103 protein-coding genes, 1 tRNA gene and 10 pseudogenes (1 of these 114 running past the window's edge) are annotated in these 114353 nt (G+C 68.3%); 56 read left to right on the top strand and 58 right to left on the bottom strand.

What is annotated here, in order from left to right:
* Positions 1–480, top strand: the end of a protein-coding gene (locus KKZ08_RS38520) for a TniB family NTP-binding protein (RefSeq protein ID WP_223778852.1). The gene continues 537 nt to the left of window position 1, outside the view; only the last 480 of its 1017 coding nucleotides appear in the window; the start codon falls outside the window, past its left edge; its stop codon occupies positions 478–480.
* A 68-nt stretch (positions 481–548) separates the two neighbouring features.
* The gene (locus KKZ08_RS38515) at positions 549–3503 is read left to right on the top strand and encodes a Helicase associated domain protein (RefSeq protein ID WP_223778851.1); all 2955 of its coding nucleotides are present in this window, start codon (positions 549–551) and stop codon (positions 3501–3503) included.
* Between the two features lie 1201 nt (positions 3504–4704).
* Here KKZ08_RS38515 and KKZ08_RS38510 read toward each other — a convergent pair.
* Complete coding sequence (locus KKZ08_RS38510; protein WP_223778850.1) at positions 4705–5442, bottom strand: TIGR02391 family protein; 738 nt, start codon at positions 5440–5442, stop codon at positions 4705–4707.
* Between the two features lie 970 nt (positions 5443–6412).
* Here KKZ08_RS38510 and KKZ08_RS38505 point away from each other — a divergent pair.
* The 8 genes and pseudogenes from KKZ08_RS38505 to KKZ08_RS38470 all read left to right on the top strand — a co-directional run bounded on the left by KKZ08_RS38505 (position 6413) and on the right by KKZ08_RS38470 (position 13591).
* The gene (locus KKZ08_RS38505; RefSeq protein WP_223778849.1) at positions 6413–7303 is read left to right on the top strand and encodes a methyltransferase domain-containing protein; all 891 of its coding nucleotides are present in this window, start codon (positions 6413–6415) and stop codon (positions 7301–7303) included.
* Positions 7304–7489: 186 nt separating this feature from the next.
* Positions 7490–8080 (top strand): annotated as a pseudogene (locus tag KKZ08_RS38500) (transposase); the annotation flags it as partial.
* Between the two features lie 442 nt (positions 8081–8522).
* Positions 8523–8762 (top strand): SDR family oxidoreductase, encoded by a 240-nt coding sequence (locus KKZ08_RS38495; protein ID WP_276573925.1) that lies wholly within the window; start codon positions 8523–8525, stop codon positions 8760–8762.
* Positions 8759–9577: a wax ester/triacylglycerol synthase family O-acyltransferase gene (locus KKZ08_RS38490; RefSeq protein ID WP_223779363.1), complete on the top strand. Its 819-nt coding sequence runs from the start codon at positions 8759–8761 to the stop codon at positions 9575–9577. The genes KKZ08_RS38495 and KKZ08_RS38490 overlap by 4 nt, the downstream gene beginning before the upstream one ends.
* A gap of 53 nt (positions 9578–9630) precedes the next feature.
* Positions 9631–10071 (top strand): WS/DGAT domain-containing protein, encoded by a 441-nt coding sequence (locus KKZ08_RS38485; RefSeq protein WP_223778848.1) that lies wholly within the window; start codon positions 9631–9633, stop codon positions 10069–10071.
* A gap of 484 nt (positions 10072–10555) precedes the next feature.
* Positions 10556–12550, top strand: a complete 1995-nt coding sequence (locus KKZ08_RS38480; protein WP_223778847.1) for a hypothetical protein — start codon at positions 10556–10558, stop codon at positions 12548–12550.
* Complete coding sequence (locus KKZ08_RS38475; protein ID WP_223778846.1) at positions 12547–12699, top strand: hypothetical protein; 153 nt, start codon at positions 12547–12549, stop codon at positions 12697–12699. The genes KKZ08_RS38480 and KKZ08_RS38475 overlap by 4 nt, the downstream gene beginning before the upstream one ends.
* Positions 12700–12736: 37 nt before the next feature.
* A complete protein-coding gene (locus KKZ08_RS38470; RefSeq protein WP_223778845.1) occupies positions 12737–13591 on the top strand; it encodes an IS5 family transposase in 855 nt (284 codons plus the stop codon).
* A 31-nt stretch (positions 13592–13622) separates the two neighbouring features.
* Here the strand turns inward: KKZ08_RS38470 and KKZ08_RS38465 are convergent, their stop codons facing one another.
* The 4 genes from KKZ08_RS38465 to KKZ08_RS39080 form a co-directional block, all read right to left on the bottom strand.
* A complete protein-coding gene (locus KKZ08_RS38465) occupies positions 13623–14261 on the bottom strand; it encodes a LysE family translocator (RefSeq protein ID WP_223778844.1) in 639 nt (212 codons plus the stop codon).
* A 36-nt stretch (positions 14262–14297) separates the two neighbouring features.
* Complete coding sequence (locus KKZ08_RS38460) at positions 14298–14846, bottom strand: transposase (RefSeq protein ID WP_263303394.1); 549 nt, start codon at positions 14844–14846, stop codon at positions 14298–14300.
* Entirely contained in the window at positions 14843–15382 is a 540-nt protein-coding gene (locus KKZ08_RS38455) for a winged helix-turn-helix domain-containing protein (RefSeq protein ID WP_223778843.1), read from the bottom strand. Before KKZ08_RS38455 ends, KKZ08_RS38460 begins: the two co-directional genes overlap by 4 nt.
* Positions 15383–15774: 392 nt before the next feature.
* The gene (locus tag KKZ08_RS39080) at positions 15775–16263 is read right to left on the bottom strand and encodes a DUF6083 domain-containing protein (protein WP_346657928.1); all 489 of its coding nucleotides are present in this window, start codon (positions 16261–16263) and stop codon (positions 15775–15777) included.
* Positions 16264–16475: 212 nt separating this feature from the next.
* On the opposite strand from KKZ08_RS39080, the gene KKZ08_RS38440 reads away from it, so the two are divergent.
* Complete coding sequence (locus KKZ08_RS38440; RefSeq protein ID WP_223778842.1) at positions 16476–16613, top strand: helicase associated domain-containing protein; 138 nt, start codon at positions 16476–16478, stop codon at positions 16611–16613.
* A gap of 302 nt (positions 16614–16915) precedes the next feature.
* A tRNA-Met gene (locus KKZ08_RS38435) sits at positions 16916–16989 on the top strand.
* Between the two features lie 234 nt (positions 16990–17223).
* Here the strand turns inward: KKZ08_RS38435 and KKZ08_RS38430 are convergent.
* Positions 17224–17376 (bottom strand): annotated as a pseudogene (locus tag KKZ08_RS38430) (DUF397 domain-containing protein); the annotation flags it as partial.
* A gap of 735 nt (positions 17377–18111) precedes the next feature.
* On the opposite strand from KKZ08_RS38430, the gene uppS reads away from it, so the two are divergent.
* The 3 genes from uppS to KKZ08_RS38415 all read left to right on the top strand — a co-directional run bounded on the left by uppS (position 18112) and on the right by KKZ08_RS38415 (position 22543).
* Entirely contained in the window at positions 18112–18831 is a 720-nt protein-coding gene (uppS, locus tag KKZ08_RS38425; protein WP_223779361.1) for a polyprenyl diphosphate synthase, read from the top strand.
* Positions 18828–20291: an oxygenase MpaB family protein gene (locus KKZ08_RS38420; RefSeq protein WP_223778840.1), complete on the top strand. Its 1464-nt coding sequence runs from the start codon at positions 18828–18830 to the stop codon at positions 20289–20291. The genes uppS and KKZ08_RS38420 overlap by 4 nt, the downstream gene beginning before the upstream one ends.
* A gap of 2075 nt (positions 20292–22366) precedes the next feature.
* Complete coding sequence (locus tag KKZ08_RS38415; protein WP_223778839.1) at positions 22367–22543, top strand: hypothetical protein; 177 nt, start codon at positions 22367–22369, stop codon at positions 22541–22543.
* Between the two features lie 84 nt (positions 22544–22627).
* Here the strand turns inward: KKZ08_RS38415 and KKZ08_RS38410 are convergent.
* From KKZ08_RS38410 to KKZ08_RS38395, 4 genes and pseudogenes are all read right to left on the bottom strand, one after another.
* Positions 22628–23105: pseudogene (locus KKZ08_RS38410) on the bottom strand (peptidylprolyl isomerase).
* A 176-nt stretch (positions 23106–23281) separates the two neighbouring features.
* Positions 23282–23842 (bottom strand): choice-of-anchor C family protein, encoded by a 561-nt coding sequence (locus KKZ08_RS38405; RefSeq protein WP_320592494.1) that lies wholly within the window; start codon positions 23840–23842, stop codon positions 23282–23284.
* Between the two features lie 295 nt (positions 23843–24137).
* Positions 24138–25454 (bottom strand): MFS transporter, encoded by a 1317-nt coding sequence (locus KKZ08_RS38400; RefSeq protein WP_223778837.1) that lies wholly within the window; start codon positions 25452–25454, stop codon positions 24138–24140.
* A gap of 295 nt (positions 25455–25749) precedes the next feature.
* The gene (locus tag KKZ08_RS38395; protein WP_223778836.1) at positions 25750–26532 is read right to left on the bottom strand and encodes a DeoR/GlpR family DNA-binding transcription regulator; all 783 of its coding nucleotides are present in this window, start codon (positions 26530–26532) and stop codon (positions 25750–25752) included.
* A gap of 203 nt (positions 26533–26735) precedes the next feature.
* On the opposite strand from KKZ08_RS38395, the gene KKZ08_RS38390 reads away from it, so the two are divergent.
* The 4 genes from KKZ08_RS38390 to KKZ08_RS38375 are packed head-to-tail and all read left to right on the top strand — an operon-like array spanning position 26736 to position 31406.
* Positions 26736–28247, top strand: a complete 1512-nt coding sequence (locus KKZ08_RS38390) for an FGGY-family carbohydrate kinase (RefSeq protein WP_223778835.1) — start codon at positions 26736–26738, stop codon at positions 28245–28247.
* Positions 28240–29724: an FGGY family carbohydrate kinase gene (locus KKZ08_RS38385; protein WP_223778834.1), complete on the top strand. Its 1485-nt coding sequence runs from the start codon at positions 28240–28242 to the stop codon at positions 29722–29724. Before KKZ08_RS38390 ends, KKZ08_RS38385 begins: the two co-directional genes overlap by 8 nt.
* Complete coding sequence (locus KKZ08_RS38380; protein ID WP_223778833.1) at positions 29721–30344, top strand: histidine phosphatase family protein; 624 nt, start codon at positions 29721–29723, stop codon at positions 30342–30344. The genes KKZ08_RS38385 and KKZ08_RS38380 overlap by 4 nt, the downstream gene beginning before the upstream one ends.
* Positions 30345–30362: 18 nt before the next feature.
* A complete protein-coding gene (locus tag KKZ08_RS38375) occupies positions 30363–31406 on the top strand; it encodes a 2-hydroxyacid dehydrogenase (protein ID WP_223778832.1) in 1044 nt (347 codons plus the stop codon).
* A gap of 97 nt (positions 31407–31503) precedes the next feature.
* On the opposite strand, the pseudogene KKZ08_RS38370 reads toward KKZ08_RS38375, so the two are convergent.
* A pseudogene (locus tag KKZ08_RS38370) lies at positions 31504–32072 on the bottom strand (hypothetical protein).
* The gene (locus KKZ08_RS38365) at positions 32000–33289 is read right to left on the bottom strand and encodes a cytochrome P450 (protein ID WP_223778831.1); all 1290 of its coding nucleotides are present in this window, start codon (positions 33287–33289) and stop codon (positions 32000–32002) included. The pseudogene KKZ08_RS38370 and the gene KKZ08_RS38365 overlap by 73 nt, the downstream one beginning before the upstream one ends.
* Before the next feature lie 474 nt (positions 33290–33763).
* Here KKZ08_RS38365 and KKZ08_RS38360 point away from each other — a divergent pair, with 474 nt between their 5' ends.
* Complete coding sequence (locus KKZ08_RS38360) at positions 33764–34072, top strand: hypothetical protein (RefSeq protein WP_320592403.1); 309 nt, start codon at positions 33764–33766, stop codon at positions 34070–34072.
* A 115-nt stretch (positions 34073–34187) separates the two neighbouring features.
* Here the strand turns inward: KKZ08_RS38360 and KKZ08_RS38355 are convergent, their stop codons facing one another.
* A complete protein-coding gene (locus KKZ08_RS38355; protein ID WP_223778830.1) occupies positions 34188–34703 on the bottom strand; it encodes a hypothetical protein in 516 nt (171 codons plus the stop codon).
* Between the two features lie 267 nt (positions 34704–34970).
* On the opposite strand from KKZ08_RS38355, the gene KKZ08_RS38350 reads away from it, so the two are divergent.
* From KKZ08_RS38350 to KKZ08_RS38325, 6 genes and pseudogenes are all read left to right on the top strand, one after another.
* Entirely contained in the window at positions 34971–35510 is a 540-nt protein-coding gene (locus KKZ08_RS38350) for a winged helix-turn-helix domain-containing protein (RefSeq protein ID WP_223778829.1), read from the top strand.
* A pseudogene (locus KKZ08_RS38345) lies at positions 35507–36054 on the top strand (transposase). Before KKZ08_RS38350 ends, KKZ08_RS38345 begins: the two are co-directional and overlap by 4 nt.
* 1073 nt (positions 36055–37127) lie before the next feature.
* The gene (locus tag KKZ08_RS38340; protein WP_223778828.1) at positions 37128–37328 is read left to right on the top strand and encodes a hypothetical protein; all 201 of its coding nucleotides are present in this window, start codon (positions 37128–37130) and stop codon (positions 37326–37328) included.
* Positions 37325–37552, top strand: a complete 228-nt coding sequence (locus tag KKZ08_RS38335; protein ID WP_223778827.1) for a MarR family transcriptional regulator — start codon at positions 37325–37327, stop codon at positions 37550–37552. Before KKZ08_RS38340 ends, KKZ08_RS38335 begins: the two co-directional genes overlap by 4 nt.
* Complete coding sequence (locus KKZ08_RS38330) at positions 37549–37881, top strand: DUF6233 domain-containing protein (RefSeq protein WP_223778826.1); 333 nt, start codon at positions 37549–37551, stop codon at positions 37879–37881. The genes KKZ08_RS38335 and KKZ08_RS38330 overlap by 4 nt, the downstream gene beginning before the upstream one ends.
* Before the next feature lie 129 nt (positions 37882–38010).
* Entirely contained in the window at positions 38011–38910 is a 900-nt protein-coding gene (locus KKZ08_RS38325; RefSeq protein WP_223778825.1) for a Ku protein, read from the top strand.
* Positions 38911–38967: 57 nt separating this feature from the next.
* Here KKZ08_RS38325 and KKZ08_RS38320 read toward each other — a convergent pair whose 3' ends face one another.
* Both KKZ08_RS38320 and KKZ08_RS38315 read right to left on the bottom strand, forming a co-directional pair.
* A complete protein-coding gene (locus KKZ08_RS38320) occupies positions 38968–39438 on the bottom strand; it encodes a hypothetical protein (RefSeq protein WP_223778824.1) in 471 nt (156 codons plus the stop codon).
* Positions 39439–39502: 64 nt separating this feature from the next.
* Positions 39503–40249 (bottom strand): hypothetical protein, encoded by a 747-nt coding sequence (locus tag KKZ08_RS38315; RefSeq protein WP_223778823.1) that lies wholly within the window; start codon positions 40247–40249, stop codon positions 39503–39505.
* Between the two features lie 213 nt (positions 40250–40462).
* Between KKZ08_RS38315 and KKZ08_RS38310 the strand changes: the two genes are divergently transcribed.
* The gene (locus KKZ08_RS38310) at positions 40463–41659 is read left to right on the top strand and encodes an IS701 family transposase (protein WP_223778822.1); all 1197 of its coding nucleotides are present in this window, start codon (positions 40463–40465) and stop codon (positions 41657–41659) included.
* Between the two features lie 140 nt (positions 41660–41799).
* On the opposite strand, the gene KKZ08_RS38305 is transcribed toward KKZ08_RS38310, so the two are convergent.
* The 6 genes and pseudogenes from KKZ08_RS38305 to KKZ08_RS38280 all read right to left on the bottom strand — a co-directional run bounded on the left by KKZ08_RS38305 (position 41800) and on the right by KKZ08_RS38280 (position 49213).
* Positions 41800–42357 carry a S1 RNA-binding domain-containing protein gene (locus KKZ08_RS38305; RefSeq protein WP_223778821.1) on the bottom strand — a complete coding sequence of 186 codons (558 nt, stop codon included), beginning with the start codon at positions 42355–42357 and terminating at the stop codon, positions 41800–41802.
* 46 nt (positions 42358–42403) lie between these two features.
* A pseudogene (locus tag KKZ08_RS38300) lies at positions 42404–43525 on the bottom strand (IS630 family transposase).
* A gap of 307 nt (positions 43526–43832) precedes the next feature.
* A pseudogene (locus tag KKZ08_RS39075) lies at positions 43833–43940 on the bottom strand (DUF1524 domain-containing protein); the annotation flags it as partial.
* A 339-nt stretch (positions 43941–44279) separates the two neighbouring features.
* Positions 44280–44429, bottom strand: a complete 150-nt coding sequence (locus KKZ08_RS38290) for a hypothetical protein (protein ID WP_223778820.1) — start codon at positions 44427–44429, stop codon at positions 44280–44282.
* A 448-nt stretch (positions 44430–44877) separates the two neighbouring features.
* Positions 44878–47997, bottom strand: a complete 3120-nt coding sequence (locus KKZ08_RS38285; RefSeq protein WP_223779360.1) for an RHS repeat-associated core domain-containing protein — start codon at positions 47995–47997, stop codon at positions 44878–44880.
* Between the two features lie 544 nt (positions 47998–48541).
* Positions 48542–49213 carry an HNH endonuclease family protein gene (locus KKZ08_RS38280; RefSeq protein WP_223778819.1) on the bottom strand — a complete coding sequence of 224 codons (672 nt, stop codon included), beginning with the start codon at positions 49211–49213 and terminating at the stop codon, positions 48542–48544.
* A 161-nt stretch (positions 49214–49374) separates the two neighbouring features.
* On the opposite strand from KKZ08_RS38280, the gene KKZ08_RS38275 reads away from it, so the two are divergent.
* Entirely contained in the window at positions 49375–49614 is a 240-nt protein-coding gene (locus KKZ08_RS38275) for a hypothetical protein (protein ID WP_223778818.1), read from the top strand.
* A 47-nt stretch (positions 49615–49661) separates the two neighbouring features.
* Here KKZ08_RS38275 and KKZ08_RS38270 read toward each other — a convergent pair whose 3' ends face one another.
* From KKZ08_RS38270 to KKZ08_RS38240, 6 genes are all read right to left on the bottom strand, one after another.
* A complete protein-coding gene (locus tag KKZ08_RS38270) occupies positions 49662–50309 on the bottom strand; it encodes a hypothetical protein (RefSeq protein ID WP_223778817.1) in 648 nt (215 codons plus the stop codon).
* On the bottom strand, positions 50306–50752 hold the full coding sequence (locus KKZ08_RS38265; RefSeq protein ID WP_223778816.1) for a hypothetical protein: 447 nt from the start codon (positions 50750–50752) through the stop codon (positions 50306–50308). Before KKZ08_RS38265 ends, KKZ08_RS38270 begins: the two co-directional genes overlap by 4 nt.
* A 673-nt stretch (positions 50753–51425) precedes the next feature.
* Positions 51426–52037, bottom strand: coding sequence for a hypothetical protein (locus tag KKZ08_RS38255; protein ID WP_223779394.1), 612 nt, complete (start codon positions 52035–52037; stop codon positions 51426–51428).
* Positions 52018–52335 carry a hypothetical protein gene (locus KKZ08_RS38250; protein WP_223778815.1) on the bottom strand — a complete coding sequence of 106 codons (318 nt, stop codon included), beginning with the start codon at positions 52333–52335 and terminating at the stop codon, positions 52018–52020. Before KKZ08_RS38250 ends, KKZ08_RS38255 begins: the two co-directional genes overlap by 20 nt.
* A 184-nt stretch (positions 52336–52519) precedes the next feature.
* Entirely contained in the window at positions 52520–53680 is a 1161-nt protein-coding gene (locus KKZ08_RS38245) for a protein kinase (protein WP_223778814.1), read from the bottom strand.
* A gap of 108 nt (positions 53681–53788) precedes the next feature.
* Entirely contained in the window at positions 53789–54184 is a 396-nt protein-coding gene (locus tag KKZ08_RS38240; protein ID WP_223778813.1) for a hypothetical protein, read from the bottom strand.
* Between the two features lie 286 nt (positions 54185–54470).
* Here KKZ08_RS38240 and KKZ08_RS38235 point away from each other — a divergent pair, with 286 nt between their 5' ends.
* Together KKZ08_RS38235 and KKZ08_RS38230 are read left to right on the top strand one after the other, a co-directional pair.
* Positions 54471–54815, top strand: coding sequence for a hypothetical protein (locus tag KKZ08_RS38235; RefSeq protein WP_223779393.1), 345 nt, complete (start codon positions 54471–54473; stop codon positions 54813–54815).
* Positions 54803–55027: pseudogene (locus tag KKZ08_RS38230) on the top strand (GNAT family N-acetyltransferase); the annotation flags it as partial. The gene KKZ08_RS38235 and the pseudogene KKZ08_RS38230, both read left to right, overlap by 13 nt.
* Positions 55028–55100: 73 nt before the next feature.
* Here KKZ08_RS38230 and KKZ08_RS38225 read toward each other — a convergent pair.
* A complete protein-coding gene (locus KKZ08_RS38225) occupies positions 55101–56153 on the bottom strand; it encodes a hypothetical protein (protein WP_223778812.1) in 1053 nt (350 codons plus the stop codon).
* A 595-nt stretch (positions 56154–56748) separates the two neighbouring features.
* On the opposite strand from KKZ08_RS38225, the gene KKZ08_RS38220 reads away from it, so the two are divergent.
* Together KKZ08_RS38220 and KKZ08_RS38215 are read left to right on the top strand one after the other, a co-directional pair.
* Complete coding sequence (locus KKZ08_RS38220) at positions 56749–57675, top strand: hypothetical protein (RefSeq protein WP_223778811.1); 927 nt, start codon at positions 56749–56751, stop codon at positions 57673–57675.
* A gap of 136 nt (positions 57676–57811) precedes the next feature.
* Positions 57812–58387: a GNAT family N-acetyltransferase gene (locus KKZ08_RS38215; protein WP_223778810.1), complete on the top strand. Its 576-nt coding sequence runs from the start codon at positions 57812–57814 to the stop codon at positions 58385–58387.
* Between the two features lie 36 nt (positions 58388–58423).
* On the opposite strand, the gene KKZ08_RS38210 is transcribed toward KKZ08_RS38215, so the two are convergent.
* From KKZ08_RS38210 to KKZ08_RS38200, 3 genes are read right to left on the bottom strand one after another with little or no spacing between them, the layout of a single operon-like run.
* Positions 58424–59284 (bottom strand): IS5 family transposase, encoded by an 861-nt coding sequence (locus KKZ08_RS38210; RefSeq protein ID WP_346657910.1) that lies wholly within the window; start codon positions 59282–59284, stop codon positions 58424–58426.
* Between the two features lie 13 nt (positions 59285–59297).
* The gene (locus KKZ08_RS38205; RefSeq protein WP_223778809.1) at positions 59298–59738 is read right to left on the bottom strand and encodes a hypothetical protein; all 441 of its coding nucleotides are present in this window, start codon (positions 59736–59738) and stop codon (positions 59298–59300) included.
* Between the two features lie 3 nt (positions 59739–59741).
* The gene (locus KKZ08_RS38200; RefSeq protein ID WP_223778808.1) at positions 59742–60086 is read right to left on the bottom strand and encodes a DUF6192 family protein; all 345 of its coding nucleotides are present in this window, start codon (positions 60084–60086) and stop codon (positions 59742–59744) included.
* Between the two features lie 219 nt (positions 60087–60305).
* Between KKZ08_RS38200 and KKZ08_RS38195 the strand changes: the two genes are divergently transcribed.
* The 3 genes from KKZ08_RS38195 to KKZ08_RS38185 all read left to right on the top strand — a co-directional run bounded on the left by KKZ08_RS38195 (position 60306) and on the right by KKZ08_RS38185 (position 63894).
* On the top strand, positions 60306–61334 hold the full coding sequence (locus tag KKZ08_RS38195; protein ID WP_223779358.1) for a tyrosine-type recombinase/integrase: 1029 nt from the start codon (positions 60306–60308) through the stop codon (positions 61332–61334).
* A complete protein-coding gene (locus KKZ08_RS38190) occupies positions 61331–61654 on the top strand; it encodes a helix-turn-helix transcriptional regulator (protein WP_223778807.1) in 324 nt (107 codons plus the stop codon). The genes KKZ08_RS38195 and KKZ08_RS38190 overlap by 4 nt, the downstream gene beginning before the upstream one ends.
* A gap of 1211 nt (positions 61655–62865) precedes the next feature.
* Positions 62866–63894 carry a hypothetical protein gene (locus tag KKZ08_RS38185; protein WP_223778806.1) on the top strand — a complete coding sequence of 343 codons (1029 nt, stop codon included), beginning with the start codon at positions 62866–62868 and terminating at the stop codon, positions 63892–63894.
* A gap of 294 nt (positions 63895–64188) precedes the next feature.
* Here the strand turns inward: KKZ08_RS38185 and KKZ08_RS38175 are convergent, their stop codons facing one another.
* Complete coding sequence (locus KKZ08_RS38175) at positions 64189–64359, bottom strand: hypothetical protein (protein WP_223778804.1); 171 nt, start codon at positions 64357–64359, stop codon at positions 64189–64191.
* Between the two features lie 709 nt (positions 64360–65068).
* Between KKZ08_RS38175 and KKZ08_RS38170 the strand changes: the two genes are divergently transcribed.
* The 8 genes from KKZ08_RS38170 (at position 65069) to KKZ08_RS38135 (ending at position 70577) form a co-directional block, all read left to right on the top strand.
* Positions 65069–65590 (top strand): hypothetical protein, encoded by a 522-nt coding sequence (locus KKZ08_RS38170; RefSeq protein ID WP_223778803.1) that lies wholly within the window; start codon positions 65069–65071, stop codon positions 65588–65590.
* 3 nt (positions 65591–65593) lie between these two features.
* On the top strand, positions 65594–66556 hold the full coding sequence (locus KKZ08_RS38165; protein WP_223778802.1) for a hypothetical protein: 963 nt from the start codon (positions 65594–65596) through the stop codon (positions 66554–66556).
* Positions 66557–66679: 123 nt separating this feature from the next.
* Positions 66680–68038, top strand: coding sequence for a methyltransferase, FxLD system (gene fxlM / locus KKZ08_RS38160; protein WP_223778801.1), 1359 nt, complete (start codon positions 66680–66682; stop codon positions 68036–68038).
* Between the two features lie 310 nt (positions 68039–68348).
* On the top strand, positions 68349–68540 hold the full coding sequence (locus KKZ08_RS38155) for a hypothetical protein (protein ID WP_223778800.1): 192 nt from the start codon (positions 68349–68351) through the stop codon (positions 68538–68540).
* Positions 68541–68542: 2 nt separating this feature from the next.
* Complete coding sequence (locus tag KKZ08_RS38150; protein ID WP_223778799.1) at positions 68543–68956, top strand: DUF6221 family protein; 414 nt, start codon at positions 68543–68545, stop codon at positions 68954–68956.
* 68 nt (positions 68957–69024) lie between these two features.
* A complete protein-coding gene (locus KKZ08_RS38145; RefSeq protein WP_223778798.1) occupies positions 69025–69264 on the top strand; it encodes a hypothetical protein in 240 nt (79 codons plus the stop codon).
* A 765-nt stretch (positions 69265–70029) separates the two neighbouring features.
* Positions 70030–70320: a DUF6233 domain-containing protein gene (locus KKZ08_RS38140; RefSeq protein WP_223778797.1), complete on the top strand. Its 291-nt coding sequence runs from the start codon at positions 70030–70032 to the stop codon at positions 70318–70320.
* Between the two features lie 41 nt (positions 70321–70361).
* Positions 70362–70577 (top strand): hypothetical protein, encoded by a 216-nt coding sequence (locus KKZ08_RS38135; RefSeq protein WP_223778796.1) that lies wholly within the window; start codon positions 70362–70364, stop codon positions 70575–70577.
* 149 nt (positions 70578–70726) lie between these two features.
* Here the strand turns inward: KKZ08_RS38135 and KKZ08_RS38130 are convergent, their stop codons facing one another.
* The 3 genes from KKZ08_RS38130 to KKZ08_RS38120 form a co-directional block, all read right to left on the bottom strand.
* A complete protein-coding gene (locus KKZ08_RS38130) occupies positions 70727–71077 on the bottom strand; it encodes a hypothetical protein (protein ID WP_223778795.1) in 351 nt (116 codons plus the stop codon).
* Between the two features lie 242 nt (positions 71078–71319).
* Positions 71320–72351 (bottom strand): hypothetical protein, encoded by a 1032-nt coding sequence (locus tag KKZ08_RS38125; protein WP_223778794.1) that lies wholly within the window; start codon positions 72349–72351, stop codon positions 71320–71322.
* Positions 72352–73032: 681 nt separating this feature from the next.
* Positions 73033–73203, bottom strand: coding sequence for a hypothetical protein (locus KKZ08_RS38120; protein WP_223779392.1), 171 nt, complete (start codon positions 73201–73203; stop codon positions 73033–73035).
* Positions 73204–73309: 106 nt separating this feature from the next.
* Between KKZ08_RS38120 and KKZ08_RS38115 the strand changes: the two genes are divergently transcribed.
* Together KKZ08_RS38115 and KKZ08_RS38110 are read left to right on the top strand one after the other, a co-directional pair.
* Entirely contained in the window at positions 73310–73543 is a 234-nt protein-coding gene (locus tag KKZ08_RS38115; RefSeq protein ID WP_223778793.1) for a hypothetical protein, read from the top strand.
* Between the two features lie 352 nt (positions 73544–73895).
* A complete protein-coding gene (locus KKZ08_RS38110) occupies positions 73896–74195 on the top strand; it encodes a hypothetical protein (RefSeq protein ID WP_223778792.1) in 300 nt (99 codons plus the stop codon).
* A 1297-nt stretch (positions 74196–75492) separates the two neighbouring features.
* On the opposite strand, the gene KKZ08_RS38105 is transcribed toward KKZ08_RS38110, so the two are convergent.
* From KKZ08_RS38105 to KKZ08_RS38070, 8 genes are all read right to left on the bottom strand, one after another.
* Positions 75493–76053, bottom strand: a complete 561-nt coding sequence (locus KKZ08_RS38105; RefSeq protein WP_223778791.1) for a hypothetical protein — start codon at positions 76051–76053, stop codon at positions 75493–75495.
* Positions 76054–76455: 402 nt separating this feature from the next.
* Complete coding sequence (locus tag KKZ08_RS38100) at positions 76456–77055, bottom strand: hypothetical protein (protein WP_223778790.1); 600 nt, start codon at positions 77053–77055, stop codon at positions 76456–76458.
* 241 nt (positions 77056–77296) lie between these two features.
* A complete protein-coding gene (locus KKZ08_RS38095) occupies positions 77297–78301 on the bottom strand; it encodes an IS630 family transposase (RefSeq protein ID WP_263303393.1) in 1005 nt (334 codons plus the stop codon).
* Positions 78302–78417: 116 nt separating this feature from the next.
* Positions 78418–78846, bottom strand: coding sequence for a TIGR02679 domain-containing protein (locus KKZ08_RS38090; RefSeq protein WP_223778789.1), 429 nt, complete (start codon positions 78844–78846; stop codon positions 78418–78420).
* A 475-nt stretch (positions 78847–79321) separates the two neighbouring features.
* Positions 79322–81070 (bottom strand): fatty acyl-AMP ligase, encoded by a 1749-nt coding sequence (locus KKZ08_RS38085; RefSeq protein ID WP_223778788.1) that lies wholly within the window; start codon positions 81068–81070, stop codon positions 79322–79324.
* Positions 81063–81329: an acyl carrier protein gene (locus KKZ08_RS38080; RefSeq protein WP_223778787.1), complete on the bottom strand. Its 267-nt coding sequence runs from the start codon at positions 81327–81329 to the stop codon at positions 81063–81065. Before KKZ08_RS38080 ends, KKZ08_RS38085 begins: the two co-directional genes overlap by 8 nt.
* Positions 81326–84250 (bottom strand): aldehyde dehydrogenase family protein, encoded by a 2925-nt coding sequence (locus KKZ08_RS38075; RefSeq protein WP_223778786.1) that lies wholly within the window; start codon positions 84248–84250, stop codon positions 81326–81328. Before KKZ08_RS38075 ends, KKZ08_RS38080 begins: the two co-directional genes overlap by 4 nt.
* 14 nt (positions 84251–84264) lie before the next feature.
* Complete coding sequence (locus KKZ08_RS38070) at positions 84265–91734, bottom strand: type I polyketide synthase (protein ID WP_223778785.1); 7470 nt, start codon at positions 91732–91734, stop codon at positions 84265–84267.
* A gap of 227 nt (positions 91735–91961) precedes the next feature.
* On the opposite strand from KKZ08_RS38070, the gene KKZ08_RS38065 reads away from it, so the two are divergent.
* Positions 91962–92405 (top strand): group II intron maturase-specific domain-containing protein, encoded by a 444-nt coding sequence (locus tag KKZ08_RS38065; RefSeq protein ID WP_223779356.1) that lies wholly within the window; start codon positions 91962–91964, stop codon positions 92403–92405.
* Between the two features lie 279 nt (positions 92406–92684).
* Positions 92685–93722, top strand: coding sequence for a YncE family protein (locus tag KKZ08_RS38060; RefSeq protein ID WP_223778784.1), 1038 nt, complete (start codon positions 92685–92687; stop codon positions 93720–93722).
* Positions 93723–94212: 490 nt separating this feature from the next.
* On the opposite strand, the gene KKZ08_RS38050 is transcribed toward KKZ08_RS38060, so the two are convergent.
* Positions 94213–94734: a YfbM family protein gene (locus tag KKZ08_RS38050; protein ID WP_223778783.1), complete on the bottom strand. Its 522-nt coding sequence runs from the start codon at positions 94732–94734 to the stop codon at positions 94213–94215.
* Between the two features lie 68 nt (positions 94735–94802).
* Between KKZ08_RS38050 and KKZ08_RS38045 the strand changes: the two genes are divergently transcribed.
* On the top strand, positions 94803–95054 hold the full coding sequence (locus KKZ08_RS38045; RefSeq protein ID WP_223778782.1) for a winged helix-turn-helix domain-containing protein: 252 nt from the start codon (positions 94803–94805) through the stop codon (positions 95052–95054).
* Positions 94952–95626 carry a transposase gene (locus KKZ08_RS38040; protein ID WP_223778781.1) on the top strand — a complete coding sequence of 225 codons (675 nt, stop codon included), beginning with the start codon at positions 94952–94954 and terminating at the stop codon, positions 95624–95626. The genes KKZ08_RS38045 and KKZ08_RS38040 overlap by 103 nt, the downstream gene beginning before the upstream one ends.
* A gap of 29 nt (positions 95627–95655) precedes the next feature.
* Here the strand turns inward: KKZ08_RS38040 and KKZ08_RS38035 are convergent, their stop codons facing one another.
* Positions 95656–95967 carry a hypothetical protein gene (locus tag KKZ08_RS38035; protein ID WP_223778780.1) on the bottom strand — a complete coding sequence of 104 codons (312 nt, stop codon included), beginning with the start codon at positions 95965–95967 and terminating at the stop codon, positions 95656–95658.
* Positions 95968–97037: 1070 nt separating this feature from the next.
* On the opposite strand from KKZ08_RS38035, the gene KKZ08_RS38030 reads away from it, so the two are divergent.
* Positions 97038–97340, top strand: a complete 303-nt coding sequence (locus tag KKZ08_RS38030; RefSeq protein ID WP_223778779.1) for a hypothetical protein — start codon at positions 97038–97040, stop codon at positions 97338–97340.
* Positions 97341–97847: 507 nt separating this feature from the next.
* On the opposite strand, the gene KKZ08_RS38025 is transcribed toward KKZ08_RS38030, so the two are convergent.
* Together KKZ08_RS38025 and KKZ08_RS38825 are read right to left on the bottom strand one after the other, a co-directional pair.
* A complete protein-coding gene (locus tag KKZ08_RS38025; RefSeq protein WP_223778778.1) occupies positions 97848–98213 on the bottom strand; it encodes a hypothetical protein in 366 nt (121 codons plus the stop codon).
* A gap of 336 nt (positions 98214–98549) precedes the next feature.
* Positions 98550–98687 (bottom strand): DUF6000 family protein, encoded by a 138-nt coding sequence (locus KKZ08_RS38825; protein WP_263303419.1) that lies wholly within the window; start codon positions 98685–98687, stop codon positions 98550–98552.
* Between the two features lie 50 nt (positions 98688–98737).
* On the opposite strand from KKZ08_RS38825, the gene KKZ08_RS38015 reads away from it, so the two are divergent.
* Positions 98738–98902, top strand: coding sequence for a hypothetical protein (locus KKZ08_RS38015; protein WP_223778777.1), 165 nt, complete (start codon positions 98738–98740; stop codon positions 98900–98902).
* A gap of 193 nt (positions 98903–99095) precedes the next feature.
* Positions 99096–100265, top strand: coding sequence for a serine hydrolase domain-containing protein (locus KKZ08_RS38010; RefSeq protein ID WP_223778776.1), 1170 nt, complete (start codon positions 99096–99098; stop codon positions 100263–100265).
* Between the two features lie 86 nt (positions 100266–100351).
* Here the strand turns inward: KKZ08_RS38010 and KKZ08_RS38005 are convergent, their stop codons facing one another.
* Together KKZ08_RS38005 and KKZ08_RS38000 are read right to left on the bottom strand one after the other, a co-directional pair.
* Positions 100352–101578, bottom strand: coding sequence for an FAD-dependent monooxygenase (locus KKZ08_RS38005; RefSeq protein ID WP_223778775.1), 1227 nt, complete (start codon positions 101576–101578; stop codon positions 100352–100354).
* 426 nt (positions 101579–102004) lie between these two features.
* Positions 102005–102841 carry an SAM-dependent methyltransferase gene (locus tag KKZ08_RS38000; protein ID WP_223779353.1) on the bottom strand — a complete coding sequence of 279 codons (837 nt, stop codon included), beginning with the start codon at positions 102839–102841 and terminating at the stop codon, positions 102005–102007.
* A 391-nt stretch (positions 102842–103232) separates the two neighbouring features.
* Here KKZ08_RS38000 and KKZ08_RS37995 point away from each other — a divergent pair, with 391 nt between their 5' ends.
* The 3 genes from KKZ08_RS37995 to KKZ08_RS37985 all read left to right on the top strand — a co-directional run bounded on the left by KKZ08_RS37995 (position 103233) and on the right by KKZ08_RS37985 (position 105112).
* Complete coding sequence (locus tag KKZ08_RS37995; RefSeq protein ID WP_223778774.1) at positions 103233–103532, top strand: hypothetical protein; 300 nt, start codon at positions 103233–103235, stop codon at positions 103530–103532.
* Positions 103533–103730: 198 nt separating this feature from the next.
* Positions 103731–104120, top strand: coding sequence for a hypothetical protein (locus KKZ08_RS37990; RefSeq protein ID WP_223778773.1), 390 nt, complete (start codon positions 103731–103733; stop codon positions 104118–104120).
* Between the two features lie 209 nt (positions 104121–104329).
* Positions 104330–105112, top strand: coding sequence for a transposase (locus KKZ08_RS37985; protein WP_223778772.1), 783 nt, complete (start codon positions 104330–104332; stop codon positions 105110–105112).
* 217 nt (positions 105113–105329) lie between these two features.
* Here KKZ08_RS37985 and KKZ08_RS37980 read toward each other — a convergent pair.
* Together KKZ08_RS37980 and KKZ08_RS37975 are read right to left on the bottom strand one after the other, a co-directional pair.
* A pseudogene (locus KKZ08_RS37980) lies at positions 105330–105605 on the bottom strand (transposase); the annotation flags it as partial.
* Between the two features lie 524 nt (positions 105606–106129).
* Positions 106130–106444 carry a thioredoxin family protein gene (locus KKZ08_RS37975; protein WP_223778771.1) on the bottom strand — a complete coding sequence of 105 codons (315 nt, stop codon included), beginning with the start codon at positions 106442–106444 and terminating at the stop codon, positions 106130–106132.
* Between the two features lie 207 nt (positions 106445–106651).
* Here KKZ08_RS37975 and KKZ08_RS37970 point away from each other — a divergent pair, with 207 nt between their 5' ends.
* Positions 106652–107035 (top strand): hypothetical protein, encoded by a 384-nt coding sequence (locus KKZ08_RS37970; RefSeq protein WP_223778770.1) that lies wholly within the window; start codon positions 106652–106654, stop codon positions 107033–107035.
* 5 nt (positions 107036–107040) lie between these two features.
* Here the strand turns inward: KKZ08_RS37970 and KKZ08_RS37965 are convergent.
* The 7 genes and pseudogenes from KKZ08_RS37965 to KKZ08_RS37935 form a co-directional block, all read right to left on the bottom strand.
* Positions 107041–107900 (bottom strand): IS5 family transposase gene (locus tag KKZ08_RS37965; RefSeq protein ID WP_223778769.1). Its coding sequence is split into 2 segments (ribosomal slippage): positions 107041–107558 and positions 107558–107900, totalling 861 coding nucleotides; the frame shifts between segments, so codons are not numbered across the junction.
* Positions 107901–108110: 210 nt separating this feature from the next.
* A pseudogene (locus tag KKZ08_RS37960) lies at positions 108111–108761 on the bottom strand (transcriptional regulator); the annotation flags it as partial.
* Between the two features lie 58 nt (positions 108762–108819).
* Positions 108820–109452, bottom strand: a complete 633-nt coding sequence (locus tag KKZ08_RS37955; RefSeq protein ID WP_223778768.1) for a carbonic anhydrase — start codon at positions 109450–109452, stop codon at positions 108820–108822.
* A 516-nt stretch (positions 109453–109968) separates the two neighbouring features.
* A complete protein-coding gene (locus KKZ08_RS37950; RefSeq protein WP_223778767.1) occupies positions 109969–111258 on the bottom strand; it encodes a cation:proton antiporter in 1290 nt (429 codons plus the stop codon).
* Positions 111259–111302: 44 nt separating this feature from the next.
* Positions 111303–112505 (bottom strand): beta-ketoacyl-[acyl-carrier-protein] synthase family protein, encoded by a 1203-nt coding sequence (locus tag KKZ08_RS37945; RefSeq protein ID WP_263303418.1) that lies wholly within the window; start codon positions 112503–112505, stop codon positions 111303–111305.
* A gap of 128 nt (positions 112506–112633) precedes the next feature.
* Complete coding sequence (locus tag KKZ08_RS37940; protein ID WP_223778765.1) at positions 112634–112918, bottom strand: acyl carrier protein; 285 nt, start codon at positions 112916–112918, stop codon at positions 112634–112636.
* Between the two features lie 91 nt (positions 112919–113009).
* Complete coding sequence (locus tag KKZ08_RS37935; RefSeq protein ID WP_223778764.1) at positions 113010–114017, bottom strand: beta-ketoacyl-ACP synthase III; 1008 nt, start codon at positions 114015–114017, stop codon at positions 113010–113012.
* Positions 114018–114353 lie beyond the last annotated feature (336 nt).

Below are 114353 nucleotides of genomic sequence, written 5' to 3'. Positions count from 1 at the left end.
GACGACGTCCACCTCCTGGACACCCAGCGGCGCGCCGGCGCGGAAACCTCCGACCAGCTCAAGTACCTCGGCGAACGCATCCCGGCCACCTTCGTGTACTCCGCGATCGACATCGAGACCTCCTCCCTGCTGAGCGGGGTGCGCGGGGCGCAGATCGCCGGCCGCTTCAAGATCTTCCGCCACCGCCCGCTGGCGTACGCGACCGAGCAGGAGCGGGCCATCTGGAACGACCTGGTACGGGCCGTGGAAGAGCTGTTGCGGCTGCGCGCGCACCGCGCCGGGACACTGGTCAAGCACGCCGCCTACCTCCATGCCCGCACCGCAGGGCGGATCGGCAGCCTCTCCCACCTCATCCGCGAAGCCGCCCTGATCGCCATCACCGAAGGCACCGAGCGGATCACCAAGCAGCTGCTGAGCGAGGTCGAGCTCGACGCGGCAGCCGAAGCCCAGGCCCGGCCCCGCCGCCCTCGCCGGGCATAGTGCGCGCAGATGGCACACCAGCATCCGCCCCGTGCGGGGGCCCGCAGCACGGCCAGCGGCGGGAACGGATGACAGCGTCCGGCGTCCTGGTTACGGCACTGGCCGGCGGTGCGGCCGGACGCGTGGCACCGCTGTACGGAGAGTTGACGCTTTCGTTCCTGAACCGGCTCGCCGCCCGCTACCACCTCGGTCTACGGGACCTGCTCGCCGCCATCACCGAGACCGACGGCCGGCGAAACGTCGCCGGAATGCTCCACCCGGACAGCGAGATCCACCTCAACGCCCAGGCACGCGAGCGCGTGTGCGTCCTCAGCCGCGTTCCAGCGGCGGTGCTGGAGGGCGCGCTGCCGGCGTGGACACGGGCAGAACCGCACGCGCACTACCCAGGCGGCCCGGCCGGCCGCCTGACCCGCGGCGAGGAAGCCGTCGCCCCGTGGGGGCCCACCTGCCCCGCCTGCTGTGCCGTCCGCACCGGCCGCCGTGTGCCCGCCCGCCGGTACCTGGCCCCCGGAGAGCGGGTCTGCGCACGCCACCGGTACTGGCTGCTGTTCCTGCCCGGAACCAGCGGCCTGCCCGTGCCTGTTGGCCCGTGCCCGGAGGTGGTCGACGCCCAGCGACGGCATGTCCGACTGCTGCGCCACTGCCCCGCCGGTGCGCAGGCCTTCGAAGTCGCCCGCGCTGTCACCGGATCCTGGTGGGGCCAGCCCTGGCCGAACGAGGAGCATCTGTGGCCGGCCCGTCTCGAGGCCACCCGGCCCGCCGGCGCCGATCCTGGCTGGTGGAAGGTCGCCGCCCGCGACCTGATCACCTATCCCGAGACCGTCGTCCTCGCACGCCTGCTGGCCGACCGCACCGTGCAAGAGCGCACCGTCACCGAATCGCGCCGCCATCTCCCCCACCGGCTGGGAGAACTACCCGGGCTGCTGGCCGAGCTCGCTGCCCAGCTCGGGCGGCCGTGGCTCGCCCACCACCTCGCCACCATCACCCACGGGCCACTGTTCACCTGGGCCCACTCCTGCGTACGCGCCCAGACCACCTCAACCCCTGCCGCCCGGAAGGCACTGTGGACGGTGCACTCGGCACACCGGCCCCGCCCCCTCAGCGACCTCCTCCCCCACGCCCCGGCCGCCGACGGCACCCCGCCCGCGGCAAAACCCGCCAGACGGCTGCGCGGCCACAGCCTGCAAGCCGAGCGCGCCTTCGCCCAAGGACTCGCGCACGCCCGCGCCTACCACCAGGAACACGGACACCTCGCCGTACCCAAGGAAGACACCCCCGCCGGCTATCCGCTGGGCCAATGGCTCGCCAACACCCGCGCACGCCACACCCGCATGCCCGCCCACCAAGCCGCCGCCCTCACCGCGCTGTACCCGTGGTGGAACGCACCCTGGAGCACGCTCTGGCAGCGCACCTGGCACCAGGCCCGAACCCACCACCAGACCCACGGCCCGCTCAAGCCGGCCCGCGGGTTTTCCACCACCAGCTACAGCCTCGGCGAATGGCTCTACCTGCAGTGCACCCGCTACCCCACCCTCCACCCCGAACAACAACGCCTCCTCACCCACATCGGCATCGACGCCGCAGCGGCGGCCGCCGCCCGGCCCAGACGGCGCAACCTCAAAGTCGGCGCCGAAGAAGCCCTCGCCCACGCCCGCTCCTACGCCGCCGAACACGGCGGGCTGGCGTCCGTGACCTCGGCAACCGTCCACGACGGTTTCTGCCTGGGACAGTGGCTCGCCAACCAGCGCAACCGCTGGCGCACCGGCCACCGGCCCCTGCCCGCCGGCCGCGCCCAGGCCCTCACCGCCATCGATCCCTGGTGGTGCCCGCCCTGGCACCTGACGTGGCAGCGTCACTACCACCGGGCCCAAGGCGCCGCAGCCGGCCGCCGCCTCCAGGCCGAGAACGGCTTCAATGCCCTCGACGACTCCGGTGCCGCCGACTGGCTGTGGCGCCAGTGCGCCACGTACGACGAGCTCAGCGAGGAGCAGCGGCAACTCCTCGCCGGCATCGGCATCACCCCCCAAGTGGCCCGCGCAGCCCGACAGCACGCACGTACGACCCCGAAGAGGCCGGGCGCGACCCCGGCCACGGACGTGGAAGACAAGGCCGGCCACGCCACAACAGCTGCAGCCCCTGCGGCTCTTCCGGGTCGACGCCGCACTCGGCGTGCCACCGAGCCGGAGCGTCCCCGCAAGCCCCGCAGCCGCCTCGGGCACCGACCCGATCTGAAGCCGGGCTTCGAGACGGCGCTGGCACACTCCCGGGCCTGGCACGCTGAGCACGGCCACCTCGCAGCTCCCCGTGACACCCTGCACGACGGCTACCCGCTGGGCATGTGGCTGTTCAGCCAGCGCAACCGCGCCAAACAACGCGCCCGAGCGGGTGTGCCGCCCTCACCCCACCTGACCGAGCTCACAGCGATCGACCCCTGGTGGAACCCGCCCTGGGACCTGCACTGGCAACGCAACTACTACCGCGCCCGCGACCACATCAATGCGGGCCGCCCCTTCAACCCCGCCGCGCTGACCCCCTCCCCCAGCACCGTTCTGGGAAGCTGGGTCACCCGGGCCTGCCTGCAATACCACCAGCTCCACCCCGGCCAGCGGCACCTCCTGACGCTGATCGGCATCACGCCTGAGGTCGCCCACGCACGCACCCGCCGCGCGCACCCCTGGCGCACCGCGGTCGAACACGCCCAAACCTTCGCCGACACCCACGGCCACCTCGCCGTCCCCCGCGACACCACCCAGGACGGCTTCCCACTCGGCCGATGGCTGAACAAGCAGCGCTACCGCACAAGAAAAACAGGCCCCACCCCAGCAGCCCACGCTCTGACCGCCATCGACCCCTGGTGGAACCCGCCCTGGGGCATGGTCTGGCAACACGGCTACCAACGGGCCCGCACCCAACCCCACACCCCTGCCAACCGCCGCTGGCTGACCAAACAACACGCGACCTGGCCACTCCTCCACCCCGACCAACAACACCTCCTCACCACAACGGGCCTCATCAGCATCTGAATCCCGCCGGCGCCGGCGCCATCCGCCCCTGGGCGGCCGCTTCCCTCAACCAGCAGCGATCGGCGAGAACTTCGGGACTGATCTGGCCGAACAGGTCCCAGCCGGCGCTGCGATGCCCGATACTGGTGGCACGTCCGGCGTGCCTACAGAAGAGCGCACCGGCCGACGAGTAAGAGAAAGGCGGCGCGGAAAAGGTTAATGAACCGGCTTAAGGGCTTTATCAGCATTCTTTTTGTTACGAACGCGATATAGCCCACCCTGCCCAAAAAGCCGAAGAAAGCCTCCCCCGCAAGACCCGCCGAAAAACCCCTCTAAACGACCCCACGGGAACAGCGAACCCGCGCCCCAAGGGGCTAACAGGCCTGCCGTAGAACAACACCGGCCCGCCCTACGGCGGCGCCGGCCCTTGGCATGCCCTCACATCACGGCACACCTGTGCCGCCTCTCCCCGTCCCAGCCGTGCCCGCACGGCTCGTTCAGGCATGAGGCGGCCCAGCCGTCACGTGCTGGAAGGGAATCCACGCGATGAACTCGTCCTCCCTCGGCCCCATCGCCGGCCTTCTGGCCGGACTCCCCGCCGTCCTCGCCGGCGCCCTGGGCGGCGCACCCTGGTGGGCCGTCGGAGCCATCGTCATCGCGGCATACCTCGCCGTCCCCCTCACCAGCCTGATCCTCGAACACTCACGACAACGAAAAGGAACACTGGTCGATGAGAAATTCGCAGCCACACTCGACCAGATAACAGACCCCGAAAAAAGAATCCAAGCCATCATCAGCTACCGGCAAGCCACAGCCCCGCCGCCACCCCCCAGCCACCACCCGACCCGCCACCAGGAGCACTACCCCCCGCGAATCCCGACAGCGGCAGCCAGTCACCGGCGTCCGCATAGACGAGGTTGCGGGCAGACCGCGCCTTCCCCTCGGTGCTGCGGCTCCGATCGAGGTGCCGGCGCCCGCTGAGCTGGGCGAGGGGCAACGCCGCCTCACGCGGCAGGGCCCGAAGCAGATCTGCTCCGGGCCCTGCCGCGTGAGGTGTTGGGCCGCAACGTCAGGCGGGAGGAAGCCCGCGAAGCACCAGCCCGGTATACGCGCCGAGCACGCTTCCCAGCGCTGAGAGCAGCCCGGGCCGGGAGATCCGCTGCGGCCTCGGGTTCGACCCTCTCTTGCCGGTGAGCACTCCTTGCCGCCGTCATGGGTCAGCTCAGGTCGCGGTATCCACCGTGGCAGCATCCACCCACCTGGCCAAGATGCTGAACGCGGCGAGCTGTTCCAGAGCCTCGTGTTCTTCCAGCTCATCGCCTTCTTCATGGGCGATGGGATTGCGGATGGCCGAGTAGACGCCGCGTGCGAAGTTGCCAGCACCGTCGTGACGGTTCTTGAAGGTGTCACCCCCGTCGTCAACGCTCAGGCGCAGACGCGGATGCCCGGTGGTGGGAGCATTGGTGGAAAAGGCGTCAGAGAGGAGCTTCGCCTCGGAGGGATCCCTCCGTGCGAGCTTTGCCTGTGCCTGAGCGTTGATGGCCCGGGCGGCGGCCCCGACCGCCTCACGGAAGTGGCCGCTGCTCCACAGACCAGCGACGCTGCCCCAGACCCACGGGTGAAGCGTCGCGGCGTCGAGCTGAGGTGCTCCGCTGCCCAGGTTCTCCTGCAGCTCCTGCTCAGCCTCCAAAAGTGCAACCGCACGATTGGCTGCCTCACGGTGGCGCCACATGGGCTGCTTCTTCGCCTCTTCCCAGTCAGCCGTTCGCCAGTCTGGTATCACCCGGTCCAGGATCCGCTCCACGATCTGAGCCGCCGCCTGCACCTCGGGCTTGGGGTTGTTGAACTTGTAGTAGCCGAAGCCGACCGAGTTCGGCGGGCTTGGGACGTAGGAGATTGCTGCGGTGACGAGGAAGCTTTTCAACTTCCCGATCGCCCACTCCCTGTTCATCTGCGTCATGCCCTGATGCTGCCGCATACCACCGACATCAGCGCCTGCCTGATCGAGGACGGCGAGGCGAGCGGACAGCCGTCGCGACTGCGACGTGAGCGGAGCGGCCACGGACACAGCCATGGGTGCTGGAAGAGCCGCAACCGGCCACCACGTAACCGGTGTTGCGCCATCGCTGGACAGCGCCCGATCCCCCAGGGCCCCTGCTGTGTCCGGAGACCGGTCAGTGAGGTTCGGCGGCACAAGTGGCCCTCAGGGCGGGGCCGGCCATCGAGGTGAGCTGGTGGCCAAGTGTCGGCGGCGACCCGCGCCAGGATCATGGCGCGGGTCGTCCAGGTGCAACCACATTTCAACGATCACTGAACCTGAGCCATGCGCCAGCGCAGAAGACACAACCTGATCAGCACCGCCCGCTACGTGACAAAACTGCACGTCAGAAGACCACGAACGACCTGACACCCCATGAACGCACTGCCACCGAGGCACCCGCTCGGCCTGACCACGAGCCAACCAAGGCCGCGCACCAAACTGATCAGCCCAGGCCAGACCACACACCTATGATCACAAGCACCGCTCCTGGATAAACGCGCTGCGCGAGCTGGGCATGGAGTGGGCGTAGAGGAGAGGGGCCTCCCCTGGTGCCCCTGACAACGGACCGGGCGCACTGGCTCTGGGCGGTTCTCCGGGCGGCGTCACGCGTCGAGTGTTGCACGATCTGCGAGGGAGCCCTGGGCTGGTCCCTCATTTTGAAACGATCAGTAAGTCTATACGTTGGGGGCGCAATTCCACTCACTCCAGGTTGAGGGACCACCTTAGCGTTTTCCCGTAAATTAACTACGACATGCCCGCTGGCCTGCTTTCTTCCATCGCTATCCGGTGAGGGTCACTATTCACAGGTCCTGTGTCTACATGGGCAGCGAACTGCGTGGGGAGGATGGGTAGCGCAATGGGTTGTTCCTTCTCAAAAAAGGATCTGAGTATGACGAGCAGTCTGACTCCCGGTGGCCTTACCCCGAACCCGGCCGACAGCACGCCAGTGATCCGAACCGACCTGGAACGTGCTTCTGTTGAGGTCTACAACGCCAAGGCCGACGGAGACGTACTCAACCTGAGCACTGGTCGCGACAATGACATCCACCACCACCACTACGGAATAGGCCAGTTCGATCCCACTGTTTTAGACACCCCTCCTGAGAAGCGGGAGGAGGCCATTCTGGCCGAGATGCACCGGCTGGAGAACGACGAGGTGCTGGTCCTGGGCGACGCGCTCGGCCCGGTCAGGCCCACCGACCGGGTGATGGACGCCGGATCAGGCCGCGGCGGCACCGCCTTCATGACTCACGACCGGTTCGGCTGCGCGGTCGACGGGGTCAACATCTCCACGTACCAGCTCAGGTTCGCGAGACAAGCCGCCGCGCGGCGTGGATGCGCGGATCGGGTGCGTTTCCACTATCAGAACATGGTGGTCACCGACTTCCCGGACGGTCACTTCGACCGGGTCTACAGCAACGAGACCACCATGCTGATCGACGACTTGAACGAAGGATTTGCCGAGTTCGCCCGTCTACTGCGTCCGGGTGGCCGGTATACGGCGATGACGTGGTGCGCGAGCAGTAACGCCCAGGACGCGTCGGTGACGGCCATCAACAACTTCTACCGGTGCCTCATCCACTCCCGCAGCGAGTACTTCACCGCGCTGTCCGACGCCGGCCTCGCCATCAACCAGGTCTCGGACATCACCGCCCAGGCAATCCCGTACTGGCAGCTCCGCATCCACTCCAAGCACCGCAACGGGGCCGAACAGCTTTTCCTTGACGCCTACGCCAGCGGTGCACTGCGCTACCTGGTGATCAGCGCCGATAAGGTATAGACCGCTTGCCCGCAGTTGAGGGTAGGCCGCGTTGAAGGCAACATCAGCGGAGTGGACCAGCGAAAGTAAGACCGCAGGCCCACCTCGGGGGATCCTAATTCCCGCAGATATCATACCTAGTTCCTCCAGTAGGAATTCGTTAGGTGTGTTTGGCGGCGGTGTCCGGCCGGGAGGCACGGTGGGGGTATGGACATGCGGCAAGTGGAGGTTCTGCGGGCGGATTTAGCCGAGTTCGTGGCGGATGTGTTCGCGCCGGTTCCCCGGAAGGACCAACGCGCGAAGGGCGACTGCTACCTGCGAGAGTTGATGCTGCACGGGCGGCGCAAGTCGATCCAGCCGATGGCCGAGCGGCTGCCGGACGGCAACCAGCAGAACCTGCAGCAGTGCGTCAACCACTCACCGTGGGATCCGGAGCCGGTACAGCGGCGGATCGCCGAGCGGATGATGCCGCTGATCAGCCCGGACGCCTTCGGGGTCGACGATGTGTCCTTCCCCAAGGACGGCCGGATGTCGGTCGCTGTCACCCGCCAGTACTGCGGTGCTTTGGGTAAGCAGGCGAACTCCCAGGCCGCGGTCAGCGACACCGCCTCCGTCCTCTTGAGGTGGCGGTTGTTCCTGCCGTGGGAGGCAGAGAGTCAGCGGCGGCAGGCCTGCGGGGTTCCAGATTACGCGCGGCATCGGGGGAAGCGGCGGCTGGCGCTGGATGTCCTGGACGAGCCGGCCGAGTGGGGCCTGACCCCGCTGGTGGTGGTTGCCGACGCCGGATACGGCCAAAGTCACCACTCCCGCGCCGGAACGGACCAGGCGCATCGGCGCACCCCGCCTTCCTCGCTACCGCGACCCGGCTCACCCGGTGAGAGACCTGGTCATGGCAGCCGGACGCAGGTCGCTGCAATGCTGCACCGGGCGGCAGGGCAGCCGCAGCTCGATGACCAGCCCCTTCATCGTCGCCGACGAGTACCGCTGGGCTGGGATGTCGCCGACGCCTCACCGGTCATCGGCGCGGTGACCTTCCTCCTCTCCCCACTGGCCGCGAAGTCACCGGCACGGTGGTGCACGTCGACGGCGGCTTTCACGCAACGGGCGTGGCCCGCCCGGCTCGGCAGGACCTGTAACCGCTCCGCGGGCCCGACACCTCACTGGAGGTCTGATGAACGGATCACAGCCCTACCGACTCGACGGATCCCGCGGGATCCGTCGAGTCGCCATAACGCAGGGCGTGCACGCCAACGCGGCACCGTCCGACCTGCTGATGCGTCATGCGCCTCTCGCACGCTGGGCCGATCCCGAGGAGGTGGCTGCCCCGGCCGTGTTCCTGACGTCGCCAGCGGCATCCTTCATCACCGGGCACACCCTGGTGATCGACGGCGGTCTGACAGTGTCGCACGGCGGGCTGGCCGATGTGCCGGCACCGCAGGCGATGGCGGCAGCAGCGGCGAGCAGCGGGAGTGCCACGTGACCGCCGACGGCAGCCGTGCCGTCCCCCTGGGCCGCCTGAGCGCCAAGGACAGTCTCATGTGGCGGCTGGAGACGCACACCGACGTCTGGCCCGTCGTCCTCCTGCTGCTCATTCTCGACGGGGAGGTCGACGACGAGGCCCTGTGTGGGTGGCACCGTCAGGCGGCCGAACATCTGCCGAGGATGGCCGCGCGGGTCACGAGCCCGCGGCGGCCCGGGGCGCGCCCCCGCTGGGAGGCCGTACCCTCCTTCGACCCGGCCCGTCACCTCCGGCGGGTGCGGGCGCCCGGAAAGGCCGCTCGGGCGGAGGTACTACACCTCGCCGAACGCTTCGGCGAGACTCCTTTCGTTTCGGCTCGTCCGCCCTGGGAGTGCCTGGTGGTCGACGGGCTCGACCACGGCCGGTCCGCCTACATCCTCAAGATCTCTCACGCCATTGCCGACGGGCTGCGGCTGAGGGAACTGTTCCTGCGCCAGGCCGCCGCCGCTCCCATGATGTACGCGTCCGGCCCCCGGGAGGACACGGGCCACGGAACGGGTACCGGTCCCCGCGGTCTGCCCGCCACCGCCCGCCGCGTGGCACAGGCGATGCGCTTCGGCAACCGCCTCTGGCACGACGTGCGCGACCTGCCCAGAGCTCCGAAGGGCTCCGGTGACGGTGTCGAGCGCCGCTACTTCGCGGTGGACCTGCCGATGACAGCCCTGCGGGAACTCTCACGCACTGCGGGCGGGACCGTGCAGGACGCACTCGTCGCCGGGCTGGTCGAGGGCTGTCGGCGCTACAACGCACGCCAGGACGTCGAACGCTCCGCATAAGGGTGCTGTCCCCCTACGGCCGGGCACCGCTCCGACGCCACGACGCCAGCCCCATGGGCAACCACTGGTTCGTCATCCGCTTCGAGGTTCCCTCCGACCTGTCCGACACAGCCAGCCGGATCGCGGCGGGCCGCGCCGCGGTCAACGGCGTGTACAACCGGGACGCACTGGACTGGATGGGAGGTGTCGCCCGGGTGGCACCGTTGCTGCCGTCCAGATGGCTTCAGTGGTCCTTCCGGCTCTTCGCCGCGTCGCACGACTTCGTCATCAGCAACATGCCCGGCCCCCGGACCACCCTCCAAGTGGCGGGAACAGACGTCGACCAGGTCTACGGCATCGCCCCGACCCTGGGCGCCGCCGTCACGGCCACCACCGTGTCCTACCGGGACACCTGCCACGTGCTGCTCAATGTCGATCCCGCCGTGGTGGACGACACCGCGTTCTTCCGGGACTGCCTGTGCAACGGGCTGTTCGAGGTGACCTCCGGTGCGTAGCCGACGGGTGCTCGTCGTCACGGCGGGCCCGGCCGACGGGGACGAGGGCCACGTGCCGCGGAGCCCCCCGTCCGCAGCCACTGTCCACGCACGGCGCCGCACCGAGGCCGGCCGACCTTCGGGTGTGCGCGGGGCGCCGGCGCGGCCGCGGGCCTCGGGGGCACGGCGCGGCCGCCACCCGTCGGACGTGTTCATCAGGGCTCGCTTTCAGCTCGGATAGGGAAATGAGGGCCTGTCCGGGAATGCGCTTGGGGGGGCCGGTCACATGAGCCAAAGCACGACTGTTGTCACCTCCGGGCTACACCAACCTGCAAGTTCCCGTGAACGAGGCCCCGTAGTTGTCATTGGTGAAGCAAGCCGCTTGTCACCAGCCCGCGCGAAGCAGGGAAGTTGTCACCACCCAGTCCTGCGGTCCTGCACAGGCGCATTTCTCGATGACAGGATGTTCGTCGGGGAGCCGATCTGCGAGGTCACGGGGGTATGAGTGGCAGGAATAGAGCTTGAGGCGCTGGACGACATGCCGTGGGAGCGGCTGGAGTCGGCGCTCGGGCACCACCCGCCCAAGGAGATGCGGCGAGCGCTGCGTCGCCTGGCACTCAAGGGTGGGGCGGCGACGGAGGAAGACTGCTACCCCCTGTTCGACTGCTTCGGGCTGGGCACCGGACGCGTGGCTTCCGTCGCAACCGCCGCGCTGCCGTTCGTCGTTGCACTCGCCGGCGATCCGGGCATGGGTGCCCGGGCCACGCTCGTCCAGCTACTGGCGGGCTTGTCCGAGATGGCGGCCGAAGCCGACCCGGGGCTGGTGGACGCGGGGTGGCACGAGGCGTGGCGGCTCCAGCGTCCGCGGATCAGGGAGCTGTTCGCGGACCCGCTGCCCGGGGTGCGGAGGGAAGCCCTCCCCCTCGCGGAGGGGGAGGGTGCTCTGCTGGAGCGGTGGCAGGCCGAAACGGACCCGACGGTGCGGCTGCCCGTCCTGCTCGCGCTGGGCACCGCCGCAGCCGGCTCTGCCCAAGCCGGGCTGGTGGGCCGGGTGCGGGCGGTGGTGACCCAGGCGCTGCGGACGGACGGTCCCGTCATGCGGGTGGCGGCCGTGCACGCCTGGGCCGCGTTCGACCCCCCAGCATCGGTCCGTGAGCTGGACCTGCTGGTGGATGTCCTGTCCGACCCAGCCGTGCGTCCGCAGTTCGAGGCAATCTGGTACGTGCCGGACATCGACAGTGCGTTCACCCGTGAGGATGTCGTCTCCTGGACGGCCCACCTGCTCGAGAGCGCTCCGCGGACGGCACTCGCCTTCGTCGTGCGGCTCATCGGTGCGGCGCGCCGGAACGGGGACGCCCTGCTGTGCCGCGCCGCGTTGGACGAGGGGTGGCGGCTGCTGGTGGTCTGGCCGGCCGCGGCATCCGCGCTGTTGCCGCTCGCGGGTGCGCTGCTCGCGGAGCCGGACGACGGCGTACGGTACCGGGCGGCCCACCTGCTGGCCGTGCTGGGTTCACAGGCGACTCCGTACGCCGATGCGTTGGCCGCGCTCCTCGACGACCCGGGCGAGGACGAGTTTTTCGAGGGCACCGTCGGCGACCACGCTCGCTGGGCGCTGACCCGCATCGGCGACGAGCGTGCCCTGCCAGGGCTGGTCGAGCGGCTGTACGCGCCGTACCGGGGCCAATACTCACGCGGGTACGGCTCGGACGAGCCGCGCCTGCCGGAAATCAAGGACGTCCTGGCCCCGCTGCGGGCGCATGCGGAGGCCCTGCTGCCCGCGGTGCGGAAACTGCTCCGGGACGACGCCGTGGGCGGCTCGCTGACCTGCTGCTTCCTGGAAGTCCTCGAAGCGTGGGGGCCCACCGCGTCGCCCGCGCTGCCAGAAGTGGTGGCCCTGCTGGACGACACCCGGTACTCGCTGCACGCGGTCGGTGCGCTGGCGGCGATGGGACCGGCTGCGGAGTCAGCCGAGCCCGCCGTGCGCCGCTGCACGATCCTCGACTTTCCCGGCAACCGTTACAAGGTGGCGTGGGCAGCCTGGCGCCTGGGCGGCGACCGCGACGCGGCGCTGGAGCTCCTCGGTGAGGCGGTGCTGACCGAAAAGGGGCCGCTCTACGGTCCGGTCGGCCTTCTCGGCGATTTCGGACCGGCGGCCGCGAGCCACGCCGACCGGGTGCGGCATGTCATGGAGCACGGTGACAGCTGGCTGCGACTGCGGGCGGCGGTCGCGCTGTGGTCGATCACTGGTGAGCCGGAACCGAGTGGATCCGTCGCGGAGGAGTACCTCCTTCCCATCGCCGATGGCGGCGACGCCTACGGCTACTTCTTCGAGGCGCTGCGCGCCCTCGCCAGGATCGGCACGGTCTCTCCGGCGGCACGGGCAGCCCTGCGTACGGTGCAGGGATCCGACCGGCGGCTGTCGACGTACCGGGACTACCAAGCTTTCCTGCAGGACGAAGAGATCCGGTCCGCGATCGACGACGTCCTCGCCCTGCCGTGACGACCGGCCGGGACGAGCACAAACTGAAGGTGTCGGTCTCCTCGTTCCGCCGCTGGGTGCACGCCACGCTGTCTGACGAGGTGAGCCGCTCGCAGGTCACCGTCCCGCGCGACGAGGTCGAGCCGGGCGAGGAGGCCCAGATCGACTAGAGCGTGTCTCTTCGATGATTTGGTCAGTTGATCGGACGTGTCTGTCCGGTTAGTGATCACTGATGCGATGTGGGGTCGGATCGAGCCGTTGCTGCCGTCCGATCCTGTCCGGGGGCGACGGTGGGCTGACCACCGCCGAACCCTTGAGGCCATTGCGTGGAAGTACCGCACCTGCTCACCCTGGCGCGACCTGCCCCCCGAGCTCGGGTCCTTTCAGACCGCTCACAAGCGCCTGATCAGGTGGGCCGTGGACGGCACGTGGGAACGCATCCTCACAGCGGCCCTCACTGCGGTGGATGAGGATAACGATGTGGGCTGGACCGTCTCGGTCGATTCCACTGCCTGCCGGGCTCACCAGCATTCGGCTGGAGCGAGGAACGCGATGCGCCGGCCGGAGCCCGAGGACCACGCGCTCGGACGCTCCCGCGGCGGACTGAGTACAAAGATCCACTTGGCCAGTGACAGCCGGGCTTGTCCTCTGGGTATCCACGTCACCGCCGGTCAGGCTGGTGACGCGCCGGCCTTCGAGGCGGTCATGGCCAGGATTCGGATCCTGCGCAGCGGACTCGGGAGACCACGAACCCGCCCGGCAACGATCCTGGCGGATCGCGCTTACTCGTCCCGCGCGATCCGTGGACACCTTCGGCGTCGAGGCATTCGGGCTGTCATCCCGCAGCCCGCCGACCAGATCGGTCACCGTCTACGGAAAGGCCGTGCTGGAGGCCGCCCGCCCGGCTTCGACGCCGAGAAATACAAGGAGCGCAATGCCGTCGAGCGGTGCATCGCCCGACTCAAACAATGGCGCGGCCTGGCCCTGCGGACGGACAAACTCGCCATCGCCTACCAGGCCGCACTCCACGTCGCGTCCATCTCGATCCGGGTCCGGTGCTGAGCAGGTCACTGGACCCTGACCCTCGGATCATTCAACTGCTGAGCGCCAGCCTGACACCGAAAATGCCGATGACGGTGCCGGTGATTCGGTCGAGCACGCGGCGAGCCTGGGGTTTGCGGAGCCACCCCTGAAGGACGCGAGCGAAGCCGATGAGGACGGCAGACCAGAGCAGACCGATCACGATGTGCACCGTGGTGAGCAGGAGACCCATGGTGAAGTGGCCGGTGCCCGCGGGGATGAACTGAGGCAGGACTGCGACGTAGAAGGCGCCCATCTTCGGGTTCAGGAGGTTGGTGAGTGTCCCCTGCCGCCAGCCGCCGCTCACCGAGTCCGCGCCGGCGGCCAGAACAGAGTTGTCCGTGTCTGCCGTGGGCAGCCCCCGGAAGGTGTCCCGGAGCATGCGGAACCCCATCCAGATCAGATAGGCGGCACCGATCCAGCGCAACACGGTGTAAGCGAGATGTGAGGCCGTGAGAAGCGCGGTCACTCCGAGGGAGGTGAACACCCCCCACGCCAGGGTGCCGGTCTGGATGCCGAGGACGACGCCCCAGGCTCTCCTGCGCCGACCGAGGGCCGACGTGCGCAAGATCAACGCCGTATCGAGACCGGGAGTCAGAGTGAGAAGCCCTACAACTAGGGCGAAGGACCACAGGGCGGAGCTTATTGCCATGGAATGCCAGCTTACCCCGCCAGGTCGCCTGCCTTGTTACTGAGTTTGTAGGCGTGGTGTCGTCAGTGTGAGGCCGGTCGCGGTGAGACATCCGTCGATGATGTCGCTGCGGTATTGGATCTGGCGGAGGCCGTGTCGGAGTCGGCTGATGAGATGGTCGGAGTTGGTGAAGGCGGTGTTGGCCTGACTGGTCCGGCGGAGGATCGACCAGATGCCTTCGACGGGGTTGAGGTCGGGTGTGTAGGGCGGTAGGTGGTAGGCGGTGATCCAGTCGTGTGTGTCGATGAAGGCCCGCATGCGGCGGTCTTTGTGGACGTTGAGGTTGTCCCAGATGAGGACGATCGGTCCGCCGAGCTGCTGGTGGGCGGCTATGAGGAGGTCGCGGTACTCGGTCCAGGCGAAGCTCTTGCGGCCGCCGCTCTTATGGTCGGTATGCCGTCTGGGCCGGTAGATCAGGCGGGAACGCTCGCCCGGTTTGTGGCAGCACAGGGCTGCGATGGAGAAGCGGCGTTGGGAACGGCCGCGGACCCGGATGACCGGTGTGGTTCCGCGCCGGCTCCAGGTGCGGGAGGTCGGCGGCGTCATCGAGAATCCGGCTTCGTCCTCGAAGACGAGCCAGGCCCCGAGCGCCGCCGCGGTGGTTCCACGTGTGGCCACACGTCCTTGACCCAGCTTACCACGGCCTTCTCGTCACGCTCGATGACCCGACGTGCTGGAACCTGGTGGCTCCAGCCATGCCGCCGCAGCATCTGGGAGATCCCCGACAGCGTCATGGACTTGTGGAACCGCCGCCCGATCAGGGTCTTGATCCGGGCGAGTGTCCACCGCTGATCAGGCCACCCGTGAGCGACCGGACCTTTGGCCAACTCCTCCTCGAGCACGGCGAAGAGCGCATCGCTGAGCTTCGGCCGGGACACCGGACCACGCGAACGAACCCCGTCCTCGCCCGCCTCCTGCCAGGCCCGCCGCCACCGCTGGACCGACCGGACACTGACCCGTAACTCCTTGGCGATCTCCGTACTGCCCCGCCCATCGGCGAACATACCGACCGCTTCCATCCGGACCCGCTCACGGAACACTTGCCTCTCCGCGGTCAGACCCCCACCCTGCGGATACCTCATACCACCGGCATACCGCGACGATCATCAACCGTCAGCCCCTACGACAAGACGACTTCAACGTCAGTAGCGGGCCAGATGGATCTTGAGCTGGTCTGCTTCTACTCCAAAGAGACACGCTCTAAAGGCTGTTGCACAACGACCGAACGATCTTTCGTGACCGTTTCACGGTGTCACCCAGACCGGCGAAAACGGGAGCAGAATCGGGCAGTTGACCTTGCGATTGGTGGCCGGATCCGAACGTGATCGCCGTTGTGCAACACCCTTTAGTAGTACGCGCTGTCCAGCGGTCAGCAGTGTCATCACTGCGGCCAGGGCGCCTCCGTTGGTGCGGCACAGCACGGCGTCGGGCCGCGCCAGGGGGCCGAGTTCGATGGGAACGGTGTCAGTGCCGGTCAGGCGGATGGGGGTGCCGACGACCTGGAGCCAGCAGTTGGCTTCGGCGGCGAGGCGGGGGCCGAAGCGGGGTGAACAGAACCGGTGTCAATCAGGGCGCGGGTGCGGGCGGCGAGTTGGCGGCGGGCCTCTTCCAGGTGGGGTGTGAGCTGAGTGGTGATAATGCGCCGTGGGCACAGGACAGCGTGCGGGGTGCGGCACCAGGCGTTGTTGTCGCTGTGGCGGTAGGCGATGCCGCCACTCAGGTGCCAGCGACAGGCACCAGGTACGTCGGCGACGGCGAACTCGGCCGGGTGCAGGGCGATGGGGCGCTGAGTTGTCGCGCTGGTACCACTCGACGCGGTTGCCGCATGTGCGGCAGCGGCTGTGCTGCCCGGTGCGCAGGAGTCGGCTGGTGCTGGTTGCGGACACGCGCAGCGAGCGGTGCGGGCGAGGGGCGAGAGGCTGCCGTTCCAGTGGCGGGCCGGGCTCGGGGGCCGCGGGTGCATGGGAGGGGTCTCGGCAAGCCCTGCCGGTGAGAACCAGGGCGAGACGAGACCGTGCGGCACACCGGAGAGGCTATTTGCCTCGCTGGTGCCAGCGAGACGCCACATCAATTCTCACCTGCTGTCTCACCTCATGTCTGCCACCGGACGGTGATTCACGCCAGGATCAAGTTTCTCGCTCAGACATCTCACTGAGAACTTTCGTAGGCAACGGCGTGAGAGTCAGCACCGAGGAGGGCCGGGAGGACCAGTACTGCCTGGGGGCATGGGTCAACAACCAGCGGAACCGGGCCGCCGTGCTGTCGCCGGAGCGGGTGGAGCAGCTGTCCAAGGTCGGGATGCGGTGGCCCTGATGATGACCCTCGTCGTCACCGCGGCCGCCGCACTCGCGGCCGGTTATCTGCTCGGACGGCAGCGCCCAGCGTGCGGGCAACTGGGCGGCCGATCAGGTCTGCTTCACCGGAGCGTGGGTCCCCGGGCGGCATCGTGCGGCAGGCCGTCGTCGTCCTGGTCCACGCCGTCGCCGCACGGCGCGTCCAGAGCTCCTTGTCATTCCAGGCGCAGGTGGCGACCACCCCACCCATGGCAGCAGGCACTGGGCAGATCAAAGCTGGTGAGGAGCGGCTTGGCGGTGGCGTAGGGCGGGGTCCACCGACGCGGGGTGGAGCAGCTCGGTAGCTCGCTGGGCTCATAACCCAGAGGTCGCAGGTTCAAATCCTGTCCCCGCTACTGAACGTCGAAGGGCTCGGGGCCTCAGGATCTCCCGGGCCCTTCTTCTGTAGCTCGATGCGGGAGGGTATCGCGGCACGTTTCGCTGACTCGAAGCGCTAGCGGCATCGCGGCACCCGCGGCCCGGGGTCGTATCCCGCGCATGCCATACCGGCGCGAGCTGCCCCCGCCCAGTTCCGCCGCCCCGCCTACGGCCAGGAGCACCCCGCAAAAGACGCGGCCGAGCGTGCTCTTCTAGCCTTGGCGACCGGCGGCGAAAGGCACGAACGCCGACCAGTGTTCGCGAGAGAACCGCAGCGCCGGACCCGCCTCGGCCTTCGAGTCGCGGACATGTACCCGCCCCGGTGCCGACGCCACTTCCACGCAATCATGACTAGCGGCGCTGTAGCTGCTCTTGAATCACACGAGAGCGTCGCGGGAAGACGCCTGTCGCATACCCATCGGTTTCGTCCCTTCGAAAGAGGTAAGGTCCCTCCCACCCTGACCGACTTCCTCGCGCACCGGGAGAGCCGGAACCCGCCACGTGGGCGCGCAGTTTGGCCCGATATGGAGATCTCGGCGCCTGACAGAAGCGTCGCCTGAACCGGGCCGCCCTTCGGCAGCCAGGCACCACCGACAGTCCGGGGCCGCGTCCAAGGGGGGACATCGGCGGCACATGCCGGACCGGGCATGCCGTTGCCCCCGGGCGCTGTGTACGGGGGCAACGGCATGCCTGGCTGGCCCGCTCAGCGGGTTGCGGCTCGTACCCCGGCGTGGTTGCGCAGCATCGCCATCGGTGATGGCGCGCACTCTCCTGCGGTGCAGTGCAGTCTCATCCGGTGCCGGTACGAGGGGCTTGGACATACGTGCCAAGGGTGACGGCCACCCGTTTGGCCAGTTCGGGGCGCCTTCACGCTGTCAGACTTCCGGGAGGAGACGCGCCGGTGGGGCGTGGGCGAGGCGGGGCGGCGAATCAGGGTGGGTTTGACCGAGCGCGGTACGACCGGTCGTGCCGCTCCGGACGGGGCAGGGCCGGGCGTGAGAGACCACGACGTGCCGCGCGCACGCGTGGCGCCGGAGGACCGGCCGGGCGGGCGACAGCACGGCGACGGGCCCGGCGAGCAGCGGCGGGACGACGGGGCGGTGCGCGCGGTGCCGCGGCACGTGGCCTGTGTGATGGACGGCAACGGCCGCTGGGCGCAGGCGCGGTCGCTCCCCCGCACGGCGGGCCACCGGGCCGCGGAGACCACCGTCATCGACATCATCGAGGCGGCCCGGAGCGCCGGCGTCGAGTGGCTGAGCCTGTACGCCTTCTCCACCGAGAACTGGAACCGGCCGGGCACCGAGGTCGACTACCTGATGCGCCTCGTTCGCCGGGTCGTGCGCAAGCACGCGCCGCTGTTGCTCGCCCGCGGCATCCGCTGCCGCTTCCTCGGGGTCACCGACCCGCGCATCCCGGGGGAACTGGCCCGGGACTTCGCCGACCTGGCGACGCTGACCGCCGACAACCGGGGGATGACGCTGACCGTCGCCTTCGACCACGGCGGCCGTCGGGACATCGTCGAGGCCGCGAGGTCGCTGATCCGCAGCGGGACGCCCGCCGACGACGTGACCGAACAGCTCTTCGCGGATCATCTGCCGTTCCCCGACACCCCCGACGTGGACCTGGTCATCCGCACCTCCGGCGAGCAGCGCATCTCCAACTTCATGCTCTGGCAGGTCGCCTACGCCGAGTGGGTCTTCCCCAAGGCGCTCTGGCCGGACTTCCGGGCCCCCGACTTCCTCGCCTGCTTGCACACCTACCGGCGCCGCGACCGCCGTTTCGGCGGCGTGCCGCCCCGGACGAACGGAGACCCAGCATGACCACCGGAACCACCCGATCGGCCGACGAGGCTCCCCTGTTCGGCCCGGAATCGCAGTTCAGCGCCTTCTTCGACGACCCGCGCTGGGCACTGGCCATGATCCGCGCCACCGTGCTGGAGGCCGCTCACCCGCAGATCGGCGCCGCTCTCGTCGACAACTCGACTTTCGTCGCCCACCCCTGGCGCCGGCTCCGCAACACCTTCCTCAGCATGCGGCGCATGTTCGGCCCCGACCCCGCCGTACGCGAACGGGAGGCGGCCCGGCTCAACCGGCTGCACGCCCGCATGAGCGGCTCCGACTCCCGCGGCCGCGCCTACGACGCGATGGACCGCGCGACCCGTGCCTGGGTGGTCGCCACCCTCTTCGAGAGCGCCGTCACCATGTGCCGGCTGAGCGGCCAGCCGCTCGACCAGGACACGATGGAGCGGATGTACGCCGAGTACCGCGCGTTCCTCGCCGCGCTCGACGGCGACGCCGCAGAGCTCCCCGACGATGTCCACGGCTTCTGGCGGTACTTCGACCGGGTCGTCGAAACCGAGTTGGAGAACACCGAGGCGGCCCGCGTCATCCTCTACCGGCTCTTCGATCACCTGCCCGCCCCGGCGCTGCTGGACGGCGCGCCGACGCTGTGGGCGGCCGGCCGGGCCGTCGCCGGACCGGTCCTCGGCGCGATCACCGTCGCCTCGCTCCCCGAACCGTACCGGCGCCGGGCCGGCCTGCCGGAGATGCCCGGCGCCCCGACCCTCATGCAGGGCGCCTACCTCGCCGCCGGGCTCGCCCGCTTCCTGCCCGAGGGTTGGATCAACGCCGAGAGCATCATCGAAGCCCTCCAGCTCTCGCCCGACAGCGACGACCCCCGCGCCCGGACCGTGACCGCCCTGCGCTCCCGCATGAAGCGGGCATCGGCGCTGCTCCGTCTTCTCACACCGCTGGGCGGCGACGCCGACCCGGTCCCGACTCCTTCGGCGGGCGCAGGGGAGGGCCGACGCTCGGCGGAGGAGTTCTTCCGCCAGGTCCTTGACCAGACCGGCGACGGGCACCTCGACTGGCCCGACCTCGCCGCCATGGCACGCGAACTGGCCACCCGCCTCGACCTGGACGAACCCGAGGAGACCCGGCTCTACGACGCCTTCGCCACCTGGTGGCGCGAACTCCAGGCCGCCCTCGACGTTGACGGCGACGGCCGCATCAGCGCCGACGAGTACGCCGCTGCCGTACCCTCCCTTGCCGGACCCGCCCTCATTCGCGTCGCCGAGGTGCTCTTCGACGCCACCGACAAGGACGGCAGCGGGACCATCGGCGCGGACGAGTACCGGACCCTCTTCCGTACCGCCTTCCACCGCGACCTGACCACCACCGACGGCGCGTACGGCAGGAGCGCCTTCGTGGGCGACTTCCTCTCCTTCATGTCCGGCCGCCGTATGAGCAGCCCGTACGACCCCCTCCTCGCCGACGCCTGACGTGTGTTGCGGCACTGTTCCACTGTTGCGGCACTGTTCCACGCGGTGTCGTGCCGTCGTGCCCGACCGGGAGCCGTGCCGCTCGGGGTGGGCACGGCTCCCCGACTGTGCGGTCGCAGTCCGACCGGTCCTGTCAGAGGACGTACTTGCTCGCCCTGTCTACGGTTCGAACCCCGGTCCGCGCGACTGGCGCCAGGCAAGTCGGTGACCGGCCTCCCTCGCAGAGATGCTTCTCCCCCGGTCGGCGAACCGGCGCCTCTACTTCAGCAAGCTCACCAGGGTGACAGCCGCCGACGAACGCGCACCGGACGAGGGATGGCACCGCTGAACAGGCTTCCGCTACGAGGAATCGGTTCCTCTGCGGACTCTGCGCGTTGATCACCGCGCAACCCGTCCAACCGATCATGAGTCCTTCCGTGCCGAGGCCAAGGTCAACGCATCCGAGAAGGCACTCGACCGGGCCCAAGCCGACCAAGCGAAGCTCGACAAGGTGTACCGGACCTCGGGTGCCCTTCTCGACACCCTTGACAGCATGGAACTCCGGGGCAGCGAATCGACTCGGGCCAGATCGCAACCGGCACGATCAAGAAGAACCAGGAGGCGCTGTGGACTCATGACGCCGTGGCTCTCACCGACGCTGCCGTCGCCCTCGCTGACGAGGCACAGAAGGCAGTCGACGGCTCGTCTAAGCGCGGGGATTCGATGATTCACGATGGGCAGGCCAAGCAGGCGAAAGCGCTGATCGCCCAGTTGCGTACCGATGCCGGGGCCGCGCGGAAGGTGACGTCTGCCAAGGACGTCGAAGCCCACCAGAGCGACCTGGACAAGGCACGGTCCGAACTGGCGGACGCTGTCAAGAAGGTCCGCTCCTGTTGCCCGCCGCACCTGGTGACTGCCCGTCTGATGCGTCGGGAGGAAACGACCTCTGGATGCGGACCGCAGGCCCATAAAACAAAGGGGTCCGTACACGCTGTGCGTGTACGGACCCCTGATCGAGCGTCGGGCAAGCCTTGCACCTGCATTTCCCCGCAGGGAGCGGGTGTGCGGCTGGAAGGGACGGGCGCCAGCGCCAGGGCGGCTCGTGTCCGTCGTGCCGGTCGCGGCGGCCGCCGCCGTCGAGCGCGCCGAACAGGCCGGAGCCGGGGCAGCCAGGCCTTCGGTGGCAGAGCTGCGGACGGGACAAGTGCGGCGCTGCGCCAGGCCCTCGCTCCTCATGGCCTAGCCCGGAATCGCGTTCACCATCTCGGGGCCGTGCCGGTCACGGTGACGCTGAAGGTTCCCGAGGCGCAGGTCCTGGCCGTGCTCCTCAGCCGACGTGATGCCCTCCCCCGGCAGGCTCAGCAGAGGGACGATGACGGCTGGGTTGCGGGGCGGCGGAGACCGCGGCTGCCGCGCTCGCCGACACCCTCCGCGTGCACGGCACCGGCGCGTACGCACGGGTCCTGACGTCCGGACAGGTGAGTGCCGGCCTCACACCGCAGGCAGCCCAGGCGAGGTCGCGGCCCTCGCCGTCCGGCCTGGTGCCGCATCACGCGGCAAACGGCGCGGACTCGGGTCCGGCTTCAAGGGCATCGCCGCCCGGTAGTCGGCACCGCGCGTTGCCGGTCCCGCGTTGCCTGCGGGAAATGCGCCCTCGTACGGCACCGGTCGCCACGACGCGACGTCCGCACGCCGATCTGCTACGTGCCGAACTTCCTTACCGTGTCTTGCTGTCCTGCTGTCCCGAGGAATTCCTCCCGCTCCAGGGGGTGAAGGAAGGCCCGGCATCGTGCCCGCGACGTAGGCGTCTCGGGTGTTCCATGGTCCGGCTTCCTCAACCGGAAGGAGAAGGCCATGGCCGCTATGAGCGGGGGGCCAACCGCCCCGAGACGTCTTGCGCTGCGCCCAACAGCCACCTCGGGCCGACAAGCACCACCCCCACGAGGACGGCCGACCGCGCGGCGATCCCCCGCAGACGCTGCGCCACCGGCGCGGCCGATCACCTTGGCCTGTCCGTATCCGAAGGGTGGTCCGTGTCCATCGCGGACGCTCGGCAGCCTGCCCAGCCCAACCGCCGTCAGCGCTTCGCCCGCCGCATGCGCATACTCAGCGCCCGCCTCCGCGCGCTGATGTGGAGAGCGGTCCGGCTTGCCAGCCGGGCCTTCCTCGCCGGGGTTGCCTACACCGCCGGCGCCTGGGTGGCGACTGAAGTCCTGGGTCACGCCACCATCGGCGCCTCGCCGCTCATGCTGCTGTGGCACCTGGTCCAGTGAGCCCGTGGGCCGACCTCCGCCCATGGTGTCGGAGGTCAGCCCAGCGGTGGTGCGCCGCGTCACCGGCGTGGATCGGGTCCGGCTTCAGGGGCATTGCCGCCTGGTAGTCGGTGCCGCAGCGCTGGCCTTGCCTGATGCGTTGCCGAGGCGCTCGATCCTGCGGACGGCGTCAAGGCCCATCAGGACTTCACCGAACACAACGTGAGCGTCGCCCAGCCAGGGGGTGGTGGAGAAGGGTGATGGAGAAGGAGCAACCGTTGGTGTTCCGCCCCACGTTGGCCGTGCTGAGGAGTCCGGGCTTGGTGTGCTTCAGCGTGAAATCCTCATCGCCGAACGTGCCGCCGTAGGTGCTGCGGTCACCGGTGCCGTTGCCCTTGGTGAAGTCGCCACCCTGAATGATGAACTTGGGGATGATCCGGTGGAAGCGTGATCCCTTGTCGCCGAAGCCGTACTGCCCGGTGGCCAACTCCCGGAAGTTGCGTGCGGTCTCGGGCACCACGTCGTCGTAGAGCTCGGACTCGATCCGCTCGGAAATCCCCAGAGGCCGTCCGTCAATCTTCATGTCGAGGAACACCTTGCGGTTCCTGCCCTGATCGCTCACGCGTGTTCCCGTCGCGTACGTGGTTCGTTCTCGGCTGGACCTTCGACTGTTTTGGCAACGCCTTGTCCCGGGAAGCGGTCGACAGTAGAGCCCCGGTGCCCATGCACCGGGGCTCTACTGGTGCCACTCCGCAGCGCCTACCTATGGCAGGTGCGGTCCACCCTTACGTCATCGATCACCGGCCCGTAGGCGCCGGCAATGGTGCTCTCGAACGCCAGCGTTGTGGTGAAACCCAGGGCCAGGAAGGTCACTTGCCGCGTCCGGTACCCCATGTTGGCGCGCGTCTTGCCGGTCGAGTCGAACGAGAAGTTCTGGACGTTCCGTCCGTCGACCAGGACTCGGCCCGTCTTGACCGCCTGGCCACCCGGGTTCGCGGCAAGTGAGTACGTCACCGTGTACTTCGTGAACGGCTTCGTGGAGAAGGTCTGCGCCACAGTCCCGGGCCGGGTGGCGTTGAGGTCGACAGACTGCTTTCCCTGCGCTGCCTGCCAGAACCCGGCGCCGATGAGATCCACGGCTCCCCGGGTGACTTTCCAGGGGCCGATGGGCTGGCCCGCCAAGACCGTCCGGAACGAGTTCGCCGGTGCGGCCGGGTATTCAAAGCTCCCGTCATCAACCCTGCTGACCGCGCTGCGATCAGCCATGTCAGCGCCGCTCTGCGGCTCGGCCAGCGCGCTGCCGCTGCCGAGGGCCAGCAGGCTGGCTGCCGCCGTGGTGGTGACGAAGGTACGTAAGACCACTGGAAGACCTCCCAGGGAAAGGGGGTGAAGGTGCGGGGGACGTGCATGATTTTCCTACCGGCCCCTGAGCCCGTACCAGCCCCTGCCAGCAGCGCACGGAGGTGTTGTGCAGGCGTGCGAAGACTGCGCGCGCTCGTCGCCTGCCTCGACTGGTCAAGGGGTGCCCGACTCCCGCTCGCCTTCCGCCTGGGAGGGCGTCGGGTAGCCCCGCGGATCATTCACGGCTCGCCTCCAGGGATTCGTCCCGCGCTGTTCAGGCTGCCGAGGCGGGAGCCGACAGGTGGTCCTCGGGCGCCGGTGATACGGCCTGGGGCAGCTTGAGGAAGAGGGTCAGCCCGGCGCTCGCCAGGTAGAGGAGGGCGAAGATCCACATGACGCCCTGGACGCCCAGCGGGCCGAGGAAGAGCCCCACCAGGGCCGGGCCCAGGAAGGTGCTGGCGCCGGCGCCGAGGTTGAGGGCCGACATTGCCTGGCCCTTGTGGGCGGGGTCGAGCGAGGGCATGAGGGCCGAGAGCGGGACGTAGCCGGCGAGGGTCGCGCCGAAGAGGCTGACCAGCACCATGGCGAGGGCGTAGTTGTCGCCCGCCGAGACCGTGCCGTAGTAGAGCAGCAGGGTGGTCACCGCGCAGCCGACGCCGCCGCACCAGGCGACGGTGCGCTGCCAGCCGATGCGGTCGCCGACCACTCCGAAGATCAGGTTGAAAAAGATGTTGGTGGCGAACATCGCCGACAGCAGTTGAAGCCATTCGGTGAGTGAGAAGCCCAGCGTGTCGGTGAAGAACACCGGCAGGAAGACCAGGAAGCCGAACTGCGGTGCCGTATTGATCGCCCGGACCACCGCGCCGGTTCCGATCCGGGGGTTGCGCCAGATGATGGCGAGCGAGCCCAGCAGGGTGGCGACCGGGCGCTCCCCGGCGGGTGCCAGGCGGCGGGCGCCCGTGGGCTCGCGCACCAGCAACAGCGCGAGCAGACCGCCCACCAGCACCAGGGCGAGCGAGAACCACAGCGTGCCGTACGCGCCGATCGCCGGCACCGCGAAGCTGGCGACGAGCGAGCCCAGTGTCGGCAGGCCGCCCGTGAAGGCGAACCAGAACCAGCCCACCGCCGAGCCGAGGCGCCGCTGCGGCGTCACAGCCGTGATCCAGATGAGGAAGCCGTACGCGAAGAGCGGATAGCCGAAGCCCCGCAGGCCGTAACTGACCAGCAGCAGACCAAAATCGACGGTCGGTACGGCGAAGACCAGGAAGACCACCTGGAACACGCCCCAGATGCCCAGGCCCAGCATCATCACCCGGCGCGGCCCCCACAGGTCGGACAGGGCGCCGGAGAACCAGGCGGCGATGCTCGCGGTGACGCCGTAGACGGTGAACAGCAGCGCCACGCGCTCCTTGGACATGCCCTCGTCCAGGAGGTACGGCGCCAGGTAACCGGACTCGACCCCGTCTCCGATCATGAAAATGAGCACGCCCAGAAATCCCCAGGCGAGCGCTTTGGGAATTCCGATCCTGTCCAGCCAATGCCTCGCGGGTGCGCCTTCGGCGGAAGACGACGGTTCCAGATCGACAGCCACGAGAACCACCTTTTTCGAGAAGTCGGGGAAAGCGCGGGGAACGCTGCCCTGAGATGTCACGATGAAAAGGCCGTGTGAGAAGGCCGTCAATGAGCGGGCGGAAAACCCCGTGACACACCCCGGCCGTGACGTGAAATCGACCAAGGACCGGTGCCCCCGGCTGCCGTTCCACCCGCATCGCCGCAGCTCACAGGGGAAGCGGTTCGGAGTCCTGGCATGACGTCCCGCCGACGGCCGGGTGAAGACGGTGTTACGTTCACGTGGCGTTCGTGATCTCCGTGGGGGCCGGCCGGCCTCAGCGTGAGGTGTCGACGGTCCTCATGTCGACGCCGATGTCCCGCAGCCGCCGCACCTGGGCCGCCGGGGCCGCGTCGTCGACCAGCACCAGGTCGAAGTCGGTCAGCGGCGCGAGCGCGTACAGCCCCTGGTTGGCGAACTTGGTGTGGTCGATGAGCAGGACCCGGCGCGCGGCGGACGCCATCATCGCCCGCTTGATCTGCACCGTCTCGGGCGACATGTGGTAGCAGCGGTCCCCGGTCACCGCCGTCGTCGACATGAACAGCACATCCGCCCGGAACGACTCCACGCTGTGCGCCGTGTGCGGCCCCATGAAGGCGTCGTACGCCGGGAAGTACGTGCCGCCGAGCGCGATCAGGGAGACACCCGGCTCCCTGGAGAGCGCGGTGACGGCCGGCAGGGAGTTGGTGATCACCGTGAGCGGTGTGTGGTCGGCCATCTGCTGGGCCAGGCTCAGACAGGTGGTCGAGTCGTCGAGCATCACGATCTGCCCGGGCGCGAGCAGCTCCGCGGCGGCCCTGGCCAGCCGGTGCTTGGTCTGCGCCATCGTGGTCATGCGCTCGCTCACGCTGCCGTGGAACTGGGTGGACGGCAGACAGCTCGCCCCGCCCCGTACCTTGCGCAGCCAGCCCTGTGCCTGCAACGCGTCCAGGTCGCGGTGGATCGTCATCACACTGACGTCGAACTCGTCGGCCAGGTCGCTGGTCCGCACGAACCCCTTCTCGGTCACCAGGTCGCGCAGGCGGCGCCGCCGTTCTTCCTGGGCGTCCATACGGGTCATGGCGTCCGGCTCCTTGCTGCACGATGCGAATCTCACGTGAACTTAACACGGCGGCGTGGTGTCGCCGCCTGGCGGAGCGGAACGGGCCGGCGATCTCACACGGCGGTCAGATCCGGTCACGGGATAATCGCTCAGCCGATTGACGCTCCGCCCGGCCGCGCGTTTACCTGGCGTTCGCGAGTGAAGGGGCAGGTATTCCAGTCATGTCGGTTCTCACCATCGACGTCGGTACGTCCGTCATCAAATCGGTCGTGTTCGACGACCAGGGGCAGGAAATAGCACTTTCCCGCATCGGGACCGAAGTGCTGCGCCCCCACCCCGGCTGGGCGGAGCAGGACATGGACGCCGTGTGGAACGGCGTGGTCTTCACCGTGCGTAGCGCCCTGTCCCAGCTCGGTCCCGGCCACGACCCGGTGTGGCTGGTCGCCTTCACGGCCCAGGGCGATGGCTGCTGGCTCGTCGACGCCGACGGCCGTCCCACCGGGCCCGCCGTCCTCTGGTCCGACGGCCGCGCGGGCGACCTGCTCACCCGCTGGGCCGCCGACGGCGTCCTGGAGGAGGCCTACCGCCGCAACGGCTCGCTCACGTGCAGCGGCATGCCCAACGCGGTGATCAGTTGGCTCGCCGCCCACGACCCGGGTCGCCTGGAGCGTTCCCGTACGGCCCTGACGGCGGCCGGCTGGCTCTTCCTCAAGCTCACCGGCGTCACCGCGATCGACGAGTCCGATGCGTCGGCGCCCTTCCTCGACCACGCCACCGGCGCGTACGACCCGGCCATTCTCGACCTGTTCGGCTTCCAGGAGCACGCCCGGCTGCTGCCCCGGGTCCTCGGCGAGCACGAGCGCATCGCCGAGATCACCCACCACACCGCGGGCGAGCTCGGCCTCCCGGCCGGTCTGCCCGTCGTCATGGCCCCGTACGACATTGCCGCCACCGCCCGCGGCGCGGGCGTGGTCAACCCCGGCCAGGCGTGCGCCGTCCTCGGCACCACCCTCTGCACGGAGATCGTCACCCGCCAGGTGGACACCTCCGGCGAACCGTGCGGCATCAACATCGCCTACCGGGGCCGGAAACGCATCCTGCGCGCCTTCCCCACCCTCTCCGGAACCGAGGTCCTCGACTGGGCCTGCCGCCTCCTCGCTGTCGACGGGCCCGCTGCCCTCGGGGAGCTGGCGTTCAGCAGCCCGCCCGCGCCCGGCGGCCCGGCCTTCCTGCCATACCTCTCGCCCGCCGGGGAGCGCGCGCCCTTCCTCGCCCCGCACGCGCGTGGCAGCTTTTGGGGCCTGTCCCTCGACCACACGCCCGCGCACCTGGCCCGGGCCGTCTTCGAGGGCCTGTCGCTCGTCGTCCGCGACTGCCTGCGGGCATCCAGCACCGACGTCCACGAACTGCGCCTGTGCGGCGGCGGCTCCGCCAGCGACCAGTGGTGCCGGCTCATCGCCGACGCCACCGGCGTCCCCACCGCCCGCAGCACCGACACCGAACTCGGTGCCAAGGGCGCGTTCCTGACCGGACTCGTCCTCAGCGGAGCCGAGAGCAGCATGCACAATGCCGCCGCCAAGTACGTCCGGATGCGCTCCGGCTGGGAGCCCGACCCCGGGCGCGCCGCGTACTACGACGGGCTCTACGAGTCGTTCCTGACCTGGCGTGGCGCCGCCCGCTCCCTGGGCTGGTCGCCCGCCACCACCTCCGTACGGAAAGCACCCCATGCCTGACGCCCTGACCGCCGACGCCGTCCATCTCGGCCTCGACCTCGGTACCCAGAGCGCCCGGGCGGTCGCCGTGGACGGCACCGGCCGGCTGCTCGCCGCCGCGTCCCGCCCGCTCACCGGCCACCGCGACGGCGTACGCCACGAACAGGACCCCGAGCAGTGGTGGTCCGCCCTCGCGGGCGCCTGCCGCGAGGCCCTGACCGGCATCGACCCGGCGCGCGTCCAGGGCCTGGCCGTCGACGCCACCTCGGGCACCGTCCTCCTCGCCGACGAGCGCGGCACACCCCTCACGCCCGGACTGATGTACGACGACGGGCGCGCCCGCGCGTACACGGCCCGTGTCAACAAGGCGGGCGAGGAGGTGTGGCAGGAGCTCGGCTACCGCACCATGCAGCCGTCCTGGGCGCTGCCCAAACTGCTCTGGCTGCTGGACAACACCGACTTCCCCGGCGCCCGGCTGCTCCACCAGGCCGACCTGATCACCTGGCGGCTGGCCGGACGGCAATTGCCGAGCGACGCCAGCCACGCCCTCAAGACCGGCTACCACCTCATCGACGACCGCTGGCCCGACGAGGAGCTGGCCGCGCTCGGCGTCCCGCCCCGACTCCTCCCCGACGTCGTACGCCCCGGCACGGTCATCGGCACCGTTTGCGCAGACGCCGCCATGGCGACCTCGATCCCCGCCGGAACGCCCATCGTCGCGGGCATGACCGACGGCTGCGCCGCCCAGATCGGTGCCGGAGCCCTCACCCCCGGCGCCTGGAACTCCGTCCTCGGCACCACCCTCGTCCTCAAGGGCGCAAGCCCCCACCTCGTTCGCGACCCCCAGGGAGTGGTCTACTGCCACCGGGGCCCGGGGTCGACCTGGCTGCCCGGCGGCGCCTCCAGCAGCGGCGCCGGAGCCCTCGCGCGACGCTTCCCCGGGGCCGACCTCGACGCGCTGACCCGGCAGGCCGCCTCCGCCGGCTCCACCGCCGTCGCCTACCCTCTGACCGGCGCGGCGGGCGAGCGCTTCCCCTTCCGCGCGCCCGACGCCACGCCCTTCGTCCTGGGCGAACCGGCAGGGGAACCCGAGGAGTTCCACGCCCTGCTCCTCGGCGTGGCCTGCGTCGAACGCCTCTGCTTCGACTACCTGGACCATCTCGGCGCCCCTGTCGACGGCCCGCTCACGCTCACCGGCGGCGGGGCCCGCAACCGCTACTGGTCACAAGCGCGCGCCGACCTCCTCGGCCGTACGGTCGCGCTCCCCGAGCATGCGGAGAGCGCCACCGGCACGGCAGTGCTCGCCGCGACCGCCTCGGGCGCCGCCCTTGAGCGGGCCGCGGCGGCCATGGTGCGCGTCCGCGAGGAGTTGAACCCCGACCCCTCCCGCACCGCCCGGCTGATCCCCGTCTACCTCGACTTCGTCGACGAACTGACCCGACGCGGCTGGCTCGCCCCGGCCGTCGCGGAACACGCCCGCAGGAAGGCCGAGCAGTGACCGACTTCATCCTCGTGCGCCACGGCGAGACCGAATGGCACGCGGAGAACCGCTACGCCGGCCGCACCGACGTACCGCTCACCGAGCTCGGCCACAAACAGGCCACAAACCTCGGTGCCTGGGCCGCCGGGCAGCGGCTCGACGCCGTGCTCTGCTCCCCCCTGTCCCGCGCCCGCCTCACCGCCGAACCGGCGGCGACCGCCCTCGGGCTCACCCCGCGTGTCGACGAGCGGCTGTACGAGGTCGACTTCGGGCGCGGCGACGGGCTGACGCGCGCCGAGATGGCCGAGGAGTTCCCCGACGCGCTCGCCGCCTTCCTCGCCGACCCCGTCGCTCACCATCTGCCCGGCGGCGAGGACCCCGAGGAGGCGGCCGGCCGGGCGATCGCCTGCCTGGAGGAGGTGGCGGAGGAGCTCCCCGACGGGCGCGTCCTAGTCGTCGCCCACTCCACCCTCGTACGCCTCGTCCTGTGCCGGCTCCTCGGCATCCCCCTCGCCCGCTACCGCCAGGCCTTCCCGGCCCTGGAGAACGGCGCCCTGACAGAACTGCGGCTGCTGCCCGGCAGGCAGGCGTCCCTGCTGCGGCTCAACGCACCCGCCGCCCTCACCACCACCCACTGACCCGTCTGGAGCACCACCGTGACCACCACCGTCCTCGCCGCCGGCGACCACTTCGTCCTGCCCCGCCTGCTCGGCGGGGAACTGCGCGCCGCCGCCCCGGGCGACGCCGGCCTGGAGGTCCGCGAGCTTTTGCTGCCATGGCCGCACACCCCCTTCGGCAAGGTCACCGAGGTCGACGAGGCGTCCGGCACCGAGGACGAGCTGATCGACGCGCTGCGCGGCGTACGGATCTGCCTCACCCAGATGGCCCCGCTCACCGAACGCGTGCTGGCCGCCTGCCCCGACCTGGAGCTGTTCTGCGTCAGCCGCGGCGGCCCCGTCAACGCCAATCTGGAGGCGGCCACACACCACGGCGTCGCCGTCTGCTACGCCCCCGGCCGCAACGCCGTCGCCACCGCCGAGCACACCCTCGCCCTGATCCTCGCCGCCGCCAGAGGCATCGGTGACGTCCACACCGACCTCAGGCACGGCACCTGGCGCGGCGACTACTACGACTACGACCGCTGCGGCATCGAGATCGACGGCTCGGTCGTCGGACTGGTCGGCTTCGGTGCGATCGGCTCGCGCGTGGCCCGCGTTCTGGTCGCCATGGGCGCCGACGTCCTGGTCCATGACCCGTACGTCAAGCCCGAGGCGGTGGCTGGCGTCGCCGAACTCGTCCCCCTGGACGAGCTGCTGAGCCGCTCCCGGATCGTCTCGCTGCACGCGCGCGTGACGCAGGAGACCAAGGGCATGATCGGGGCCGCGCAGATCGCGTCGATGCCCCGCGGCTCGGTGCTCGTCAACTGCGCGCGCGGCGCGCTCGTCGACTACGACGCCGTGTGCGACGCCCTGGACTCGGGACGGCTCTCGGGCGCCGGTTTCGACGTGTTCCCCGCCGAGCCGGTCCCGGCCGGGGCACGGCTGCTGTCCACGCCGGGCGTCGTCCTCACCCCGCACATCGCGGGCGCCAGCCGGGAAGTGGCCCACAAGGCGGCCCGGATCGTGGCGGGCGAGGCGGCCCGCTTCCTGCGTGGCGAGCCGCTCGCCCACTGCGCCAACCCGGAGGTGCTGCGGCGATAGGCGCTGTCGGCAGCGAGGCCGGTGAGAGGCTCGACGTGCCGGGACCGGCAGAACACGGCCCCGGCTTTCCCGCGCCCCAAGCTGCCCCGCGGAGGCGTCAGGCCATCAGGTGAGTCACGGAACGGGCCCGCTCCCACATGCCGGGCATCTGCTCGCCCGGCCGCTGCTGCTCGCCGTGCAGGGCGTTGAGCACCACCAGGCATCCGGTCAGGGCCGGCACCGCCCACTGAGCGGTGGCCAGCTGCCGCCGCGCCTTGTCGAGGTCGACCGGGTGCTGCTGGGCCTTCGCGGCGTCAGCGGGGTCCGTGGAGGAGGCCAGCTCCACCTTCTTGCCCAGGACGCGGGCGTAGGCGGTGGCGGCCAGAGCCGCGGCGGTGACAAGGGTCTTGGCCGTGGTGGAAGCTCCCACGCCCTGCTGGGTGGCGACACGGTGGGCGTTCACGGCCAGCAGACCGCCGCCGCCGAACAAGTGCGCTCCGATCGCGGCGGCGTTGACCGGTGTCCAACGTGCCCAGCCCGACGAGAGATGCGGTCTCGGGTCGCCTCTGTGCCGCCTTCGTCCCGGGCCGCACGGTTGAGGCCGACCGCCCCCATCAACGACCCGCCGAACCAGGCGGCCAGACCAAGATCGTGCAGGCTGTGGATGACGGTGTTGCGTTCAGACATGACAGAACTCCTGTAGAGGAAAGTCGCAGGAGGCCCGGCCGACGTAGACGGCGACCCACACGCCACCCCGTGGCGGGGGTGAGGCGGGTCCAGCCGGCAGGTGGGGCCAGGAGTGTGCGGACGTGGGGCTTGCGGGTGCGCAGCCGCACGCGGCCCCGGTAACCGTGGAGGATGAGGTGGCCGAGGTGTTCGAGGGCCTTGACAGCGAAGCCGTTCGCGGGGCACATGCCGTCGCCTTTGCCGAAGGGGAGGTAGGAGTACCGCTGGTTGTCGGTCGGCTGCTCCCAGCGCGAGGGACGGAAGTCCAGGGGTCTGTCCCATACGGCCGCTGACCGGTGGATCGCGTGCGTGCCGATCAGGACGTGCTCGCCCTCGCGGACCCGGGCGCCGACTATGTCGTGGTCGGCGGCGGCCACTCTGATCAGGCGCCAGGCGGTCGGATACAGGCGCAGCGCCTCCTTGACCAGCCGATGGACCTGCTCCTGCCGCACCGCCGGGGTGTCGTAGCCGTGCCTGATGCCGAGCATCACCACCCATTCGAGGGTCACGCCGGTGAAGCCGACCGTGGACAGGACGAGGCGTTGCAGCAACTGCGCGCGATCGGCCGGGGACAGTTCTCCGGGCAGGCCCAGCACGAGGTCGACCAGGTCCTGCGCGCCGCTTTCCCGCGCCGGCAGTCGGCCGATCTGTTCGGTGAGCCCGGCCCGGACGGCGGGCACCGTACGGTGTGAGCGCCTCAGCACATGGCCGACGATGTCGTCGGCGACGACGCTCGACGTCACGTAGGCGTCGACGAGCGCGTTGATTTCGGTATGACGCCGGTGCGCGATGACGGGAGCAAAGTACCGCCGGACCAGTTCGACGCCCCAGCGCTGGTGTCGCAGACGGCCGCGGCTGTCACTCACCTCACCGAGGGCGGAGTCGAGGTCGAACGATGACGCGAGGTCGTGCCGGGCCAGGACCCTGAGCAGCTCGCGGGAGGCTTCACCCCGGACCGCCTGGGACAGGGATTCCTGTCCCAGGCGGAAGAACCCGGACTGGGACAGGTAGTCGCCGGCCGAGTCGACCAGGACGTCCCGGGCCGCGTCGGCATCGGCCACGAAGAGGGTGCCGAAGCGGAGCCTGAACGGACCGTCACGGTCCGCAGCCTGCTCCTCCCACCGCTGCAGTTGCGGCCACAGACTCTTTCTGTCCAGGAACACGGTTCGTCCGCCCATCTGACGGAGGACGGGACGCGCGGCGGTCCCGGCGCTCGTCCCATCCTTTTGCGGAGAGGACGTCAGGCATTATGCCCGTACCTGTCGCCGTACTGGTTGCGGCGCGCACGCGCCTCACCGCTGAGCGCCCGAAGACTCTTGATGATCCATGACATCGCGGCCGTCCTCCTTGTCGGTCGGGGTTGTGCCCGGCCCGGCTGCCGAGCGTCAGTTTTGCTGCCCGTAGCCGACGAAATACCCGTGCCACCGTGCACGCATCTCACCGCTGAGCGCCCGAAGGCTGCTGGTCACCCACGACATCGTGGTCCTCCTTGTCGGTCAGTGCTCCTGGGCTGTGCCGTGTGATACGGCATCCCGGCGGCCCGCCGCCACCCTCGCCGTCCGTGATCGGCTCACCGGTGAACCGGCCCGCCGAGGGGTGCCCTAACGCTACTCACACGGCAGAACCGGGTGAACTGCCGGAACCGGCCAAAGATGGTGAAGGTCACCCTGGAGCGCGTCTACGCCCTCACCGACGTCACCGCGGCCCAGGCCACAGCACGGCTGGCGAAGATCGTTCGAGGGCACTGGGGGATCGAGGCGCATCACCACGTCAGAGACGTCACGTTCGCCGAGGACGCCCGTCGCTTCCATACGGGCACCGCCCCCAGAGCGATGGCTGGCTCCGCAATCTCGCCATCGCCTTGGCCCGCTCGATCGGCTGGGACAACATGGCCGCCGCTGTCGACTTACTACCGGTCCCTTCCCGATCACGCACTCGACCTCATCAATACCGGATCATGAGAACGCTCGCGCCTTGGCCGGGGCCGGGATGCAGGTGCACGTGACGGCGAACGGTGAGCCAGCCAGCTAAACAAACCGGCGGCAAAGATCACGGGACACGGCCTAATCGCATTGCCTACATGGATGGCTTGTCGGCGGCGATGATGAGGCGCTTGTTGCCGCCGCCGGTGCTGGGGCCAGGTACGGGCGGGGCAGTGTCGTAGACGCCGATAGGGGTCCACTTGACCTGGTCGTTTGGATTCCAGTAATCCTGAAAGATGTAGTAGAGATGAAATTTTTGTGGGCGGCAAGGTTCACTAGGTGGACAGGTGATGCCGTCCTTATAGACCCTGATGCTCTTCCCGATCTCGTCTGGGCCGACCCAGGGAACCCGAATGTCGCTGGTTTTTGTGCTGTGGGCGTCGATTGGGCCGAACCAGGAGTTAGTCTCTCCGATATAAAGCCATGCTGGATAGTCCATTGTGTTCTGCACTTCCGTGATGACGGTGACATTCGCCCTGGCCGTGGTCGCGGATTTGGTGCCGTGCAGGGATCCGGGCGTGGCGGCGCCGGCGGACGGGAGGGCGGTGAACGCGCCGCCAACCGCAAGGGCTCCTGCTACGACGGTGCGGAGGGTGCGGGAGATTCGCATTGCGATCCTTTACTTTCCGAGTCAACAATCTATACGGACAGTAAAGCAATGGGTACTCAGAGTCAATGTGCGCTGACCCCGGGGGCCGTGGAGCCCGGCGCAACCGCAGCGACGTGCGAAGATCCCACCCGGAACCGGCCGGGAAAAATGGGATGAACCGATCATCTCAACTGACAACAATCACGTTTGATGGATCGACGCTACTGACGTTGAAGTCGTCTTGTCGTAGGGGCTGACGGTTGATGATCGTCGCGGTATGCCGGTGGTATGAGGTATCCGCAGGGTGGGGGTCTGACCGCGGAGAGGCGAGTGTTCCGTGAGCGGGTCCGGATGGAAGCGGTCGGTATGTTCGCCGATGGGCGGGGCAGTACGGAGATCGCCAAGGAGTTACGGGTCAGTGTCCGGTCGGTCCAGCGGTGGCGGCGGGCCTGGCAGGAGGCGGGCGAGGACGGGGTTCGTTCGCGTGGTCCGGTGTCCCGGCCGAAGCTCAGCGATGCGCTCTTCGCCGTGCTCGAGGAGGAGTTGGCCAAAGGTCCGGTCGCTCACGGGTGGCCTGATCAGCGGTGGACACTCGCCCGGATCAAGACCCTGATCGGGCGGCGGTTCCACAAGTCCATGACGCTGTCGGGGATCTCCCAGATGCTGCGGCGGCATGGCTGGAGCCACCAGGTTCCAGCACGTCGGGTCATCGAGCGTGACGAGAAGGCCGTGGCCGGCTGGGTCAAGGACGTGTGGCCACACGTGGAACCACCGCGGCGGCGCTCGGGGCCTGGCTCGTCTTCGAGGACGAAGCCGGATTCTCGATGACGCCGCCGACCTCCCGCACCTGGAGCCGGCGCGGAACCACACCGGTCATCCGGGTCCGCGGCCGTTCCCAACGCCGCTTCTCCATCGCAGCCCTGTGCTGCCACAAACCGGGCGAGCGTTCCCGCCTGATCTACCGGCCCAGACGGCATACCGACCATAAGAGCGGCGGCCGCAAGAGCTTCGCCTGACCGAGTACCGCGACCTCCTCATAGCCGCCCACCAGCAGCTCGGCGGACCGATCGTCCTCATCTGGGACAACCTCAACGTCCACAAAGACCGCCGCATGCGGGCCTTCATCGACACACACGACTGGATCACCGCCTACCACCTACCGCCCTACACACCCGACCTCAACCCCGTCGAAGGCATCTGGTCGATCCTCCGCCGGACCAGTCAGGCCAACACCGCCTTCACCAACTCCGACCATCTCATCAGCCGACTCCGACACGGCCTCCGCCAGATCCAATACCGCAGCGACATCATCGACGGATGTCTCACCGCGACCGGCCTCACACTGACGACACCACGCCTACAAACTCAGTAACCGCTACTGATAGCCACTGCTTTTGGGCCGGTCTCGCATCGTCCTGATGGGGTGAGCCCTTTGGCGCGCTTGTGTGTGCGACACGTATTTCACTGTCGACGAGGCCACCGGCGAGCTGTGCTTGAAGCCGGACGCGATGTGCACAGCCCCCGCGGGCGGTGACAACATCCCGCCTATGTGACACCTATCGCGCTTCGGGTGCGACACGAGGTCGCTCCCGCTGAGTGAGTAATACCTGACGAAGGAGGAGGAACCTGGTCGAACTCCGAGTCTGTATCCGGACTCGTCCCCGCGCTCACATGCGTCGCTGGCAACGGCGGGGTGTGGAGCTGAGCGTTCAAGCCCAAGAGCACCCCGGCCATCGGGGAGCCACAGGCGAGGGGAAGGCTGGACGGGCCAACGAGAGTGAACCCCTTGATGAAGCTCCGTGACGATAAGACTGCGCGATGGCATGCGGGCGGCAGTCACAGGACCCGGTGCTGCAAGGCACCAGGCGAACCAGAGTCCGAAGCTCTGGAAACGGATACCGCCGGTCCCGGAGTAGAAGGGGCGCCCACCCCAGCCGCATCTCACGGGTGCGGAACGTGGCAACCCCGTCGAGGTCCGGACAGCACACCTGTCCGGTAGGCCGACCGAGAGGAAGGCTCAACTCCTCGGCGGGAGAAGGAGGACCCAAGAAGCGAACGCCGGTCGGCCGAAAGGCCAGGGGAAACCCGGGAGTACTGGAACCTTCGTCCAGCCCGGACCAACCCGCCGGATACGGGCCCGTACGCCGGCACACCGCCACCCCCGACCAAAAGGTCAACCACCTGCTGGTCGCCTTCAGAAGCGCCTTCAACGACGCCCAGCCCCGCAGCCACGCGCCCGGCTACTGACCCGCCCCATCTAGACCACGCTTCCTAGTCCACGCTTCACCCGAAGGCCTCCCCTGACTTACCGGGCCGGGCCCCTCGCGCAACGTGGCCACCGCTCATGGCCCAACCTCATCTTCGCTCCCCCGAGCTGAAGCACCCCGGCCCGGCCGCCCCCGTCACGACTGGCCCGCTAATTCGAACACAAGATCTACTGGCGGCATGGTGCACAACAACTACTCCCCCAAGCTCGTACAGACCCAGCGCGACTGGACACGCACCTATCAGGCCCTCGCCCACTCCCGCGCCAGCCACAACACCGCCCTGCGGCGACGGCTCATCGTCCTCTCCCGCCGCCTGGTCCAGGACGTGCCGCGCACCGAGCAGGCCGACCTGCGCCGACGCGCCCAGGAGCCGTCATGACCCGCCGCTGCTGGGACATCACCGACCGCCAGCGCTCGGTCCTGGCCTGCATCCGCGACCGCGTCCTGGAGACCGGCGAGGCTCCCACCGTGCGGGAGATCGGCGCCGCCATCGGCCTGTCCAGCCCCTCTTCCGTTCACTACCAGCTGCGTCGCCTGGAGCAGGCCGGCGCCCTCGTGCGCGCTGACAGCGGCAGCTGGAGGAACTACCGGCTCGCGCGATGAGCGAGATCCGCCGTATTGACATGCTCCGCTTCCTGGAACGGGTCCAGGAGCGGGATCTGGCGCGCACCCGTAGGTGGATCGCGGATGAGGAACGGCGAGAGGCGGAACGGATCCGCGGGCAGCAGGCCCGGCCTCCGGCTCCGGACTGGCTGATCGAGCTGGGCATCGGCCAGGGCAAGCCCCCAGTGTGCATGCATGTCGGCGGATGCCACATGGCCGGCAAACGCAGCCGCGGTGCCGACGCGGCCCAAGCGCGCCAGGCCCTCAATGAGGGCGTCGCCGCCTGCATCCACTGCCGGCCCGACACCGCGCTCGGCGTACTGGACTGAGGAAGCCACCCCACCAGCGGGTCAAGATACGGCGGCACAGAAACGGCTGAGGGTGGCGGGACCGGGCATGCGAGCGGCGGCGCACCTTCCTAGGCTGGTCGCCTCGGGGCCGTCCATGGAGGTACTGCCATGCCTGCCCGTCCCGTTTGGTCCGGCGCCATCAGCTTCGGTCTGGTGACCATCCCGATCAAGGTGCTCCCCGCGACCGAGAACCACAGCCTGCGCTTCCACCAATACCACCTCGAGGACATGGGCCGCGTGCGCACGCGGAAGATCTGCGAGCTGGAGGACCGCGAGGTGTCGACCGCGGAGATCGGCAAAGGCTACGAGGTCAACAAGGACACGATCGTCGCCATCGCTGACCACGAGCTGGACGACATACCGCTCCCCACCGCGAAGGCGATCGAGATCGCCGCATTCGTCCCCTACGAATCGATCGACCCGGTGCGCATCGGGGAGGGCTACTACCTCCAGGGCGACGGCCAGGTCGCCGCCAAACCCTACGTGCTGCTCCGGAAAGCCCTCGAACGCAGCAGCAAGGCGGCCATCGCGAAATTCGCGTGGCACGGGCGCGAGAGGCTGGGCCTGCTGCGAGTGAAAGACGACGTCATCGTTTTGCACGCCATGAAATGGGACGACGAAGTCCGCTCGCCCGAGACGATCGCCCCGACGCCCATGGATCTGACCGACGACGAGATCGAGCAGGCCGTTCTCCTCGTCGACTCCATGACCATCGACGACATCACCGGCCAGGAGTGGGCCACCGACCGCTACACCGCGGCCCTGGAAGAGGTCATCCACGCCAAGGCCGACGGCAAGAAGCCCCCACAGGTGGCCGAGGAGGAGCCGACCGGAAAGGTCGTCGACCTCATGGCCGCCCTCGAGCAGTCGGTACAGCGCGCCCAGGAAAGCCGCAGCGAGGGCGAGCACGCGACCGTGCACGAGATGAAACCGAAGAGGACCGTGAAGAAGACGGCCACGAAGAAGGCTCCGGCGAGGAAGCCGACGGCCAAGAAGCGCGGCGCTTAGTGAGCGAAACAGGGCAGGCAGATAGAGACGCGCACCCGCGAGAGCCGGTCTTGCTTCTTAGAAGGGACGCTGTCCATCAACGATCGCCAAGGCCCATCGAGCATTGTCACCCGCCTGGACAGCCAGCTTCTGCTTCGACGGGTCGATGTAAACCCGTCCGATAGTGACCGGGCTTTTGCAGTCGATGCGGCTCGGATTATCTTTCGGACGCTCACGCTTAATAATCTGCATAGTGCTGACGCCAGAACACTTGACGTGCACCGTGTACACCTTTTTGGCGGGTGTGAAGTCGGGCAGGTCTTCACTCCCTGCGCCGTTACGCACCGGGACGAGGTACTTCGGGTGAGCGGGGAGTCGCAGACTCTTCTCCACCTTGTCGCCGCGGCTTGGCGCGGGCGACGCGTCCCCCGTACGGCTCGGTTGAGACACGCTGCTGGTGGGACCAGAGGATCCCTCATCACTGCTCGAGCAGGCAGCAATGAGTACCAGGGGGAGCAAGGCAAGGGATGCGGCCAGTTTTCGGTCCATGGGGTGGTCTCCTGAGAGGTGCGCCCGTCCGGCTGCAACTGCGCCGGACGGGCGTGGACGGAATTTAGTGAACGGTCCATCCCTCGCGGTACGGGGCCCAGAAGGTCACGTACTGCTTGTGGCCGACGGAGCAGTTGGTGTAGCGCGTCCCGCTGTAGCCGTAGACCTTTTCCTTCTTGATGCCGTACTCACCCCTGACCGTCGAGTGCGGCTTCACCTTTCCTCCGATCTCGACTCCCAGCTCTGAGGTCCAGCTTTTCGTGGCCGAGGTTTGGACATCGGCCTTGACCTTGCCCAGCCACAGGACCTTGAGCTCGGAGCTCAGGGTGAGGGAGGCGCCGAGGGTCGTCGTACCAGACCGCTTGGACGTGAACTTGTAATCCATGGAACGCCCCGTGTCATTCGTCGCGTACGTCGAGTACTTGACGGACATGGTGTTCTTGAGATTCTTCGTGATGCGCACGAAGCGGCCGGTTGGGCAGTCTTCGCTCGTCGGCCCGATGGGGTCACCCAGATCAGGCCCGTCAGTCTCACCGGGGATCGGCATGTCCTCGTCCAGCGCGCCGCCGGCATCCACCCCTGGCGCCACCTCCGCACCCGAGGACGGCGCCTCTGTCACTGTCCCGGGCTCCACAGCCGCACCATCGGCGACTACGGGAGCGGCTATCCGGCTGTCATCCGCGAACGCCGTCGCTGGACTGCCCATGATCAGCAGGCCGGTGGTGACTGCGACGACTCTGGTTGCGCGGTTCCTCATAAGGTCCCCCCTGACAGAAAGAAGCGGCCCCTTACCCGGGGCCGCGGTCGCCATGATCACAACATAAGTGCAGGTAGGAGCGCTAGTGCTGTGACCGCAAAGGTTCACCGGCCTGGGGAGTGTGCCTCCTTTGACTGAGCAGACGTTCAGGAACACTCGCGCAAGGGAGCTGTCGCAGGAAGGCAGCGCATCACACGCCGGCGGATGAGCCTTGTCGTCGGGAGAGGGCTAGTACTGCAACGGTCTTTGGCGTGACTGGTGGCCAGCTTGGTCGTCTATGTGGTTATGGGCGGGGAGCTTGCTGATGTCACGTTGTGGGCCGGGGAACTGGGTGCGGTGCACGAGCGGTTCGTGCACCGGTTCAACAGGGAAGAGCCGCGGCAGTCGGCGCTTGCCTATATGCGGGGGCTGATCGCTCCGCTGGAGCGGAAGAACGGCTGGACACTCGCGGAAGAAGCCGGGCACGCGGGCCCTGACCGGATCCACCGGCTGCTGAACCGGATCGAGTGGGACGCCGACGAAGTCCTTGACGACGTGCGCGACTACGTCGTTGAGCACCTCGGAGACCGGGATGCCGTCCTGATCATCGATGACACCGGATTCCTCAAGAAGGGCATCCGCTCGGCCGGGGTGCAACGTCAATACTCCGGCACCGCCGGTCGCACCGAGAACAGTCAGATCGGTGTGTTCTCGCCTACGCGCAGCCGCGGACGCACGTTGATCGACCGCCGTTTGTATCTGCCCACCTCCTGGACCGACGACCGGGAAAGGTGCCGACAAGCTGGCATCAAGGACACTGTCGCCTTCGAGACGAAGGTAGCCATGGCCAAAGCGATGGTCCGCCGGGCGATCCACGACAGGATCCCGTTCGGATGGGTGACGGCCGATGCCGCCTACGGCTACAGCAAGGGCTGGCGCTTCGAGCTGGAACAGGCCGACGTCTTCCATGTCATGGCCACCACCCGGCACGACACCGTCGTCACCCGCTGGTCCATCGACCACCCCGTCCACGATCTTTTCCCGGCCTGCCCAGACAGAAGTGGAAGCGCCGTTCCTGCGGCAACGGGGCCCATGGCCCACGGGTCTACGACTGGGCCCGAGTGGAGGTCCGCCCTGGCACCGGCCCGACCGGCAACACTGGGTCATCGCCCGCCGAAGCGTTCGCTTACCGAGGAGATCTCTTACTACATCGCCTACTGCCCGGCAGGCACCACGCTGGACGAACTGATCCGCGTCGCGGGCAGCCGCTGGGCCATTGAGGAGTGCTTCCAGACCGCGAAGGGCGAGTGCGGCCTGGATGAGTACCAGGTCCGCCGCTACGACGGCTGGCACCGCCACATGACCCTGGCCATGGCCGCCCACGCCTGCCTGACCGTCCTGCGGGCCCGGCAACTGGACACACACAAAGCAGAAACGGATCCTCCGAGCTCATCCACCTCAGCCTCGCCGAGATCAGACGCCTGATCACCCGCCTCACCAACCGCCGACCGGTGTCCATCGACCACATCCTGCACTGGTCAGCCTGGCGACGACGACGTCAACAGCAAGCCCGCACCAGCCACTACACACGACGCGGACACCCACCCCCACACCCCGAACAACCATCACAACAAAGACCGTTGCAGTACTAGCCTGCGTCGCTCTCGGTCGATCTCGGTGACGACCACCGTGATCTTGTCGCCGACCTGGACGACATCTGATGGAGTCTCCACCGGTGTCCAGGCGAGCTCTCGCAAGTGAACCAGTCCCTCGATGCCGTCGGTGACCTGGACGAAGACGCCGAACGGGATCAGCTTGGTGACCTGGCCAGGCAGTTTCTGCCCCACCGCGATGGTGTCAGCGAATACCTGAAAGGGGTCCGGCTGTGTGGCTTTCAAGGACAGTCTGGCCTCCAGGTTCCACGTGTCGAACTGGAGGAACTCGCATGAGAGGCGCTGTCCGATCTGCACGACATCGGAGGCTGCGTCGAAACGTCGCCAGGACAGCTCAGCGAAGGAGATGAACCCGACGCCAGGGAAGACCGGATGGTCGGGGCTGTCGTCCAGCGCAACGAACACACCGAACCGTTCGATCGCTGTGACGGTGCCGGAAAGGAACTCGCCGCGGTGCAGTGATTCCAGGAAGGCCCAGAGTTCTGGGTTCTCAGACGGTCCGCCCATCATGCTCCCAGCCTTTCACGAGGAGCCGTGCACTGGGTGGGAAGTGCGCTCACGCTGCGGTCTTGAGGGGACGTCCGCCCCAGCGGATGCCCTTCTCGCTGCGGATGCGGGCGCGTTCACGTCGTTCGGCGGACAGGACGTCGCGGTGGCGGGCGTTGGCGTTGCGCCAGCGCAGGTAGGCGTGCAGGGCCCGTGTCTGGACGGTGTGGTTGGGGTGGTGGGAGTTGGCGATGGTGAACTGCCGAAGCGGTCCGAAGTGGGCTTCGATCGGGTTCGCCCAGGATGCATAGGTCGGGGTGAAGCACAGCTCGACCTTGTTCTTCCTCGCCCAGCGGCGGATGTCGGCGCCTTTGTGGGCGGACAGGTTGTCCAGGATCACGTAGATCGGGGCGCCGTCGGGCCGGGCAGCGCGGATCGACTTCAGCGCGGCCAGCGTGTTGGCGGCGCGCCCTTTCTGCGGCGGTTGACGCCCCACAGGGTGTCGTCGCCGATCGAGTAGCAGCCGTGGAAGTAGCGCACGCCGTGGGTGCGGTGGTAGGTGGCGGGCAGCCGGTCGGGGCGCTTCTGCTCAGCCCAGCCTGAGCCCGCGGTGGGACGGATCCCGAGCGGGCCGAACTCGTCGAAGGCGAAGACCCGGTCGGAGAAGCGGTCGAGGACCTCCTCGATCCGGTCCAGCTTCGCCTCGCGGTCGGGGTCCGGGGACCTTCCATGTCTTGATGCGCTGGAAGGTAATGCCGCGGCGGGCGAGCAGGCAGCGTAACGCCTCGCGGCCGATGCGGACCACGTGGCCGTGGGCTTTGCGCAGGTAGGCGACGAGCTTGCGCAGGGACCAGCGGGTGAAGGGCTGGCCGAGCTTGGCCGGGCGGGTGATGGCCGTCTGGATGACGAAGTCTTCGTCGTCAGGGCTGAGTTGGCGGGGACGGCCTCCCGCCCACCTAGGGTCCAGACAGGCCAGGCCCATCTCGTTGAACCGGTGGATCACGTCCCGGACAGTGTCCTCGTCGGCCTGCACCAGCTGGGCGATCACGGGCACCCGGTTCCCGCCGGCCGAGGCCAGCAGCATCATCGCGCGCCGGTAACGCACCGAGCTGGTGCTGCCCCGACGCACGATCTGCTGCAGCTTCTGCCCCTCCTGGTCGGTCAGTCTGCGCACGCGGACAGGCTCGGCCACCGCACCTCCAGCGGTTGGATCGGACGTCACCACCCATCCAACCGCCACGATCACCAAACCGGCCAACCTATGCGGTCAGAGCACTAGACACTTGAGGGAACCGTGAGGTTCTCCCAGACGCTGGGATCTACACGTGGTGCACACTGATCGCCGGGCTCGGCACGGCGCCGGTGCCGCCCAGGGGGATGTCCGCCAAGTGCCATGCCGGACGCCCCCCGGACGCCGAGGGCAGAGACGCGAGGGTCAGCCGGCGGGCTCGTACTCCACCGTCTCCTGCCCGCACCCAGCAGCCAGTTCCCGCAGCGCCTGCGCCGAGGTGGTTGGCGTAGGCCTTGCGGCGCTGGGCACTCCAGGTGCTGGCGCCGGAGTCCCAGGCTTCGGCGAGCGGCACCATGTGGTCGAGATGTCCAAGGCCGCGGGGCTGGGTGAGGGTCTGGCCGTCGACGTAGGAGTGCCTCGAATCCGCAGAGAGTTCACGACGGTGCGCCCGCTGCCTTGTTGGCCGCGACGATCCGGGGCTGCTCCAGGCGGGCCCTCGTCGTCCAGGCCGTCGACTCCGGGCACAGCTGAGTCGGCCGGCGTCCGGGGCATACGACACGGTGCGGACGTGGTCGGCGAGGCGGCCACGGAGAGGGGACGTACCAGGGCCCCGGCTGGGCGGAGAAGACCAGCCGGGGCCCTATGAGACCGGCAGCGAGCAGCGTCACCTCTTCATGAGAACGTTCGTCTTCAGGTGAGGTGTGGGGCTGATGACCTAGTTGCGGCGGCGCCGTGCCCACCACACCATGCCGACCAAAATCACAATGGCAAGAACGATGAGCACCACAAGGTCGGTCGTACTGCTGACCTCATAGACGCCGCGAGCCATGGTTAGCCCCATCTTCACCTGCATCACCTCGGTCACTGCCCGTGTGAGGCCTGCGGGCCCCACACGTGTCGGTCCTAACGGTGCTTGAAGTGCTTGTAGCGGATGACCGCTATCCCGGCTCCGGGCGCCAGGAGTATGAGTGGCGCGGTCAGTGCTGCAGGCCGGGTCTAAGCCCTGCAGGAACACGTGCGCGCCAGCAACTGACTCCGGAAGCGCGAGGGCCCCGACCAGATGTCCGGTCGGGGCCCTCGTCTACTTTGTCCTTGTTCCGCGTTGTCGATGCCGAACCATCCAGAGCCCAATGCATGCAATCAGGACAGCGGTGAAGAGCACTGACACGGTGACGCGTACGGCAAGCCACGCGTTGCCAGGCGGGTGCCACAGCGCTTCTGCCAGGTTCAACATAACCGCGAGTGAAAAGGTAAGCCATAAAGCGCTTTTAGTGCCGTTGGCATACTTTTCCGGGCTCACTATTATTTTCCTCTCACTCAGTCGCCCACGCGTACGGGTTGAAGCAGCTGTTCAGGTCCTTTGCTTCATCCTTGAGCGAGTTATCGGTGTCCTCCCACGCCTTCTTTGCATAACACCCGGCCGGTGCCACGCTTGAGGCCCTGCCCAGGAATCGGGGTCCCTTGTCTTTGACGAAGCGGGCCGATGCTTTAACGAACTCAGGCCAAAGACCGGTGGGATCGATGTTGTTGACAGGGTCACCTGCCGCATACAGGTAGGGGTTCTGTTCCTGGCCGGAGGGGTCGGGCTGGGTGAAGCGGCCGATGTTGGGATCGTAGTAACGGGCGGAGTAGTGGTACAGGCCGGTCGGGTCCTGGTAGCCGCCAGCAAACTGGTAGGGCTGTGCGATCTTTTCGCTGGTCGCTGCCCGGGTGACTCCGCGGGGACTGTAGGAGTAGGAGTTGACCTTCGTACCGGACTCGTCCGCGAGCGCGACGACGGAACCGATCGCGTCGCTGAGGTAGAAGTACGTCTTCCCGTCCCGGGTCATGGAGTTGAGTGTGCCCCCGGGCTCGCGGTTGAAGCCGGTGTCCACACCGCCGGTGGATATGGCGGACAGGCCCAGGGGGCCGTTGTGGAAGAAGGTGTCGCCGAGCTTGACGCGCTCGCTCTGGTCGGTGGAGCCGTACTGGCCCGTGTACGTCTTGCCGCCCACGGTAAGCGAGGTGAGCTGGCTGTGATCCGACCACTTCTCGCCGGTCCGGGTGCCCTCCGGGGTGGAGGCGCCGGCGGTCTCGTTGCCCTCGAGGTCGTAGGACCAGTTGGTGGTGGAGCCGTTCTTGCCGGTGATCTGCTGGGCGTCGTTGACGGTGTACGTCGTACCGCGCGGGCAGCCCTCGGCGGTGCCCTGGCTGGTGAGGTTGCCCGCCAGGTCGTAGCAGTACTGCCAGGACGAGTTGAGCGCGGTGCCCTTGTTCTCGGCGGCGTAGGAGAAGCGGCCGGCGCCGTCGTAGGTGTAGCTGGTCTTCGTGCCCGCCACGGCGTCGGCCAGAGTGCGGATCTTGTCGCCGTCGGTCTTGGCGTCGGTGCCGTATCCGTAGGTGTAGGCGAGGTCGACCAGGGTGCCCTTGCCGGACTTGGCCGTGATCTTCTTCGGGCGGCTGGAGTTGTCGACGTCGACCGTCTGCACCGTGCCGCCGGAGTAGGTGGTCTCGGTACGAACATCGTTGCGGTTGTACTTGTACGTTGTCATCCGGCCCTGCGGATCCTTGAGGTCCTTGAGCTTGTTGACCTCGTTCCAGGTGTAGTCGACCTTGCCGGCCGGGTCCTGGTAGTAGTCGACGTTGCCCGCCGGGGTGTAGGCGAGCAGGGTCTGCGAACCGTCCTGCAGGGTGCGGATGGTTTCGCGCTGGAGTGGGTCGAACCGGTAGGTGATGGTGCCGGTGGAGTCGTCGCGCTGGCGCAGGTTGCCGTCACCGTCATACCAGTAGCGGACCGTCCCGTTGCTGGTGGAGACCGTCGTGATCCGGTCGAGGTTGTCGTAGGTGAAGACCTTCTTGATGCCGCGGCCGTCAGTGAGGGTTTCGGTGCGGCCCAGGCTGTCGTACGTGAAGGTGGTCTCCCCTAGCGGCTTCGGCGGGACGGCCTTGGTCAGATTGCCCTTGGCGTCGTAGGTGAAGGACGTCTTGACTGTCTTCGTCGACGACATCTTCGTCTCGGCCGCGCACCGCTGGCCCTCGAACCCGCCGCACGTGGGAGTCGCGGGGTTGTAGGTGTACGAGACGCTGCCGCCGCCCGTGCCGGTCTGAGCAACCGACTTCGTGTTGCCGGCCGTGTCGTAGGTGAAGGCGGTCTTCTCGCCGTCGGCGTTCGTCGAGTCCTTCGGTACGTCGCCACCGGCGATCGTCTGCCAGCTCGTGACCGACTTCCCGCCGGTCGGCGACTTGATGGACTCCAGGTTGTTGCGGGTGTTGAACCCGTAGTCGGTCACGTTGCCGCCGGTGGTACCGGTGCCCATCGCGTCGGTGGCCGTGTCGACGTTGTGGTTCGCGTCGAACTTCGTCTTCCGGTTCCGGTCGAGCGCATCAGTGACATCGGTGACCTGACCGTCCCCGTCGTGCTTGTACTTCGTCGCGTGCTCCTCCGGATCGGTCACCGTCGTCGTACCTGCGGCCGTCGGCGAGTCCGCGCTGTAGGCGTAGCTCCAGGTGGGGCCGGTGTGGCCGGTGCCGTTGAGCTCGGTGGCGCGCAGCATGGAGGTGACGCGGTTGGCTTCGTCGTAAGTGAAGACGGTGACCCGGCCCTCTGCCGTGGTGATTTTGGTGAGGCGGTTGGAGGTGTCGTAGCCGAAGGTGGTGGTCTTGCCTTCGGCATCGGTGGTCTTGTGCAGGTTGCCGTCGGGGTCGAGGTCGAAGACGGCGGTGCGGCCGGAGTTGTCCTTGGCCTGCCACTGTGAGGCATCGGTTTTGAGCAGGTCGATCCAGCGGCCGGAGCGGGTCTCGGTCAGTTTGAAGCCCTTGTGCTCGTCGCCCTCGTCGTGCTGGGTGACGGTGACGGTGCCCTTGTTCTTGTCCGTGACCTTGGTCAGGGTGCCGTGCTGGTTGTAGGTGTCCTTGGAGTGCGACTTCCAGTTGGTGACGGTGTAGGTGCCGTCGGTGTTCTTCTTCAGTTCCTTCGAGTAGCCCTTGGGGGTCGTGAAGGTGCCGTCTGCGGCCTTCTTGAAGCGCAGGGTATCGCCGGAGGCGTCGTACAGGACCACTTCATTTTCGAGGACCTGGAGGTAGCGCTCGTACTGCTGCCACCAGCGCTGGGACACTTTGCCCCACGGCGCGTCCAGGGAGTTGTAGGTGCGGGCCAGAGTCAGCTGCTGGCCGACGCCGGCGATGGAGAAGTCGGTGGCGGTCAGCATCAGGTTGCCGGTGGAGAAGTTGATCCGGGCCGTGAGTGCGTCCGTGATGGCGAAGTTGCTGATCTTGTGCCACGGAACATCGCCCTGCCCCTCGGGCACGTGAGCGGGGATCTCCCGGACAGAGCGGGCCGAGCCGCCCTCAGTGCGCTTCTTCTGCTGCGCACGCCAGGCCGCGACCTCGTCGGAGGGCGTGCCTTCGGCCTGCGGTGCGACAGGCTTGTTCGTCCCGACCTTCACGTCGGGCATCGTGAACGACGGGGCGTCCTTGCCCCACGCCGACCCCGGCTCGTCGGCCGCGGCGGTGCCCGCAGCCGGCAGCAGGGACAGCGTCAGAGCGCCGGCCGCCAGAGCGGTGGCGGTGGCGTAGCTGGTTCTTTTCCGGGCACGCGAAACACGCGCACCGACGGTGCGTTGCGGCAAGGCTTCCCCCCACAGGAAGACACATCTCGCAGACCCCAGTGGTCACGAAAGGCCCACAACCTGACACACAGCCACTTGGGACACGCCACGATTCCCTCGAACGCACGTACTACACGAGAGGGAATCGGCCTCTCTCCATGCTCAGGGCGAGGCGGCCTGAAACGTGCGGCAACCACCCGTCCCACCACGGCAGTTGCACCCTGCGCACCCTGCACTGGCGACAAGGTGACCGGGAACCTTCAGGTCCGCCCTGCCCGAGCGGCAATTGACGGCTCAATCGCCCCGCCGCGGCACCCCGCGCCGGAGCCGGACCCGGTCTGCGATCACGCCGGGCGCCCCTGCCCGGCAGACGCCGGAGCGGGGGCCAGGCTCAGCCGGCGGGTTCGTACTTCACCGTCTCCTGCCCGCACCCGGCAGCCAGCTCCCGCAGCGCCTGCCGCTCGGCCTTGTCGACGGACAGGCCCCACCGGAGCTTGGTCGCCACCCAGTGCGTGGTGTAAGTGCAGCGGGCATCGGCGAGCGGCGGCTGCCATTCGGCCGGGTCCTGGTCGGACTTCGACCGGTTGCTGCGCGCGGTCACGGCCACCAGCGACCGCTCGTCACCGAGGTCGTTGGCGTAGGCCTTGCGGCGCTTTGTGCTCCACGTGCTGGCGCCGGAGTCCCAGGCCTCGGCGAGGGGCACCATGTGGGCGATGTCCAGGCCGCGGGGCTGGGTGAGGGTCTCGCCGTCGTAGTACGAGTGCCACTCCCCTGCGGTGACCTTGCAGCCCGCTGCGATGGTCGGGGCGGTGCGGGACTCGGCGATGAGGACCTCCTCGCGGGTGTTGCACCCATCACGGTCCTCGTCGGTCCAGTGCTGGAACCGGGAGCGCTGGTATCCCTCCCGTGACTCCGCGGCCCTCGGCAGAGCGGCGACCGCCTGCTCCAGCGTCATCGGAAACGCGACCAGGTCAGCGTCGGCGGCCGAGGCCGCCGACATCGTGGTGAGGGGCAGGGCGAGGAAGGCTGCGGCCAGGGCCGCGCGCATACAAGTGGTGACCACAACCTGGTCATACCGGCGCCCGCCGGCCGCCGGGGACGGTTCGGGTGGAGCGTCACCCGCGCGAGCGCAAAGGTCGTACCGGCGAACCGTGCCACACCAGAGCCGGACACGACCAGCAGATCGAACTGGAAAGCGGGCGGCCCGGCTTAAGATCCGTGACCGTGGCAGACATCTCCGATGAACTGATCAAGCTGGAACGCTCCGCCGAAGAAGCACGAGCGAAGCTCGCGGGCCTGGTCGGCGAGGAGTACCAGGCGCAGTGGCGCAGCTGGTACGAGGCGGCAGCCGCCTTCCAGGCCGCCGTCACCGCGCACGCCAAAGCCACCGGCCAGCCGCGGCACGAGGTTGAGCAGGCCGTGAAGAAGGCAGTGCGGCACGCCGACGAGGACCCGGCGGAATAGCCCCCCACACCGCGGGCCTCCCCCGGACCGCACGCATACCTTCTGGGCTACCAGTCGGTGAAGTTCACGACGTGGGTGCAGTGCGGATCGGAGTCATCATCTGTCCAGTACTGCTCCTCGTCGAGCAGCGACGGCAGGGAGGCGAGCAAGGCGGTGGTGGCGTTTGACGGGCGTACGTCGACGGCGACGGCCTCGGGGGTCTCTGCCGGGTGGAGGTACAGACGTAGTCGGTCCTGGTCCAGGAAGCAGAATCCACGTAGCAGAAGGCTGGGCTTCTCGTCCGTGTATGGCTGAGCGAAGCAGCGCAGGATCCCGAGAGCACGGTCATCCGTGGTGGGGCCCGGTGCGTCCAGGGCTGAGGGGTCTACGCGGACGAGGACCATGCCCATCACCTGGGTGATGTGATCACTTGAGTAGATGCGAGTACCGGTGACGAGGGTACGCAGAAGCGCCGTAACCTCCTGCGCCGTGGCTGGTTCCTTGTCCCATTGCAGAGGGATTTCGTAGGCGATCAACTCGTCCGGCGTGTAAGCGCTCGCTTCACCCATGACAATCCGGATGACCGCAGATGAGGCAGGTGCGGGTAGGACGCCCCGGATGAAGTGTGTGCCGGTGACCGGTGCGTGGACATGGTGGAGCAGCAGGCGGGTGAGGTCCGCCTGCTGCTCCGCGATCTCATCGTGCGTGGATGTCATTCACTTACCCAGTTTGGACACTTGTTGCGGGGCTGGTTCTTGCAGAACGCGTTGATGACGCCGATCTTCTGACCTCGGCCTGCATCGTAGTCCCCATCGCTCGTCTTACGGGCCCACTGGACGATGACGACGATCTTCACGTGGCGGCTGCCGTTGGTGGCGATACCGTAGTACTCGAGCCGTGCGCCGTCTGTCTTGTCGGGCTTTCCGTTGAGTGGGCCTTCGACGACCTTGCAATTCTTGATATTATGTTTGTGAGTGAAGTGGTTCCAGCCGAACTTACTGTTGCCGTAACGGGTCGGGATGTTTCTGCCTTCCCAGTCCTTCTGCTTGCATCTGATGCGCTTGTTCCAGTCAGGAGCCGCCTGCACGGGTGTGGCAAGGCCGACGAGAAGCGTGCTTGCTGCGAGCGACGCCGTGGCTAATGTGGAGATCTTCTTCATGACTCGACCATGACATCGCACCGACTGCCTGTCCCTGGATTTTTTTGGGCCGTGGCTCGAATTGCTAGCCCGTCCCGGCTGGACATCAACATCAGTAATCCTTGAAAACGGAATGAATTCATTTCCGCAGGCTCCGAAACACGGATGTAGGCCGACCAAATCGGTGGGATGAAGAGCGCGTACACCGCCAGATGGACGAGGGGTCGTGTCGCGCAAACGCTGGTGCGGGGCGAGTTGGTCGGGTGGATCTGATGCACCCGCTCGAGGTCGGCCAGGACGCGATCGTCCCCGCCTGGGAGAACCACGACGCCCGTGACCGCCTGCGAGTTGCCCGTCGTCGGTCCGGCGCCATGCCTGTACATGGTGCTCGCCATCCGCGACGCACACGTCCTGGACCGCTGAAGAAGGCGGTGCGGCACGCCACCCCGTATGGGCTCGTGGCTATGCATCACCTTGCGGGGTCGGTGGCTGAGCATGGGCGTACTGGCTGACGCAGAACCCGGCTTCCCCGGGAACCCGGTGGGGCTGGCTGGGACCGGTGGCGTTGAGATGCGCGGCGATCGCGTACGCCACGGCGTTGACCGTGTCAAGGTCCGCCGAGTGGATGGTGATCCAGGCCAGGCCAGGCCCGGCTGGGTGAGGTGTGCGTCGTAGCTCATGCTCCTGCTGACGCTTACGAGAATGCGGTCGGTTCGGCCTCTGTGCCGGATTCACTCCCGGGCGTGACAGATGCCGCATCACCTTGGCCCAGCAGACAAGACAGCTCAGCGCCCTCATGCCGCCATCGAGGAGCAGGGCGTCCCGGCGCTGCTCGCACGCGCCTACGTGGTCGTGGCCGCCGGAACAGGAGATGGCATCCCGTGACCTGGCCGTCGCGTTGGGACGCAACCCGAACACCATCGGCCCTGACCTGTGCGGGCTGCTGCGGGCGGTGGGGGTCACTCGGTCCAACCGAGGAAAGATCGGGGGCGCCGGGCTGCCAGGCCCGGATCAGGTGCGGCAGGCGCAGCAGGTCGGGCCACCAGGGCAGGTCGTGCCCGGCGAGGGCGGCGACGTCGCCCCAGTCGGCCTCGTATTCGATGCCCGGGTGCGCGGTGTCGGCCGCGACCAGCGCCGGCCCGCGGAAGCTCATGTCCCCGTACAGGGCGCAGACGGTGACGACGCCGTCGGGGTTGCCGCTGCCGGCGACCTCGGTGGCGACGTCGGTGGCGACCTTGCGGTCGTCGCAGTGCACGATCCGGATCACGCCGAGGGCGGTGTGCCAGTCATGCGCGGGGCCGCGCACGGTGTCCTTGTAGCCGGCCCACCGGCCGGGCGGCAGGTCCTCGGGGAGCGGGCGCAGCAGTACGGCGCCGCGGTGGGCGAACTCCGGGGTGTTGGCCGCCCCACTGGTAGACCTGGAAGCCGTCCCAGATCTCCTCGGGCTCCTTCCGGCTGCCGAAGGCCGCCAGCGGATCGTGCGGCGGTTCGGTCGGCTGGGGGAAGTCGTCGTACTTCCTCACCAGCCGCCACAGCCCGAAGGAGTTGATGCCCAGCAGCCGCTGGACCTCCGTCCTGGACAGGTAGCTATTACTCACGCCCATACCGCTGCTCCTCACCGTCCCGGGGCCGCTTCGTCCCCAGGTCAGATCATGGGACGCACCGGTGGGCGGCACGTCCAGAGCGGCCCTTCCTGCCTGATTCCTCATGGGCATTGGCCGAGAAAGCGCCCTCGCCGCTCCCCTGACGCGGTCCTACCCGCAAGTGGTTCAGAGGCTCCTCAGCTAATCAGTCGATGATGTGCACGGTGACGTACATGTCGCCGGGCGCACCGCCGTGCTTGCCGGGGCCACCGAGCTCGCGGATCCGTACCTTCTGGCCGTCGCGGATGCCCGCTGGGATGCGGACCTTGTAGGTGTGCTGCTCCCGGATGAGCCGGCCTCCCCCTTCACAGGTCGTGCAGGACCGGGCCGCCTTCTCGTCTGTCCTGGTGGCGCAGGCGGGGCACGGTTTGTGCGCGGTGATCCGCAGGGGGATGACCGCGCCGTGGGTGGCCTCCGCCGGGGTGACGTCGATGTCGTGGGCGAGGTCCTTGCCGCGGCTGGGCAGGGTGGCCCCGAAGTAACGGTCGTTGATCTCTTTGAGAGCGGCCCACACCTGCCCACTGGCCGGGCGCTGGGCAGGGTCCTTTGCCAGGAGCCGGGCGGTGAACCGCTCCAGCTCTGCGGGGGCGTCCGGACGAAGGGTGCGCAGCGGCGCCGGATCTTCGGTGAGGTGCTGGTTGACCAGGCGCCAGGAGGTGCCGGTGAAGGGCCGGCGGCCGGTGACCATCTCGTAGAGCACGCAGCCCAGGGAGTACATGTCGGAGCGGTGGTCGAACGTGCCGGACAGGGCCTCGGGGGCCATGTAGGCGGGGGTACCGATCAGGACGCCGGTGGTGGTGATGTCGTGCCGGGCGTCACTGCTGCGGGTGATACCGAAGTCGACGACCGTGGCCTCGCCGGTGGAGCGGACGATGATGTTGGACGGCTTGATGTCCCGGTGGGTCAGGCCCGCTTCGTGCGCGGCCTCCAGGGCGTCGGCGACGCAGGCCGCCGTGTACATGGCTTTCGACAGGGAGAGCCGCCCGGCCTCGAGGACCGTGCTGAGCGACTTGCCGGGCAGCAGCTGCATCACCAGATAGGCGTGCCGGAGCCCGTCGTACACCGCGGATCCGAAGTCGTGCACGATGACGATGCGGGGGTGGGACAGACCGCCGGCGACCGCAGCCTCGCGGGCGAACCGGGCCACCTGCCGGTCGTGGTCCGCGCCGCCGTCGCCGGTGAGGACCTTGACCGCCACCTGCCGGTCGACCTTGGGGTCGTGCGCCTTCCAGACCTGACCGAAGCCGCCCGCACCGATCGGTTCGATCAGTCGGTAGCGGCCGTCCAGCACGGTCCCTGCCCGCACGACTCCCCCTCTTTCGACGCTCACCGCGGCAGCGGCGCACGGTGTACCAGACGTGTACCCGTCACGCTACGCCGCGACAACCACCAGTAACAGGAGGTGCTGATCTACTCAGGCCGTGTCGCGCAGGGAAATCGGCAGGGGGAGGTCGGCGGTTGTCCCCAGCTCACGGGCCGCGCGCTTCTGCCTCGCCCGGCGCAGGGCGGCGGCCTCGGTGGCCGCGGCCTGACGGCGGCGCTCGACGCGGGCCTGGTCGATCGGAGCCGGTGTGTCGTCCGGGACGGCCGGGCGGCTTGGCGGCGCGCCTCGATTGCGCGGCGGTAGCCGTCCGGCGAGGTGCGGCGCTTTATCTTCGTCGTCGCCCTGTCCCTGATGGCTGGCTTCTTCAACTCCGCGCACCAGGACTTCGTCGCTCTGCTGCTGACCGTGATGATCACGACCATCGGTATCACCGGCCTGTGGCTCCTGCCGCCGGCCCTCGCGCCGCAACTGCTCGACACCCTGCACCCGAATGCGATGAGACTCGTCTGGCTGGTTGCCATCAGCGCGCTCGCCATTGTGATGGCGGTGTTCACGCCGCGCGTGCTGCCCACCGAGTCGACGTGGCAGGCCGCTGCCTGGCTGGTCATGCTCACCGGCACCGTCATCGCCATTGCCGCGCTCATTCGCGCAGAGCAGCTGCTCCGCCGCCTGAGCAAACCTCGAGCAGCGACGTCTCCGAGACCTGATCCGCCTGCCCATGTTCCCGTGTCCGGGGCCACGGAACGCCCGACCCATCTTTGGGGAACCAAGCGTGTTCGACAACCTGGTGGCAGTGGCCACCGGCAAGCACAAGGAGCGCCTGGTCAAAGCCGCCAGGGCGGCTTCGGTCGACCTCGTCTGCGCAGGAGACACATGGCGGGCCATCCACTCCCAGTGCGCCCGCCGCCACAACATCGTTCCCTTGCCCGGCCGGGACGCCGGCGGTGGAGGCCGGGATCTGCAGCCGGTCGGCCTGACCGGCCCCCAGCTGGCACTCATGCTCACCACACTGTTCCGCGGCGCGCGACATACTCCGTCGCCCACCCCCACGAGCGGGCGGTCTTTCAGCGTGTCTACGACGCTGCCGCCGCAACTCGCACTGACCTGCGAGGACTAGGCATCGGACAGGCTCTCATGGAGGAGACGCGCAGAGTTGCCAGGGACGAGATGGGCCTGGAGCAACTGCACCTTGCCGTCCGCGACGGCGTTGGTCTGGAGGGCTTCTAATGGCGGCTCGGCTGGAAAGAAATCGGCCGATGGCCCGGCGCCCTCCGGCTCAGCGCGGGCGACGATCACGACGAGATCCTTATGATCCTCGCCCCGCTCTGAGCGGTCACCTCACAGGACGGTGACACAGGGCCCCTGCGATCCGGCTGCCTACGTGATGTGGGCGCGACAGACATCAGGCATACAGGTAACGGTCCACCAGGCGCAGCAGCGCTTGGGTGTTGAGCAGTGCTGCGAAGGCGAACTCACTGCGGTAGGAATTGGAGGAGGCCTTGTGCGAGCCCAGGTGTCGGTTGAGCGTGTGTTGACGGTCAAAACCACTGAAGACGTTCTTCATTGCGTTGACCAGCAGGTAGGGGCCCAGCATGCGCAACTGGGGTGATCCCGAGTAGGTGCTGTGTGCTCCCGCGATCATTTTGTGGCTGCCGGTGTTTGGGCTGGGCGGGAACGCCCCCTGGGGGAAGTAGCTGCGCAGCCAGGCGTGGCCGTGGGCGCGCATGGTGGTGTCCAGAACGTTGGCCAGCCGTGCCTGCGCTGGTGAATCGTGGCCATCGCGGATACAGGCGGCGGCCTGGAGCGTGAGTTCCCGTAGGTCGAGCAGGTCGGGGTGATCGACCTCCTTGAGGCTTGTCTCAACGTCCTCCACCACTTCTGGGCGGTGCTCCATCAGGCAGCTCTGCCGGTCCTTGGAATGGCGTAGCGCCAGGAGTTCCGCGACGATCTCAGCACGCGGAGCCCAAGCCAGGCAGGTACCGTCCTTCGCGCTGATACGCAGCAGCCATATCCACAGCCCGGCGTCGACGTCGCGCAGATTGTCGGGCAGCCACTCCCGGAACAGCCAGCGCAGCGTGTCGAACCTGCTGAACAGGTCCTCGGTGAAGACGCGGCTGATCGTGCCGGCGATCTGATGCAGCGAGGACTGGAACGAGTCCGTTTGCAGGGTGAGGGAACTCAGCGGCGATGTGTACGACGATATCCAGTTGCGCTGGAACGACCGCACCGAGCTGCTGAGAATGCTCGTCGTCGGCCGGGTGGCGGCCTGTACGGAGTTCAGGAACGACTGCTGCTGGGTCGCCATCGAGGCCAACGCGTCCAGCACGATCTTTACGTTCGTCGTCGGCCGGGTGGCGGCCTGTACGGAGTTCAGGAACGACTGCCTTTGAGCCGCCATCGAGGTCACCGCCGACGCTGCGATAAAGGCATTCTTCCGCGCCACCGCGTGCAGCATCGGGTTCCCGCATGCGATTCATGTCGGTCATCTGCGCTCGCGCGGGCCCCAGCGGGCCGTAGTCCCGCAGGATCGGGTGGCTGATCGGCCGTACGCCGCTGGTCGCCTCGGCTTCGGCGTCGTCCGGCTTTACGTCTTCGTCGCTGTCCTGCTGCTCCGGCTCTTCCATGGGCACCAGCATCCTCTGTCCCACCGACACCGGCCTCGTATTTCTCAGGTCCGCCTGTCGGCGGCCCTGGCCAGTCTCTCCCGTGCTGGCATGGCGCCGGAGTAGCGGCCTTTCGAGCGCTGTGTTTATTCAATCGAGGTACACCCGCGTTGGTTCCTGTTCGCTGGCACTCTGAACCTCGAAGAAAGGCGGGCGGCGTTGACTGCTTCACCCGATTGCAGCGTCAGCGGCTGCGCCTCCTTGATCCTCAGCCGCCTACCGGATGTGATCAGCGCGGGCAGCGTGAACGCCCGGCCGCGCGATGGAAGAAGCCCCCGCAGCTCCCTCGCCGAGGACCGGCCAGAAGCATCACCCACGCACGACACCATCAGCACCACCTCAACGAAGCGCTAACCGCCGGGGGCCGGTCCGCGCGGAAAAGCAGCCATGTCTCCTCAGGCCGCCCTGGCCCTCACCCAAGACCGCCGCCGCTGCACCGGCGAATCCCACCAAGCCCTCAGCGCACTCCTTGAGGACGACGGCCGGCCGCTCCCCGTCCCCGCAGCCCGCCGCCCGGAACAGGCGCTGCTGGAGACTGCGGTCTTCCTCGCCTGCTGCAAGATCGGCGGTGTCTGCGAGCACCCGCTGGGCATCGTCCAGGTCCGGCCAGATGAGGACCAGCTTGTCCTCCGGCTCGCCAACGAACCCTATGTGACCTATTACTGGGTCGAGTTCCTCCTCCCCCGGCTGGCCGACCACGACGAATTCTCCAGCCCCCAGGACTGGATTATCGGCGTGCCCGGCCTCCGCTACCGCAGGGAGAGGGGCGGCATCTGTCTGTACCGCCCCGGCATGCCGACGAGCATCCTGCTTACCGGCTTCAACCCCCACTGGTGGGATCGCGTCGTCAACCGCCTCGCCCCCGACTACGATCTGCTGCAGCCCAAGCCGGACTGGACACCCGAGGAAAGAACCGCCTACGCCGCAGCCATCGCCTCGCCCTGCGATCCGCCCTCGATCTACTCGCCCCTGCTCCGCCGCATCCGGGCGACCGCCGGGCCAGGGCCGATCAACAGCACCGATGCCTGGCACGCTGTCGGCGGCAACGTACGGCTGGAGACCACCGATGGCCCGCCGTGCCCCGACCTCATCCGGCTTCTGTGTGACGGCCCCACCGGGCTCGGCTGGGAAGTCGAGCACAAACGCTGTACCTGCCTGTGCGATCACACCCACGCAGACATCGGATGCAACATCGACTTCTGCGAGCCCGCCACCGGGCGGTCCGTGTACTACTCGAACGCCAAATGGGGCCGCACGCTTGATGACCGGCGCCGCGAGAGGATTGCGGAACTGAACCGCGAGGCCTTCGCCTGACCTCATGCGCTGCAGCAGTGATCGAGAATCGGCCATACAGCCACGGTGAAGGCGTTCAATGGCCATGCTTCAGTAGGTGTCTTTGATCCTCGGGGGCACTCGTTCATGCTGTGATCCGGCTTGAGATGCTGTGCCTATGCCAGCTTTGGTGACACCGCTGATGCCCACGGGTTGTCTGGTTGGGGTTCCCCAGCCGTCCTTGCCTGTAGAGGGAGGTTTGTTGCTGCGTCCCTGGCGGCTGGAGGACGCCGCTGCCGTCGTAAAGGTGTTTCAGGACCCGGATATTCAGCGTTGGCATCTGAAGCGGGCTGACTCCGAGGCGGAAGCACGAGAGTGGATCAAGCAATGGCAGCGGGGCTGGCAGGACGAAGTTGCCGCCCACTGGGCTGTCGTCGACGCCGGGAGCGACGCTGTCCTTGGTCGGGTAGCTCTGCAGTCAGTGATCCTGATCGGTGGTCAAGCCGAGATCTCGTACTGGACCGCGCCGTGGGCCCGCGGTGCTGGTGTCTGCTCCCGCGCCGTTGAGGCGGTAACTGACTGGGCGTTGGGCGAGGTCGGGTTCCACCGCCTCGAACTCGGACATTCAGCGGTCAACCAGACATCGTGCCGCGTGGCGGTCAAGACGGGTTTCGTGCAGGAAGGCATCCGTCATAAAGCATTGCTGCATAGTGACGGCTGGCACGACATGCATCTCCACGCTCGCGTCCGATAGCACGCTCTCAGCCCAGTCCGGCAGACAAGATGCTGGTCAGGCTGGGCCAATCCTTTTCCAGCCGGTGCGGGGGCCGTTGCGGGTCAGTCGCCGGGTCATGAGAGTGATGAACGCCCAGTTCAGGTGAGCTTCGGCGTGTTGAGGCAGGCGCTCGTAATCCCTCGCGTTGCGGCGGGCGTTCATGATCCAGCCGATGGAGCGTTCGACTTTCCAGCGGCGGGGCAGGACGACGAAGCCGCGGGCGCCCTTGGGCCTCAGCACGGGCCGCAGAGACATCCAGAGGTGGCCTGCGGTCCAGGCGGGCAGCAGGTCGCGGGCGTAGGCGGAGTCCGCCCAGACCTGGGTGATCTGCGGATGGGTGAGTCGCAGGCGCCAGAGGAGGTCCCGGGCGATGATCTCGTCGCGGACGTCGCCCGCCGTCACCGTGATCATCACGGGCAGGCCCAGGGTGTCGACCACGAGATGTCTTTTGCGCCCGTTGATTTTCTTGCCTGCGTCGTAGCCGCGGCTGCCCCGGCCGACAGTGGAGGCCGCCTTCACCGACTGCGAGTCGACGATGAGCGTCACGGGGAATGGGCAGCGGCCCTTGCCCGTGCGGATATGGCGCCGCAGCTGGTCGCGGATGAAGGTGACGACCCCGGCCCGGTTCCATCGCGCGAAGAAACCGTAGACGGTCTGCCACGGCGGGAAGTCCGCAGGCAGGGCCCTCCACTTCGTCCCGTTGTCGACGAGGTAGCGGATTGCGTCGACGATCTGCCGGCGGGGCCACTTCTCGGGGTGCCCGCCGGTCTTGGTCCGGCATGCCTCGACCGGCAACAGGGCTTCAAGCAGGGCCCATTCGGCGACGGTGGTGTCGGAGGGGTAGCGGCGGGTCCGGTGACGTGCAGTGGTCGGCATGGCTGGACTCGTGTCAGGAGCGGGACTGCTTGGAGAGCTGGGCGAGGGTGGAGCGGACGCCGGTGAGCTGGTCGGTGACCAGCTGGGCCCATTCGTCGTCGGGGTAGCGGGCCAGGTGGGGGTCGAGCGTCCCCGTGATCATCCGGGTCAGCCGTCCCAGGATCTGCGCCAGTTGCTTCTTCTCGTACTCGATCCAGTCCGCGGGATCGTCGGAGAACATGTAGCCGTCCTTGCGCCGCCAGATGATCGGGGTGAGGTGCTCGGCCGCACCGACGTCGCGCAGATGGCGCACTCCCCGGGCGACCTGGGAGCGGGTGATGCGGGTGGCGGACATGAGCTGGTAGGTGTGCAGGCCCGCGGGTCTGGCCTCCATGAGCGCGACGCGGACCAGGTCGCCGTAGTGCTCGGACAGCGGCCGCGCCTCCCGCGACCGCGCCGGCGGACGTCGGGCCATGGCCTACTCGCCCTTCAGTAGCTGGGTGAGCTGCTCGTCCAGGGTGAACTTGCCGTGATCGAGTGCCCCCTCCAGCCAGTCGGCCGCAGCACGGACCCGTGCCAGCTGGCGCCGGACGGTGTCGCGCTCGTCGTCGGTGAACTGCTGGCCGCGCATCTTGGGGACCAGCCGCCCCAGGGTGGCCACGAAGCCATGGCAAGACCCTACGAGATCGACGTACTCCAGGGTGTGCTCGATCTTGCGGACGGCCGGGACCCGCTCGCGGATCTTCTCGCGGCTGGCGGCGGTGTTGTCGAACTGGGCGCGGTTGACCAGCATAAACAGGATGAATTGCATCAGATGCAACACTCCACAGGGCTCCTGAAGGGGCGTTCTGGCTGGTCAGTGAGGCGGCCTCCGCGGAGGGCTGTCGAGTCGATCAAGCCTGACCTGCACGTTAGCATATAGATTCATCATTGTTGCGTTTGATACAACAGGTGGGTGAGCATGCAAGCACCCGGTTCAGCGCACCTTGTCCTGGCCCGCAACGTCATCCATCTCGACCCGGCCCCCGCGGTGTTCGACGCGATGAAGGAGGGCTGGGCGAGGCAGCAGTCAGCCCGGTTCCTGAAGTCATCGACGATCGACCCGCGGCTGCGGTTGATTGAGCGGTTGGAGGAGTTCACCGGCCAGTACCCCTGGCAGTGGACACCAGCGGACGGCGAGGCGTTCATCGCCCACCTGCGAAGCGGCAGCAAGCCGATCCAGATGTCGACCGCCCGCACCTACGAGGTGACGATCGGCCTGTTCCTGGAGTACCTCCTGGACTCCCGCTACGGCTGGCTGCACGCTTGCTCGGAGCGGTTCGGTGAGGTGCCGCAACAGGTCTTCCACGAAGGCAATTCAGTCCTTCATACGGTCGAGTACGAGGGCGACCCACGCCGCCGGCCACTGGACTACGACGAGATCCAAGCCCTCTTCGACGCCGCCGATGCTCGGCCGAGCAAGATCCGCGGCCAGGGCCGCAAGGGCGCCCTCTGCGCTCTGCGCGACGCTGCCGTGCTCAAGACGATCTACGCCTACGGGACGCGCCGCACTGAGTCTTCCCGACTTGACCTGGTCGATCTGCGGCGGAATCGCAAGGCGCCACAGTTCCGCGGCTACGGCAGCGCGATGGTCCGCTTCGGGAAGTCCCAGAAGGGTTCGCCGCCCAAGCGGCGGACGGTGCTGACCGTCCCGGAGTTCGACTGGTGCGTCGACGTGCTGGACCAGTGGGTGACCGAGATACGTCCGCATTTCTCGCCCGGTCGCCACCCCGCTCTCTGGATGACGGAGAGGTGCGGGCGCCTTTCACCCCGGTCGATCAACGAGGCGTTCGTCGCCGCCCGCGAGGCCGCCGGCCTCGATGAGGACCTCGACCTGCATTGCCTGCGCCACAGCTACATCACGCACCTGACCGAGTTCGGCTATCCCACCCGGTTCGTCCAAGAACAGGTCGGACACTCGCATGCATCCACCACGGCGATCTACATGGGGGTCTCGAACGAGTTCCGCAACAAGCTGCTGGAAGCATCACTGAAGAACCGACTGGGCGACGACTGGGACGTGACGACATGATCAAGAAGATGGGCTACCAGTGGCATCTGCGAAAGCTGATGGCTGAGAAGGAGATGTTCCAGACCTCTGACCTGGTGCCGTTGCTGGCCGAGCGAGGGGTCACCCTCTCGCGAGAACAGGTCTACCGGCTGGTGACCCAGCCGCCCCAGCGCATGAGCATGGACACTCTCGTTGCGCTCTGCGACATCCTCCAGTGCACCCCGAACGACTTGATCAAGCCGGAGGTCGTCAACACCCAGCTCCGCAAGGTTGTTGGCGACGCCGACCCGACCCCGATCACACCGCGGCGAGCCGTCGTCCGGCGCCCCGGCAAGCCGTGAACCAGAAGCAGAGAAATCAGCGGGAGCTCGCGGAGGCCAGGGTCAGCATCATCGGTCACGTTCGGCACCGGATCCCGGAGCTGACCGAGCAGGCGGCCCAGGCAGTCCTGGAGCGGGCCAAGGCATGGGGTCCGATACCTGCGCGCGAGCTGGCCCGGCACTTCGCTGAACGCAGAGACGCGCTCACCGCCCCGTCGCCCCACTGCCCGGCCGCGCTGGTCCGGCTCCTGCGTCAGCTGGAAGCTGACGGCTTCGGGGAGGCAGTCACCCAGTTGTCCTGCGCGATGTGCGGCCGCAGCGACCGGGAGCTTCCCCGCCCGACGCCCCAGGGCCGCTGCTGCATGTGGTGTGTGTACCGAACCGAGCTGCGGAAGTGCGCCCGCTGCGGACAGGAAGGCCTCATCGCCCGCCGACTCGAGGAGGGGCCGATCTGCAGGCGCTGCTACAGCAGGGACTCCTCCCTGTCCTGGGAGGAGTGCGCGGGCTGCGGACAGCGCAAGCTGCCCAAGAGCCGACGTGAGGACGGCAAGGCACTGTGTCAGTCCTGCACTCCCAGGCCGGAGCGGAAGTGCATCCGGTGCGGAAGGCTGCGGCCAGCCCATGCCAAGACTGAGGACGGACCGGTCTGCAACAGCTGCTATGCGCCCCCGCCCCGGCTCTGCGGAGGCTGCGGCAACCTCCGGCGGATCAGAGTCCGTGCCGCCGACGGACAGCCCGAGCTCTGCCAGAACTGCAACACGGGGCCGCTTGGGGTGTGCAGCATTTGCGACCGGCAGGCGCGTGTCTACCGCGTGAGAGAGCGAGGAGGCGCCCTCCACTGTGACCGCTGTCGGCCGCGCACGCTCGTTCAGTGCGCCGACTGCGGCCGTGAGCGTGACGCTCGGGCCAACTGGCCCCTCGGCCCGGTCTGCGACACCTGCTTCAATCGGCGCCGGCGGAACCCCGCGCCTTGCTCGCGGTGTCAGAGCGCCCAGGTCCTGATCGGCCGCGCTGATGACGGAGGCGATCTCTGCGGGCCCTGCTGCGGCACGGACATCACCTACAGCTGCAGCCGCTGCGGTTTTCCCGGCGACATCTACGACGCCGGACTCTGCACCCGGTGCTCAGTCGGTGACCGCGTGCGCCAACTCCTCGCGCCCGGGGACGGCCCGGGCCCATCGGCACTCCGTCCGCTGGCTGACGCACTTGCCTCGGCCGACCATCCGCGATCCGTGCTGACCTGGCTTCGAAGCAGCTCCGGTCCGAAGATCCTGGCGGAGCTCGTGTCTCAGAACACGGAGATCACCCACGCGTCTCTGGACGCCCTGTCCCAGGACTACAACTCGACCCACCACTTCCGGAAGCTCCTGGTGGCGACCGGCGTCCTGCCGGAGCGAAACGAGAATCTCGCCCGTCTGGAATCGTGGTCTGCCGGTGTCCTGACGCGTCTTCCGCAGCATCAGATGAAGATCATCGGTCCGTTCGCTGAGTGGCAGATCATCCGCGCCGCGATCGATTTCCTGAACTGGCTCGATGGCAAGCAACTCGACCTGGCCGCAGCCGGCCAGGAGGACCTGGACCTCTGGCTCACCACTCACCCCACACGACGCAGGTCGATCGGAGCCTTCATCCGATGGGCCGGTGCCCGACGACTTACCAGCAGGATGGCCCTCACGGCAGAGCGAACCGGGCTCCCAACCCAGTTCATCACCGAAACCGCCCTGAACGAGCAACTGAAGCGCTGCCTGAACGACGACCAACTCCCCCTCGACGTCCGCATCGCGGGCGCGTTGATCAGGCTCTACGGCCTGCCCGTCGTCCGGCTGGTTGAACTGACCACTGACCGGTTCGAACGCACGGGGGACGACGGTTACCTCACCATCGAACGGAACCCCGTCCTCTTGCCGCCCAAGCTGGCACTGCTCATCCAGGAACAGATCGCTCGACCGACGGTCCGCTCGATGCTCCGGCCGCCACAGGACGGCCGCCCCACCTACTTGCTTCCCGGAGTGCCCGCCCACCGTCCGATCACGGCGCAGAGGATCGTGAACAAGCTGCGGCAACACGGCCTGGAAGTCATCAGCGCCCGCAACACCGCCATGCTCGAAGCCGTCGCCGACCTTCCTCCCATCGTGATCAGTGACCTCTTCGGCGTCAGCGCTGGCAGCGCCCACAGGTGGGCTCGGTTCGCCCAGGACAGCTGGACGGACTACCTGGCTGCCTGCTCGAACGACGAAGCGGGATCCCCGGAGGGATCTTGAAGGGACGGAATGGTGCAGGGTTGGAACACCGCCTCTGCACCAGACCAGTCTCTGTGTTCTCGTAGACCGGAACCTCTCACCGATGGCGCAGGCCCCTCCGTGGCGTGTGAGCCGGCTTGGCCGTCAGGGGAAAATCGTCTCCGTGCTGTTGTTGTAGCGCACGTATTCATCGCCCTTGAACAGGTACATGTCGTTGCCGCCGCTCGGGACCATCGCGGCTGCATCGAAGTTGGCGGTGAACGCGGTGCCCTTCAGTCCCGGGAAGCCCCTTTCAATGCTGTCACGGCGGACGATCTAATCCTCGTAGACGTGGTAGCGGACGTACTCGGAGTCCTTGAACAGGTAGATGTCGCTGCCACTGGTCGGCACTGTCGAGGCCGCCTGGAAACCGGACCGGAAGGAGGTGTTTTCCAGGCCCGGGAAGCCAGCGGCGGTCTTCTTGCCGGTAGAGGCTCCGTACGCCATACGGCGTAAAGATTGGGCCGATGCGAGGGGTGGGCTCTGCGCTCGTTAGCTCCAGGCTTAGTACTCGCGGCACCGTCCGCCGGCGTTGCTCGACCCGAAGGTCACCGGCAGATCATGCGTCTGGCCGTCAAAACCATCATCGACTCCCCCACCCGCGCTCTCGCAGGACGTGACCTTCCTGCCAGTATCGGCTTGAGTGCCTGAGCGTGGTTTTCTGTGCAGTACCAACTCGCGATCGCCAGCCGTCGTCATTCCGCTCGCCCGGTGCGTTCTTTACGCCGTAAAGAAGCCGGAGGCGCGGGGCGGATCAATCGCGAACCGGCGAGTCCGACCGGCCGCCTCTTGCGTGCGCCACTCGCCGGGAGGCGCGCGCAAGACGGGGAGTTGATGGCTCGGGGGTTCAACACCCGGTTCTTTACGGCGTAAAGGTGGGGCCTATGTGAGAGGTGGGCTCTGCCAGTACGGCCCCGGGAGCGGTGTAGGGCAGGCGCCCGACCTCATCCCAGCACCGCCTACGCCTGCTCCCAGTTCACCCAGAACAGCTAGACGGCCTGCCTCGCAGCCATCCAGGCCACCGACTAGCGCGTGTTTACAACGTCTCGACGAAACCAGGGGCAGTGCCGGTACGTGTCTGATGGAGTGACGTGGTGACGGCTCCAGTGCAGCACACCCCAGAGCCGGATCTGATCTCTCGGAAGGAAGGGCGAGGATGCTGTCAGAGGCAATGACTGCGCTGGCCGCAGCGGGAGGCACTGCGGTGGTGCAGGCCGCTGGCACAGACGCATGGGCGGGGTTCCGTCAGCAAGTGGCCCGGTGGTTCGGCCGAGGGAACCCGCAGCGTGAGAGCGCCGAACTGGAGCGCCTCGACCAGATCGCACCCGAACTGGAGGCGGCCGAGGCGGCCGGGATGGAGCGGGCGCGGGCGCGTTTCCGTTCGGAGGCGGTGTGGCAGGCCCGTATCGAGGCCCTGCTGGAGAGCCTGGACGACACCGAGCGAGCTGAGGCGGCCCATGAGTTGCGCGTGCTGCTCGCCCAACACGCTCACCAAGGCGGGGCGTCGGCTGGCCAGGACGGGCTGACCGTCGGCGGCAACGTCCACATCCGCGCTGACCATGGCTCGATCGCGTTCGGCGTTGTGAACGGCGAAGTGGACTTGGGCCCCCACGTCGTCAGGCACACCTCCCCCGGACCGGAGAACGATCCGGACGACGACTGGCCGCAGGAGTCCTGATCCGTGGGTGACATCGCCAAGGGCGTCCTTGGGGGCGGATGGGCGCTGGTCGTTGGCTGGGTGCTGCCCGCCGCACTCAACCTCGCGGTCTTCTTCCTCACCGTCGCTCCCAGTCTGCAGCGGACTGCAGCCATCAAGCGCGTCTGGCCCGACACGGCCAGTCAGACGGCCCTGCTACTCCTCTGTACCGCCGTTCTCTTCGGCATCGTGCTCAACGCTCTCCAGACCCCCCTCTACCGGATCCTTGAGGGCTATCTGCTGTGGCCGCGCAGTGCGTACGATCGGGGATGTCGACGGCAGGGGGCCCGGAAAGATCGGATCACGGATCTGATTGCCCGCCCGGAAGGCCGTACTCCGGTACAGCGTGCACTGCTCAACGAGCAGTTGGCCCGCTACCCGGCGGACACCGACCAGCTCGCCCCGACCCGGCTCGGCAATGCGATCCGTCGATTCGAGGAGTACGGCCACAACCGCTTCCGCCTCGATACCCAGGTGCTGTGGAACGAGCTGAGCGCAGCTGCGCCCGCGCAGGCACGCCGCCAGGTGGAGACAGCACGTACCAGCGTTGATTTCTTCGTGGCGTTGCTATACGGGCACGGGGTAGTGGCGGTGCTTGCCCTTCTGGCCCTGACGTCAACCGCCGCCGAGCGGCCCCTGCTGGTCGTCACCGCCACCATGCTGTGTGCACTGATTCCGTTTTGGTACCGCTCCGCTGTGTACGCCACCGATGAGTGGGCCGCCGCAGTGCGGGCCATGGTGAACTTGGGCCGCAAACCGCTGGCCGACGCGCTCGGACTGGTACTGCCGCAGCAACTGTCCGAGGAGCGCACCATGTGGCAGCTCGTTACCCGGATGTCCCGGCGCCCCTACCGGGATGCTGCAGACACGGCCTTCGCACCGTACCGGGCTGCGCCACCAGATCCGCACTGCCCACTGCATCCACCGGCTCCCGGCCCGGGCGCGTGATTCCTACCGCACTGGACGTCCTTGCAGAGGAGCCACACCCATCCCCGAATAGCGCATGGTTGGAACACTGCCTCTTCCCCAGTCGGGGACGTCTTCGTCCCGACCGCACTCGCGATCGACAGCGTGTGGCCCGGCGTCATCCCGGACCTGCCGCCTGTGGTCTCCTACCCGCTCGCCGCCGATCGGCCGCCCGTGCCGGGCGAGCCGGCCGAGGCCGTCCGGCTGCGCCAGGCGATGGCCCAGACGGTGATCGACGGCGGCTGGGCCCCGTCCGAGCCCGTCCGCGACGCGCTGCGCACGGTGCCCCGCCATCGTTTCGCCCCGGAAGTGAACCTGGCGGCCGCATACGACGGCGGCGACCGGGCCGTCATCACCCGACGCGACGAGGCCGGGACGGCCATCAGCTCGGTGTCCGCGGCCTGGCTCCAGGCCGACATGCTCGAGAGCCTGCGTCTTGGGCCGGGTGCGATCGTGTTCGAGGCGGGGTCCGGAGGCTACAACGCCGAACTGCTCGCCCACGTCGCCGGATCCGAAGGCCGCGTGGTGAGCGTCGACATCGCCCCGTGGGTCGTACGCCGCACCCGCGCCTTCCTCACCGAGGCCGGCAGCGGACGCGTCACCGCCGTCGAAGCCGACGCCCCACTCGGCGCGCCCGCCCATCTCGTACCCCGCGGTGGCTTCGACGGCAGCGTGATCACCTACAACTGCTGGGACATCGCTCCGCCTTGGCGTGAGCAGCTGGCTGAAGGCGGGCGTCTAATCATGCCGCTGGAGATGGGCGGGTACACCCGGGCGATCGCGTTCGAGCGGCGCGGCGAGGTGCTGCATGCCCGTCGCTTCACCTACTGCGGGTTCGTCCGCGACCAGGGGCAGCAGGCCCGCCCTGCCCCAGTCGTTCCCTTGCTAGGCGGGGCACTGGCGCTGCGCTTTGATGACGGCCCCGCCGCCTGCACGGAGGGCCTGGAGGAGGCGCTGCGCGGGCGGCGGCACAAGGTCGCAACCGGCGTGACCATGAGGGCGGCGAACTCCGACTTCGGCTCCCTGCAGTTGTACGCCGCCACCACCCTGTCGTCCTTCTGCCGCCTGGTCGCCCACCAGGACCCGGGAGAGGGGGTGACCGGCATCGCGAAGGACCGCGACGCCCCCGCGATCCTCGGCGAAGCCTCGCTGGCCTATCTGATCCACGTCCAGACCAAGGACGGCGACAGCCCACAGGGCAAGGAGTGGGAGTGGTTCGCGTACGCCTTCGGCGAGCAGGGGCCCGAGCTCGCCGAGCGGCTGGTGGCCACGGTGCTGGCCTGGGACCGGCACATCCGCGCCGAGGCCAACGACGAGCACGCCGATCCCGTCCTGTCGGTCTACCCGGCCGGCACGCCCGACGATGCGCTGCCCGTTGGTGACGTCCTGGACAAGGTGAACTGCCGCTTGGTGTTTCGGTGGCCGGGGCGTGACGCTGTGCTGCCCGGGTCCGTTGAGCTGTGACATGGGTTCGTAGTTGGCACAAAAGAGAGGTAGGGGGCACCGGTGAGCCTCGGCCTCGTAAGTCTGCTGGTCAGCGGCTCGGCCTGCGTACGCGCGCGACCGCTACCTGTACGTAAGTGCCAACTATCTCTCTGAACTCGGCGCCCTTTCCAGGACGCCAATCCGGCAGATGTGCTGGTCAGCGCACTGACGCTGTGCGAACTACGAGTCCTCGTCACATGCGCGGAGGTCGGGTAGCCGGGGCGCAGTAATGCGCTCCGGCTACCCGACCTCATCGAGAGCGCGCGCCCTCGGTGAGGTCTTGAAGGCGATGCCGTCGCAGAACAAGGCACTGAAGGAGGCCCGGCAGGCGGCCGTGAGCGAGCTACTCAACCGGCCGGGGGCGTCGCTCCGTACGGTCGGCGCCGAGCTCGACATCAACTCCAGCACGGTGCAGGACATCATGAAGGGCTACTCAGGGTCGGGCTCGAAGCGGCCGAAGAAAAACGACGCGGAGACGTAACGGTGGACGATCTCGCGCAGTGGTACGGCGAACAGCTCGACGAGGACGAGGCCGATGCCCGGGACTGCGCCACGGGGAACGGCAGGTGGCGGGCAATGGGTGAGTCGGTCCTCGGCGACGGCAATGCCGAGATCGTCACCGTGTGCGATCTCGCGGCCGCAGACCACATCGCCCGTCATGACCCGGCGCGGGTGCTGCACGAGATCGACGCCAACCGGCGCCGTCTCGACCGTCACACCCTGCAGCCCATGGTCGGCCGCGACAGCGACGAGAACGACCCGTCCACCTACGTCCTCGGCTGCCCGACTTGTCAGGTCGGCGTGGTGGTCGAGGGTGATTGGCCGTGCGAGGAGGTGCGAGACATGCTCGTCTCGTACGCGGACCGGCACGGCTACCGCGAGGAGTGGCGGCCGTAGCCGCGCGTACGGCCCCCTGTCTCGCGGGTCGAGGCGGGGGCTGCGTCCTGCCCGCCTAAGATCCGCTCGTGGCAGAGATTTCCGATGACCTGATCAAGCTGGAACGTTCCGCCGAGGAGGAGCGCGCACGGCTCGCGGGCCTCGACTGTGAGGAGTACAAGGCGCAGTGGCACAGGTGGGCGGATGCCGTCGAGCAGTTCCAGGCGGCCGTCACCGCGCACGCCGCGACCACCGGCCAGCCACGGCACGAGGTCGAGATGGCGGCGAAGAAGGCCGTACGGCACGCCGACGAAGACCCCGTCGAGTAACAGGGGCCTCCTTGGTGCTCGTAAATCTTGTCGAGCTGGTCAGGCGTCCCGGAACCGTGCGGCGAGCGCACAGGGCTCGCACATCGCGCCTTCACCCGGGAAGGGGACGGTGCAGTGCGCGCAGTTCCAGCTCCCGCATCCCGTGCAGTGGAACTGTGCGTCCCGGTGTGGATGCTTGGGGCACCAGTGTCGTTCTGGTGCGTTCACGGCAGGGTGAGGCTCTGCGGGATCCGGAGAGGACAGCCCCTGGGGCGTTCTGCTGGCGAGGAGCCAGACGAAGGCGCCGCTGATGAACAACGAGATGACACCGTGTGTTATGACGCCGACTTGCAAGATGCCTCCGCGGTGCCAGAAGAACTCGTATGCGAGGGGCAGGTATGCCCATGACCAGAGCGTCAGGAGCGCTACCGTCACCGTCCGGTGAGAGCGTGGGGCGTCTTCTCGCAGAAATGCGGCGGCCAGGATGAGTGGCACGAGCATGCCGACGACCGTAGGAAGCGCGATCCCGGCCACCAGCAGGGCGCCGAGCAGGACGGGGATGCCTCCGCATCCGATGCCTGACGAGGCATGAAACGGGCCGATCCTTCCTCCGAGTGACAATCGCATGGGGCTCCTGTGTCTTCGCTGTTGGCTGCGCGTCTGGCTGCGACTCACGGGTCACGCGCAAGGTTGCCTTGGGGGCATGCGATTCGGGGGCCTAGACTCGAACAAGCGAACGATCCGGCTCCGCTTACCCGCCTCGACCTGCTGCGCTTCCTAGAGCGCGTGCAGGAGCGGGACCTCGCACGCACGCGCAAGTGGATCCGCGGACGAGGAACGGCGGCAGGCAGACGGGCCGAGGGCGAGCGGCGCCGCCCGCCGGCCCCGGACTGGATCATCGAGAAGAGCATCGGCGACGGGCCGCCCGCGAGCGTGCACGTCGGCGGCTGTTACGCCGCGCCGAAGTGGCCGCGGGCGCTGGGTGTCACGCGCGAGCAGGCCCGCGAAGCCCTGTATCGACAGGTCCCCGCCTGCCCGCACTGCCGCCCGGATGCGGCACTCGGCGTGCTGGAGTAGCCCGGCGTGCGCCGTACCCTGCGGCCCCGCACGCTGGCGTCATGGCCTCCACCGTGCCCGTAGTGATCTACCCGCCCGACGGCGACGGCGGGCGCCGCGTCCGTGTCGACGGCACGATCCTCGGGCGCGCGTACTCGGTGCTGGACGTGGCCCGGTTCATGCAGGAGGCGGGGCTTCAGGACTGGGACGAGATGGACGTCGTCCGGTCCGGGATGATCGAGTGGCGCGGCGGTGGGCCGGACGCCTGGACGATGTGATCGACCCACGTAGTCGGTTAACGGACGGACGCTGACGCCAGACAGGCGAAGCGCTCCCGTCGCCGCGATACCTGGTGCCCATCAAGAGGCCTTCGGTCACCTTGACAGGCACCAGGGCTATCTACGGCGTACGGCCCTTCGGGTACGGATCAGTGTGGTGCGTCGCCGCCACATTCAGACTGCGGAAGCACCTTGTTCTTCTCCCCCAGGGGGGAATCTCCCAGGCCCACCCCTGACCAGTAGACGGCTGTCGAGGCGCGGGGTTTGCCATCGGGCGCGGTCACGAAGAACTCCGACACGTATCGCTGTCCGCCTGCTGTTTTGCCTTCGATCTCCAGTACGCGGCCGCCGTCTGCTTCCTTGGTGGCGCCTACACCCCTGGAACGAAGAACTCGCGGCTTGGGCCCGGGCTTGAGGCAGAAGTCATCGGCCTGCTTGCGTACGTAGGCACAGGCCTTCTTCTGGTAGGCGAGTTCCTTGCAGAACTGCGCGGCGTTCAAGTGCGGCGCCCGGGAGACCACTCGGTCGAGGACCGCGATCGCTTGCTTCTCGCTGACTGTCCTCTGGGGTGCTGGGTCCGCGGTGTCGCTACTGTTGGCGCACGCGCTTGCGGCCAGGAGCAGAGGCGTGGCCAGGAACAGGATTAGGGGGCGCATCTCGTGCCTCACAGGTTGATGGCGGGCCAAGTGGATCAAGGTTGTCATGGCGTCCTGCCCTTGATCCACCTGGGTTCTACGGTTACTTACACGCCCCATCCGACGTTCGTCCAGTGCTTCCACTTGGGTCGGCCTTGGCGCTGGTTCGTCTTCACCGCGACCTGGTGCTGGGTCCCGCGGGCGCTACGTGCAGTGCCCTTCCAGTAGCTGCTCATCTTCCCGGCTTCTGCGTACTTGTGGATCAACTGCTTATCGCAGATGTCGAAGTTGGCTGACACGCTGACCGAATGCAGCGTCACGCTCGCGCTCCTGGCGCGGCAGTCGTTGCGGTCCTGGCTTGCGTTCGGAGCCCAGTCCTGCCAGCTCACGTGTGGGCCGTTCGGGTTGCTCTTTACTCCATGTCCACAGCTCTTGATGGCCCAATTTCCATAGCGGTCGCACGTGCTCATGGCGCGCTTGGAATAGAAGTTCCATGAATCGTTCCCGTCGTGCTTCTCCACCCAGTTTTGATAGCAGGAGTCGTTGTAGGCAATTTTGTATGTCGTGCCGTCAAAACGCTTCTTCACTATTTTGCGCCGGAAGCAGTCACTGGCAATCTTTTTGGCGTAAGGACGGACGGACGCGGAAGCTTCTTCGGGGTCGTCTTGGGTGGCGTCATCGGCCGCCGGCGCCTCTTCCCACTCGACGCTCAGGTTGCAGCCGTCGGGCTCTTCCGGTGCCTGCCCCGGTTCGAGTGGTATGCCGGTCTCCTCGTCGTTAATCGTATAGGTGAGGCTGGTTATGCTCTCGGGAGCCACCAGGACTTCGCTATCCTGGTCCTTGCATGCCGACGCGGGCAAATCTAGCTGAGAGGCGACCTTAGACATATCAACCTCCAGGACCTTGTAGTCGCTTGGCAGATCGGATGCCCGTGCGGTGGATCTCTTTGCTTTCAACGCGCCCGGCGTAGTTTCGGAAATCTCGTCGAGATTTTGATTGGCGAACTCGGCCAGTTCATTTTGGCCTGCCGCAGTTTCTGTGATGTCATCTGCGTTCTCCTGTACGACGGGAACGCTGATGGCAGCCGCACCGGAGGGTTGTTTCTCCGTCGGCGCCTTCGCCTGAGCTGCCGTATTCACAGTCAGTGCCGTACCGGTTAGGGCGAGAATGAGCCCTACTGCGGTATAAGACTTTCTGGGCAAGTGTCGAAATGAGTGCACGCGATCTCCAAATGCTGATCATATTAGCGGGGTGGATTTCGTGAAGTTGCCGTAGTTGACTCGTTGCGCCTTCACCTCGGTGGGCGACTCCTGCCGCACTGGCGACAGCGGACGAGACGGTTCCGCCTTGAATCTTCACACCTTCCCCGTGATCCCTCCGTATGGGGAACATCGAAGGATCTTGCGCAGGCCGAACCTCCTTGTAAAGGAAGGATCCGAGGCTGTTGGCCAAAAACAGCACGAGTCTGCTTTAAGCGCAATATGCACGTTTGGTGCTTTCTGGCGCCTGCACAGCGACCGTTGGGCCGGGACTTCACCAGAGACCGGCGACTCACCACCCTTGCTGCTTGTCGCCTCCATCGGCGAGTGGCTGATTCCGGAGGTCTGCTTCGAGCGGCACCAGCGCGTACAGCCCTGACCTGCATTACCCGCTCAGAGAGCGCTGCTGAGGGCAGCGCCGTACCACTCCAAGGCGCGCACCGGCCTTCTTTGAGTAGTGGCCGGCGGGTGACGGCGCGCAGGCGGGTCCTCGGTCTCACGCACTCGGATGGAGCTCGACGACCCAGCGTGGGTGCAATGGCGGGGCGGACGGGCTCACCGCTACGCAACGATGGCGACCAGCAGTACGAGCACGAGCAGAAGCACGATGGCGACCGCAAGGGCGGTGAGTCCAGTTACCCACCCGATGACGCGCCAGGCGACCCCGGTCACGAGGTTCGCGCGGTCGACGGCCTCTTGGTAGTCACGGTCGTCGTCCCAGTCGCAGTCCATAGACACCCCCGGGCAGGAACCCACAGCTATCGCCTATCCACAGGCACACACGTTCCCTGTGAGTCGGCCCTACCGTGCCCCTTCTGCGATCACGAAGGGGGACGGCATGACGAGGGTGGAGCTCACGCGCGCGGCTGACGAGGCGCTGACGGTGATGCCGGATGACGTGCACGAGGAGGTGTTCGCGCTCATGGGCGTCCGTGATGTGGCCGATCGCCAGCTTGGGCTGTTGCGTGTCGTCGGCGAGGCGGTCGAGGACGGTGGCCCGGCGGACCAGGTACTCGCGGTGATGGGGGGCACTGGTCGGTTTCGCGAGGCCAGTTCAGCCTTCGAGAGGTGATTCTCGGACCATTCCTCGTTATTTCTCGCTGCCCATACGAACCTTACGTCACGCCTGTGTCTCAGATAGGCCGAAAGTCTCCTCGTCCGTGCAGGCGGTACGCGCCGCTGAAAGGATTCTCCGTCTTCTTTCCTGTTAATGAGTTTCCGCAAGTGGCCCTGGTGGCGCGTGGGGACGATTACGCTTCGAGAAAACGGGATGTCCAGACACCTACTAAAGGCGAAGAAGGCTGGCCGGAAGGCGATCACTCGTTTGCGGGACACGCGCTTAAGCCGATTTTCCGTTGAGCAGAACCCTTTTGGCCGCGAAGACCGCAGTCGCGCACCCCAGTCACACGACCGAAAGGGAAACCATGAGCATGATTCTGACAGGGCAGGTCACCCTCGACTCCGACCACCCTGTGGAGACCCAGGGCAGTGACTTCTCGACCTTCACCCGTGTCACCTTTCCCACCCCCTTCCCCGAGGGGAGCCAGGTCATCGTCCTCACCCAGGTGCAGACCTTCAACGGTCCACACACCCCCGGCGTGCGTATCGCCAACGTCAACCGCACCGGGTTCCACATTCGTATGAACGAGCTGTTCGGCGCTAACATCATGAGTGACGGCGTCCACACCACGGAAACCATCGGCTGGCTCGCTACCACCGTCTGACATCCGCCACCGGCCGGATGCGCCCCGGGAGAAAAACGGGAATATACCCGATCGGTACACAGGCGGCTGACCGACTGCGATGCGCCGTCCCGTCGTCATAAAATTGATGGCGATGACGGCGCATCAAGCGGGAATGCCTTCTTTGATGAGTGTTGATGGAGGGCGTGGCCGCTGTCACATACGCCGTGATGAGCCCTTTCCATGCTCACTGCCTGCCAACCGTCGTAGCGTGCTGTGTGGCGCAGGCGAGCGTCAGCTGCGAGCGGCTCGCCTGCGTCCACGTCCTCAGGAGCGCACGGACACGTAAGCGACCACGGCGAGGGCCGCGACGGTCACAGCCCACCCGACGAGGCGGGCCGCCAACCGTCGGCGTAGCCGCTGCGCTCCCGCTCGCGCATACGAACCAGTTCGCGCTGGTACCTATCCGGTGTCTCGCTCATGCCGCAACCACCCCGCCCTCCGTCCAGACCCGCCCGCACCCGGTGCAGTGCGCAAACGGCAGCCGGCCTTCACCACCGTGGACATCGATTGCACCCCCGCAAGCACACCGCTGCTCCAGTGTGCGGCGCTGCGCGGCGATGTCGAGGGCGCGCTCCACCCGCCCGGCCGCACCTTCCGCGACCGTGTCGATGCGCCTCTCCTCCCGCTCCGGTAGCGCCGTGAACGGGCCCGGCGCGCGGGTGATGCGGGCGAGGAGCCACAGGGCGGCGTACGGCGCCGTACGGCTGGGTTTCCTCCAGGCGGAAGGGGTCGCAAAGGTCGAGGTGATGCCAGGTCGCCCCGTCGTGGTCACCGGGGCGGGAATGGGCGGTGGCCGGATGCAGGCCCGCGGACACCGCCTGGCGTATCAGCTCGGCGCCTAGGAAGCCGTTGTCGCCGGTGATCAGCACAGTCATGCCGCCTCACGCGACGGGCGAGCGCCACCGTCCTGAGCCACTTTGGCAGGTATCACCGGTCAGCCCAGCCAAGGAGGCATGAGCGCCGGACCGAACCGCGCATACCGCTCCGACCGTCGGCCGGCCTGGCCAGCCGGAGTGCTCACTCCTCAGGCGAGAACGCCGCTGTGTTCGGCGAGACCGCGGAGTTCAGGACAGGACGGCGGTCTCAGAAAGCCAGGTGGGTGTCGCTTCGCGGATCCCCGAATACCAGATGTTCGTCCGTAGAGCCCGTTCTGTGTCGAACGGTGCCAGGGCCGGGCGTAGCCGAGGACCACGTCGATGTCCGGGTCGGTCGAGTCGAGGGAGGGTGCTCGCGTATGCTCCCGCCCCGCGCGTTCCGGCGCCTTGAGAACCGGCTCTCAACGACCGCGAGGGCCGTCTTCCGTGGCGACGATATTGTCGGTGATCCACATGTCGGCGTCGGTCACTGAGGCTTTGGGGGCGAAGTAGGTACACCGGTACTTCGTCTTCTGGTTCAAGGGTGCCTTCCAGACCCGGGGCATCGAGTCACAGCGCATGTCGCCGCCCCCGTCCTCGTCCCGGTGGTTGCCCCACCAGTAGGTATGTACTCCCGCCCGGGTGAGCAGGCCCGTGCTGGGCCGCGCCTCGTATCCGTCGCCCATGCCTCCGAATCCTGGCTTGCCGGTGAACCGCACCGGCCAGACCACCTTGAGGCCCTCATAGGTGACCGTGCACGTGATCGTGGCGTCCCGGACCGGCTTGACGGTGTCCTTGTCGCAGGTGGCACTGGTCTTGCCCGGAGCGTGGGCCATCCGGACGGTGCGCTTTCGCAGCTCCTCTTTGACGTACTCGACGAACGGGGCGCCCGCCTCCGGTGCCGGCACCCCCTCGTTCTCATCATCTTCTGGCGCGGTTGCAGGTGGTGACGCGATCGGCTTGCCCACCGGCGAGCCGATCACCGACGGTTCTGCCCCGGCGTCGTCCTTGTCGGTCTTGCTTCCCGTGCAACCGGCGAGCAGGAGGCAGGAAACGGCGGCGACAGGTATGAGTACTCCCCGTATGGCGTGCATTCCGCACACGTTACCCACCCACCCGCGGACAGGCACGGCGCGCCGACGAGTTGCGGCGGCTGAGTGGCCGCCGCACTGCGGCCTGCACCTGCCGGAAGCGTCTACCAGCAGTCACATGACGAGCCCGTCAGCCCACAATCGTGCAGAGCTGCGAGATCAGGCGGTGGTGCAGGAGCGGTGTCGCCCCCTGCACCATTGCCGCGTACGCCGGAGCAGGCAGCGACGTGGCTGATGTCCGGAACGCCTTTTCCATCGGCTAGCTAGTTCGGGGAAGAAGCGGGCGGTAGCGGCTCAGGTGGCCGGCGCTTCGGACTGCTGTTCGCCGGCAGGCTCCGCCACGGCCGCGGTGGTGTAGAACACCGAGAAACCCTGCTTAGCGCGTTCGACTTGGCCCTTGGCGACCAAGTTTTCGACCGTAGTGCGCACGACACCGGGCTTGATTGTGCGGTCGGGGTGCGCCTGAGTGAGGGCGTTGGTGATTTCGGAGGCGGAGCGCGGCTCGCTCTGCGTGCGGAGGTGGTCCCTGATCAACTCAACCAGTGTCGGCCCCGCTGCCGGTTGGGCTGGCTTCTTCGCAGCGGCCTTCTTGGGCGCCTTGTCCTTCGCTTGAGCCGTTCCTGACTTGCGCGTGCCGGCTCGTGGGGCGGGCACCTGCTTCTTGCGGGTCGGCGCCTTCTTGGCGTCACGCGCCGGGGCGTCCGGAGAACCCAATGCCTGCTGGACTTTGACCAGCACCTGGTGATCGCTCTCCAGCGCATGCAACTGTTCTTGCAGCGCCGCAATCTCAGAGCTGATGCGTTCTTGTTCCTTGAGGTTGGTTTCCAGATCCGCGGCTACTTGGTTGGCATAGCCGGCCTGGACTCCGGTGGTACTCGGCTGGACCTTCGACACAACAGTTGCCTTCCGTCAGTTGAGCCTTTGTGGCTCGGTGCGTGTTTGTAAGTGCTCAGCATGGGTTGCCCTGCGCGCGCAGCACCACGACTTGCTGCCCGTTCTCGCGACGTCAGTAACTCGCACGGGGTGGTGCGGCGTACGCGCGTATAGCCCAGGTGGACACACGAGGACGCAACCTCACTCCTTCACGAGCGACAGGACCGACACGGATACCGAAGAGCACTCCTACCCGGGGCAGTTACTGAGTTTGTAGGCGTGGTGTCGTCAGTGTGAGGCCGGTCGCGGTGAGACATCCGTCGATGATGTCGCTGCGGTATTGGATCTGGCGGAGGCCGTGTCGGAGTCGGCTGATGAGATGGTCGGAGTTGGTGAAGGCGGTGTTGGCCTGACTGGTCCGGCGGAGGATCGACCAGATGCCTTCGACGGGGTTGAGGTCGGGTGTGTAGGGCGGTAGGTGGTAGGCGGTGATCCAGTCGTGTGTGTCGATGAAGGCCCGCATGCGGCGGTCTTTGTGGACGTTGAGGTTGTCCCAGATGAGGACGATCGGTCCGCCGAGCTGCTGGTGGGCGGCTATGAGGAGGTCGCGGTACTCGGTCCAGGCGAAGCTCTTGCGGCCGCCGCTCTTATGGTCGGTATGCCGTCTGGGCCGGTAGATCAGGCGGGAACGCTCGCCCGGTTTGTGGCAGCACAGGGCTGCGATGGAGAAGCGGCGTTGGGAACGGCCGCGGACCCGGATGACCGGTGTGGTTCCGCGCTTACCCAGGTGCGGGAGGTCGGCGGCGTCATCGAGAATCCGGCTTCGTCCTCGAAGACGAGCCAGGCCCCGAGCGCCGCCGCGGTGGTTCCACGTGTGGCCACACGTCCTGACCCAGCTTACCACGGCCTTCTCGTCACGCTCGATGACCCGACGTGCTGGAACCTGGTGGCTCCAGCCATGCCGCCGCAGCATCTGGGAGATCCCCGACAGCGTCATGGACTTGTGGAACCGCCGCCCGATCAGGGTCTTGATCCGGGCGAGTGTCCACCGCTGATCAGGCCACCCGTGAGCGACCGGACCTTTGGCCAACTCCTCCTCGAGCACGGCGAAGAGCGCATCGCTGAGCTTCGGCCGGGACACCGGACCACGCGAACGAACCCCGTCCTCGCCCGCCTCCTGCCAGGCCCGCCGCCACCGCTGGACCGACCGGACACTGACCCGTAACTCCTTGGCGATCTCCGTACTGCCCCGCCCATCGGCGAACATACCGACCGCTTCCATCCGGACCCGCTCACGGAACACTTGCCTCTCCGCGGTCAGACCCCCACCCTGCGGATACCTCATACCACCGGCATACCGCGACGATCATCAACCGTCAGCCCCTACGACAAGACGACTTCAACGTCAGTAACCGTGCACGAGCTCGTTAGCGCCGGCTGGGCCCGCACGGTCGCATGGCTGTCCATCCATACCCACAGTCCGGCACGTTCGTCTTCCTTTCGGCGTCGTTCTGTCGCGCGATCGTTGAGGGGGCCTATGAGTTCGGTGACGGCTTCACGAACCGAGGAACCGGACAGTTCGGTGACTGCCTCTTCCAGGCGGGTCAGTGAGGCGGAGGGGCGCGGATCCGGCAGGCGGTCCAGACCCAGAAGGTCCGCGAGAGCCTCGCGCTGAGCTTCGTCAAGCGGTCCGAGGCGCACCCGTGTGACGGGGCGGCCGGAGGACAGTCGGCTGTGGACCGTGTGCCAGAGCGGGCCCACCGCGGGACGACGCAGGGTGCTTTCACCCGGTGCCGGTTCGGTGTGGGTCACCCCGCCTCCACATCAGCGCCGTTCCCCACGAAGCGAGCGCTGGTGACAGCGTCATCGTCCCCGTCGGTGAGGAGTTGGTGGGCAGCGACGCCAGGTAGTTCGCGATAGGTGCACCACTCGTGGTCGGAAGTGACCATCAGATCAAGGTCCAGTGCGGTGAGCAGGGCGAAGACCTGTCCGCGGTTGACCGCGTCCAGACGAGGACCTCGTCGGGCAGGATGGGGCGGGGTGCCAGCGGCACGGCCCTGCTCAGTCCAGGCGGGAGAAGTCGAGATCCACCAGGATCTCCTGCAAGACGACCTTCTTGTGACAACAGAGACCTCGAGACTCGTTGTCCATGGTCCTCGACGAACTCTTCTACCTGAGAATCGAGGGGGCCGGGGTCTGTTGGGTGGAGTCCGCCGGGGTGCGGGGTTCGGCGACGGCCTTCGGTGGTCGCAGCGTCTGCTCAACGCGGGGGCACCCGGGTCCCCGTTCAGGCTGGGGCGGGTAGGTCGGAGTGCAGCGGAGTGAAGCCGTGGGAGCGCAGTTCGTCCCGTGCGCGGGCGCGCTGGACCTTCCCGCTGGTGGTCCGGGGAACGCTCATCGGCCCGACGATGACCACGTGAGCGGCCAGCCGCAGCTCCTGGGCCAGGCGCTTCCTGATGAGGTCGGCGAGGGTCGCGGGAGTCCGGCCGTTGAGGTGCAAGGGGCGTACCTCCTGGACCAGGACGACGCGATCAGCGCCGGAGGGTCCGGGCAGGGCGAAGGCGGCGCAGGGACCCGTAGCGGGGTCGGTAGTTTCGCTGACGCGTTCGATGTCCTGGGGGTGGACGTTGCGGCCGTTGACGATGATCAAGTCCTTGGCACGGCCGGTGACGTACAACTCTCCGTCCAGCAGGAAGCCGAGGTCGCCCGTGCGCAGGAAGGGACCCTCGCCGTCGGCCGTGGTGGCGCCGAAGTGTTCGGCGGTCGCCTGTGGGTCGCCGAGGTAACCGGCGGCGACGCTGTCGCCGCCCACCCAGATCTCGCCGATGCGGCCGTCCTCCAGGAGGCGCGCGGTGGTGGGTTCGACGATGCGGACGTCGGCGCCGGCGGGGCGGCCGCAGCCGACGAGGTCGGCACCGTCCGGGGCGGGCACGGCGCGGCCGGACTCCAGCGCGGTGCGGTCGAAGCGCCGCACGGTCGCACCGCTGCCGCAGCGAGTGCCGGTGACCATGAGGGTGGCCTCGGCCAGTCCGTAGCTGGGCGCCCAGATGTCCCGGCGGAAGCCGATGGGGGCGAAGCGGCGGGCGACCGCGTCCAGGACGTCGGGGCGTACCGGCTCGGCGCCGCTCAGCGCGAACCGCAGGCAGTCCAGGTTCAGGTCCGGGTCCAGGTCCGCGAGCCGGGTGTTCTTGAGGCACCTGAGCAGCCAGTCGTAGCCGAAGTTCGGGGCGAAGGTGTAGAGGGCCCGGTACTGGCTGATCATTTGGAGCCACAGCAGCGGGTGGGCGATGAAGGACACCGGGGAGGAGAAGACGAGGTTGCCGTAGTTGGCGAGGGGGCTGAGCAGCATACCGACCAGACCCATGTCGTGGTAGTGCGGGAGCCAGCCGACGCCGGGCTGCGATGGGTCGTGGCGTACCTCTTCCAAGACCTCTTCGGGGAGGATCTTCTCCCTGATCGACAGGAGGTTGTGCAGGAGGTTGCGGTGGGTGATGACGACACCGCGCGGCTCGCTGGTCGATCCGGAGGTGTACTGGATGTAGGCGGTCGCGGAGAGGTCCTGGGCGAGGGGGGACCAGGTGTCCGGGTCCGGCGGATCGAGTGTGTCGGTCGCGACGGACTCGGGTCGCGGTGCGGTGTCCAGGCCGGAGAGCCAGGAGCTGAGTGCGGGCCGGTGTGCGGTGTCGGTGAGGACATGGCTGATGCCGGCGTCGCGGATGATGTTCTCGGCGCGGTGGAGGGCGCGTCGGTCGGTGTCCGGCAGGGGGGCGGGGACGGCGATCCGCCCGGAGTACAGGCAGCCGAGGAAGACGGCGAGGAACTCCAGGCCCGCCGGATACATCAGCATGACCCGTTCTCCCGGCGGTATCCGGGTGGCCAGCCAGGCACCCACTGTGCGGGCGCGGGCGTCGAGCTGGGCGAAGCCGAGGCGTTCCACCTCGACGAGTTCGCCGCGGACGCTGTCCACCCGCGCGTACCAGCGGGTGTCGCCCAGGAGCCACACTTTCTCGCGCAGGAACCGGACGAGTTCACTCACCGCCGGCTCCGATCCGCGCGGCCAGGGTCTGTTCGACGTAGTCGGCCACGGCGCCGACCGTGTGCAGTTCCCACGCGGCCTCGTCGGGGATGCGCACTCCGAAACGTTCCTCGGCGAGGACGGTCATGCGCACCAGGACGAGCGAGTCGAGTGCCAGGTCGGCGATGAACGCGGTCTGTTCGTCGACGTGTTCGGGGTCGACGTCACCACACTCGGCGAGCAGTGCCTTCACCTCGGCCATAATCTCCGCCCGGTTCACCGTGAGGTTCCCTTCCGCGGCACGTCCGCGTCCCAGGCGACGGGCAGGACGCTGAGGCCGCGTTCGAACATGCTGGGCCGCCACCGTGGTGTGCCGTCCAGGCGCAGGCCGGGCAGCCGGCGCAGGACGGTGGTGACGGCTGTCTCGGCCGTCACCCGGCCGATGTGCGCGCCCAGGCAGTAGTGGGCGCCGTGGCCGAAGGCGAGATGGCCCGGTGTGGGGCGGTGCAGGTCGAGGCGGTCGGGGTCGGGGAACCGTGCGGGGTCCCGGTTGGCGGCGCCCAAGCACAGGAACAGGGACTCGTTCGCCGGGACGGTCACCTCGCCGAACTCGATGGGTTCCAGGGTGCCGCGCCAGCTGGTGAACGGCAGCGGGCTTTCGAAGCGCAGCAGTTCACCGATGCCCGTCGCGGTCAGGGCGGGGTCCTCTCGCAGCGCGGCGAGTTGGCCGGGGTGGGTGAGCAGGGCGTGCAGGCTGTTGCCGACGCTGTTGATGCTGGGGTCCTGGCCCGCCACGAGCATCATCATGACCTGGCCGTGCAGTTCGTCCTCGCTGAGCAGGCCGTCCTGGTCGCAGGCCGTCACCAGCAGGGAGATCAGATCATCGCCCGGCGAGCGGCGCTTCCCGGTGACGGTCTTGCGCACGAACGCGTCGATCTCGTGGGCGAGCGCGGCAACGTAGGGGACGTCGTTGTTCCACTCGGCCGTACGCCAGATCATCGCCCGCAGGTGGTCCATCTGGGGCGGAGCAGCGCCGAGGACGGAGAACAGGACGTTGCCGCCGAGCGGATAGGCGACCGCCGCCATGAGGTCGGCGTGGCCCCGGCAGGCGATCCGGTCGATCCGGGTGTCGACGAGGCGCTGTACCCGGGCGCGCCACTGCTCCTGCCGGGCGGGCGTGAAGAAGGGCCGCATGATCGCGCGCAGATCGGCGTGGCGCGGGTCGTCGCTGTCCAGCAGGTGGGTGAAGAGCCGCTCGCGCAGTTCGTCCGGCCAGTGCCGAAGCCACATCCGGCCCGCGGCGATGCGTGTGCTGTCGCAGGTCACCCGCGGGTCGGTGTGGGCTTGCCGGACATCGTGGTAGCGGGTCAGGAGCCAGCCCGGACCGTCCGGGCTCACGACCCGGCTCACCGGCCGGTGCTCGCGCAGCCAGTGCAGGGTGGGGTACGGGTCGTGCTGGAATGCCTCGGTGAACGGCGCCGGCAGACCGCCGGGCAGGTCCTCGGGCGGCCAGCCGGGCGGGTACGCGCGGGCAGCCTCAACCCGGGGCCTGGGTTGCGCCGGGATGTAGGGGGCGGTGGCCGGGGCGGGCGGCGGGGTCTTGGCCACGGACACGCCCTGGAGGCGACTGGTGCGCAGCATCGGGTAGTTGAGCTCGCCGTACCGGTCGCCGCTCAGCCCCGGGCCGCCGTGGTTGGACAGGTACGGCACGCCCGCGAGGTGGGAGTCGTTGACGCGCAGCTGGCCGCAGGAGCGGACGTCCCGGACGAACCGGTCGATGACCTCGGGGGCCTGCGCGAGAAGGGAGTTGCGCAAGCCGTAGGCGCCGGAAGAGACGAACGCGAGCATCTCGGTGAGGAGGTCGTCGTCGGCGGCCGGGTCGGGGACGGCCAGGGTCAGCACGGGGAAGAACGTCTCATGCCGCACCGATCGCAGTTCCCGTGCGTGGGCGAGTCCGTCGGCCCGGACGATCGCCGGCTCGGCGAAGACGCCGATGTCGCTCTCCCGCCCGTGGACGTCCAGGTGGCGTCCCCCGGTCAGCACGCGGGCGCCCGCCCGCCGGGCGTCGGCGAGTGTGGCGTCGTACCCGGCGGTGTTGGGCGAGGCGGCCAGCACCACGTTTGGGTCGTCGGGAAAGCCCGGTCGCAGCCGCCGGACCCGGTCGGTCAGCAGGTCGGCGAGCGGGCCGGCGACATCGGGGTGGACGAGGGCGATGTTGGGGGCGCAGCAGATCTGGCCGCTGCCGTGGAAGGACTCCATCAGCGTCTCGACAGCCTGGTCCAGCGGCGCGTCGCGCCACACCATGACCATGTCGTTGCCGCCGAGTTCCAGGACCGGCTTCTTGCCCGCCGCCAGGCAGGCCTTCTCCAGCTGCTCGCCGCGGACGGAGTCGCCGAAGTAGAGCACGTCGTCCACCAGCGCGCTGGCCAACCAGGTGTCCAGCGCCTGGGCGGGCTCGGTGCACAGCGCTGAAAGGACGCCGGGCGGGGCACCGGCCTCGGTGAGCGCCGGCAAGGCCACCCGCTCAAGCAGGTACATCGCGGCGATCGGTGCCTGCCGGGAGAGCCGCACCACCAGCGCGTTGCCCGCCAGTACACACTGGAAGGCCGCGCCGACACTCAGCGCCGGAGTGTTCTGCGGCGGCTGCACGCACACCACACCGTCCGGTACCCGGCGCATCATCACCGTCCGGCCGTCGACGCCGTAGCGGGTCTCCAGCTGCCGCAGACACCACTCGGTGGTCTGTGGACCGAAGAACGTGAGGAGGTTGTCGACCTCCATGCGGGCCATCCGGACCGGGTGCCCTTCCTCGACGAGGAGGCCGGTCAACATGTCGGCGTGGTCGTGCAGCCGGGCGCGGAACGCTTCGGCCACCTCGGCGCGCCGGGCGAGCGGGCTGCCACCCCATTCCGTGGCCGCGCGGCGGGCGGCGCGCAATGCCGCGTCCATGTGGTCGGGACCGGCGAGGGCGCAGCGGCCAAGGACCGTGCTGGGGTGGGCGTCGGGGGTCATGCGCCCGGCGTTCAGCGCGTTGCGGTAGCAGGTGGCGCCGATGGGATCGTCGAGCAGGGCACTCGCCCGGATGGAGTGGACCCACTCGGTGGCGTCGGGGACGGTGACACCACCGACGAGTGGACCGAAACTGAGCAGGCCCTGCGCGGACTCCGCCGCGAGGCCGTCCGGTTCCTGACAGGTCACCATGAGGTTGCGCTCTTTCAGCCGTTGGCGGGGTCGGTGGTGCGGGCGCCGAGGCGCAGCAGCACGTGACGGGAGATGTCGGTGAGGGTGATGCCGCCCTGGAGCAGTTCCAGGGGCGGAATCTCGACGTCGAGTTGCTGCTTCAAGGTGGTCAGCAGCTCGGCGGCCATCAGGGAGTCGACCCCGTAGTCCTGGAGCGGCAGCCGCGCGTCGAGGCGGGCGGCGTCGGTCTGGAGAATGCGGGCCAGCAGCTCGGCGAGCGTGCCGTTGACCTTCTCCAGCGCCTCGTCGGGAGAGAGCCCGGCCAGCGAGGTCAGGAGATCCTGGCGGGTGTGGCCGCGCACATCTCCGGCGGCGGGGAGCAGCGCCGCGAAACGGGGCGCGCTCACGCAGGGCATGAAGGTGCGTGCCCGTGCCCAGTCGAACCGGCCGATGCCGGCGACGACGGTGTCGGCCGCCGTCAGCGTCTCCAGGGCGTCCAGCGCCTCGCGCGAGCCGAGTGGAGCGACGCCCAGCGCCTCCATGGCCGGGCCCAGGCGCTCGCGTGCGACATGGCCGCGGTCCCCGATCGCTCCCCACGCGACGGCGAGCGCGGGCTTGTCGCGGTGCCGGTGCCGGGCCAGCGCCTCGGTGAACAGGTTCCCGCCGACGTAGGCGGACTGCGTGATGTTGCCGATGCTGGTGGTGAAGGAGGAGTACAGCCACCACAGCCCCAGGTCCCGGTGGCGTGTCAGGGCGTCGAGGACCGCCGCCCCGGCCACCTTGGGTGCCAGCACCGCGCGGGCGCGGTCGTCGGTCAGTTCGGTGAGCGGAGCGTCGTCGAGCGCCATGGCCGCGTGCACGACCCCGGCGAGCCGGTACCCGGTGGCGTCGACATCGTCGATCACCTCGGCCAGCGCGGCGGCATCGGTGACGTCGGCGGCGTACGGCGTGGCCGTCGCACCCCGCGCCGTCAGGTCGGACAGCAGCTCCGCCGCTTCGGGGCCGTCGGCACCGCGGCGGGAGACGAGGGCCAGGTGGCGGGCCCCGTGCTCGACGAGCCACTGCGCGGTGGCAGCGCCGAACCCGCTCAGCCCGCCGGTGACCAGGTAACTGCCGTCGGAATCGAGGCGGAGCGGTTCGGGCCGCCTGCGGACGGGTACCGGGCCGTCCTGCGGGTCGAGGCCGACCACGACCTTGCCGATGTGCCGGGAATGCTGCAACAGCTCGAACGCCTCCTTGACCCGCGCAGCCGGGTACACCGTGTACGGCAGCGGCCGGTAACGCCCGTCCGCCACGCGCCCGGCCACCTCGGCCAGCAGACGCCGACCGGCCCCGGAAGCGGCCTCGCCGGACAGCAGGGTGGTGACGTTGACGCCGAAGAAGGCGATGTTGCGGCTGAAGGGACGCATGAGGAGCGGTTTGTTGGCGTAGATGTCGCGCTTGCCGAGTTCGATGAACCGGCCGCCCGCGCGGAGCGTCTCCAGGCCCCGGTCGATGGCTTGCCCGGCCAGCGAGTTGACCACCACGTCGACCCCGCGCCCGCCGGTGATGTGCCGGGCCTGGCCCGCGAAGTCGAGGCTGCGGGAGTCCAGGACGTGTGCGACGCCCAGTGCGCGCAGCAGATCGCGCTTGGCCGGGCTGCCCGCGGTGGCGATGACGGTGGCGCCCACCTGGTGGGCGTACTGGACGGCGGCCAGACCCACCCCGCCTGCGGCGCCGTGCACCAGTACGGTCTCCCCGGCCGCCAGGTGCGCCAGGTCACGCAGGGCGTAGTGGACGGTGAGGAAGGCCACCGGCAGGGTCGCGGCCTCCGCGAACTCCAGACCGTCGGGGAGGCGCACCACCAAGGACGAGGGGGCGACCGTGTGCGAGGCCAGACAGCCCGGGGCCGCTGCGCACACCCGGTCCCCGACGGCCAGGCCGTCCACGCCGTCGCCCACGGCCGCGACGATTCCCGCGCATTCCAGGCCGGGCCCGACCTCGCTGAAGGTGCTCTCGGCTTCCTCCGGCGGGAGCAGCCCGGTGGCCAGCATGATGTCGCGGTAGTTGAGCGCTGCGGCACGCACCGCGATCACCACCTCGCCCGGCCCGGGGGTGGGGGGCGCGGTCCGCGTCCAGAGGGGCTCGTACGACAGACCGGGCGCACGGATCTCCAGCGCGAAAGGGTGCTCGCCGCTCGCCTCGACGTGCTCATCGAACGGAGCCGTGCGTTCCCGGGGCAGGAAGCGACCGCCGGCGGTGAGCACGATCTCGTCCTCACGCCCCCGCGTGTTCCCGTCGTCCTCGGTGTGCGCGAGGGGCGCAAGCAGTTCATGGGCCAGCCGGTGCGCGTCGGCGGCCGGGTCGCCGAGGCGTTCCAGCGACACCCGGGTCACCCGCAGCTCGGGATGTTCGTTGGCCAGGGTGCGGGCCACGCCCCAGGCGACGGCGTCCTGCGGCTGCTCGGCGCGCTCGGGCGCGGGCAGCGCGCCGCTGGGCCGCGTCACCAGCCACAGGGCGGCTCCGGTGCCGTCGCGCAGGCCCCGGCAGGCCGAGGCCAGGGCGCGCAGCACGGCCGTACGGCGCACCGCCTGATCGAGCACCGCCTGCGGGTCGGCTGGGGCCTCGCCCAGCACGAGCACCACGGCCGGACTGCCGTCACCGGCAAGAGATCCGGTCCACATCGCTGGATCGACGGACGCCGCCAGCACCGGCACGGGCTCCGTTCCGCCGCCGGACAGCAGGGCCGCCAGGCGCTCGGCCAGCGGCGTCTCGGCCGCACTCTCGGTGGTGACGATCCAGCGGGTGCCGTCGTCCGGACCGGCCGGCGCGGGCTGGGCGCTCTCGTACGAGGGGGACGAGGCCATCAGCACCGAAGCGGTCTCCTCGGCCAGACCGGTGATGCCGTCGAGGCAGACGATGTCGACGAGGCCGCAGGAGCGCAGCGCCTGCGACCACTGGCCGGGGCCCAGCAGGGGGGAGTCGGGCCGTCCTTCGCCGTCCTGCGCCCAGAAGCTGTCGAGCATCCCGAAGAACGGCAGCAGATAGTCGACGTCGTGCGTCTCGGCGGCCAGCAGCCGGCCGCCGGGTGCCAGCAGCGCGCGTACCCGGCGCAGCGCCGCCCGCGGATCGGCGGTGGTGTGCAGCACGTTGGCCGCGATGACCACGTCGTACGTGCCGGCGGTGAAACCCTGCTCGGCCGGGTCGTGGTTCAGGTCGAGGGTCCGGTAGTCGACGAAGGAGTGGGCGCCGAACCGGTGACGGGCGCGGGCGAAGAAGCCCGCGGACACGTCGGTGAAGTGGTAGACGGTGCGTTCCGGTGGCAGCAGCGGCAGCAGTGCGGCGGTGGCACCGCCCGTGCCCGCGCCGACCTCCAGGATCCGCAGGGGCCGGTCCTCGGGCCACTCCCGTGCGATCTGCGCAGCCAGCGCGGCCAGGACCCTGTTATGGCACCGGCAGCTCGGCGCCACGTCGTAGAACTGCTCCAGAGCCTCGCGTGAGCCCTGGCCCGTCATCAGGTGCAGTGCGTCCTCCGCGCCGCGCAGCACCTCCGCAAGGTGCGTCAACTGCCGTACCGCCAGCTGCACTTCCGCGGAGGTGGCCGGGAAGTCGAACGGCAGCTGCGCCAGGAGCGGTCCGGGGGCCGGGACCCCGGCCAGCCGCCACCGCCCGTCCTCGCCCCGCGCGGCCAGACCGTGCCGGGACATCAGCGCCAGCAGGGCCCGCGCCAGCCGGTCGTGCCGCGCGAGCATGCCCCGGCGGACCAGATCATCGGCGGTGAACCCGCCGCCGGCCTCGCCGAGCAGATCCGCGAACGCGGCGGCGGCCACATGGGCGGTCGCCCGCTTCAGCCGGTCGCCGAACTCCGCGAAGCGCATTGCGCGCGCGTCGGCCCGTGCCGCGTCGACGGCGGGCGTGACGGCCGCGGCCAGGTCCTGGTTGCCCGGCAGCGGTGAGGGCGCGCAGGGCAGGTGGGGCAGCGGGGCGGCGCGCAGCACCGTCTCGTACCGCTGCGTCGACCGCTCGGTCGGCGTCGGCACGCGCCGCATGCGTACGCCGTCGAGCTCGGCCGTGACGCTGCCGTCCGGGTCTGTGACGGTCACGTCGAAGCAGAGTTCGGCGGTGCCGCGTGTGCGGTCACGGACGTGCAGCATGCCGGTCGGGGACGGGCTGCGCCAGACGCGTACGCCCCCGATGGAGGCCGGAAGCCACGCCTGCCCGCCACCCGTCCGGGCGATGACGAGCGGCACGCACGCCTGGAGCGCGCCGTCCAGCAGCGCCGGGTGCACCACGTACCGCGCGGTGTCGGCGGTGTCCGTGGTGTGCCGGTAGGCGGCCAGCGCTTCCCCGTCCCCGGCGTGCAGCCGCACCAGTTGCCGGAAAGCGGGCCCGTAGTCCAGTCCGGCGGCGGCCAGTTCGGGATACAGGGCGTCTGCGTCACCGCGGCGGGCGCAGCGGGCCCGCACCTCGGCCAGGTCGATCCGCCCGGGCGGCCGGCCGATCAGCTCACGTACCCGGCACCGGGCGTGCGGGCGGGGCTGTGTGCCGTCGTCCTCGATGCCGTCGGCGGCCTCGGTGCTGGTGATGGACACCATGCCGTCCTCAGGGGAGAACGCCAGTTGTACGCGTACGTCACCGGCCCGATCCCACGGGACGACCAGCGGGCGGCTGACCTCGAGCCAGGACAGCTCCACCGGGCCGTCCAGCACCCGTCGCCCGGCGGACAGGGCCATCTCGGCGAAACCGGCCGCGGGGAACACCACGGAGCCGGCCACCTTGTGGTCGGCCAGCCAGGGCACCAGTGTCGGTTCGACGGGCCCCTGCCAGGAGGGCTCCGCCGTCGGCAGCCGCTCACCCAGCAGCGGGTGGTCCAGCCGTCCGTTCCCGCTGCTGATGATCCAGTGCTGCGGGGTGCCGCTCCAGTACCGCTTCCGCTGCCAGGGGTAGGCGGGAAGCTCCGCCACCCGGGCGGGGCGGGGGAACCAACGCGCCCAGTCGAGATCCGCCCCGGCGGCGACCAGGGCCTCGGCCGACCTGCGCAGCGCGGCGGGCCCTGCGGCATCCCGGCACAGCGTCGGGAGGACGGCCACCTGCTCGCGTCCGGTGGTGATCCGGCGCAGGTACGTACGCAGGACCGGGTGCGGGCCGACCTCCAGCAGCACGTCGGCGCCGGTGTCCAGGGCGTGGCCGACGGCGTCGGCGAACCGGACCGGTTCGCGCACGTTGCGCCACCAGTAGTCGGCGTCCAGACCGGTCGTGGGCACCGACCCGCCGGTCACGGTGGAGACCAGCTGCTCAGAGCTTCCCCGCGGGGCCAGCCCGGCGAGGCCGGCGGCCAGAGGCTTGCGAACCGCTTCCATGGCTGGGCTGTGGAAGGCGTAGTCGAGGTCCATGAGCCGGAAGAACACGTCCCGGGCCGCCAAGTCCTCCCCCAGCGACTTCAGCCGCGCCTGTGGCCCGGCGACCGTCACGTCCCTGGCGCTGTTCACCGCCGCCACGACCAGGCCGGGGTACGCCTCCAGCACCCTCTCGGCCTCGGACGCCGCCAGCCCCACCGCCGCCATCCGGCCGCGGCCGGCCGTGGCCGCCTGGGCCCGGCCACGCTCGGCGATCACCCGCGCCGCTTCGGCAAGCGTCAACGCGCCGACGGCGTACGCGGCGGCCACCTCGCCGACGCTGTGCCCGAGGGCGAGTTCCCACCGCACGCCCCGCTCGCGCAGCACCGCGGTGATCCCGGCCTGCACCGTGAACAGCAGCGGCTGCGCCACCTCCGTGGACGCCAGCCCCCACTCGTCCACAGGCCGGCGCATCTGGTCGGCGACCGACCAGCCGAGCCGGGGTGCCAGCCCGGTGTCGACCGCCTCCACCTCGGCACGGAAGACCGCGTCCGCGTCCAGAAGGTCGGCCCCCATGCCCGCCCACTGCGAACCATTGCCCGCGAAGACCAGGCAGACCTGGCCGCGCCGCACAGCCTCACCCGTCGCTCCCTCACCTGGCAGGAGCCGCGCCGCCTCGTGCGGCGTCGAAGCGAGGGCCACCCGACGGTGTCGATGCCTGGCCCGACGCACACTCGTCGTGGCCGCGATGTCGTAGAACTCCCGCGCCGTGGCGCCCGTCAGCCGTGCGGCCAGCCGCCGCGCCGCCGCCTCGGCCGCCTGCGGGGTGCGACCCGAAGCGATCACCGGCAGCTCGCGCTCCGCTTTGATGTCTGTGCGGGGAGCGGTGCTCGGCGGCCTGCCGATGACCACATGGGCATTCGCGCCGCCGAACCCGAAGGAGTTGACACCCACGAAACACCGGCCTGCACGCGACACCAGGGGGCGCGCCCTCCCGACCGGCTCCAGTCCCAGCCCGGCGAAGTCGATGTGCGGGTTGAGCGGGTCCAAGTGGAGTGAGGCCGGGATCGTGCCGTGGCGCAGCACTACCAGGGCTTTGAACAGCCCCGCCATGCCCGAGGCGGGTTCCAGATGACCGACGTTGGACTTCACCGACCCGATGGGCAGGGGCCCCGCCGTCCGCGCGGCGCCCAGCACCTGGCCCAGCGCCAGGCACTCGGCCGGGTCACCTGCCTGCGTACCCGTGCCGTGCGCCTCCACGTACGCCACCTCATCGGGGGCGATGCCCGCCCGCTCGTACACCTGTCGCAGCAAGTCCTCCTGCGCCTGCGCGCTGGGCAGCGCCAGTCCAGGGGTGCGCCCGTCGCAGTTGCTGCCGGCCGCGGCGATCACGCCGTGGATCCGGTCCCCGGCGGCCACAGCGTCGGCCAGCGGCTTCAGTACGACCACACCCGCGCCCTCGGCCCTGACGAACCCGTCGGCATCCGCCGAGAACGCCGCGCAGCGGCCCCGCTTGGACAGCATGGACGCCTGGCTGAACCCGACGAAGCCGCTCGGGTTCAGCAGGACGTTGACGCCACCCGCCAGTGCCACGCGGCTGCCGCCCGAGGCCAGTTCCCGGCAGGCACGCTCCACGGCGACCAGCGACGAGGAGCAGGCCGTGTCGATCGCCATGCTCGGCCCGCGCAGGTCGAAGAAGTGCGAGAGCCTGTTCGCCGCGATCGCGTGCGCGCCACCGGCCATGGAATAGGCGTTCATCTGTCGGCTGGTCATCTGCAGGCCGCCGTAGGAGAAGTCCGAGACACCGATGAACACGCAGGTGTCGGAGCCCGACAGCGTGCCGGGGTCGATGCCCGCGTCGTCCAGCGCCTCGACGGTCGTCTCCAGCAACAGGCGGTGCTGCGGGTCCATCTGGGCCGCTTCGCGCGGAGAGATCCCGAAGTAGGCCGCGTCGAACCCGGCGATGTCGGGGAGGAACCCGCCCCGGGCGGTGTACGACTTGCCGGGCCGCGCCATCGCCGTATCGACGAACCGCCCGGCCTCGAACCGGTCCTCCGGCACCGTCCCGACCAAGTCCCGCCCGGCTTCCAGCGCTTCCCACAATCCGGCCAGATCCGTGATCCCGCCGGGCAGCCGACACCCCAGGCCCACGATGGCGAACGCGTCCGTCTTCGGCCAAGCCACCGTCATACCGAAACTCCAGTCCGTCACTTAAAGAGTTGGGTCGAGCACGATGCGTAACGATGGCAATGGAGGTGAAAGGAGTCAAATGGACAGAAGCGACTCAGGTGAGTTCACGTGCCACCCTGATCCGCGGCCACGGCTCTTGCGCAGCCGTCCACCTCCGGCGTCCACTTCGGCGTCCACTTCGGCGTCAAGAGAAAACGCCGGAGTGAGCGCCGCGACGAGGCCTTGACATCGCCGCCCCCGCCGACTTCGTCTCCTCAACGACCTGCAACGGCCTTCGACACACATGGCGCTCCCGGGGCTGGACTGCGTACTACCGCCCCTGGAGCTCGAAGAGGGCCTTCAAGGAAGTCGATCGGATCGTGTCCGGCCAGCTCTGGCAGTGGGCGAGCAGACAGCATCGGCGGAAGGGAAGGCAGTGGATCGCGGCCCGGTACTGGGACAAGCGGATTCCCGGGAGCGACAATCGCTGGATCTTCGGTGAGGGTTCGGCCTACGTCAAACCCGCCGCGATGACCAGGATCGTCCGTCACGTGCCGGTCCTTGGAACCTATTCCAAGGACGATCCGGCGCTGGCGGGCTACTGGACCGAGCGCGCGGCCAGGCGGACCAAGCTGGGGCTGGAGAACAAGTTCATCCAGACCCTCGCGGTCTGTCAGCGCGACCCGTCATGAAGGCGATCGGCACCCCGGCCCGCTTCGAGATCCTCTTTATGGCGCGAGTGACGGAGACGGAGGCCGGGCGAGGGGCCGACGGTCGGCGGCGAGCGGGGGATGAGAGATGCTGCTGTCATATGACACACGCAAGTACGTGAATTGGGCAGTATGCCGCAGGCATATTCATGCGAAGGGTCGAATTACTGCCCGGGCCGTGCAGGGGACACGGACCAGGCGTTTGACCGTGTGCGACCGTGTGCGTCCGTCCCGGACTCACACAACCACGGAGGTAGATCCATGCTGAGATCCTTCGCAGGCAACCGCCGCTTCCGCGTCCGTCTGGCGCTGGGGTTCGTGCTCGCCGCCATGGCGTGCACCTCCGCCGCGGCGCCCAGCGTGCCGCCCCCCGTACCGAAACCGGCGGCGAAGAGTGCCTCCGGCAAGGGCTTCCCGATGCGCATCGTCGCGTACGTGGCCAACAGTGGAGCGGGTACCGTCTCCACCTTCGACGTCCGCCTGGAGCGACCCATCGGAACCACGACGGTGGGCAGCGGACCGACCGGCGTCGGCGCGGCCCCCGACGGCTCCCATGTGTACGTGGCGAACGGCCTGTCCGACTCCGTCACCTTCATCGAGACCGCCAGTCGCAAGCCCGTGGCGACCGTGCCGGTCGGTTCCTATCCGTTCTCGGCCACTCCGAGCCGCGACGGGCGGTGGGTACTCGTAGCGAACTGGGGCAGCGGAAACGTCTCCGTCATCGACACGGCCAGCCGGAAGGCCATCGCGACACCTTCGGTCGGCGACCTTCCGCACAGCATCGCCACCCTGCCCGACGGGACCGCCTACGTCACCAACAGCGGCAGCAACAACGTCACCGTCCTGTCCAAGGGCCACGAGCCCGTGGCCCAGATTCCCGTGGGGGACTTCCCCAGCGGCATCGCGGCCACGGTGAAGGGCGACAGGGTCTACGTCGCCAACACGGGTTCCGGCAGCATTTCCGTCATCGACCCCACCACCCGCACGGTGACAGCCACCTGGCAGGTCGGCAAGGCCCCGCTCGGCCTCGCCGTCAGCCCCGACGGACTGCGGTTGTACGCCGCGGATTCAGGGGACGACGCGCTCCTCGTCATCGACACCGCGAGCGGCGGCGTCCTGTCCCGGGTGCCCGTGGGCAAGACACCGCAGGGCGTGGCGGTCAGTCCGGGCGGCAGGCGGGTCTGGGTCACCAACGAGGACTCCGACACCGTCTCGGTCGTCGACCCGGAGCTGGCGACGGTAAGGACGACGCTGCGCACCGGTCACCAGCCCGAGGGCATCGCCATCACCCCCAGGTGAACCGGCCGGGCACGGCGGACCGTCGCCGCGCCCGGCATCCCACTATTGATCCTTTCGTAAGTTCGGTGGGCGTGTGGCTGGCGGGGTGACTCATCAACCTTCCTCTTCGGTTGCCGGCTCTTCCCTTCCTCCTTTGCCGCGGCCTCAGTTGGCGGAGGCGCGTCGTGTTCGGGCAGTCGAGTTGTTCGAGGGCGGCGTCTCGAATGCGGAGATCGCGAGGGCGGTGGGGGTGTGTGCCGAGAGTGTGCGGCGTTGGCGGCGGGTGTGGGAGCAATGCGGTGCTTCGGCTCTGCGGCGACGGGCAGCCACCGGACACCCGCCCAAGCTGGGCGACACCCAGGTCGAGCTGGTCCGGGCCGCGTTGGAGCAAGGCGCCCAGGCTCATGGTTTCGAGGCCGACCTGTGGACCCTGGAACGAGTCGGCGCGGTCGTGTGGACGATCACGTAATTCCCCAGGTGCTGGTGGTGGGGACGCCTGGTGGGTCGCGAGTCAGTCCCACCAGATCACGACGTGCAGGTGTCGCTTGGCGGCGTCGAGGTAGAAGTCGCGCAAGGCGTTGAAGTGCACCAGCAGGTACGCCCTCAAACCTCCGGCGATGGAGCCCACCTGGTCGATCAAGGATGCGGCGTCACGCTCGTCGGTCGGCAGGGCGGCGAGAAGGATGGGCATGTCGATCTGGCCAAGCAGCTCGGAGACGCACTCCACTTGAGAGACGTCCAGGCTGGTGGGGGCGCCCCCGAAGGGGGCTATGACGTGCGGGTGAGTGTCGAGGAAACCGAGGTCCAGAGCCGTGTCGCCGTCGGTGGCCCGGCGCAAAGCATCGAGATGGGACCCTTTGAGTCCGGCCACCTCGCCGACACGTTTCAGCAGAGCCGGTGCCCAGTCCAGGTCCAGCACGTCGTACGCCGGTGGATCCCAGTGGGGATCGCCGTCCGGTGACGCGGCGGCGGACTGACGGCAGGCGGCGAGGTACCCCTCGGGGATGCGGGCGAGCTGCTGAGTAACGGCCATGACGGCAGTATCCCTGCCGCATCTACCCGATTTCTGCTCAGGCTTGGGGGCCCACGGTCGGCGTCCCCATGGGGACTCGTGACCGCCGAGGTGGGGAATTATGTGACGCTCAGATCCCGAAGCCTGGGGAAATACGTGCCCCACAGGTCGTCACCCGGGCGACGGGGGTGGTGTTGTCGAGGGCGTCGGTGTGGCGGATGCTGACCGGCCGGCTCGGATGGAGCCTGCAACGGCCCGAGCGGCGGGCGGTCGAGCGGGACGAGTCGGAGATCGCCCGCTGGATCGCGCACGAGTGGCCGCGTATCAAGAAGGGGCCGTGAACACATGTGCCTGGATCGTCTTCCTCGACGAATCAGGCGTCTCCCTGCTCCCTCAGATCTGCCTCTCCTACTCGCCCCGAGGGCAAACTCCGCTCCTGCGGCACCGACTGAACTGGAAGCGCGCGTCGATGGCCGGGGCCTTGGGCTACCACTCCACCGACCCTGATCGCGGGGCCCGCCTGTGCTTCCACCTCAAGCCCGGCGGCTACGACACCGCCGGACTCATCGAGGTCCTGGAGCAGATGAAGGTGTTCTACCGCGGCGAGAGGGTGGTCCTGGTCTGGGACGGAGTGTCCGCCCACTGGAGTCGGCCGATGCGGGCCTGGGTCGCCGGACAGGACTGGCTCACCCTGGAACGATTAACCGCCTACGCACCCGAGCTCAACCCGGTGGAACTGCTGTGGTCCTCACTCAAGAAGCGTGAACTCGCCAACCTCGCCAGCGACCAGATCGCCCAGGGAAAGCACCACACCCAGGCCTTGCTCTGCCTCGCCAGACGACGAGCCGACGTCCTGTTCGCCATGCTCCGCGACGGAACCTTCTACGAGTCCCGGCCTACCGCAGTGGCATGAGATCGCTCACGAGTCGCACTGCATGGACGTCAGAGGGGCGACTCGCAGTCGAAATCGAAAGTCTCTACGGCCGCGTCAGCGGGGAAGTCTGGATGGTCGTGCCAGATTCCAGCCAAGGCCACCAGCAGGTTCCACGAGGCGGTTGCATGCAGCTCTGTCTCCCCTGAGTGCTCGGCTGGAGAGTTTCGGTGGAAGATCACCGCCGCGATCTGCTGGTTCGCGGCCAGGCGCAGGGCTGCGGCCGTACGGCGGGCTTCGCCTTGAAGCGGAGCGGTTTCGGGGATGCGTGCCCATACGAAGCTGGCCAGCCGTGCGACCTGGTCCTCAGTGATCCGTTCCACTCATACCCCCTGCGGCTAGCAACCCTATTCACCTGCGACGGCGTCAACTATCGCACCGCGCTGACACCGCCATGGGCGACGGGAGGCCCAAACAGCTTGACCAAAGACATAGGGGCACCCACAGGGGCGGTCGCCGTGCCTGAGGGAGGGCGTTCCAGCCGGTGCGCTCCACCGCCTGCCACCGTTCGTCGGTGAACGCCGCTTTGCACTTGGTGCACCGTGGACGACGGGGGTAGCGCAGGAAGTCGCGGTACTCCTTCGCCCAGTCGGGGTGCGGCTCCTGGCCGTTGGTCTCCTGGGTGGCGGCGACAGCCTGGTGCTTGCAGCCGTCGCACAGCTGCGGTGGGTGTCGACGGGGACTCCCCAGTCCGTCTTCTCGGCGGCCTCCCAGCGTTCGTCGGTGAACCGCGTCCCACAGTGGGCGCAGGCGGTCACCGCACACCTGCCCGCGAACACGGAGCTGGACGCCTGGAGCCCGGGGGCGAGGTCATCTCGCTGTGGCCGGCGACCGCCGATACCGGTGCTCAGCCGACGAAGCTGGCTCCCCTACCCTCCGCCCCGCGCAGCCGGCCGAGTAACAGCCGCGAGCATCGGCGGAACCTTCCCTTCGAGACGGAGCAATGTCGTGGCCCGCGAGATAACCGTCCCGCTGCTTCCGTGCAGATCCATCGACGAGATCGTCGAGTTCGACCATGCTCGGCTTCACCTGGCCCTACTACCAGGTCCGCCCGAACCCGTGCGTGGGCGTGCATCGAGAAGACCTCCAGCTGCAGTTCTTCGGCATGCCGGACTTCAAGCGACTCCTATGGCAGTTGTGTGGTCATCGTGCCCGACCCACAGCAGCTCTTCGAGGCGTTCGCCGCGGGCATGCGCGCGGTCCACGGCAAGCTCCTGGTCTCCGGGATCCCGCGGATGACCCGCCCGCGGAAACGCAAGAACGCCGACAACCAGTCCGGGTTCACGGTCATCGACCCCGGCGGGAGCTGGACCCGGATCTTCCTGTCCCCGGTACTGGCGGCACCGGTGCGCCCGCGGTCGGCAAGCTGGCCAGGGCGCTGGAGAACGCCGTCGTGCTCGGCGACTCCAAGGGCGACAATCAGCAGGCGGCGAAGGCCCTGGACGCCACACTGGCCCGGGAGCAGGATTGCGCACCGGCCGCCGAACTGGTCGAGGCGTTGGCCTACCGCGCCGAACTCGCCATCCGCGACGACGACACCACCGCCGCGGTCGATGCCCTCACCCGCGCCCGCGCCGTCGCCCTCACCGAAGCCGAACGCAGCGAACTCCCCGCGCACTTGGCCGGCCTCGACGGCCCAGAGGCCGTCGTCGAACTCACGGGGGGGGCAGGTCGAACAGGGCTCCTGGCCGGGTGATCTTCCCGCTGTACGCGCATGAAGGCAGGGCCTCTTGCCTAGAAGCCGGTTTGACGGCTCCTGGCCAGCCCTGGCGTCTTTATAGCAGCGCGGCGGTGCCTCTCCGGTTGTCTGGAGAGGCACCGTTCCGTTTCGCTGGGTGCACGAGCCGGGCAGGCGAGATGCAGGCGGAGGTGCCGGAACCCACGGCAAACCCGGACGGGGGTGAGCCGACCAGGCTCGGCCGGCTTCTCCGGGGCCGCCGCAGGTCGGCGGCGACTGTCTGTCTCGGAAGCGCGCCCCGAACAGTCGCCCCTCCAGCTCTTCGCCCTCAAACGGAGCCACAGGGTGGCGATTTTGCGCACGCCAAAGAGCCGCACCAGTTGGCGCGGGGTCATCCGAATGTCGACCGGACGGTGCCAAAAATACGCTCCGGAACTGGCAGCGATACGGGATTCTTTGATTCCGCCCGGTGCTGGCACGGCTCTGCCCGTTCCGCGCTGACCGGCTCTTCGTCCCCGGACTTGCTCATGCTCCGGGGAGTGCGGGCAGTCCCGCTGCACGTGTGGCGTCTCTCGACCGGATGACGAGTCCGGTCGGGCGGGACTTCTTCTCTCCCTCAGGCAGACACGTCGCCCCCTCTGAGCCACCCGGGGCGGATACCGCACACTGCGCCTCGGGGCTCGGAAAGGTGCCCTTGATCTCCAGCCAGAACGCCGTCTCGGTGTCCGGCCGGACGAGGAAGTCGGGCAGGTACGGCGTGCCGTCGACGAGGTCTCCCTGGGACCCGTAGTCCCAGGGGACGTCCAGGCGCTCCACGACTGCCCGGCGTGCCTCGGGGTGGGAGCGGAAGCGGTGGCTCTTGTATCGGGTCTCGATCGGCTGAATCGTCATGGCGCCCCGGCCTGCCCTCGACCTCCGTGGGCTCGGTACTCGCCGAAATCCCGCAGCTCTTCACGGACCTGCTTCGGTCTGCTTCGGTCTGCTTCGAGCAGAGGGATTCCGTGGCCGAGGAGGATGAGCTGGTAGGCATCGGTCTTCTCGGTGCCCCACGTCTCGCCGATCAGGTAGAGGTCGTCTCCGCTGAGGATCCACTGTCGGGGTCGCGGGGGAAAAGACCATCCCCGCGCCCGCGAGGATGGTCCCGCGACGAAACCCCGGTACGCAGCGCAGTGCTCGTGCTCCCCGAAGGCGAGGTCGGGCGGCGCAGGGCCCGCTCGAGACAGGCGGTCAACCCGGTCGGCGTCCCCCCGGTGTGCCGAAGACGGCCAGAGGCACGCAGTACGCCAAGCCCGCGCAGCACACCTCACTCGCCGGCAGAAGCTCCCCGAGGTGCTCGCGGAACCCGGTCCGGCGGGAAACGGCGATGAGCCAGGCGGCGGTCCTGGACTCCCGCCATCCAGGAGAAGGACGAGCTGGTGGGTGGCGATGTACGCGACGTCCTCGGCGAGATGCCGCGCGAATTGGTCGTACTCGCGCCCTTCCAGGCGCAGCAGACTGCCGCCGAGCTTCACGTAGCGGCGGACCAGGGCGAGCAGTTCAGCGTCGTAGGCATGGTGCACCAGACGATCCTGCCTGGCTGAGCGCCATGGAGGGCCACCGGTCCGGCTGATCGTCGCGATCTTTCGCCGGATCCCCTCAACCTCTTGGGCGTGGTCTGTGGTCTTGCTACACAAGCGGCCCTCGCGCAACGCGGTCAGTGATCCTCCCCCCGGCTGCCAGGGACCCGCGACGAGTACGGCTTGATGCGATGCTGACGACTGCGAGGAGCACGGAATGGCGTTGAGCAAGAACACGAGGGTCGGCGTGGTGGGCATCGCGGCGGCGGCGATGGCGGCCGCGGCTTTCGTGACGCCCGCCCAGGCAGCGACGGACACACCTCCCGCGGGGTCCGGTCACCGGGCGACGCAGCGTGCCATGGACGCGGCCGTACGGGCAGGCATCCCCGGCATCACGGCTCAGGCGCGTGACGCCCGTGGCGTCTGGAAGTCTGCGTCCGGCGTGGGCGACCTGAAGTCGGGTGCGCCGCGCGGCAAGGACGACAAGTTCCGCGTCGGCAGCATTACCAAGACGTTCGTGGCGACCGTCCTGCTCCAGATGGAGGCGGAGAGGAAACTCAGCCTCGACGACAAGGTGGATGACCACCTGCCGGGCCTGATACGGGGCAACGGCAACGACGGCCGCGCCATCACCGTCCGGCAGCTCCTCAACCACACCAGCGGTCTGTTCGACTACCTGGCCGATGAAAAGTACGGCAAGACGTACCTGAAGGAGGGCTACCTCAAACACCGTTACGACACTCTGTCGCCCGGGAAGCACGTGAAGGTGGCGCTCTCCCACAAGCCGCTTTTCGAACCCGGCGCCAGGCAGGCGTACTCCAACACCAACTACGTCCTGGCCGGGCTGATCATCGAGAAGGCCGGCGGAAGGACGTACGAGGACGAAGTCCGCGACCGCATCATCAAGCCGCTGGGGCTGAAGGACACGTCCAACCCCGGCAACAGCATCCACCTGCCCCGCCCCAGCAGCCGCGGCTACTCCAAGCTGTTCGAGGCGAAGCCCGAACGGATCGACGACATCACCGAGATGAACGGGTCGCAGGGCTGGGCCGACGGCGACATCATCTCCACCGCGGGTGACCTGAACCGCTTCTACCGTGCCCTGCTGGGGGGCAAGCTCCTGCCGCCGAAGCAGCTCAAGGCGATGAAGACCACCGCTGTCACGCCTGAACCAAGCGACATCTCCTATGGACTGGGCCTCACCCGCATCGAGACGAGCTGCGGCACGACGCTCTGGGGCCACGGCGGAGGCATGGTCGGCTGGCTCTCCATGGCCGTGACCACCGAGGACGGACGGCACCAGCTCGCCTTCAACTACAACGGGGACTGGGACGCGACGTCCATGCAGCGGATCACCGAGGCCGAATACTGCGGCGCGCCCCGCTGAGGGAGCCGCCCCGCCGACGCTCTCTCGCCGTAGATCCGCCGGCCGCCTCGTCCCAGGGCCGAGAGACATTCCAGGGACGGGGCGGCCTACGCCCACGGCGCGGCGACATCCGCGTTCTTCGCCCTCATGTCCTTGCTGTCGAGCAGCTTCCTGCAGATGGTCTTGCCGAGGCCGGGCGCGCGCATCAGGCGACTCACACCGGCGCGCATGATCAGCTCCTTGCGGTCCAGCGGGGTGAACATCCGGCGTCCGGTCACCAGCGCACTGTCCTGCTGGGCGCGAACGAACGGCCTCATCCGCTCCTCCCAGGCCCGCAACGCGCCGGACACATCGCCGCGGTGACGTTGGAGCATGGTTCCCAGCAGCTCACCGCCGGCGATTCCGGCGGAGACGCCCATGCCCGAATACAGGGTCATGCACCAGGCCGCGTCGCCGATCAGGACGACCCTTCCGCGGCACCAGCTGGGCATGCGTACCTGCTGCACCGAGTCGAACAGAGAGTCAGGGGCCCGCTCGTAGCGTGCCAGCAGGCCCTCCAGCAGTGGGCCCGTCGGCTCGGGGCCGAACGCGGCACGGATGGACTCGGCCGACGGGCGGCCGAACTCGGCGTCCACGTCATGGGTGCGGTACGAGAACAGAAGGCTCGGTGCCCGGTCGGCGAAAGGGAAAACCCACGCCGAACGCCCCGGTTCGGCCAGGATCAGCCCCTCGGACAGGCCGAAGCCGTCGACCGGCCCGTCCAGGAGTGTGACGCCGATCATGTAGTTCAGCGGATACAGGTAGCGCTTCGGCTCAAACGCCAGCCCGCGCACCGTGGAGCGCATGCCGTCGGCGCCCACGACCAGGTCGAAGCGCTCCTCGAGGGTGGTGTCGGCCTCGGTGTCGCGCAGGCGGACGTACGCGCCGGACTCGTCCTGGACGATGCGGGTGGGCACGGTGGAGAAGCGGATCTCCACATCGTCCGGTAACGCCGCGAACAATCCCCGCTCCACGTCACCTCGCAGCAGCGGCCGGGGCCCTCCGGCCAGCGACCCCAGGTTCACTCTGGGACGACGGTTGCCGCTCCGGTCGACGTCGTACAGAGCGATCTGCGGCCCGCCGCGGTCACCGATCCCCTCCAGTACGCCCAGCCGCCGCGCCGAGGCGATGCCGGAGCCGAACAGGACGATGTAGTACCCGCCCGAACGCCGGGCGGGAGCCCGTTCGACCGCGACCGGCTCCCAACCGGCCTGACGCAATCGCAGAGCGGTGGCCATGCCCGAGATCCCGAGACCGACCACCAGTGCCCGGCCTGCCTTTGCTGAAGGTGACATGGCAGTTCCCGTTTCCTTTCGTGGTTCATGAGCTTGCTGCGCTGTGTGTGCTGTACGAACCGGCCCTCTGCCGCAGGGGGACGCGGTCTCATGCAGTACGACGACACAGCCACGGGAAATGTCAGGCGACACCCACGTCACGCTCGGAGCGGCTGTCCCCTCGGCCGGCCGCTCGACCTCGTCCTCGGGCCGAGGACGACACGCCATGCCGCCTTGCGGAGGTCATGGGCGATCCGGCGGCTGCGCATGACGGCCGTCACGCGTCAAGTACGAACGCCCCCGCCCGGTCACACACCGGAGAGGCGAGCCGATGCCGGCTTCGCTCTCCGCTCCGGCCGCCGGGCTGGTCATCGCTGGAACGCGTACAACAGCAGGGCAGGGTCGGGCCCGGCCTGCAATCACACCCCGCGGACAGCGCTCATCCGGTCAGGGCTTCACAGCAATCGCGCCGAACTGAGGCAGTACGACGGAAGATTCCGACGCTGCGCGCCACAGTGAGCACGACACGAGACCCGGGGCGAGGAGATCCAGACCGTCGAAGAACGCGCTGATCTCCGCACGACTCCTGGCGGTGATCGGCGGCGTGGCGTTTTCGTTCCAGAACTTCATGGCCTCGACGTTGCCCTCACCGCCGAGGTCGCTGTCGGTGGTCGGGTGCGTGACGGCGAGATAGCTGCCGGAGGGCACCGATGCCATGATCCGGCGCACGATGTCCGACGCCTCGCCGGTGTCGAGGACGAAGTTGAGGATTCCCAGCATCATGACCGCGACAGGCCGATCGAGGTCGAGAGTCGCTGCGGCGCCCTCCATGACGCTGTCCGGACGGCGCACGTCGGCGTCGATGTAATCGGTGGCTCCCTGCGGGGTGCCGACCAGCAGGCTGCGGGCGTGGACGAGCACGATGGGATCGTTGTCGACATAGACGATCCGGGAGTCGGGCGCGATGCGCTGCGCGATCTCGTGGGTGTTGTCCAGGGTCGGCAGCCCGGTGCCGATGTCCAGGAACTGCCGCACTCCGCACTCCGCGGCCAGGAAGCCGACCGCGCGGCGGAGGAAGCCGCGGTCCGCGCGCGCCACGTCCCGGATCACCGGGAACACCCCGGCGACCTGGTCACCGACCCGCTGGTCGACCTCGTAGTGGTCTTTTCCGCCGATCCAGTAGTTCCACACCCGGGCGTTGTGCGCGACACCGGTATTCAGCCTGCCCAACACGTCCGACGGGTGCTGGCTCCCACTCACGTCTTTCCCTCCCCGCGCGCACATGGGATGTCGGGATGCCCTGGGTGCGCAACCACCGTGGCGACTATGGACCGTGCCGCCATTGTCGTGGTCCTGGCTCACCGTGTCCCGGAGTTCGGGAGTTCCGCAGAGAGCCGGGTGTCCCGGGGCGACCGCCGCGGGACGCCCGCGTGGCCGCGCCCCTTACCCCGGCGTCGTCCGCCGGGACCGGGAGGGAGCCCCGCGCCGCGCACTCCTTGTCCAGGGCTCCGGTGTCTTCAGCGCGCGCCTTCAGCACGCGGTGCAGGTGGGGTCGAGGAGGACGGGCGCAGCCGTGCTGTTGAGGATGTCTGCGACTGTTTCCGGCGCGGCCTCGGAGCCGGAACCCAAGCCGAGCTGACGGCTCCCGCTGCGCGAAACCCTCGGACTCAGACCAATGGCGGGCGGCGACTTCGACGGGTCGACCAACTCCGACTTCGACCTCTTCGTAAGCTGGTCGGACGGTGAGCTGACCATCTACGAGGATGTCGGTGCGCGCGGCCTGGGCAAGGAGAACCAGCTGAAGGGCCCGAACGGCACGTGGAAGCATGCCCGTGTCATCGCTCCCGGCGAATTCGGCGGCAACCTCTGGGAGGACGACGTCTTCGTGCGCTGGTCCGACGGCGAGGTGTCCGTCTACGGCAACACTCAGGCCGACGCACTGGGGCGCGAATACCAGCTCGTTCCACCCGGATAGGATCGTTTCATGCGGATACGTCACGCACTTCCTCTGTTCGTAGCCGCTCTGGCCGTCCTGATGTCCGGCTGCACGGACGGACGGAGCGAGGACGGAGGCAGTGGGAACAGGCCGTCGGAAAGCGCCGGTGCTTCGTCGCGCCCGTCGAAGCCGTCCGCGCCTTCCGGGAGTACTCGGCCCTGGGAGCCGGACGACGCGTTGCAGCGTGCGGAGCGCGCGCTGGACGCCGCTGCCGACGACGGCCCAGAACCGGAGGTCATCGACTCCGGCACCGCATACGTCGGTTCAGGGCTGGACAAGTCCTTCACGGCGAGCGGTGAGAAGCCGTACCGGCTCGACATCACCTGCGACACCGACAAGGTCGAGGAGCTCACCCTGACCCTGTCCCGGGGGAAGGAGGAGCAGGCCTACGCGGTGGGCTGCGGGGACCGCGAGGCGGACCAGTTCAACCTGCCGGCGGACAAGCCCTTCAAAGCTCGCGTCGACCCCGACACGCACGGCACGGGACTTATCGCATGGCGTCTGCACACCGTCGCTCCCGGTGATGTGGACGGGTGCGACGACGATATCGACGGGTGCGAGGACTAACGAGCTGGTGCACGGTTGGCGGTAAGACGTCGGGCCTGGATAGTTGATCATGGTCGGGTGGTGCGGAACTCGACGCGTGCGGTGATCATCAGCAATCGGCGGATCACGGGGCTGACTGCCGGAGTGATTGCTGAACTCGTAGACGAGATCGGCCCGTTGTGGCATGAGGTCACCAGGCGAGGCTTGTCTCCCGGCCGCGGAAGCGGGCCGTGGGCGCCGGCGCGAAGTACCGGCTGGTGTTCGTCGACCGGCTTCTGGCCACGCTGGTCCACCTTCGTCACGGGGTCACCCACGACGTGCTGGCCTGCTGGTTCGGAGTGGACCGCTCCACCATCACCCGGGCCATCGGTGAGGTGCGACCCCTGCTCGCCGAGCGAGGGTGCACCGTCAGCCCCGACGTGCGGCTGCGATCTCTGGCCGAGGTCGTCGACCATCTCGGCGCGAGCGGGACGACCGGCATCGTTGACGGCACCGAGATCCGGGTCCGCCGACCAGCCGCTGGACGCAAGGACCGGGACACGTTCATTTCCGGTAAGAACAAGCAGAACGCCGTCAAGTCCATGGTGGTCACAGACGGCGAAGGCCGCGTCCTGTGGTGCAGCCCGGTCCGTCCGGCAAGCTGTGCGGACATCACCCACGCCCGCCAGTTAGGGCTGGTCAAGCTCCTGGCCGACCGGCCTGCGGTCGAGATCCTCGCCGATGCCGGATACCAAGGACTGGGAGCCCAGACCGGTGGCCGGGTGGTGACACCACCGCACCGCAAGTTCAAGAAGAACGCCCCTGAGTGGTACGAGGAGATGCACGAGCGACAGCGCAAGGCGCATTCCTCACGCCGTATCCGTGTCGAGCACGGCATCGCCCATCTGAAGAACTGGCGAGCCCTGGCCCGCCACCTCGGCCGCCGCGAGCACATGAGCGACACCATCCAAGCCATCGCCGGCCTGCTGTCCCACCAGCAGACCGTGGACCTGAGCTCGACACGGGAGATGTGAACACAGGCCACACCGAACCCAGCGACGTCTCACCGCCAACCGTGCACCAGCTCGTAAAGGCTGTTGCACAACGACCGAATGATTTTTCGTGACCGTTTCACGGTGTCACCCAGACCGGCGAAAACAGGAGCAAAATCGGGCAGTTGACCTTGCGATTGGTGGCCGGATCCGAACGTGATCGCCGTTGTGCAACACCCTTTAGGTTTTGTCTCTTTGGTCAGCGTCGGGCCCAGATGAGGATGCCCGCGAGGTGGAGTGCGGCCTGGTAGGCGATCGCGAGCTTGTCGGTTCGTGTGGCCAGGCCGCGCCATTGCTTGAGACGGTTGATGCACCGCTCGACGGTGTTGCGCTGCTTGTACGCCTCGCGGTCGAAGCCGGGCGGACGGCCACCGAATCGGCCTCGCCGCAGGCGGTGGCTGACTTGGTCGGACGGCTGCGGGATGACCGCACGGATACCCCGGCGCCGCAGGTGGCTGCGGATGGCGCGTGAGGAAATGCGTCGGCGCCCCCTGGCGTGCCCTACAGCCTCGCCCTGGCCCGCGCCCTCGACGACGCGGCGAAGGCCCGGCACCTCTCGCACCGCGCCGCGTCCGTGCGGGCCTCAACCCCACGGCCGTCGGCCGGATCGTGCGCGGCGAGCTTTACCCGGACTTGGCGACCCTGGCCCGCCTCGAAGTGGCTCTGCGTACAAACCTCCTTGAGCGCGGCCTGTTCCGTAGGGTCCCCGCGGAGCCTGAGGGGCCTTAACTATCCGAGGCCCCCGAGTAGGCCGCTGAGTAGACCATTCGGCCCAAGAATCCCCAGGAGCCCAAGTTGGCTAAGACCTTCAAGGATGGGCGAAACTACATTCACGGCGTATCTCTCCCTTTAGCGGCATTCCTTTAGGGGTGGATGAAACGCCTAGTAACTGCCCGCCTCTTGAGCTCATTACGCACCTGTCACTCGAAATGGGGAACTGTCAGGACGCCGAACCGGGCACGGGGGACATCAGAGGTCGCGAGAATGGCGGGGTGCAGGCTACGAGAGCCTTTGGAAAAGGGCTTCCAAAGCTCCAGGGTTTGCTCCATCAAAAGAACCCACTTTTTGGCCGTTTTTGAACCCGATGAATGTAGGCAGACTCCTAATGCCCACCTCCTGCGACACATCCGGCAGTTCGTCAACGTCGACTTTGTAGCACTTGACTCCGGGGTGCCGCTGCGACAGAGCCTCGAACATTGGCGAAATGCTTCTGCATGGACCGTTCCATGTGGCCCAAAAATCAATGAGTGCGATCTCATCGCGGTGGATGATATCCGTGAACTCTTTGTGGCTCGTAATCGGAGTGACAGGCATGCGAGACTCCTTTGAATTGAGGAAGATGAATTTTATACCTATTGTCTGCCCGGTGCTGGTCTTATACCGGCCAAACCGCACGAACGGGTGGCTCCCTGCCGACACCCCCTGGAGGCTGCGCAGCATCCGAACGGAAACCAGCGCTCAGCCTGCGTCGTCCCTGGTGGGTGCTAGGGCCTGTCTCTTGGGTCCGTCCGTGAGATCGTCGTGCTCGTGATCGAGTCTTGGTTGATCAATGACGACAGCCCTGTCCCTGTGTCGTCGGCGGGAGTGGTGGAGGCTCTTCGGTCGAGGATCGACAGCGGCCAGCTTGAGACGTGGCTGACCAGTTCGTCTGGACGGTCGCTGGCCTTCGTGACGAATGCCGAGCGAGCGATGGTGGTGCTGCTCGAAGGCGAGGGTGATCCCGGCGAGCATGCCGTGGACCCCGGAACCGCGGGGTCGAGCGCCGGGTTCGTCCTCTCCAACGGGCAGGGCGACGAGTATCCGGATGAGGACACCGTCCCCCTCCGTCAGGCATTCAGGCTCGTGGAGCACATCGTAGGCACGGGCTCTTGGCCTGCGGACGCACGTTGGGTGGTCGATCGCTGAGCGGGCTATCGCCGTGCCCAGATGAGGATCGCTGCGAGGTGGAGCGCGGCCTGGTAGGCGATGGCGAGCTTGTCGGTCCGCATGGCCAGGCCGCGCCATTGCTTGAGCCGGTTGATGCAGCGTTCGACTGAGTTGCGCTGCTTGTATGCCTCGGCGTCGAAGGCGGGCGGTCGGCCTCCGGCACTGCCTCGCCGCAGCCGGTGGCCGATCTGGTCGGAGGGCTGGGGGATGACACCGCGGATTCCGCGTTGGCGGAGGTGACTTCGGATCGCGCGGGATGAGTACGCGCGGTCCGCCAGGACGGCATCGGGGCGGGTCCTCGGTCGTCCGGGGCCGCTTCGCGGAACGCGGATGGCGGCCATGACGGCCTCGAAGGCCGGGGCGTCACCCGCCTGGCCTGCGGTGACGCGGAGGGCCAGGGGCCGTGCACGGGCGTCACTGGCGAGGTGGACCTTCGTGCTCAGGCCGCCGCGGGAACGTCCGAGCGCGTGGTCATCGGGTTCAGCCCGGCCTGGAGCCCCTTTTTCCTGGCGCCGGCAGCGTGCTGGTGGGCCCGGACGACCGTGGAGTCCACCGACACCGTCCAGTCGATGTCGTCGTCGGCGTCCGCTGCGGCCAGGACGGCGGCGAGGATCATCTCCCAGGTGCCGTCGACGGCCCATCTGATCAGCCGTTTGCGAGCGGTCTGGAACGAGCCGAACTGGTCGGGCAGGTCCCGCCAGGGCGAGTTGGTGCGGTACTTCCACGCGATGGCCTCAAGAGTGCGGCGATGGTCGGCCCATCGCCGCCCGCGAACCGGATCGGCCGGCATCAGCGGCTCGATCCGATCCCACATCGCATCGGCGATCACTAATCGGACGGACATATCCGATCAAAGGGACACGGCCTAGAGGTTGCGTTTCCGCAGTCGATCGAGGTCCGCTTCGGCGCAGCCGGGCCGGGACCGTCGACATCGCGCTCTGCACCACAGTGTCCGTCGACGCGGTCATCCCCGCACACCGCGACGTTGATTGGGCGCAGCTACGCAAGGTGGAAAAAGGCCGGCGCTCGCCGCGCCGGCGAAGCAGGCCACCCAGGCGGCGCGGACGTCCGGGCGCCAGGTGGGCCGGGCAAGGGCCCGCCACGGCTGCCCGGGCTTCCAGCCCTCCCCGCGCGGACGCTCGCGCAGCTTGCCGATGCCCCCTTCACTGTCGCCTTGATCACGGACACCACGATCGCCAGCTGAGAGCACGCTGCCGGTAGCCGTCCATCGCCGCGAGGAAGTCGGCCGGCGACAGGTCCGCGTGCACGCCGAGGTCGGCGCCATCGTGGCGAGGTGGGCATCGCGCAGCCGGTTGTACCAGGCGTCCAGGTAGCGGCCGTTGTCGTGGCGGACGTACGCCTCGACCGGCGCGACGTCGTAGCCGGGCTCCACTGCGTACGCGAGGGTCGGCGTGGCGTACCAGGCCGGCCCTTCCGGGCGCTCGTCCTTCGGCGTGAACGGACTGGGCAGCAGCCCGGCGTCCAGCTGCGCCCATTTGTCCTTGGCCACCTTCACGCGGGACAGGTCGACGTGGCTCAGGTCGACCAGCCAGGGACCAGGCAGTTCCGGATCGAAGACGGGATTCTTGACGTGCGTCGGCGCTCCAAGGCCGACCGTGAGGCCGTTCGCTCCAGCGGCGAAGGCCATCTTCACGTCGATGCCCACCAGGTGAGGGCGAAGGCATTCGGCGTCGGCGGGCAATGGACTACCCGCCGCCAAGCCGGCTCGTCGTTCCGTCTCGGCGAACCGCTCTGAGGGAGATTCACCGCGCCGCGCCGGCCACCGCATGAGTCAGCGGGACAAAGGAGTTGTCCCGCGGGGAGTAGATGTCGGTCGCTCCGGTCTCGGAGGAGTGGAACAGCGCCCGCAGGCGGAGGTCCCCGCCTCGCCGGCCGGACTCCAGACCGGGGTAGCCGGCCAGGTTGGCCAGCTGTGTCAGCAGGTGGGCGCGGGCCGCTCGCTCGCACGCCTCGGCGTCGAGTGCCGCGCCGATCCGCGCCCCGACGGCTTCTCGGCTGGCCGCCCGGGAGTTTCCGACGAAGAGCCACCTCCGCATGCAGGAGGAGACGCTTTTCTGGGCGAGCAGTGCGGCCACCGCGGTGCAGCCGGAGTGCCCCGAGATGACGACGTCGCTGAGGTTCGGGAGGGTGAGCGTGTATTCGATCGTGGCTATGTCTCCCGAGACGATGCGGGGGTTATAGGGGAGGACGATGTTCCCTATGTTGCGCACCTCGTAGATCTGGTCCGGGTGGGCGACGAACCTCTGCGGCGCCAGTCGGGATTCCGTGCAGGAGATGAACAGGACCTTCGGCAGTTCCTTGCCCAGCCGGTCGCGAGTTCGCGGGCTCTGGCGCGGCAGAGCCGACCGGGATGAACGTGGGGTGTGCGTGTGCATGATGTCGTCCCTCTGTCGCGGCGGTGTACGAACAGAACGCGTCTGATCGTGGCCGTGTCAGAGCAACCACATTTGAAGCTTCGACCTGGTGGTGCTGTCGTGCAGGAGTGTGGGTTGGTGTGCCGCGAGGCGCCCCAGTGGTGGGGCGCGTGGCGCCTTGCTCGTCTGTGGGTCCAGTGAGACCAAGGGCGGCGGCTCGGCGGCACACGGATGTGACATCCGCTGCGTTTGAAGGGCCACCTCACCCTCGCGCTCGCAGACCGCGCCGGGAGCCGAGGGCCCGTCGTGATGCCTCTCGCTGCCCTCATGCTTCTGAGCCGGCGCCGTGGCCGACGTGGGTGGCGGCTGGGTCTGCGCCAGTGGTGCGGCGTGGCCCATCAGCGCGTGCCCGCACATCAACAGGGGCAGCAGCCACCCGACAACTGTTCTCAATAGGCCAGCGTGCTCCATCTGCAGCCTTCCCCCGTCGGCTTCACGTAGCTGCATCGCTCATCAGTCACTTGGATGTTTGAGCGCTCAAATGCTGGTTCGGCTGTCCACGCTAACCGATACCGCTCGGTTCTGGTCATCGTCGTTCGCCAGGGGCCATTTTCCGCCCAACGAGAGTTTGCACAGCGGGAGCGCGCTACCAGTCGTAACGAGCGCGACCAGCACCAATAGGGAGAACGCCTCCTGGCCGATGACGCCTTGTGCAAACCCCACGTTGATGAAAACAAGAATCATGAGCCCCCGGGCGTTCATCAGGGAGCCCACGGCGGACCCTTCGCGCCAGCTGAAGCCCCGCGCCTTCATCACCGCGATGCAGCCCGCGTACTTGCCGACGAAGGCGGCGAGGATCAGAGCGAGGAGCGGCACGACCGTGGCGACCTCGGTGAACCCGTCGATCTTGGTGTTGAGGCCGGAGAACGCGAAGAAGATGGGCACGAGCAGGACCTGCACGGTGTCCAGGAGACGTTCGCGCAGGGCACGTCGGAGCACCGCACCGCGGGGCATGGCCAGACCGACCAGGAATCCGCCGAACACCGCGTAGACACCGATCTGCTCGGTGAGCAGGCCCGCGCCGAGCACCATCACCAGCACGGCGCAGAACTGACCACTGGTCAGCATGCCGCCGCGCTCGACCCGTTCGCCCAGCTTGCCCAGCAGGCGTCGGCCCGCGGTCATGACGACGACGGTGAAAGCCGCGGCGAGCAGCACGGTACGCATGCTCTCGTCGAAACCCCCGCCCTTGTGGAAGGCGATGAGGAAGGCCAGCAGGCACCAGGCGACGGCGTCGTCGACTGCCGCGGCCAAAAGCGCCAGGATCCCCAGGGGAGTTCGCTCCAACCCGTTGTCGAACAGCATGCGAGCGAGCATCGGGAAGGCCGTCACCGAGAGGGCTCCGCCGACGAACAGCGCGAACATCGCCGGGCTGACGTCGTCGAGCGAGAGGCTCTCGTAGAAGAGCAGGCCCACCCCGCACCCCACGACGATCGCGGGCAGGATGCTCGCCACGGCGATGTACACGGCCGTGCCCTGGTAACCCTTGGGGGCGGTGTGATGGTCCAGGCCCAGGCCCACGAGGAACATGAACAACGTCAGCCCGATCGTGCTGAGCACGTAGAGGACGGGCTTCACCTCCGCGCTGAACAACGAGTTCTGGACATCTGGTGCCACCCGTCCCAGCAGGGTGGGACCGAGCAGGATGCCGGCGACCATCTCGCCGAGGACCCGGGGCTGGCCCAGCATGACGAACAGCTTTCCGCACAGGGCGGAGAGGATCAGAATGACCAGGAGCGCGGGCAGCACATCGATGACCAACTGCACATTCGCGTCCGCGGCGGCCAGATGTACGTATCGCATGGCAGCCCCTAAGCCCGGGTGAGGATGAGAGCGGCGTTCTGGCCGCCGAATCCGAAGGAATTGCTCAGGGCTGCCTCTATCCTCTCCTCGCGTGCGGTGTCTCGTACGACGTCGAGATCGACGGCCGGGTCCGTCTCCCGCAGGCCCGCTGTGGGCGGCACGATCTGGTGGCTGAGCGTGAGGGCGGTGAGCGCGGCCTCCACGGCTCCGGCCGCTCCGAGGGAGTGACCGGTGACCCCTTTCGCCGCGGTGACCAGGGGGTGCCCGCCGATGACGCGCCGCACCATCCGCCCCTCGGCGAGGTCGTTCAGCGGCGTCGACGTTCCGTGGGCGTTGACGTGGTCGACCTCGGTCGGGAACAACTCGGCGTCCCGCAGGGCGGCTTCCACCGCGCGCTGGGCGCCCGCTCCCTCCGGGTCGGGACGCGTCTCGTGGCCGGCGTCGGCCGACGCTCCGTATCCGCTGACATACGCGTACACGTGGGCGCCCCGTGCACGCGCGTGGTCGGGGTGTTCGAGAACCAGGATGGTGGCGGCCTCGGCGATGACGAATCCGTCCCGGTCGACGTCGAAGGGGCGCGAGGCCCTGTCGGGGTCGGCGGTGTTGCGGGACAGTGCTCCCGCGCGTGCGAAGGCGGCGACGACCGAGTGCACGAGGCTGGACTCGGCGCCTCCGGTGAGCACGATGTCGCAACTATCGTGACGCAGCAGGTCACGAGCGATTCCGAGCGCGGTGGTCCCGGACGCGCAGGCCGTGCTGGTGACCAGACTGGGTCCGCGGGCGTGCAGGTCGGTGGCCATCTGACCGGCGATCAGGTTGGGCAGGGACATGGGGATGGTCAGCGGCGAGATCCGCTCGGGTCCGAGCTCGCGCAGCCGGTCGTACTCGCGCTGCCAGGTGCCGATGCCGCCCAGCGCGGAACCGAGCACGGTGCCGACGCGAGTCCCGTCCCACTCCCCCGGGACGAGCCCGGCGTCGGCGACCGCCTCACGGCCCGCGACCAGCGCCATCTGGGTGCAGCGGTCCAGCCGCCAGGCCGCACGTCGGCCGAGGACCGCGTCCCCGTCGAACGCCGAAGCCTGGCAGGCCAGTTGGACCGGCATCCCGGCCAGTTCCGGGATCACCGCCGTCGTGGGGCGGCCCTCCACGACGGCCTGCCAGGTCCGGGCGGTGTCCTGGCCAGCCGCGGTGATCATGCCGATCCCGGTGATGGCGGCGTGGAAGGGCTCCGCACGGCGCCCACTCGGGCCGCCCCGCGACCGCCCGGCAGTCACGTCTGCCACAGCAGACATGGCAGTCACAGCTGTCCCTTCGACAGCTCGGATGTGCGGCGCGTGACTCATACCTGGCCCTGAGCGCCCGCGTGTTCGATCAGCTTGTCCTGGAGGAGCGTGACGACGTCGGCGATCGTCTGCTCGCCGTTGAAGTCGTCGTCGGCGATGGGGACCTCCAGCACGCTCTGGAGCACATCGGAGAGTTCCACCAGCGCCAGGGAGTCGAGTCCGAGATCTCCGAAGGTCATCTCCGGAGTGACGTCGGTGCCCTCGACACCGAAGCGCGTGACGAGCTCGGAGCGCAGCTGGTCCTGGAGCTGCTCGGCGGAGGGGTGCACAAAGGCAGTCACGGTGTTCCCTTCGGTCGTGTGACGCGTTACGTGTGACGTGTGGGTTGTGACGTGTGGGTTGTGGCTGTGAGCCATGCCTGGCGCGACGGCGTCAGGCGGGCTGCGGTGTGATGCTCGGCCAGGAGAGCGCGGCCGCGCCCCAGGTGGCTCCCCCGCCGTAGGCGGTCAGGAGCACCCGGTGTCCGGACTTGAGCCGTCCGTCGGCGACCGCGTCGGCCATGGCGAGCGGGATGGATGCCGCGGCCGTGTTCCCGACGCGGTCGAGGTGGAGCGCGCAGCGCTCCATGGGCAGCGCCAGACGCTCGGCGACGGCTTGGAGGATGCGCCGATTGGCCTGGTGCGCGACGAGGCAGTCGACGTCCTCGGGGCGCCAGCCGGCACGCTCGCGCACCTCCGTGGTGGCGGCGGTCATACGGGCGACGGCGTGCCGGAAGACGGACCTCCCCCGCATGGTGAAGTACCGGCCCTCCTGTTCCGGATCGGCCGGGTCGAGGGGTTCCCTGGACCCACCGGCCCGTACGGTGATCAGCTCTCTGAGCGAGCCGTCACTGCCGAGTACCGAGGGCCCCAGTGCGCCGGGCTCGTCCGGGTCGCCGGGGCGCAGGACGACGGCGCCCGCCCCGTCCCCGAAGATGGGCCGGGTGCCGCGGTCGGCCGGCGCCAGGATCGTGGAGAACGCGTCCGCCCCGATGAGCAGGACCCGTCGCGCGCTGCCGGCCGTGATGAAGCTGCTCGCGGCGGACAGCCCGTACAGGAAGCCGCTGCACACGGCGGACAGATCCCACGCCGGGGTGTCCACGAGGCCCAGCCGGTGCGCAACGAAGGGCGCGGTGGCGGGACACGGGTGGTCCGGCGTGCTCGTCGCGAGGATCACCAGATCGGCGGGTTCACCGCCGGCGGATTTCAGTGCCCGAGCCCCGGCGTGGACGGCGAGATCCCCGGTCGAGACGCCGGGTTCGACGACTCGGCGTTCCCGGATTCCGGTACGGCTGCTTATCCACTCGTCCGTGGTGTCCATGATTTTCGCGAGGTCGTCGTTGGTCACCACCTTTTCCGGCAGATAGGCGCCGAGACCGCAGAGCACAGCACTTTTCCGCATGGCCCATCACCTCCTTCGTCGGAGAAACTAACACGACCTCAAAGTGTTTTCTACAGACTGCCTCAATTCATTTGGGGATGCTGAAAATGACTACCATTAACGGGATGCAGATGGGAACGAATGCCATGTCGGCGAGCATTGATGCAGGTCAAGGCGGTGGGCCAGGTACATTACGGGCCTGACGGCCAGGAATTCATTGCCCATTCGCGCGCCACCATGCTTCACTGCGCCTCATTCCGAAAACGCCCTCAGCTTTTCCGCCAGGGAGGAATAGCCGTGCCGTCAGTGGTTCCTGTTCGCGGCGACGAGATGATCGATGAATTCATCGACTTCGCG

The sequence above is a fragment of the Streptomyces sp. 135 genome (genome assembly GCF_020026305.1).
Taxonomy (GTDB): domain Bacteria; phylum Actinomycetota; class Actinomycetes; order Streptomycetales; family Streptomycetaceae; genus Streptomyces.
Note: the sequence above shows the minus strand (reverse complement) of the source record. Positions and strands in the feature narration are given on the sequence as shown.

Bases quoted from the DNA above. Each gene is read 5' to 3' on its own strand.
- KKZ08_RS39080 (WP_346657928.1), bottom strand. From the start codon at position 16,263: ATGCACCCGCGGCCCCCGAGCCCGGCCCGCCACTGGAACGGCAGCCTC.
- KKZ08_RS38515 (WP_223778851.1), top strand. From the start codon at position 549: ATGACAGCGTCCGGCGTCCTGGTTACGGCACTGGCCGGCGGTGCGGCC.
- KKZ08_RS38210 (WP_346657910.1), bottom strand. From the start codon at position 59,284: ATGCCGACCACTGCACGTCACCGGACCCGCCGCTACCCCTCCGACACC.
- KKZ08_RS38190 (WP_223778807.1), top strand. From the start codon at position 61,331: ATGATCAAGAAGATGGGCTACCAGTGGCATCTGCGAAAGCTGATGGCT.
- KKZ08_RS38225 (WP_223778812.1), bottom strand. From the start codon at position 56,153: ATGCTGCACGCGGTGGCGCGGAAGAATGCCTTTATCGCAGCGTCGGCG.
- KKZ08_RS38325 (WP_223778825.1), top strand. From the start codon at position 38,011: ATGCCTGCCCGTCCCGTTTGGTCCGGCGCCATCAGCTTCGGTCTGGTG.
- KKZ08_RS38355 (WP_223778830.1), bottom strand. From the start codon at position 34,703: ATGCGAATCTCCCGCACCCTCCGCACCGTCGTAGCAGGAGCCCTTGCG.
- KKZ08_RS38155 (WP_223778800.1), top strand. From the start codon at position 68,349: ATGCCGTCGCAGAACAAGGCACTGAAGGAGGCCCGGCAGGCGGCCGTG.
- KKZ08_RS38350 (WP_223778829.1), top strand. From the start codon at position 34,971: ATGAGGTATCCGCAGGGTGGGGGTCTGACCGCGGAGAGGCGAGTGTTC.
- KKZ08_RS38305 (WP_223778821.1), bottom strand. From the start codon at position 42,357: ATGATGGGCGGACCGTCTGAGAACCCAGAACTCTGGGCCTTCCTGGAA.
- KKZ08_RS38135 (WP_223778796.1), top strand. From the start codon at position 70,362: ATGGCCTCCACCGTGCCCGTAGTGATCTACCCGCCCGACGGCGACGGC.
- KKZ08_RS38220 (WP_223778811.1), top strand. From the start codon at position 56,749: ATGTCTCCTCAGGCCGCCCTGGCCCTCACCCAAGACCGCCGCCGCTGC.
- KKZ08_RS37935 (WP_223778764.1), bottom strand. From the start codon at position 114,017: ATGCGGAAAAGTGCTGTGCTCTGCGGTCTCGGCGCCTATCTGCCGGAA.
- KKZ08_RS38395 (WP_223778836.1), bottom strand. From the start codon at position 26,532: ATGACCCGTATGGACGCCCAGGAAGAACGGCGGCGCCGCCTGCGCGAC.
- KKZ08_RS38270 (WP_223778817.1), bottom strand. From the start codon at position 50,309: ATGACATCCACGCACGATGAGATCGCGGAGCAGCAGGCGGACCTCACC.
- KKZ08_RS38115 (WP_223778793.1), top strand. From the start codon at position 73,310: ATGACGAGGGTGGAGCTCACGCGCGCGGCTGACGAGGCGCTGACGGTG.
- KKZ08_RS38465 (WP_223778844.1), bottom strand. From the start codon at position 14,261: ATGGCAATAAGCTCCGCCCTGTGGTCCTTCGCCCTAGTTGTAGGGCTT.
- KKZ08_RS38110 (WP_223778792.1), top strand. From the start codon at position 73,896: ATGAGCATGATTCTGACAGGGCAGGTCACCCTCGACTCCGACCACCCT.
- KKZ08_RS38120 (WP_223779392.1), bottom strand. From the start codon at position 73,203: ATGGACTGCGACTGGGACGACGACCGTGACTACCAAGAGGCCGTCGAC.
- KKZ08_RS38315 (WP_223778823.1), bottom strand. From the start codon at position 40,249: ATGGCGACCGCGGCCCCGGGTAAGGGGCCGCTTCTTTCTGTCAGGGGG.
- KKZ08_RS38385 (WP_223778834.1), top strand. From the start codon at position 28,240: ATGCCTGACGCCCTGACCGCCGACGCCGTCCATCTCGGCCTCGACCTC.
- KKZ08_RS37975 (WP_223778771.1), bottom strand. From the start codon at position 106,444: ATGCCTGTCACTCCGATTACGAGCCACAAAGAGTTCACGGATATCATC.
- KKZ08_RS38390 (WP_223778835.1), top strand. From the start codon at position 26,736: ATGTCGGTTCTCACCATCGACGTCGGTACGTCCGTCATCAAATCGGTC.
- KKZ08_RS38415 (WP_223778839.1), top strand. From the start codon at position 22,367: ATGCGCATACTCAGCGCCCGCCTCCGCGCGCTGATGTGGAGAGCGGTC.
- KKZ08_RS38320 (WP_223778824.1), bottom strand. From the start codon at position 39,438: ATGGACCGAAAACTGGCCGCATCCCTTGCCTTGCTCCCCCTGGTACTC.
- KKZ08_RS38025 (WP_223778778.1), bottom strand. From the start codon at position 98,213: ATGACGATTCAGCCGATCGAGACCCGATACAAGAGCCACCGCTTCCGC.
- KKZ08_RS38005 (WP_223778775.1), bottom strand. From the start codon at position 101,578: ATGTCACCTTCAGCAAAGGCAGGCCGGGCACTGGTGGTCGGTCTCGGG.
- KKZ08_RS38510 (WP_223778850.1), bottom strand. From the start codon at position 5,442: ATGACGCAGATGAACAGGGAGTGGGCGATCGGGAAGTTGAAAAGCTTC.
- KKZ08_RS38455 (WP_223778843.1), bottom strand. From the start codon at position 15,382: ATGAGGTATCCGCAGGGTGGGGGTCTGACCGCGGAGAGGCAAGTGTTC.
- KKZ08_RS38330 (WP_223778826.1), top strand. From the start codon at position 37,549: ATGAGCGAGATCCGCCGTATTGACATGCTCCGCTTCCTGGAACGGGTC.
- KKZ08_RS38000 (WP_223779353.1), bottom strand. From the start codon at position 102,841: ATGTGCGCGCGGGGAGGGAAAGACGTGAGTGGGAGCCAGCACCCGTCG.
- KKZ08_RS37955 (WP_223778768.1), bottom strand. From the start codon at position 109,452: ATGCACACGCACACCCCACGTTCATCCCGGTCGGCTCTGCCGCGCCAG.
- KKZ08_RS38335 (WP_223778827.1), top strand. From the start codon at position 37,325: ATGACCCGCCGCTGCTGGGACATCACCGACCGCCAGCGCTCGGTCCTG.
- KKZ08_RS38095 (WP_263303393.1), bottom strand. From the start codon at position 78,301: ATGTTCGCCGATGGGCGGGGCAGTACGGAGATCGCCAAGGAGTTACGG.
- KKZ08_RS38205 (WP_223778809.1), bottom strand. From the start codon at position 59,738: ATGGCCCGACGTCCGCCGGCGCGGTCGCGGGAGGCGCGGCCGCTGTCC.
- KKZ08_RS38460 (WP_263303394.1), bottom strand. From the start codon at position 14,846: ATGACGCCGCCGACCTCCCGCACCTGGAGCCGGCGCGGAACCACACCG.
- KKZ08_RS38060 (WP_223778784.1), top strand. From the start codon at position 92,685: ATGCTGAGATCCTTCGCAGGCAACCGCCGCTTCCGCGTCCGTCTGGCG.
- KKZ08_RS38285 (WP_223779360.1), bottom strand. From the start codon at position 47,997: ATGCCCGACGTGAAGGTCGGGACGAACAAGCCTGTCGCACCGCAGGCC.
- KKZ08_RS38010 (WP_223778776.1), top strand. From the start codon at position 99,096: ATGGCGTTGAGCAAGAACACGAGGGTCGGCGTGGTGGGCATCGCGGCG.
- KKZ08_RS38045 (WP_223778782.1), top strand. From the start codon at position 94,803: ATGGGGACTCGTGACCGCCGAGGTGGGGAATTATGTGACGCTCAGATC.
- KKZ08_RS38050 (WP_223778783.1), bottom strand. From the start codon at position 94,734: ATGGCCGTTACTCAGCAGCTCGCCCGCATCCCCGAGGGGTACCTCGCC.
- KKZ08_RS38070 (WP_223778785.1), bottom strand. From the start codon at position 91,734: ATGACGGTGGCTTGGCCGAAGACGGACGCGTTCGCCATCGTGGGCCTG.
- KKZ08_RS38215 (WP_223778810.1), top strand. From the start codon at position 57,812: ATGCCAGCTTTGGTGACACCGCTGATGCCCACGGGTTGTCTGGTTGGG.
- KKZ08_RS38265 (WP_223778816.1), bottom strand. From the start codon at position 50,752: ATGAAGAAGATCTCCACATTAGCCACGGCGTCGCTCGCAGCAAGCACG.
- KKZ08_RS38360 (WP_320592403.1), top strand. From the start codon at position 33,764: ATGGTGAAGGTCACCCTGGAGCGCGTCTACGCCCTCACCGACGTCACC.
- KKZ08_RS38505 (WP_223778849.1), top strand. From the start codon at position 6,413: ATGACGAGCAGTCTGACTCCCGGTGGCCTTACCCCGAACCCGGCCGAC.
- KKZ08_RS38420 (WP_223778840.1), top strand. From the start codon at position 18,828: ATGACCACCGGAACCACCCGATCGGCCGACGAGGCTCCCCTGTTCGGC.
- KKZ08_RS38250 (WP_223778815.1), bottom strand. From the start codon at position 52,335: ATGGGCGTGAGTAATAGCTACCTGTCCAGGACGGAGGTCCAGCGGCTG.
- KKZ08_RS38075 (WP_223778786.1), bottom strand. From the start codon at position 84,250: ATGGTGACCTGTCAGGAACCGGACGGCCTCGCGGCGGAGTCCGCGCAG.
- KKZ08_RS38170 (WP_223778803.1), top strand. From the start codon at position 65,069: ATGCTGTCAGAGGCAATGACTGCGCTGGCCGCAGCGGGAGGCACTGCG.
- KKZ08_RS38485 (WP_223778848.1), top strand. From the start codon at position 9,631: ATGGGCAACCACTGGTTCGTCATCCGCTTCGAGGTTCCCTCCGACCTG.
- KKZ08_RS38195 (WP_223779358.1), top strand. From the start codon at position 60,306: ATGAAGGAGGGCTGGGCGAGGCAGCAGTCAGCCCGGTTCCTGAAGTCA.
- KKZ08_RS38340 (WP_223778828.1), top strand. From the start codon at position 37,128: ATGGTGCACAACAACTACTCCCCCAAGCTCGTACAGACCCAGCGCGAC.
- KKZ08_RS38040 (WP_223778781.1), top strand. From the start codon at position 94,952: ATGGAGCCTGCAACGGCCCGAGCGGCGGGCGGTCGAGCGGGACGAGTC.
- KKZ08_RS38365 (WP_223778831.1), bottom strand. From the start codon at position 33,289: ATGGGCGGACGAACCGTGTTCCTGGACAGAAAGAGTCTGTGGCCGCAA.
- KKZ08_RS38175 (WP_223778804.1), bottom strand. From the start codon at position 64,359: ATGGCGTACGGAGCCTCTACCGGCAAGAAGACCGCCGCTGGCTTCCCG.
- KKZ08_RS37995 (WP_223778774.1), top strand. From the start codon at position 103,233: ATGGCGGGCGGCGACTTCGACGGGTCGACCAACTCCGACTTCGACCTC.